The following is a 115,343-nucleotide window of genomic DNA, read 5'->3' on the forward strand; positions in this document are numbered from 1 at the left end:
CTTGGATCTACATCTTTAGCAACTCCTACTCTGTGCTCATCAGCCCATTTTAAATCTCCAGTTTGTTCCATGAACTTATCAGCTCCAACTTTACATATTGGGCAAACTTCTGGTGCCATATCTCCTTCATGAACATATCCACATACTGTACAAACAAATTTCTTCATAATTAATCCTCCAAAATTCCACATAATTTATATATTTATTTCACTTGATGAATTTATTATATAATAATTATTATTAGTTGTAAATAGTTTTTTCAAAATTATTTTAAATAAATTTCAATTTATTGGAATATGATTGTTATTTTTTATTTTATCAAAAATCTTATATGGTATACCTAAAATTCTTTGTATATATTTATCTTTAATTTTATTTGATATTAATATTACTACTTCACCTAATATTACCGCAGCAATCCCATCTAAAATAAAATGTTGTTTTATAAATAATGTAGATAAAATTATTAAAACTCCTGTAATTACAGTATAATAAAACCATTTTTTATTATCTTTAATATTAGTAAAACGTATAATTATATATGTGCTTAATACATGTATTGAAGGAAAACAATTAAATGGTCTATCATTTTCATAAATAACTCTAACCAATTTATTTGATATTGTTGTATTAGACACTACAGGTCTAGATATTTCAACAGGATATAAATAATAGAATAAATAACAAATACACATTCCCATATATAAAGATAAAAGTGCTCTTAAATATATTTTTCTATTCTTTGATAAAATAAAAACTAATCCTAACAAAATAAAAACATACCAATATATATATGGAAAAATAAATGCCGATATAAATGGAATTTCTTTATCTAAAGTTAATGCTATATTTCTACCTTCTTCAGGTAAAGAAGATGCTATTATATAATTTATATTAATTACCGGTAAGATTATTAACCAAGTTAAATCTATCCATTTTAATTCATTTAAATTATACTTAAAAATAAAATTCTTAAAAATACTCCCCATATAAACATCCCCCTATAAATAAAATATCCTTATATATATTTTACAATATAAAAGTTATATTGTTCATTATTTGGTTTAATATTAAGAATTTTATAATATTCTTTTTTATTATTTAGGAAATTATATCTATATATCAGTTATATATAATTTTATTAGAATAGTAAAATTAATAATTTAAGAAGTGAATTCATTATAATTTCCAACCTCCAGTTTGTAAGTGTTAAAATATCATAGCAAGGTGACTTGAAGCGTATGCGACGGAACCTGAATATGATACTTTAACACTTTTTTATAATTTAAGAATTTCTTCTACTTTTCCCATATCTATATTTTCCTCTAATAAATTTGATAACTTATTTAATTCATTTAATTTATATTCTTTATAAGATATTATTTCATCATTAATTTTATTCATTTTATTTTTGTTTAATAAATCACTTATAAAGCAATTTAAGAAATCTCCTTCATCAAATATTCCATGTAAATAGGTTCCTAAGATATTTCCTTTATCATTTATCGCCCCTAAAACTTTACCATCTTCTAGTTTTATAAGTATATTATCCTCATTTTCTATAAAAGTTTCTCCATTATGAATTTCATAACCTGATACTTCTATACCATAAAGTTTCTCTATTTTTTTAGATATAATTCTTCCCTTAGATTGATTAGTAACTTTTTCTTTATTAAAAACTGTTTTTATAGGTAAAAATCCAAATCCTTTTTCTGAAGTTATTTCTCCTTCAATACCCAAGCTATCTTCAATACATTCTCCTAAAATTTGATAACCACCACAAATCCCCAAAATAGTAGTATCATTTTTTTCTAGTTTAATTATTTCATTATATATATCACTTTTCTTTAAAAACTTTAAATCCTCTATAGTATTTTTGCTTCCAGGTATTATAATTAAATGAGGATTTCCTATATCTTTTGCATTATTAACATATCTTAGATTTACATTTTCTAATCTGCTTAACGCATTAAAATCAGTGAAATTTGACATATATGGTAATCTAATTACTACAATATCTAAACAACTTTCTGTTTTATACTTATTGTTGATTCTTTCTGTTACACTATCTTCATCTTCTATATCTAAATCATAATAAGGCATTACTCCTAATACAGGAATATTTATAATTTCTTCTAATTGATTCATTGCAGGCTTAAAGGATTCAATACTTCCTCTAAATTTATTTATAATTACACCTTTTACTTTATCTCTTTCTTCATTATCTAAAAGAGCTATAGTTCCTACTACTGATGCAAATACTCCACCTCTATCAATGTCAGCAACTAAAATGACAGGAGAGTTTGAAGCTTTAGCCATATACATATTGGCTATATCACTTTCTTTTAAATTAATTTCCGCACAACTTCCTGATCCTTCTAAAACAATTAAATCATGATCTTTTGAAACATCATCATAAATTTCCTTAACTACTTCTTTTAATTCCTTATTTAAGTCTTTATATTTATATGAATCAATATTACACTTTACTTTTCCATTTACTATAACTTGAGTTTTCATATTTCCACTTGGCTTTAAAAGAACTGGATTCATCCAAGCTCTAGGCTTTATTTCACAGGCTTCTGCTTGAACAACCTGAGCTCTTCCCATCTCAAGCCCATCCTCAGTTACAAAGGAATTTAAAGAAATATTTAGAGCTTTAAAAGGAGCAACCTTCATCCCTTTATTTTTAAAATATCTGCAAAAAGCTGTTGCAATAGTACTTTTTCCAACTGATGAGGCTGTTCCTAAAATCATAATGCTTTTACTCATTAATAACACCTACAATATCTAAAAATCCATGTGTATCATTTGTTATTATTCCATTTTCTTTAAACTTAATTGGATATTTAAATAATGGTCCATCAAAAACAAAAGTATGATATTCTCCATTTTCTCCACATGCATCTGAACCTGCTTTAACTATATCCTCTACAACTTTTTTTGTTAATTGCTTTCCTAAAAATTCTGTAGATAATACATCTAATCTTACATTTTTAATTACTGTCTTAAAACCAGTATCTATAAATTCAAAAGTTAATTTTTCTCTTCCTTCAAGCCATAATGGAAAAATAGCTTCTATACTAGCTTCGTTACATCTTTCTGTACACCATGCTCTATGAGCTTCTAAATCTATATCTCCAAATGCACAAGCCTCTGCCCCTAACTCTTCCTTAGCTTTCTTTAAAGCCTTATTAAAAGCTTCTTTATATTCTTCTCCTTCGCATTCAACTAATAATAATGGTATATTTAGTGACTTTGAAACTTCTTGTAGTAAATCCTCAGGAACTCCATGGAACCATGTTCTTGAAACCTTTTTATCTACCGTAATAAGTAGTGCAACTGGCTTATGACCATCTTTTATCATTCTGTATAAAGCTAGGGTACTATCTTTTCCACAACTATATGACATTACAAATTTTTTACTCATATACTTCCTCCTAATTCCACTTTCTAAGTGTTTTCACCATAAAAGCTTTAATATCTATTCCATAAACTTTTTCTAAGTCTTCTCCATTTAATACTTCTTTAGTATCTCCATTATTTACTATTGAACCATCTTTAAGCATCAATACTTTATCTGCAAAATTTTGAACTAAATTTAAATCGTGTAAAACTGCAACTATTATTTTATTATTCTCTTTTGCCCACAGTTTAAGATAATCTAATATTTCTATTTGATATCTTAAATCTAAGTGATTAGTAGGTTCATCTAATAAAATTACATCTGGATTTTGAGCAAAGGCTCTTGCTAGGAAAACTCTCTGAAGTTGCCCTCCTGATAGTTCACTTATAAGCTTATCTTTAATATTTAAAATCCCAACCAACTCTAAACTTTTATTTATTATATCTTCATCATCTTTACTTAATTTAGAAAATAAGCCATTTAAATGAGCATATCTTCCTAAAGCAACTGTTTCAAATATACTATATGGAAATAATATGTTTGAATTTTGTGTCATTAATGAAACTTTAGTTGCTAGCTCTTTTCTTTTTAAATATTTTATATTTTTTCCATCTAAAATCACATCGCCCTCAAAAGAAATTAAGTTTGAAATAGACTTTAATAACGTACTTTTACCACATCCATTTGGACCCACTATACAAATATTTTCTCCTCTATTTACTTTAAAGCTAACATCTTTTACAACATGTACTCCATTATAACCACAATATATATTTTTGACTTCTAACATTTACTCACCTACTTTGCCTTTTTAAAGTATAGATATGCAAAAAATGGAGCTCCTATCATTGCAGTTACAGCTCCTACTGGTAATTCTGATGGTATTATAATGGTTCTAGAAATTAAATCAGTAATAACCATAAGGCATCCTCCAAAAACAACTGACATTGGAATAACATAAGAGTGCTTTGAACCAAAAACCTTTCTTACAATATGTGGCGCAATTAAATCCACAAAACCTATAGTTCCACTTATTGCAACCGCAGCTCCTGTTAATATAGCTACAAATAAAAAAAGATATTTTTTAACTCTTTCTGCTTCTACTCCAATTGCTTTAGCTTGTTCTTCTCCAAAAGTTAATACATCCATTTCTTTAGAGAAAGACATAACTCCAATTAATCCAATTAAGAAAAATGGAACTCCCGCTCTTAAATAACTCCACCCTCTCATAGAAAATGAACCCATTTGCCATAATATTATTGATTCCATTTTCTTTGCAAATAGAGCTGTTAGTGTAGTTAATGCTGCATTGAAAAATAAAGAAAAAACCATTCCAGTTAAAATTATTGTTGTATTAGATAATTCTCTATCAACTTTACTTGCAAATAATAAAACTATAATCATAGTAAATAAACTACATAAGAATCCAACTAGGGATAAGGAAAAATTTCCAAGGAATGGGATAGTAATTCCTGAAACTATTAAAAGACCTACTCCTAGTGATGCTCCTGATGATACTCCTAAGGTATATGGCGAAGCTAATGGGTTTTTTAATACAGATTGAACTACTGCACCACTTACAGCTAAAGCCCCACCAACACAAAAAGCTAATAAAACTCTAGGTAATCTTATACTCCATATTATTGAAACATCTTTTGCTTCTATTCCTTCAAATAGACTTGTATTAAATAATTTGTGTGAAATTATAGAAATAATGTCCATAATGCTAATATTGGAACTTCCTATGGAAGTTCCAATACAAATTATTAAAAATACTAATCCTATTGATAGTATCATCAATGTTTTATTTTTTTTATCTCTATTTATACTCATTTGGATAAACAGCCTTAGCCATTTCCTTTAATGCCTTTATAACATTTTGTGAAGGTCTTGATGAAGAATTCTTATCTATTTGATAAACTTGATCTTCTTTAACTGCTGTTATACTATCCCAACCTTCACGAGTCTTTATTGAATCAACAGCTTTAACACCATTTGTATCTGGAACATTTGTTAATATTACATCTGGATTTGCATCTACTACTGATTCAGGAGTAGGTGATATCCATGAATTTTCATTTGCAAATATGTTTTCTGCTCCGATTACTTCAATCATTTCATTTAAGAAAGTTTCATTACCAAAGCTATATAAAGATGTACCTGCACCAATTTCGAAATATACTTTTTTCTTATCAGTTATTTTATCTCCAATAGCTTTAATTTCTTCAACTTCTTTTTTCATATTTTCAACTATTTCTTTACCTTGCTTTTCAGTTTTAGTTATTTCGGCTATAAATTCAATATCTCCATATATTCCATCTATGCTATAGCTACTTGGAATATATACTACTGGGATTCCAGCTTCTTTAACTAATTGGAATGGATCCTCATCTCCAACCTTATTGTGTCCCGATGCAATTATTAAATCTGGTTCTAAAGATATTATAGTTTCTGCATCTGGGTTTCTAAAATCAATTTGTGGTATATCTGTATTAACACCTTCTACATCTGCAGAGTACTTATCTATTGCGACTAATTTATCAGAAAGTCCTAAAGCAACTAACACCTCTGTATTTGATGGTGCAGTTGATATAATTTTTTCTACTTTGCTAGGTAAAGTAAATTCATTTCCTTCCCTATCTGTCATTGTTTTTGTAGTATTTGTACATCCTGCAAATAATGCTAAAGAAAATAACATAGCAAATACTAAAGCTAGAATTTTACTTCTTTTTTTCATTATGATTCCTCCTAATTCTAATTAGGGCTATTTTGCAAATCAATATTTTTTGCAAAACAAAAAGACATACTAAGAGTATGCCCAAAATACTTTTCAAATAATTTCAAGTTATAAAATACAACTCAAAACCATATTAGTATTCCTATTATCCCACCCTCAGAAGATAACAGTTTTCCCATACAAGGCAGGTCTCCCGGCTTAACTTCATCCTACTCTCTAACCTTCCCGCATGTAGCAGTGGCATTAATAGATTTCGTCCATTTCACGGTTACTGGGGTAGCTCAGGATTACACCTGATTCCCTATTAAGCTTAAAATAAGCACCTGATATAGTTATATAGCCTAAATTTCAATACAAATTATATTTCAATTGATATAATATGTCAATTAAAATATATTATTTTATAATTTTGATTATTCATATTTTAAGTGCTAAAGTAGTATATCAAGGCTACTTTAATCTTGTCACTAAACCTAAATATTATACTTTAATACTTTTCTCAAAGCCTTTATAAGTATTTCATTTTCTTTTCTTGTTCTAACTGCAACTCTATAATAATTTTCATTTAAACCATTATAATTACTACAGCTTCTTATAATAATATTTTCTTTCATTAACTCGTACTTTAAATCTATATTCTTATTTAACTTAAACATTATAAAGTTTACTGATGGATTAAAAACATTAATATCTTTTAATTTACCTAGCTCTTCAAATAAATATTTTTTTTCCACTTCAATATATTTTACAGATTTTGAAATATAATCTTTATCATCTAATGAAGTTATAGTTGCTACCTCTGCCAATGTATTTATATTCCATGGTACAGATATACCTTGAATTTTATTTATAATATCTATATTACTAGTAATTCCATAACCTATTCTAATTCCTGGTATTGCAAATAACTTAGTCAAAGATTTAATAATAAAAATGTTATCATATTCCTTTAATAAATTAACCAAAGAATACTTATATGAATCTCTTATAAAATCTAAAAAGGATTCATCTATTGCAACAATAGTTTTAGTTTTATTTGCTTTTTCTATAATACTTAAAAGTATATCTTTTTTTGTAATAACTCCTGTTGGATTATTTGGATTACAAATAAAAACTATATCTATTTCTTCATTAATAAGGCTTAAAATATCATTATCTATAGACCAATTATTTTCTTCTTTTAAATAATAATATTCAATACTACTCTTTACACTTAAGCTAGCTTCTTCATATTCACTAAACGTTGGTGCTGGAATTAATACCTTTTTGGGATTAACTGCTCTTACTAAATTAAATATTACTTCTGCAGCACCATTTCCTAAAACTAAATTTTCATAATTAATCTTTTCAAAATTACTGATAGTAGATTTTAAATTATGATAAGTAATATCAGGATATTTTTCTACATTATCTAAAGCAGCTATTATAGTTTTTTTTACTTTTTCATTAATACCTAATGGATTTATATTAGCTGAAAAATCTATTAATTTTTCTTTATCTAAATTAAATTTTCTTGATAATTCTTCTATATTTCCACCATGAATAGATTTACTCATATTAAAATCTCCTATAATAAAGTTAACATCATAGAAATTAAGTAGCTTAAAAAGGCTACTAAATACAATATTTTATTAGTATTATAAACATCATTTATTTCTATTTTTTTAAGTTCATCACCAATAGTTGGTTTATCTACTAATTTGCCAAAATAATAATTTGCCCCACCTAATCTTAAGCCTAAAGCTCCTGCTACTGCTGCTTCTGGATGTGCACTATTTGGGCTGCTATGATTATTTTTATCTCTCTCATAAATCTTATAAGAATTTTTATAATCCATCTTTAATATATAAGACGCTACCACTATTAAATATCCTGTAACTCTTGCTGGAATAAAATTAAATACATCATCTAACTTTGCTGGAAAAAAACCAAAATCTTTATATTTATCATTTTTATATCCAAACATAGAATCCATTGTATTTACAGCCTTATAAACAAAGGCAAATGGAACTCCAAAAAGTCCTGCATAAAGTATTGGTGCAACTACTCCATCTGACATATTCTCTGCAATAGTTTCTACTACTGCTCTTAAAATCCCTTCTTTATCTAAGGATTTTGTATCTCTTCCAACTATATATGAAAGCTGTTTTCTCGCTCCCTCTATATCTTCCTTTAATAAAAATTTTATTACCTTTAATCCCTCTACCTTTAAAGCCTTTGTTGATATAGTAAAGTAAAACATTATACCGCTAATTATTATTCCAATAATAAAATTAATTCTAAAACTAACCTTTACTATAAATTCACTTACTAAAAAAACTATTAAAATTACAGAAATCCAAGTTAATAATCCTGCTAACTTTAATGACTCCCTTAATATTCTTCTAAATAAAGATTCTAATTTACTACATAAATTCCCTATCAACCTAATAGGATGAATAGGATTTTGAGGATCTCCAATTATTAAATCTAATAAAAAACCTATAGTTAATTCTTTCATTTGCTTCTTCCTAACTTTTCTTTTTTAATTCAATAACTTTATTTATCTTAAAATTATCTTCTAAAATTTCCACTATAATTTTATAACCTTCACCACACCTTGGTTGCCAGCTATAAAAATTCTTACTATTATCATAAAATTCTTCTAATATTGTTCCTATAGTTCCTCCATGAGAAACAACTAAGACTTCTTTTAAATTTTCTTTTCTCACTGTATTAATAAAAGCTTTAAATTCTTCTTTTATTCTCTTTTTATATGTATTTTTACTTTCACCATTTGGACAAGATACATTACCTTCTTCGTCCATTATCCATTTTATATAATTTTTATTTTCCTTTAATTCCTCATAAGACTTCATTTCAAAATCACCAAAATCATATTCAAAAAAACCTTTTAACTCTATATACTTTTCATTTTCATATAAAATATTAAAAGTTTCATTAGCTCTTTTGGCTCCACTAGTAAAATATCTTTCGCAGCTTGGATAATTAATTTCACTTTTTAATTTTTCAATTTCCCTAATTCCTATATCACTTAAAGGTAAATCCGTTTTACCACAGTATAACTTTCTTTCATTTGCTATGGTTTTTCCATGTCTAATTAAATATATAATAATGCTACTCACTTTTAATCACCATTGGTATCCCGCAAAAAACTCTATAAACTTCACTAGAATTTTTACTTATATATTGAAGACATTTACCATTACTTTCTCTCCATATTCTATCCTCTTTTTTTAAAGGAACAATACCTTCTGATATATCATCACTAATAATTATTTTATCCACAAATAAAGCTTTATTATCAATAATAAACTGTACTGAATCCTTGTTTTCTAAAGAAAGTTTATATGTAAACTTATGAAAGTTATTAATTACTCTCTTTGAATAATCTATCTCTAAATCTTTTAAATCATCATTAACATTAAACACATCATCACTAGAAATATTAAACTTTTCTTTTACAAAGTCTAACTTTCCATTATAAGCTCCTCCAAATACTAATATCATATATTTCACTCCAAACTATATAATAGATAAACATAATATACCAACAACTTCTGCTATTACAAGTCCATAGCCTGCACTATCCCCTGACATTCCTCCAAGTTCCTTTGTACTTTTATTTACAGACAGTATTGCAGAAATTATCATAAATATAGGAACTAAACTAGCTTTTATGTTAATCAAAATAACCATTGAAATTGAAGCTACTATTAAAAATATATAAAGCATATAAATATCTAATTTTCCAGTACCCTTTTTAAAATAAGAGCCTAAAGAGCTTTCCTTCATAGTTTCTTTTTTAAGTAGCATAAGTGCCATAAGACTTCTTGATATGACAGGAACTAAAATAATCCCAAGTATGTTAGCTTTACTCTCAACTAATGTATATGTGGCTGCAAAATCTATAAGAAATAAAATACCTAAGGATATAACTGCAAAGGCACCTGTATTTGGATCTTTAAGTATTCTTATTTTCTCTTTTTGTTCTCTTCTAGATAATAAAGCATCACAAACATCCATATATCCATCTAAATGTAACATTCCAGTTATAATAAATGGAGTTATCATTGTAAAAGTAGCAATTAAAATTGTAGATAAATTAAAATAATTGACTATGCTATATACAAGATAATTAATTAACCCAACAAATAACCCAACTATTGGATATAATTTCATCATATGCTTAACAGCTTCATCTCTCCAAGCTTTATAAGGCATTGGTATTATAGTAAACATACTTATTGCCATTAAAAAGCCACTAAATAAATTTTTCATTTAAATCCCTCACATAATTTTCACCTTTATGAATTATTTCATTATTAAAGGAATACTCAATAACTACATCTGCTATTTTAGCTAAAGCTATATTAAGCCTTCCAAATTCTCTTCTAAAGGTTTCTGTATAATCATCATAAATAATCCCATCACTAAATAAATAATCTGTAACTATAACTACATTATTTATGTTTTTTGTTAATTCTTCTATTTCAGAATATATCTTTTCACTAACATTAGGTATAAAACTATTATCTTTAAACATTTCATTAGTAATTAAAGAGGTTATACTATCTATTAATATAGTATCCTTTTTATTAATACTATCTTCTATTTCACTTATATTTACTTCTTTTTCAATAGTTTTAAAGCCCCAGCCTCTTCTATCTTCTATATGATTTTCTATTCTTTTTAAATCCTCATTATCATAAGGCTTCATAGTTGCAATATAATATAAATTTCCCTCATCATTATATAAACTTTTTGCATATCTTTGCCCAGCCATGGATTTTCCACTTTTTGATCCACCAACTAATAAAATTATCATAATTTATAACCTCTTTTACTTTATATCAACTATATAATTTTCCTTACCTCTAACTTCTTCTAAATAACTTGGATCTATTTCTGCTTCACTAAAGGTAGCCATATTATTCATCATAGCACAAGCGTAACTAACTACAGAAAAAGCAATTGGACATCCACTTCCCTCACCTAATCTCATATCTAAATTAAGCATAGGCTCTAAACCAATTTCCTTCATAGCAATGATATAACCTAACTCCTTAGAAAAATGAGAAGGAATTAAATATCCCTTAACATCTTCACATAACTTTGTTGCTACTAAAGCTGCTACTGCTGATATAAAGCCATCTATAACTACTGGTATTTTATAATAAGCACACCCTAGAAAAACACCAACCATTCCTGCTAAATCAAAGCCACCAACTTTAGCTACTACATCAATAGGGTCATTTATGTTTGGTGAATTTATTTCTATAGATCTTTTTATAACTTCTTTTTTCTTTTCAAAGGCTTCCTTAGTAAGACCTCCACCTTTTCCTACAACATCTTCAATATTACAATTTATTAAAGAAGCTAAAACAGCACTACTTGTAGTTGTGTTTCCTATTCCCATTTCTCCAACACCAACTATATCATAGCCCTTTTCTTTAACTTCCCTAACCATATCAATTCCAATATTTATTGCCTTTAAAGCTTCTTCATAGCTCATAGCAGGACCTTTTGAAATATTATAAGTTCCTTTTCTTATCTTTTTATTTATAGCTCCTGGAATTTCTCCATCACAATTTACACCTATATCAACAACAAATAAATCAGCATTATTTTCCTTTGCTAATACTGCAACTCCAGTAAGTCCTTTAGAAAAATTAATTGTCTGTGCTAGAGTTACATATTGAGGAGCTGATGAAACCCCTTCTTCTACCACTCCATTATCAGATGATAAAATAATAATACATTTTTTATTTATATTATTTTTTATTTTCCCTGTTATTCCAGCTAAGTTAATAGCTATATCTTCTAATCTTCCAAGACTCCCTAAAGGTTTTGCTAAAGAATCGACCCTCTTCTTAGCTTCTATCATCATTATTTCATTCACTTTTTCTATATTATTTATTACATTAAAAACTTCATTTTTATCTTTCATTTAATCCCCCAATTAATTACTTCTTTTTTGTTATAATATATTAATTTAAAGCTAAAAGTCAACAAATCCATATTCTATACAAAAAAGCCTACAATATTAACATTATATTGCAAGCTTTAAATACTTTCTATTATTTTAATTTCTTCACTCATAGGAAATATATTATTTTTACTCTTAACTCTTAACTCTATGGCTCTATATCTTCTATTTAGTAATATATTTACTTTTTGGTCATAATTATTCACGTTAATTTCCATTACCTTTTCCTCAACATTATTTGATAAATCTATTACCTCAATACTTTTAATGTTTTTACTTTCTAAAGGATATACAATACTTTCAATTAAAATATAATCCTTAAATCTATATATAAACTTTCTTAAATATAAATTATTATTTTGTTTATTATCATTATCTGTATATTTATTCTCTATTTCTTTTAATTTATTAACACTATCATTAGAGACTTTAAGAAATTCATTGTAATAAAAAAAATCTTCATATACTATTGTTGTTGAAATAATATTCTCTATTCCAATACACTTCATACTAAGCCCCCTTTGATTTTATATTAATCTTAAAATTAGTTCTAATTATAAGAAATCTTATACCTATATTTTCTTATTTTTTATGTTAATTTAAAAGTCCTATCTTATTAAATAATGGTCATAAAATGTTAGGACAAAAGTCCTCTTCTGAATATTTATCCATATAAATTTCCAAAAAAAATAATGAGATTCCCCCTTGATAATCTCATTATTTTTATATAAATTTTTAATATATTTATTCTGATACCTTCTTCTTAAGTATTGCAAGCATTACCATTCCTACTACAGAACCTATTACAACTGCAGCTAAGAATCCAAAAGGATTTCCTATTACAGGTAATACAAATATTCCGCCATGTGGCGCTCTTAAATTACAACCAAATAACATTGTAAGTGCTCCAGCTGTTGCAGAACCAACTACACATGAAGGTATAACTCTTAATGGATCTGCTGCTGCAAAAGGAATTGCACCTTCTGTTATAAATGATAATCCCATAATATAATTTGTTAATGCAGATTGTCTTTCTCTATTAGTAAATTTATTTTTAAAGAAAGTTGATGCTAAAGCTATTGAAAGAGGTGGAACCATACCACCAGCCATAACAGCTGCCATTACTTCAAAGTTTCCTGATGCAAGAGATGCTGTTCCAAATACATAGGCTGCTTTATTAAAAGGACCACCCATATCTATTGCCATCATTCCGGCAACAATTATTCCAAGTAAAACTCTACTAGTTCCTCCCATTGAATTAAGGAAATTAGTAATTACAGTATTTACTCCTCCAAAGAATGGATTTACAAATATCATTATTAATCCAATTAATCCAATTCCAAAGAAAGGATATAATAACGTTGGTTTTAATCCATCAAAAGCTTGTGGTAACTTATCAAATATCTTCTTTAATCCTAATACTAAATATCCACTTAAAAATCCTGCAAATAATGCTCCTAAGAATCCTCCACTTACAACTGGTATTGTAGAATCAAAAGCACTTGCATAAGTTGTTCCTAAATTAGCTAACATACCTCCAACAAAACCAACTGCAAGACCTGGTCTATCAGCTATACTCATTGCTATATATCCTGCTAATACAGGTAACATAAATCCAAATGCAGTTTCTCCAATTGTCTTAATTAAAGCAGCTATTGGTGTATTTTTACCAAAGTTAGCTGGGTCAATACTATAATTATCTAAAAGGAAGGCTAATGCAATTAATATACCCCCACCTATAACAAATGGTAACATATGAGATACACCATTCATTAAGTGCTTATAAATTTGTCTTCCTATACTTTCTTTTTCATCACTTACTGTACTTTCACTATCATTTCCACCTTCGTGATGATATATTGGAGCATCTCCACTTGTAGCTCTATTTAATAATTCTTCAGTTTTATGAATTCCATTTGCAACTTTAGTTTGAATAACTTTTTTGCCTTCAAATCTAGCCATTTCTACTTTTTTATCAGCAGCAACTATTATACATTCAGCATTAGCTATTTCTTCATCAGTTAAAATATTCTTAGCTCCACCAGAACCATTTGTTTCAACCTTTATTGAAATCCCCATATCCTTAGCCTTATTTTCTAATGCTTCAGCTGCCATAAATGTATGAGCTATTCCAGTTGGACATGCAGTAACAGCTAATACTCTATATCCTTTTGATTCAGAATTTTGTGCTTCTTCTTTAGCTGTTTCAGCTTCTAATTTTTCATTTTCCTTGTCATCAATAAGCTTTAAAAATTCATCAACACTTTTAGCATTAACTAATTGCTCCTTAAAACTTGGATCCATTAACATCATTGATAATCTTGCTAATACATCTAAGTGTAAGTTATTTTCACCTTCTGGAGCTGCAATCATAAAGAATAATTTTGCTGGCTCTCCATCAAGAGAATCATAATCTATTCCATCAGTAAGTATCATTGAGCTAAGACCTGCTTCTTTTACTGCACTTGTCTTTGCATGAGGAATTGCTATATTATCTCCAATTCCTGTAGTACTTAAACTTTCTCTATCTAATACTGCTTTCTTATATCCTTCTTTATCACTTAATCTTCCTGTAGCATCCATTAAATCTACTAACTTATTTATTGCTTCTTCTTTTGTTTTTACATTTGGATTAAGTGCTATACCATTCTTTTTTAATAAATCTGTTATTTTCACTTTTTATCCCTCCATAAGTACTTATTTGATTTGTTCTAGTAATTCATAAACATACTCTTTTTCAGCTAATCCTTCTGAGAATGCTGATGCACTACCTGTAGCTACACCTAATTTAAATCCTTCTTCAACTTTAGAATATTTTAAATATCCTGCTATAAATCCAGCTACCATTGAATCTCCTGCTCCAACAGAGTTTTTAACTACTCCCTTTGGTACATTACTTGTTGTAACTTCTCCACTTGAGTTTATTAATACTGCTCCATCTCCTGCCATAGATATAATTACATTTTCAGCTCCCATATCCTTTAGCTTCTTTGCATATTCAATAACTTCTTCTTTGTTATTAAGCTTTACTCCAAATAATTCACCAAGCTCATGATGATTTGGTTTTATTAAAAATGGATTGTATTTTAATACTTTTAATAAAGATTCTCCTGTTGTATCAACAATGAATTTAACTCCCTTGTTTTGAAGCTTTTCCATTATCTTTTCATAGATATCTATAGGCATTGATTTAGGAATACTTCCTGCTAAAACTAAAATATCATCTTCCACTAAATTCTCTAGCTTTTCATAAAGACTATTTAAAGCTTCTTCAGAAATATCTGGACCTCCTCCATTTATTTCACTTTCCACGTCTGCCTTAATCTTTACATTTATTCTAGACATACCTTCTTTTAATTTAATAAAATCAGTATCACAGCCAAACTCTCTAACTCTTCTTTCAATTTCATCACCAGTAAATCCAGCTATAAATCCAAGAGCCTTACTTTCAACTTCTAAATTACTTAAAACAATTGAAACATTTATACCTTTCCCACCAGCATAAACATATTCTTCTGAGCTTCTATTAACATATCCAAGATTAAAATTATCCATTTTAACTATGTAATCTAAAGCTGGATTAAATGTAATAGTATATATCATAAACTATCTACCTCCATAATTTCTGTTTCTTTCTTATAATTATTATTATCTAAATTAGTAGTTATTATTTGAGCTTCTTTTATTTCTGCAAAAGTAATAGAACTTACTTTACCAAACTTTGATTTATCGCACAGAACAAATTTATTTTTACTTCTATAAAAAGCTTCCTCTTTTACCATGGCTTCTCTCATATCAGGAGTTGTAAAACCTCTTTTTATATCAACACCATTAGTTCCAAAAAAACCTTTTGTAAAATTATACTTTCTTAAACTATTTACAGTTTCAGCTCCAACTATTGCTTCTGTAGAAAGTTTAATTTCACCACCTAAAATATAAGTTGTGCAATTTTTTTTAAGAAGTTCTCTTGCATGCACAATTCCATTAGTTACGAAAATAGCTTTTGTATTACTTATAAAATCTATCATAAGTTCTGTAGTTGTTCCTGCATCTATGTATACTAAATCATCATCCTTTATTAAAGATGCTGCATAAGCTGCAATTTTTGTTTTTTCACTAATATTTAAATTTTGCCTATTTTCAACTATATCATCTACTGTATTAATAACTTTTTCATTTAATGACATAGCTCCTCCATGAACCTTCCTTAAAAGTCCTGCCTTATCTAGAGCAGTTAAATCTCTTCTTATGGTAGATTCTGATGTATTTAAATATTGAACTAAATCATTTAAATAAACGACTGATTCTTTATCTATTTTTTCTAATATTAATTTATGTCTTTCTTCAGATAACATTTACATCACTTCCTAATTTCATAATAATTAATTTTTATTTTAAAGTCAATCATTTTCTTTCAATTTCATTCACTTTCACTCAAATCCATTCAACATTGTATATTGATTAAGATCTGTTTTAATTCAATCATTATAATTAGTAACTCTATTTTATGGTATTATATACGAATTATGTGTATAATAAAAATATGTATTTTTACGCGATTGTATTTTAATTAAGAAATAAATATACTTTTAATATTATATAGATAAATAGGAAATTTAATCAGATAAGGAAGTAAATATGATATGAAAAATGAATATAAATATTTAACTATACTTTTAATTATAGGATTTATCATCGGTGCTTTTATAGGAATTATTTTATCGATGTTTTTTAAGTTTAATATAGGATTTAGTGTTAGTATTAGCTCAGGATTAGGAATGTTACTTGGAATTGTGATTGGTTCTGTAATAGATTACGAAGGTAAAAAAGAAAGTAGATAAATTTCGATTTGTAGAATAGATTTGGTTAATAATATTAATCTATTACCAACTAAAAGAGCAGTGAAATTTCCACTGCTCTTTTATGATTTCCAATCTTAAATTTATAAGTATTAAAATATCATAGCAAGGTAACTTGGTGCTGTAAGGCTTAACCTAGATATGATTATTTAACACTTGCTTAAAGCTTTATAACTTCCTTTATAGTTTCTACTACTCCATTATCATTATTACTTTTAGCAATAAAATTAGATACTTTTTTCAAATCTTCATGAGCATTTTCCATAGCATAACTATAATAAGCCTTTTCCATCATTTCTAAATCATTCAAATAATCTCCAAATACCATTGTTTCCTTTGGATTTATATCATATATTTCTTGAACTTTTTCAATTGCTACACCTTTATTTACTCCATTAGAGGTAATATCTAACCATCTTTCACCTGAAACTGTTACTTGTAGCTTGTCCCAATAATCTTTAAAATACTTATTACTATTAAATTCAGATCCAGAAAAATCACAAATAGTTACCTTTAAAATATCATCTTCTATTTTAGTTAAGTCTTCCACTATTTCATATCTTTCATAATATTTTTTAGTTTCCTTAACTAATCTTTCATCTCTTTTTTCTATGTAAGCTGATTTCTTACCACAAAGAATTACATAAGCGTTATCTATATTTCTTCCTATTTTTATAAGCTCATTTGCAACTTCTCTATCTAAGGAATTAACTAATATTTCTTTTCCTTTATATGCTACAAAAGTTCCATTTTCAGCTATAAACATAATATCATCACTTATTTTTTCAAATCTTTTTACTAAATTATAATATTGTCTTCCGCTAGCTGCTGCAAATATTATATTTTTTTCTTTTAACTTATTAAATACCTCAAAAAACTCTTCATTTATCTCATTGTTACTATTTAATAAAGTACCATCCATATCGCTTGCTATTAATCTTATCATATTTATTTACCTTCCCTTTATATTAATATAATACTTTTACATTGCTCTCACTTAATTTTTTTAAAATCTCTTCATTAGGTTTTATATCTGTTATTATATATTCAATGTCTTTTATATCACAAAATTTATAGGATCCGTCCTTATAAAACTTTTCGTTATCCCCTACTAAATAAGTAAATTTACTAGATTTTATAATAGCTTTTTTAGTTTCAGCTTCTTCTAAATCGAAATTACTTATAAAATTATCCTCTATATTTATTCCCCCAGCCCCTATAAAAGCTTTATCTATTTTAAATTTACTTATTTCCTCAATAGAAAAAGCTCCAACAGTTCCACCAAGTTTTTTATTGTAGGTTCCACCTATTTGAATTACATTTACATTGTCATTGTGATCAAAATCCATGGCTATTCTATTCATATTAGTTATTAAAGTCATTTTTTTATTAAAATTTCTCATCATATTTGAAACCATATAATTAGTACTAGAAATATCTAAAAATACAACATCATTTTCTTCTATTTCATTAAGAACAATTTCAGCTATTATTTGTTTTTCATCTAAATTTTGTATAACCCTAGATGAAGTTCCTTCATCATGAACTATCTTTCTTTCTAATATTGCTCCACCATAGGTCCTCTTTATATTGGTATACTTTTCAAGCTTACTTAAATCCTTACGTATCATTCCCTCAGATACATTAAATCTTTCACTTAAATCTTTAACTTTAACTTTACCCTCTCTTTTTAGCAAATCTAATATATCCTCAAGCCTCTCTTCCATAAACACAAACAACACCTCTTTATTATCAATTATTATCATTTGTTATCGTTTATTATCATTTTATACTTATTTCTATAATTAATCAATAATTAACTTAACTATTATTATAAAAAAGAGATAAACATTATATTCCTTGCTCCGTCGCATGCGCTCTAAGGCAACCTCATACAATGTTTATCTCTTCTCAAACTGAAGGAAGGAAATTATAAAAACTCTACCTCTTACACTACGAATTTTGCTACTCTCATGAAGTTATCCACATATTTGTTATTATAATTTCCTAAAGAATAAAAATACCGCATAATTTAAAAATGCGGTATTTTTATTGACTATATTTATTTATCTATTAGTATTCTCATAATAGTATTACTCATATCTTAATGCATCGATAGGATTTAATTTTGCTGCCTTCCTTGCTGGATAGTATCCAAAGAACACACCAATTGACATACAAAATCCAACTGCAATTAATATTGATGCTAAATTAGGCTTTGCACTATATCCCATTAATTTAGCTCCTATTGATCCAAAGAAAATCCCTATTAATATACCTATAATTCCTCCAATTATACATATAATTATAGATTCAATAATAAATTGTATTAATATTACAAAATTACTTGCTCCTAATGCTTTACGTATACCAATTTCCTTAGTTCTTTCAGTTATTGAAACCATCATTATATTCATAACTCCAATTCCACCAACTAATAAAGAAATTGCAGCAACTGCACTAATGGCTAATTTAACACTGTTAATTATCTTATTTGCTGCCTTAATCATAGATTCCATACTATAAGCAACTGGAACTATATATTCATTTTTCTTATATTCTTCCTCAAAAAATCTATTGGTCTTAAATACTATATCCTCTACATCAACCTCATTGTTAGGAAGAACTTTAAAACTACTATATCCATTTAATTTATTATTAAGCTTTTTAACTACTGAAATAGGCATATATAAACTTGTTGATATTTCTTCATTGCTTGAATAATATCCTAAAGTAGCACTTTTATCAAATTCATAAATTCCACAAATATATACTCTAACAATATTATCGTTAATTGTAATTTCAAAGCTTTTTCCTAAAGCCTCTTCATTTGTATATTCTTTACCAAAGTACTTATCTACAAACATATCACTAACTACAGCAATACATCTAAATTCATTTATATCCTTAGAATAAAAAAATCTTCCTGTTAGCAAGTTAATATTTTCTACCTTAAAATATCCATCATTTACACCTAAGATTTCTATACTTGCTTTATTCTTTCCATTAACTAAATTATTACTACCTCCATTTTCAGAAATAGATATACCTATTATTTCATTGCCTAACTCTGTTTTATATTTATCTAGCATTTCATCTGTAATATTATCTTTTTCTGTAGGTTCTACATACTCAAACTCTTCTATTATTTCCGATTCATCTTCTATTTGACTACTTTTCTGCTCTAAATTAACACTTATATTTCTAGCACCCATTCCAGATACTTCCCCAGTTATAGAACTCGCTAAGGAATCTCCAATTGTCACAATTGTTATTACTGAAGATATTCCAATTATTATTCCGAGCATAGTTAATATTGAACGTAACTTATTTCCTAATAAGCTAACCATAGCTAATTTAATATTCTCCAATAATCCCACTAGCCTTCCCCCCTTTTCTATCTCCTATAACTTGTCCATCTTTTATAGTAATTATTCTAGGACATTCTTCTGCTAACTCCTTACTATGAGTTATAAGAATTATAGTCTTTTTTTGCTTTTTATTTAATTCATGAAAAATATCCATAACCATACGGCTTGTTTCACTATCTAAAGCTCCTGTTGGTTCATCTGCAAGAATTATTGAAGGATTATTAGCTAAACTTCTAGCTATAGCTACTCTTTGCTTTTGACCTCCTGAAAGTTCATTTGGTTTATGATTATATCTATCAGCCATTCCTACTTTTTCAAGAAGCTTCATAGCTCTCTCAGTACGAGTTTTACCACCTATCCCTGCATATAACATTGGTAGTTCTACATTTTTTAAAGCAGAAGTTCTTCCTATTAGATTAAAATTTTGAAATACAAAGCCTATTTTTTCATTTCTTATACTATTCATTTCTTTTTCTGTGGCATTTTTTATATTAATACCATCTAAGTAGTACTCTCCCTCAGTTGCCTTATCTAAAACTCCAATAATATTCATTAAAGTAGATTTTCCTGACCCAGATTCACCTACTATAGCAACAAATTCCCCTTCATATATTTTTAAATTAATACCATGAAGAATTTCTAGCTCATTAGGTTGTCCTATATAATACTTCTTAATAATATCCTTCATTTCAATAAGGGGTTTATTATATTTTGAATCACCCATCTTTAATTCCCCCCATTACTGTAGCTGTTATCTAACTCACTATCATATGAATTAATATCAGCTTCTATCTCCATACCTTCCTTTATATTATCTCCACTAATCTCAACATAATAATCATTTTTTTCTCCAATAATAACTGGTACTTCTATCATCTCACCATTATCTTCTTTTAATAATACTTTTGGATTAGTATCTATATCCTTTATGGAATCAATAGGAGCTAAGATTACATTTTCTTTACTAGAAATTATTATTTCTGCCTTTGCATTAGTTCCAATAAATAGTCCTGATCCATTATTTATAGATATATCTGCTGAAAATCCACCTTTATCATCGCTACTTGCTATTGGGGATATACTTATAAGTTCACCGTCAACTTTATCAAGTAATGCATCACTGCTTATCTTAACTTTCATACCTGTATTGAGCTTCTTTATATCATATTCTGGTATATTGACTTCAAGTATAAGATTTTCTGTAGATTGAATAGTCCCAATTATACCTTCTGCCATACTTCCAACATTAACCTTAAGCTCTGTTATTTTCCCACTAGTTTCAGCTTTTAAAACTGTTTTACTTAAATTTTCTTTAAGCTCCTTTAATTCCTCATTATCATTAAGCTTTTGTATTTGACTATTAAGGTCATTCATATTAGTTTTTATATTATCTATTTCCACATCACTTGCATTAGCTGAAGCTATACTATTAGATATTGCTTCATCATATTGATTCTTAGCTTCATCTCTTAATGAAACTTTTTCATTATATGTTGCTAAAGACTCATTGTAATTATTGCTTATATTATCATAATCATAAAGCGCTTTTGCTTCATTTAATTCTTCTTCTTTTTGTTCTAAAACACTACTAGCCTCTATGTATTTTTTATATTCCTCTGAATTAACTTTTCCACCTGATTTTATCCATTCTTCATAATATTTTTTCTTAGCTAACTCTGCATTGTCACGACTAGCTTGTTTATCTTTTAGCCCATTAATCATAATATTATATGTATTTTTTATACTATTAAAAGTAACCTCATAGCTATTTAATTCAGCATTAGCATTATTTAATTTATTTTCTGCTTCTTCAATTAATTTATTTTGTTTTTTTGAATTTTCATCTTTTGCACTTTTTAATATTTCTAATTGATTAGAAAGCTTATTGTAATTATCTTGTAATGATTTTTTTTCTTCTTCTATGCTCTTACTTTTACTCTCTATCTCCTTAACAATATTACTATCATCTAAAACACAAATAATATCCCCAGCCTTTACTGTATCCCCAACTTTTACATTAATACTCTTAACTTTTGCTGCAATAGTTGATGATACATTAGAAACTTCTCCACTCTTAATTTTCCCACTAACTATTACAGAATTATTAATTTCTCCCTTTTGAAGTTTAACAATCCTTTCAGACATTTCAAAATTATAATCTTGTGAACTAGTATCTCTATTAAAATTCCTTAATATTAAAGCACTTCCTAAAACAAATAATGTACTTACTATAACTACTTTTTTCTTATTTTTTAGCATTAAATTTTTTAATCCACGCTTTTTCATATTTTCTTCTCCCCATTTCATCTAATAATTATATTGTAATTATACAATATAATTATAAATTATTAACATATTATTAATATTTTTTCAAAAAAAATACCGCATATCATATAAAATATGCGGCATTTTTAATATAAATATTACTGTTACATTTTAATTCATTAGATTAATCTAATGTCAATTTAAATTGTTAAAATTCTCAAAATCAATTACAGTATCTTTACTTTTAGAATTTTTGCTATTTAATATTATTAAGAAAACTGTTATTCCAATAATTCCAACTAAGGTAAATGCAATGTAAATTAATATATTTCCAAAATAATTTCCAAGTATATATGGTGCCATTGTTGCAACTAAATTATTGGTCATATGCATAATAATAGCTGGCCATAAGGATTTTGTTTTATACGTAACATATCCAAAAATAACTCCTAAAAGTGTTGCATATGATCCTTGTATTAAGTTTCCATGAAAAACTCCAAATAAAATAGCTTGAATAATAATTGTCCATCTTACTGATATTTTTCTATTTAAGGTGTTGTATACAACTCCTCTAAATAAAAATTCCTCTGCTATTGGTGCTACTATTCCTACAGTAATTATTGAAAGTATTATACTACCTTGACTAAGCGGAGATAAAATTTCATTCATATACTCAAATTGGCTATAAAAAATTCCTGATTCTTCAACTAAACTTAATGCTCCTGCATTAAATAACCAACATGAAGCTCCTAAAATAATTGCAAATAAAATATTAATATTACTTGTTTTTATTAACTGTAGATCTCTCTTGTAATTTCTTTTCTTTATTTTATAAATTAAAATCAAAGTAAATATTGTTACTATTGATGAGATTAATAAAAATACATTAGTTAAACCTGCTGTAAAAGTAACTAAATTATCAAGATTATCTTCAAATAGATTTGCTCCATTAGTACTCTTTGAAACTTCTTTTACTACATAATAAATTCCAACACCTATACCTCCTATAATAGATATAACTAACTGAATACCTACTGTTAACAATAGATATCCTATAGCTGCAAAAAATGCTTTTAATTTCTCCTTCATATAACTCTCCTTTAAATTAATAAATCCTCTAATTAATTATACACCTTTTTTATATCATATTCCATATTATGTAATTTATTATATATTTTATTCATTCTCTTCATAAATCTCTTAAAATTTCAAGAAAAATAACTTATTAATGAAAGTTTTTTTATAAATATTTATAAAATACAGCTTTTACCTTAGTTATGACTTTATTTTTTCCTAACCTTAGTTTAAAATTATATATACGAACTTAAGCAATGGTAATTATATGATAGAACTAAAATTTTATTTTGATTTATCTATATTTTTATGATACCTTGATTTAAAAGTAAATAAATAGTATATAACTATATATAACAATAAAAGATAATTTGTATAGGAGAGGTTTGCATATGTCAAATGAAAACATGTCATCTAATTTTATTAGAAATATAATTATTGAAGATTTAGAAAACAAAAAACATGATGAAATAATAACTCGTTTCCCGCCTGAACCAAATGGATATCTACATATTGGTCATGCTAAATCTATAGTTTTAAACTCTGGACTTGCAGAAGAATTTAAAGGTAAATTTAATTTAAGATTCGACGATACTAATCCAACTAAAGAGGATACTGAGTATGTTGAATCAATTAAAGAAGATGTTAAATGGCTTGGAGGAAACTGGGATAACATCTATTTCGCTTCTGATTATTTCGATATAATGTATGATAAAGCAAAACTTTTAATAAAAAAGGGATTAGCATATGTTTGTGAATTAACTCCAGAAGAAATAAGAGAATATAGAGGAACTTTAACTGAACCTGGAAAAGAAAGTCCTTATAGAAATAGATCTGTTGAAGAAAACCTTGATTTATTAGAAAGAATGAAAAATGGTGAGTTTGAAGATGGTTCTAAGGTTTTAAGAGCTAAAATTGATATGTCCTCTCCTAATATAAATATGAGAGATCCTATTATCTACAGAATTGCTCATGCAACTCATCATAACACTGGAGATAAGTGGTGCATTTATCCTATGTACGATTTTGCTCATCCACTTGAAGATGCTATTGAAGGAATAACTCACTCAATTTGTACTTTAGAATTTGAAGATCATAGACCTCTTTACGATTGGTTTGTAAGAGAATGTGAAATGGAAAGCACTCCAAGACAAATTGAATTTGCTAGACTTAACATGACTAATACAGTTATGAGTAAGAGAAAGCTTAAACAATTAGTTGATGAAAATATAGTTGATGGATGGGATGATCCAAGAATGCCTACAGTATCTGGATTAAGAAGAAGAGGATATACTCCTGAGGCTATTAGAAACTTCTGCATGGCTATTGGAGTATCAAAAGCTAACTCTTTAGTAGACTCTCAAATGCTTGAGTATTTTATAAGAGAAGATTTACAACTAAAAGCTAATGCAGCTATGGCTGTTATTAAACCTTTAAAAGTTGTAATTACTAACTATCCAGAAGGTCAAACTGAAATGCTAACAGTTTCAAACAATGCAAAAAATGAAGCTGCTGGTACAAGAGAAGTTCCATTCTCAAGAGAAATTTATATAGAGCAAGACGACTTCATGGAAGTTCCTGTTAAGAAATACTTTAGATTATTCCCGGGAAATGAAGTAAGATTAATGGGTGCTTACTTTATTACATGTAATGATGTAATTAAAGATGAAAATGGAAATGTAGTTGAATTACACTGTACTTATGATCCTGAAACTAAGAGTGGTTCTGGATTTACTGGAAGAAAAGTTAAAGGAACTATTCACTGGGTAGATGCTAAAAATGCAAGACCTGCTGAATTTAGACTTTATGAACCTTTAATATTAGATGATGCTCCTGAAAATGAAGGTAAGCATTTCTTAGATCAAATAAATCCTAACTCATTAGAAGTTTTAGAAGGATTTATTGAAGACACTACTGCTAAAGTAGCAAAACCACAAGATAAATTCCAACTTGTAAGAAATGGTTTCTTTAATGTTGATCCTAAAAATACTACTGAAGATAAATTAGTATTCAATAGAATAGTTTCATTAAAGAGCTCGTTTAAGATTAATAATTAATAATTTAAAAATAGATAAACATTATATTCCTTGTTCCGTCGCATGCGCTCCAAGTCACCGTCATACAATGTTTATCTATTTACAAACTTAATAAATTAAATTATAAACTATTAAGGAGATGTTTTTACAGCTCCTTATTTTTATAATATTTAACATTAAGTTTGAAAGTGTTAAAATATCATATCAAGGTGACTTGGAGCTTGCGACGAAACCTGGATATGATATTTTAATACTTTTTATACTAACTAGTCGAATTTATATTGAAATTTTTTAGATAAAGGTATAAAATGTTTATGTATTTTGACACTTTACATAATAGGAGGCATTTATGAATAATTTTACAACTATTTTAATGTTAACAGTTGTTGGTGGGCTTATAGGATGGATAACTAATATACTTGCTATAAAGCTTTTATTTAGACCAATTACCCCAATTAAAATCCCTGTTTTAAACATAGAAATTCTAGGCTTAATTCCTAAGAGAAAAAATGAAATAGCTGCTAATATAGGTGAAGTTATTTCTACTGAATTACTTTCAATGGACGACATCCTAAACCAAGCCTTAAATAATTCAAATGGTGAAAATTTAAATTCTTATATAATCGAAAAAATTAAAAATATAATAAATGAAAAACTAAATATTATACCAATGCCATTTAGAATGATGGCTGCTCCATATATTGATGAAATTTTAAATAAAGAAGTTCCTAGTGCCATTGATGAAATTAGTGCTGATTTATTAGTTAAAGCTAAAGAAAATGTTAATATTCAAAATATTGTTGAAGAGAAAATTAATGAATTAGATTTAGAAAAGTTAGAAGATATAATAATTAAGGTTGCTAAAAAAGAACTAAAACACATAGAAATTCTAGGACTTGTCCTTGGAGCTATAATAGGAGTTCTTCAAGGAATTTTAGTTATATTCCTTTAACAACATCACTATTAAAATATTACTTTTTTCTATAATTATATTTAATACCTCCAAATTGAAGGAAGGAAATTATAAAAAAGAAATTCAGCACTAGCCGAATTTCTTTTTTATATTATTTAATTTTTAAGTGAATTAATTTCCCCTTAAAATCACCATGCATATTAGTTAAGTTAATTCCAGCAGTCATTAATGCTCCACCAGATATAACTTCCCCACTTTCTTCATTTATATAAAACCTATCTTCTATTAATCCTTTTAATTTTATTCTTCTACTATGATAATTTGCTCTTCCAAAAACTTGTACACAAGTTACTAATACTTCACTCTTATCTTTTGAAACTACTGACCATGCATCAAAAGAGTTATTTTCAGAAAAGTTCTCTATTCTATAATAATCGCCACATCTTACTAAATCATTATATTTATGATACATTTCTATTTGTTTTGGTATCATATCTCTATCCTCTTGTGGTATTCTTGTTACATCAAGTTCATATCCAAAAGTACCAGCTAAAGCTACATACCCTCTTGTTTCAAAAGGTGTAGTTCTTCCAACAGTATGATTTGGACAATCACTAATATGCGCCCCTATAGCTGAAAGTGGATATACTAATGATGTTCCCTCTTGTATTTTTAATCTTTCAATTGCATCAGTATCATCAGAACACCAAATTTGAGGGCTATAATAAAGCATACCAGGATCAAACCTTGCTCCTCCCCCAGAACAGTTTTCTAATAAAATATGTGGAAAATCTTTAGTCAATCTATCCATCATGTCGTAAACAGCTAATACATATCTATGGAATAACTCACCTTGATTTTCTGAGTTTAATCCAATGCTCCCTAGGTCTGTTAATTGTCTATTCATATCCCATTTTACATAAGTTATATTAGCACTAGATAAAACCTTTTTTATACTAGAATATATATAATCTACTATTTCTTTTCTTGATAAATCTAGCACATATTGTTCTCTACATAATGCAGGTTCACGCCCTGGAATCTTAATACACCAATCTGGATGATTTCTAAATAATTCTGAATCTCCTGATATCATTTCAGGCTCAAACCATATTCCAAATTCCATACCAAGTTTATTGACTTCATCAACTAGATTTTTAAGACCACCATTTATTTTATCTTCATTTACAAACCAATCTCCTAATGATGAATTATCAGAATTACGTTTTCCAAACCAACCATCATCCATTACAAGCATTTCAATTCCTAGTTTAGAAGCTTCTTTTGCAATAGATAGTAATTTTTCTGTATTAAAATCAAAATAGGTTGCTTCCCAATTATTTATTAATATTGGACGCTTTTTATTTTTATATTCTCCTCTTATTAAATGATTTCTATATAAATCATGGAATGTTCTTGTCATTTTTCCTATACCTTCATTTGAATAGACCATAACAACTTCAGGAGCTATAAATTCTTCATTCTTGTTTAATACCCAATTAAAATCTTCTGGATTTATTCCCATTACAACTCTAGTTGTATTAAATTGACATCCTTCAACTTGAGTAAAGAAATTTCCTGAATAAACAAAATTAAATCCATATACATTTCCATAATCATCTGTTGCTTTACTATCTAATAATGCTATAAATGGATTATCTTGATGACTTGATTCACCTCTTATACTAGATACAACCTGTTTACCATATCCAATTTTCTTTCTTTGTATATGTCTTTCTCTAGCCCAAGATCCATGAAGAGATATCATATCATAATCTATACCATCAAAATCAATACAACTAGATAATATCTTAGTTAATTTAATCTTATCTTCATTTAAATTTTTAACTCTTACACTTCTTGTAATAACATCTAAATTTTCAAAAGTAGTATAGATAAGTACAACTTGTAAATTTAAATATGTATCTTCACAAGTAATTTCAAGGCTTGTACAATCATTTTCATCTCCAAAAGTAGCAGGTAATCCATTAAGCTCTCTTTTGCCTTTATAAATTTCATGTGATTTATATTCAAGTTTAACCTCTGAATGCCCATTTTTATCTAAAACTCTTATTGAAGATTCTCTAAAATCTCCAATACCATGAGTTGAGTATTCAAAAGGAAAACTATCATAAAAAGATACTCTATCTCTATTATTTTTTGATGGAACGTAAGGTGGTTCCTCAAGTCTCATTAAATAATTTATATTTTCATCAATTACTCTCTTTCCAAAATAAACATGCCCTAAGAATTTCTCTTCATCTACAATAGAAATAATATAAGACGTATCCTTTGAGTCAAGTTTAAATACATTATATTTCTCTATAAATCTAATACCCATTTACAATCCTCCATTATATATAATTACTTTTACAACGTTTACTTTTAACATAGCATAACTATCTATATTAATCAATGTTAATATAAATTATAGTAATATTTGTAATAATATCTTATACTTTGTTTATTTTTGCAATAAAATAATTAAGTTTATACTTTTATATATAAAACATTTTAATAACTATTTTTTGAAATGTTTTAATTAACTCTTATAATAACTATATATTTAAATTAAAAAAGATGATTCCTGATAGATACAGAAATCATCTCCTTAAATATATTGTTGAATTTTTTATTTTCTTAATTAGTAACCATTATTTTTCTAAATCAATAGTTATTTTTTCATCTTCTAATATTATTTTTTTAGTATTATCAACTAAAAAATAATATTCTTTGCTACTATCTAAAGCTGGTAAAGTTAAAGTAAAGTTATAACCATCATCCATTCCATTAAATTTTATGTCTTCAATTTCTATTTCTCTTTTGATCTTACTCCAGTCTTCTATACTTATATTATTTAATTCCTCATCCTCTAATTCATTATCTCCACTCCAAAAAGATATATTAAGATACTTTAGACTACTTAAATATTTTTTAGCTTTAATATCTATTATTGTCTTATCTTCTTTAAAATCAATATTTTCTATAATATATTTTTCTCCTGTATCTAAATCTATTATCATCTCATTTTCTTTATCAATTTTTCCTTTTATATTCTTTCCACTTCCATATATATAAATATAGGGAATAAGAGTTATTGATTCTGCTACTTCTGAAGCACCCCTAAATCTAATTGTACTATTACCTAGTAAACTTTGATTTAATTTTATATTACTACTTAAACTTAAGGAACCTGTTTCTAATGGCATTCCCATATCATCTACTATAAAGAATCTTAATTGATCGTCTGTTCCTCTTAGCCCATTATTTTCAATTGATTTGTCTAAATTATCTTCTTTTAATATATCTGCGTATATAATAGTATTTAACTTACTAGTAATAACTTTTCTAATCTTATATATTCTATTTCCATAAATAAATTCTTTATTAATAGCATGCTCTTTCTTCCCCATATCTTTAGCATCTAATGAAATCTTAAAACTAAATTTTTTAGGATAATATCCTGTCCAATTTCCATATAAATCATTAACTATAAATTCTATTTTTGTCTTATCAGATAATTCATCTTTAGTAAATGCATAAGAAGCTAAACCAACATAGGTATTATCATCTATAAATTCACCATCATTTTCTTCATTATCATAATTTATATTTTTAAAACCACTCTTTATAATAGGAAATATTATAGGCTTATCATCAAATCCCTCTTCTGACTTTAGCTCATATGCTATAGCTAGTTCTACTCCATCATAATAAATATTTTTAATTGTCATTGTAGTATCTTTATAGCTTTTTGATATATTTATATCCTTAGATCCTTTTATATATTTATCTCCAATTCCTATAGCCTCATTTATACTTTTAAAAGTAGGACCTATAATTGGTAAGCTTTCTGCATATGCTGGCATAAACATATTAAATCCTAATGTACAAATTATAATACCAGCTACTAATCCAGATACTTTTCTTGATTTACTTTTTCTTTTTGTTTCTCTCTCTGGTAAACTGTTTAAAATTTTTAATGCGTTACTTTTAATATTATCTGGTATCTCAATCTTATTATCACTTACTTTATCCTTAATAATTTTATTGAATTTATCTTTATCAAACTTATTCATGACTTTCACCTTCACTCATAATTTTATATAATCTTTCTCTTCCTCTATTTAATCTTGACTTTACTGTTCCCTTAGGTATTTTTAAAGTATTACTTATTTCCTCTATGGACATATCATTAAAATAAAATAGCAACATAGTTATTTTTAAATCAGAACTTAATTTATTCATTGCTTTTATTAAATCTAAATTTTTATATTTATCCTCATAAACTTCATTGTTAATTTGTGAATCTTCAATATAAGTAACCTTCTTATTTTTTCTTATTATGTTGTTACACTCATTTATTAAAATTCTTGTTAACCAAGTCTTAAAAAACTTCTCATTTCTTAAATATAAGATTTTTTCATAAGCCTTTAGTATGGTACTTTGAATAGCATCCTCTATATCATACTCACTATTTAAAATTCCCCTAGCTACAATGTATAAAGAATTTAAATTTTCTTTAATTAAAATATTAAATGCATCCTTATCTCCATCTATAGCTAATCTAACATTATTTTTTTTAAGACTTTCCTCTTTGAATTTATTAAATACTCCTATAGGAATAATATTAGATATCCCCATTATATTTCTCCTTCCATTCTCACATAGCTATGTTAAATTCATTTTCACTTAATTAGACGTATTTACTTCTTTAAAGGTTCAATTAATTTATGTAAATAAAAAAATATTTATATATATATTAAAAAGAGTTGCTTTTGCAACTCTTAATCTATTAATTTACTTTTTACTTTTCATTCTTTGCTTTTCTTGTTGTTTAGATTTTAATAAATTGTACGCTTCTTCTCTTTTAAGCTTTTTATACCTTTCTAGTTTTTCTATATCCAACTTTCCATTTTCTATTGCTTCTCTAATTGCACATCTAGGTTCATTTTTATGAGTACAATCTGAAAACTTACATTGCTTTTCTAGTTCTTCAATATTACTAAAAGACTTATCTATATCAGCATCAATTAATCCAAGTTCTCTCATTCCAGGAGTATCTATAATTACTCCTCCATCTTCTAATAGGATTAATTCTCTATGAGTAGTTGTGTGCCTTCCTTTATCATTTTCATCAACTGAATTAGTTTTTAATATTTCTTTATCTAATAATTTATTTATAAGAGTAGATTTCCCTACTCCTGATGAACCTATAAATGCTATTGTTGTTCCACTTTTTATATATTCTTTAACTTTATTATATCCATATCCATTTAAGCTTGAAGTTACTAATATTTCTATACCTATAGCAACTTCTTTAACTTGTTCGAGTTTCTCTTCTATATTTTCACATAAATCAGACTTAGTTAATACTATAACCGGTATTGCCATACTATCCCATGCCACAGCTACATATCTCTCAAGCCTACTTATATTAAAATCATTATTTAATGCCATACAAATAAATATATAGTCAATATTTGCTGCAACAATCTGTCTATCAAATCTACTTCCTGCAATCTTTCTTGAAAAATAGCTTTTTCTAGATAATACTTTATGAATTATAGTATCACCATTTTTATTATCTAACCTATCTATCAATACCCAATCTCCAACTACAGGGTAATCTAAAGTACTATTTGAAGAATATGATAATTTACCAGATACCCTTGCAAGCACTTCCCCTTCTTCAGTAAATACTCTATAAATATCTCTATATTGTACTGAAATTCTTCCTAAATAAAAGTCTTTATTATAAATACTTGCTTCCTTAATGTATCCTTCATTTAATCCTAATTCTAGTAAGTTTTTATTATTCATTTTTCCTCCCGAAATATATGCTATTAGGAAGGTTTTCTTAATAAATTGCTATACTGTAGTCACCTTCCCATTAACAACAATATAGTTTTTATTTACTCTTACTAAACTCATCATAATACATCACATCCTTTTAGATAATTAATGGTTAATTTTGTATATAACCACTATACTTATAATATAACAATATTAATTTTTTTCATACAATTATTTGAAATTAATCTTTTAAAATTTAAACTTTTTTAAAACATAAAAGCTTCCAAAATAAATTCATTCCTTAAAAGATTGTTGCTCTTAATGAATTTACATTTTGGAAGCTTATTTTAATACTAGTCTCTTTTTATTTGCCAGTAGCATCTTTTTGGTGAATAGATTTTTTCTTCTTTTTTAAGTTTATCCATTACCTTAGATACTTCTTTCTTATCTATACCTGTTTTTTCTGCAACTGCAGTTGCATTCATTGGTTCATCATTCTTTTCAAAGCATTCTAATACAACATTATAATTTTCCATAACTTCATCTCCTTTATTATAGTTATCACATTTATTTTACATAATAATACTAATCAATTTCAACTATTAAATAAAAATTTTTATTCTTTAGTTATTGATATATTTTTAAAATCTCTATATTTAATGTTATTACATTCATTAATTTAACCCAAGTAATTTTAATAGCTAAAACTAAAACTTTATTTTACTTGTGATATGGTTCTCCGTAACAGTAGAAAGTGAGGTTTTTTTTAATAATATATTTTATGTTATTATTTTATTACTTTTATCTTTATAAGTAAAAGAGTACTCCATTCATAGCATTCTTTCTCTTCACATTAATTTATTCTCTTATCTATAATAAATACTTTTGACACTTCTTTAATAATAGATCTCAATACATTCTCTTATCCATATTTCAATTTATTGGTTATTTGGGTACTAAACACTATTAACACACAGACTTAATACTTAATGAATGCTGTTAATACATAGTTATCTTCGCAACTTTTTATTGGATCATTAAACTGACTATACTTTATACGATATTATTGACTAATAATTTTTTCATGTATAGTAGTTACACTGATTATATCTTCAATTTTGCATTTTTTATTGCATTTAATACAATTTTCATATGAGTTAAATTATTCTAAAAGTTTTTTTAATTCTTCACTACATCCTTGAACACAACTTATATATTTTTCAATACCTTTTTTGGTATCATAAAGAAATACATTTATTTTTTCATTTTGAGGAGAAGTTCTTATTTTTTCTTTATATATTATTTCAAATTCTTCTTTAGTTATATCATTAAAGTCTTCTATATTATTGCTAATTGTTAATAATAAATTTAATGAAGCATTATATAATTCATCTATACTCTGAAGTTCCCATCTACTTAATAAATTATCATATGAAGCTCTTATTACTTCACTTTCCTTAGCTAATAGATAAGCATTTCTAATTATTATATTAAAAATAATATCAATATCATTTTCCTTAATATCCTTATCTTTAAGTATTCCATTCTGATAAGATAATAGTAATAAGAACTTAGAAAGCGCAATTTTCTTTACTTTTGATAAATCCTCATATTTTTGTTGCTTTAACCCTTTAGCGAAAATAAGCATGCCAATGCCACCAACTACTCCTACACAGCAAATTTGCGTTATAATATCTTTTACTCTGACTATATCTAGTACAAAATTTAATCTAATTATGTCTTTTATATCTACTTCTGAATTACAGTAAATAAGTGCTAGAAGTGATAATACTATAAGCACAATACTACTCATATAATAAAACTTCGCTCTTTTCATATAGTTATCCCCTATTCGTCCTTCTAAGTATTTTTTAAATTTAAATAAATTTTTCTCTAACTCTTTATTATTTAAACTCTCTATCCACACATATGCTCCTTTATCTCGTAGCATAGATAAACGATACAAGCTTATCCCCCCAAATTTTACAACTTCAATTTTCATTCTTTTCTTCTCTTCATCTCTACCTTTTAACCGAATAAATATCTGTTCATATTGATTATATACTGCTAATCCATATACTACTGGCATATTTAATATAATTAATATAATAGGCAAAATAAAAACTTTTATAGTTTGAAAATCATATAGTTGTCTCCACTCTATTAATAATTTGCTTATAATGAAATATATTAAATAACACCCTATCAACGCCTGAAAGTTATCTAATAATTTCTTTACTTTAATATATTTCTTATCACGATTAGCTACATAATATAAGGCTGTCCCAATTACAGCTATCGGTATAATAAGTATTTCTATCCATAATGGAAATGACCAAAAGCCTGCAATAAAAGATATTAAAATAACCAATTTTATATTTTCTCTTATAAGCCTTCTAAAAAAATACTGATCTTTAGCCTTTTCTAACGCTTTTATAAAAATAGGAATTTCAACAAAAATCACCCAAAATATAGTATCTTTTAGCAAATAGATATTCCAAAATCCAATGTAATATAATATGTTTATAATTCCTACCAAAAAGCATATAAAAACAATATAAAACACTATAAACTTTCTACAAAATATAATAGGTAGAACATCTTTATAAAATTTTCTGCCAACCTTAGTAAAACTTCCTACTATCATAATAACTAGTATCCATAAAATATAAGCTATTTCTCTATTTGAAAAAATTTGTTGAACTTTTAATAACATTTTTTGCTCCCTAACCCCAATTTAATTTTATGTATTTTTATGTTATATACCATATATTTTAAACTATACTTATTATAATATAATATATAGAGTAATCTACTCACTATTTTAGATTTATTCTCACTAAGTTATTCTTAGTCAACCAAATATTCCCACTTACAAAAAACAACCTTAGCCATTGATATTACTTGACTAAGATTATTTTTATCATTTATTTATGATACAGCTCTCTGTATCAATATTAAATGAGTTTTTTTATTTTCTATCTTATTTATTTTATTATAATATATTAAACGTCATTATAGTTTAGTGGTAATCTTATCTCAAAAGTAGTTTTATTCTCATCACTACTTACTGAAATAAAACCATTGTGTAGCTCAATAATATTTTTTGTTATTGCTAGCCCTAATCCAGTTCCTCCTATTTCTCTATTCCTCGATTTTTCAACTCTATAAAATCTATCGAAAATATGTGGTAAATCTATTTCAGGTATAGCTTCTCCATAATTGATAATTTGAACAACCGCCATTGAATATTCAACTTTTGTTATAATATCAACGTAATATCCATCTTTTCCATATTTAATAGAATTAGATAATAGATTTTCAAATGCTCTTACTAATTTTCTTGCATCAGCATAGACTATTAACTTATCCTCTGAAAAATTAATTCTTTCTTTCATATTTGCTTTTTTAAACTCATTCTTAAAATAGACTACTAATTGTCCTAATAAATCTACTAAATTTATTTTTGACTTTTCTAAAACAATACTACTATTTTGCATTTTTGTTAGTTCAAATAAATCATTTATAAGCAAACTTAAATCTTTAGACTTTTGATATGCTATATCTATATAATATCTAAGTTCTACTTCATCTTTATATTTATCAGAATCAATAAACTCTAGATATCCTATTATTGATGTTAATGGTGTTCTTAAATCATGGGAAACATTAGTTATTAAATCATTTTTAGTCTTCTGAGCTTTTCTCTCTTCTATCATTATCTCTTTAAGTTGAGTTGATATATTATTTATATTATCTGCTAAACTTTTCATATAACCAGATACTTTAATATCTATTAACTTATCTAAATTTCCATCTGCCATTATCTCCGTTTCTTCTATAATTGTAGCTAAGTTTTTATTATTTTTATATGTTATAGTATAATTTATGATTAAAAATAAAAGCAAAAATACAATTATATAAAGATATCTCCCAATATTCTCATGCTGCAATACGTTCCATAAATTCCATATATAATCAATAAATTTAATATTTTTATACCTATATAATAAAATTATTACTTCTCTAATTGAACTTGCTATTATATATGTTAGCACTGCTGATATTACCATATCACCTATTGGCCTTATCCAACAATTAATAATTATTTTATTTTTCAATTTTATATCCAACTCCCCATACAGTATGTATTATCTTATCTTCATATGAGTTTTGTTCTAATTTATCCCTTAATCTACTCATATGTACCATAACTGTATTATTCGATTGATAATACTTCTCTTTCCATACTCGTTCAAAAATTTCCTCAGCACTAAAAACCCTTCCCCTATTAGTAGCTAACAAATATAAAATTTCAAATTCTCTTGCTGTAAGTACTACTTCTTTTTTATTTACTGACACCCTATGCTGTCTCTTATCTATAGTCATATTATTAATATTTATTATATTATCTGAAGTTGATATTTTAGAATTTAAAAAGTATGCTCTTCTAATTAATGCCCTTATTCTAACTATTAATTCTAAGCTATTAAATGGTTTGCATATATAGTCATCTGCCCCTGTCATTATTCCCTGTATCTTATCCATATCTTCAACCTTTGCACTTAACATTAAAATAGGAATATTGTTATTTATTCTTACTCTTTTACAAACCTCTAATCCATCTATATCTGGCATCATAATATCTAATACTATCAAATGAATTTCTTCTTTATTTAATATTTCTAACGCCTCTTTGCCACAACTCGCTTTAAATACAAAATATCCTTCACCTTTAAGATTTATTTCTAATAAATCTCTTATTTCTTTTTCATCATCTACTACAAGAATATTATTATAACTCATATTTCCTCCATACTTTATTTTTCTAAGTATTCTTCCAATGTAATTCCATTATCATAAATATATTTTGCCACATCTTTTCCTACATATCTAATATGCCATGGCTCATATTCTATTCCAGTGATTCTTTTTTTATTCTTAGGATATCTTATAATAAATCCAAATCTACTACAATTTTTTTCAAGCCATTCAGCCTCTTCTGTTCCTTCTGCAAAATATCTATACTTATTAGTAATATCTATACATAATCCCGTTTGGTGTTCACTAAATCCTGGTTTAGCTACATATGCATCTGCACTTTTCTTACCTTCATCTCTTACTCTATTATTATATATAATCTCTTGAGATTCATAAGACCTATATGCTGAATTACCTATTAAAATTATTCCTTCTTTTTTAGCTTCATTTATTAATTCTTCTAATGGTTCCTTTATAATTCCTGCCACCTGCTTTTCTTCATTTGTTGCTTCATCTGAAAATGGTATTTCAGGTATTGTTAAATCCATTGGAATATAACTTTTATCTAATCCATTTTTTCTATTTACTAAAATTAAAATATTATTTATTTTGCTATTTCTTTCTTCTCCCCCATTACCACTTATAATATTTACTCCACACAAACTTAATAACACTATTATTATAAACACTATAATTGATTTAAATACTCTTTTCATATCCTCTACTCCTCCTTGCTCATTCTGACTTTATTGTAGAAGATAGAGTTTACATCAACTCTAAAAAATTCTTACGAAATATTAAGTTTATAAATTCATTTATATTTTTTATAAATAATATACTATTAATCTTATAATATGCTATTTAACTTACAAAACTAGTCTTAAAAAGTTATATTGCTTGCTTAAGACTAGTTTTATCATTTGTTTATGATACGGTTCTCCGTATCGTAAGTAAAAAATACAGACTTCCACAAACATAATATAATTAATATTATTTCCAACTCAAGTTTTAATTATATTTTTTGTAAAAATAAGGATAGACTTTTATCTATCCTAGCAATTCTTATTTCTTAATGAATTAATTTTATCTATATCTAACCCTGTTTTTAATGCTATAGTTTCATTATCTAAAACATCTAATAAATTTCTAGCTATTTCTAATGCTTTCCTCTCTTCTGCCGAACTAATCATATTTGCTCTCTCATGTAATGATCTTTCTCTGTCATAATAAATCCTCATAGTCTCTTCATCACTACTAAGGTATTCGATTTTTTGTTCAGCTTTTTCTATTGCCGTATCCAAACTCATCAACTCCTTTAATGTAGTTTCAGATATATCTTTTTCTAAAAACATTAGCCATCTTTCTATAGCATTCTCTCTATAATCTTTATCTTTTTTCTTTCTAAACCTTCGGTAGTTCTAAAAAGTGAATCTCAACCACATCTGTTAACATATAATCTTTCTCAATATCTTCTCATAAGTAGAATTATTTTTCTCATATATATTTACCTCATTATTTTTATCATTAGTTAAATTATTATCTTGTAGTAACTTTATTATAACATTAAATCAAAATTTCTTTAATATAAACTTAATTTTAATTTATTCAGCAATAGTATCTATTACTTTAACTCCCCAATCATCCCTATTTTGAAAATTTAATATTATATTTCCTATATTCTAGTGCAATTTTACTAGTATTAGCTTAATTAACTTTCCTTAAACATATTTTTATACATTCTATTATTAATACTATATTAAAATATAGCTAAAAAAATTGAACTACCATTAAGATAGTTCAATTTTTTATTTATATATTTAAAAATGCTTCAAATCTAGCTCTTACTTTATCTTCTCCTAATATTTGCATAATAGTATAAAGATCTGGAGTGTTGCTTCTATGAGATAGTGCTGCTCTTACAGCTCCAGCAACATCAGAAATCATTCCTTTGAATGCATCTGGATTTGCTTTATATTCTTTTCTATTTGCACAATATCCAAGTTCCGCTCCAATAGCTTTTAAATCTTCAAACCAGTTTTCTTGGCTTCCTGCATTGAAGTTAAATTTATCTTTGTATACTTTTATTATTTCTTTTGCATTTTCTAAGCTTAAAGTCTTTGGAAGTTCAACATTTTCTGCTGTTTCTTTATTAAATAATTCATCAAAGAAATAATCAACTTTTCCTCTTACTTCATCCCATTTTGCAAAGTCTTTTCTTGGCTTTGGACCTTCTTTATCTATATTAAAGATTTCCTTTGACATAGCTTCATTTGAAGTTACTAAATCATACATTTCTTTATCATATTCTTTAGCCCATTCAGTATATAAATCATAAACCTTATCTGCTTTTAGCTTACAAATAACTTCTTTACTTACGTCATTTAATTTTACTATATCAAATAACGCTCCTGATTTACTCATCTTATCTAAAGCTACTTCAAAGTCATGATAATCTACTGTAGGATTTTCAGCTCTCCACTCTTCAAATGTAGAGTTTACTATATTAAGTAGGTATTCAATAACTGATTGAACTGGGTATCCAACTTCTTTATAGTATGATACAGCTGCTTCAGCATCTTTTCTCTTTGATAGCTTTCTCTTTGATCCATTATCATTTTTCATTATTGTTGGAATATGAGCATAGTTTGGTCTTTCAAAACCTAAAGTATCAAATAATTGTACGTGTATTGGTAAAGAAGATAACCATTCTTCTCCTCTTATTACATGAGTAGTTCTCATTAATGCATCATCTATAGCATGAGCAAAGTGGTAAGTTGGAAGTCCATCTCCCTTTATTATAACTACATCTTGAACATTTTCTGGGAAGCTTATATCACCTTTTATTAAATCCGAAAACTCAACTCTTGTTTCACTGTTTCCTGGTGATTTAAATCTTATTACATAATCTTTTCCACTATTAATTCTTTCAATATACTCTTCTTCAGTTAAATTTCTATCTTTAGCATATTCTCCATAATATCCTGGAGTTATCTTAGCTTCTGTTTGTCTTTCTCTAAGTTCTGCTAATTCTTCTGGAGTATCAAAAGCTGGATAAGCTAAACCTTTTTTAATTAAGTCTTTTACAAAAGTTTTATATATTTCAGCTCTTTCACTTTGTCTATATGGACCATATTCACCTTTAGATGAATCTTCACCAGTCATACCTTCATTAAAATCCATTCCAAAGTTATGCATAGTTTGTATAGTATCTTCTATAGCACCTTTAACTTCTCTTTTTTGATCTGTATCTTCTATTCTTAAGAAGAAAATACCTTCAGTTTGGCTTGCTAATCTTTCATTGATTAATGCAGCAAAAACTCCCCCTATATGTTGGAAGCCTGTTGGAGATGGAGCATATCTTGAAACTACAGCACCTTCTTTTAAATTTCTCTTTGGATATTTTTCAATGTAATATTCCGGTGTCTTATCAATTTCAGGGAATATTAATTCAGCTAATTTTTCAAAACTCATAATTTTACATCCTTTCGTTTACTTAAAAATAAAAAAAGTCTTCAATCCTAAAAAACCTTAGGACGAAAGACATATTCCGCGTTACCACCTAAGTTGATTAATATAAATTAATCCACTCTTTCTTTTTAAGGGAAGAATCCCATAAACCTACTTACAAAATGTTTTTTCAGTTTATAGCTCCAGAGCTTCTTTCTATAGGTTTAATTTCTAGGATTACACCCTCCCTAGATCTCTTTAAATTAAATTACTATATACTTTTCTCTTTCAAAGCCTAGATATTCATTTATTATCAGTAACATTATAACTTTACATTGCCCCTTTGTAAATAATTTATGCTTTATTTTATAGGCCTTAACCCTATCTAAACTACTTATTATTTCTTAAATCCTTAATTTCCTCTATGTTTAATCCTGTTTTTATACTTATAGTCTCATCATCTAACACATCTAATAAGTTATTAGCAATTTCTAATTTTGCCTTTTTTTCTCCTCTCTCCTCTGCAGAACTAATCATGTTAGCTCTTTCATGTAAAGATCTTTCTCTTTCATAGTAAATTCTCATAGTTTCCTCATCACTACTTAGGTATTCGATTTTTTGTTCAGCCTTTTCTATTGCTTGATCCAAACTCATCAACTCCTTCAATGTAGTTTCAGATATATCTTTTTCTAAAAACGCAAGCCATCTTTCTATACCATTTTCTCTATAATCTCTATCTTTTTTACTTCTAAACTTAGGTAATTCCAAAAAATGTATTTCAACAACATCTGTTAGCATATAATCTTTTTCAATATCTTCCCACAGATGAAATGAAGACTGATAATTTTCAGTTCCTAAGAATTCAAAATCTAAAATATTAATTGTAATAACCTTTTCTAAACTTGTATAATCTTGACCCTGCTTTATATTCTCAAGATACATCTTTCCCCAATAAAATAATGTTCTTTTATCCATATTTCCCTGATCTGTAAGCTGAACTTCTATATCTATATTTTCACCATTAGAAGTTTTGGCCCTTACATCAATTATTCCTGTTTTATCTATAATAAGCTCTTTTGTTAATTGTTTATTCTCTATAATTTCAACTTCAACAATAGGCTCTTTTTTAGTTCTTTTTAATACAGCATTAATGAATGATATTAAAATATCTTCATTACCTTTTTCACCAAATATTTTCTTGAATATAAAATCATTTAATGGTTTTATCTTTCTCATTTATATTCACCTCATTATTTAATCTTTAGTTCAATTATTATCTTATACTAGCTTTATTATACCCTTACTTAAAACCTTATATTAATTTATTCATATAATATATTAACTCTTGAAAATCATTTAGATGCTTTTCAATTATCATTTGAACAATTTTTATTTCAATTTTTTTATAGTCATGTATAGCTATATTTCTAAAACCAACCATAGCTTTTAAATTTTTAGTTAATTTATCATCTATTAAATTATTTTTATTTAATACTTCAAAACCATCTCTGCTACTTTGTGGAACTCCTAATTTTTTCTCTGAAATAACATGCATAGCTAAGTCAATAGAAGCCTCACATGCTCTTTGAATATTTAATACTATAGAATCTTGTTTTGTATAATCATTTAAATTCTCTGGATTATTATCATAAACTTCTTTTATTCTATTTATACATCTTTCTATAGTATCTATTTTATTTAAAATTACATCACTTGCCATAGATAGAACCTCTTTCTTTTATCTTTTCAATAATACATTTTCTCTCATCATTAAATAAAACATATTCTTTAAAGCTACGCATCTCAAAAAACATTCTTTCCTTGTCATCTGAACAATAAATAACTTTTCCATTTCCTACTATTTGAGCTTTAAATACTGTTGATGACTTTGAAATATCAATTAAATCTACTTCTCTTTTAAAAATATCAGCAAGTTCTTGTGCTTTCATAAACACATCATATTCATCAATATCTTCCTTAGATAAAAATGCAATATCAATGTCACTATCTTCTCTTAACTCATTTCTACTTGCAGATCCAAATAAATATATGATAATGGGATTATATTCTAATAATAGCTCAATAGCTTCCCTTAACTTATCTTCAAACATTATTTCACCTCAATTAAAGTATTGTCCACTTTAATGTAATTATAACACTTTCCAAAAGGATTTATACTATAATTTTTCTTTTGCATAATCAAGGTAAACACTGATACATATTAATTAAAAATATGTACCATTTGAACTTCATCTCTATAAGTACCATCTTTAAGTTTAAAGGCTCTTGGTTGAATTCCAACTTTTTTAAATCCACATTTTTTATATAAATGTATTGCTCCTAGATTATCTTCAAATACACCTAATTCAACTTGTTCAAAACCATTCTTCTCAGCTTGTTCTAATGCAATATCTAATATATATTTTCCAAGTCCCTGATTACAATATTCCTTCAAAATAGAAATTCCAAAATATGCTCTATGCTTATACTTCATATGATTTCTAATTTTAGTTACTCCTGCATCTCCTATTATTTTTCCATCTAAAAAAGCTGTAATTGTGAAATCCTTATCATCCTTCTCAATAGAAACTAATCTTTCTTTCATTCCTTCTACATCTAAACTTATTTCTTCCGGGTATCTTGCCATAAAATACGATTCAAAAGAAGTAATATAACGATGATGACAAATCATTTCTGCATCCTTTTCCATTGCACTTTGAAGTAATACTTTTTGTCCATTTTTTAATATAATTTCTTTCTTATCAATAATCATAGTTTCTCTCCAATCTCTTCTCCTATTTTTACTTCACAAACTGTTAATATTGTGGTTGATATTACTTTAAGTTTTTTATTAACTTAAGTAACTCTTCACTTATTCCAACTAGATTCATGTATTTTTTAAATTGCTTTTCAAAAACTTCTATATCATGACCAAATACATTTAAAAATCCTTCTTTAATTTCTTTAAATGAGTAGAACTTTTTATATTTTTCTATCCCATAGCTTAAAATTAAATATTCAGTAAATGCACCCATAATAGGATATGAAATATTGCAGTCAATATTATAAAATATTTCATCCTCTATCATATCTACAATGCTTATATATTCATTTTCATTGATATAAAACTGCACCCAATCTAAGTTGGATAACCCATGCCATTTTCTATCAAAAAACATGGCTAGTCCTTCTCTAATTGCAGCTGAATTCGGGATGTTTATTCCATATGAAATTATATGAGCATCTTCATGAAATCCAATGCATTTTATATCATTATTGTATACTGCATAAATATTATTAGGTAATCTTGCAAATCCATTACAAGGTTCATTATCACCATATAATTCACCAACCTGTTCTGCTGTTTCACAAAGGTAATATTCTATTTTACCTTTAAAATTAGTCTGCAAAACATTGGTTATATATTTAAAACATCCTTCTTGACATAGTATGATTTCATTTATTTCTTTTTCTGCAATGCTACCATTTGAAAAATTAAATATGTAGTTTTCACTTTCAACTTTTTTCCACATAAATTCAGCCCCTCTATTTACTTTCATTTATTATAAATCTATCGCAACTTAATAATACAATTGATTAATTATTTTCTCACTTTCTCCTCCACTATTTCCCTAAAACAACCAAATTCCCTAAAACTTTAAATACATTCTTAATATAAAATTCATTAATTATATTTAATATTCTTATATAAATTCCTACTTATTGATCACAATTAAATACATATATTCTATAAACTTAATATTAATTTTGGAATTAATTCTTCTCTACTTTTATGAAATTTTTCTGTATCTTCTTCACTTCTTCCAATTAATGCATTTTGTGTAGCTGAATTATCTGAAACACACAAAATTGCAATTCCTTCTTTATTCATAATTTCCATACAACGATAAAATGATGCTGTTTCCATTTCTATTGCTTCACTACCCACTCCTAATATCTCATTTAAATGAAAATATTCACAAAATATAGAATCTGTACAATATACTACTTTTTCTTTAACTTCAATTCCAATTTTATTTGCAATACTTATTAAATTTTCTTTTAATTCTACCTTAGGATATACTAGCCTTTGAAACCTATCAACAGATATATTTTCATACAAATAAAGTGATGCCCCCTCCCCTGCAATAGATTTTGATGGAGTAATAATATCTCCTAACTTCATATCATCTTTTAATGCTCCAACTGCACCTATAAATATTATTTTATTACATTTAGCATTTCCCAATGTCAAACAGCAATCTACCAAATTAGATGCTCCTGCTGAAGTTTGTATATATCCATATTTCTTATTCTCTACTTCTACAATGTAACTATTATAATATGGTCCTATTTTAATTAATTCAATTTTAGCATTAAAATTTTTGAATATCTTTTCCGGTTTCCAAGACGGTGCTAAAATAATAGCTTCATAATCTTCATTTTCATCTAACCCATATATGGCATCCAAAAAATCTGTACAGCCACTAAACCTCTCCATATTAAATCTAATTTTATTATATAAATCCAAAATTCTCCCCCTCTTCTTAAATAAATATTAAAAACTAATTCCAAGTAATAAAAATCACTTTATTTTTATTATTTTCTCTTCTATTTCATTTGCATCTAAATCATAATCTTTATCCGAAAATTGACCTTCGTACACACCCATATTTTTTTCATAACTAATATTAATTTCAGCTACTTCAATTTTCTTTTCCTTTAAGAAATTAAAAATATCTTTTGTTATAGATATCATCTCAGTATCTGGAATGATACTGAGATATATTGCATCATATTTGTATTTCTCTGTTGTAGGAAATTTACTTCCTGCACTAATACTACTTATATATTTTTCAACTTCACTATTACTAAAAATTTGTGCTATTTCAAAATTATTTTTTTCTCTATTTTTTATTTCAGAATAATGCTCTGATACTTGCTTTGTATTCCATGATTTACTTATTTTAAAAGAAATACTATCACTTATACAAAATACATCTGAATAATAACTTCCATAAATAAAATCTATTTTAGGTAAATCAACCTGAAAGACACTATTGGGATAATTTACTTTTAAATATTCCTTAAAGTCTTTTTTTACATTTATTAAGATAAAGATTACTACTGATATAACTAAAATAATAATTGTAGAAATACTTAATATTATTTTTCTCATTTTATTTACTCCACCTTATTAAATATTTTTAATCTAGTATTTTATTAATAATTATTTTATAAAAAGAAAGATAAAATACCTAAAAATATAAATACAAAACCCACTATTTTTCTAATAAAAGATAAAAACTCCTCTGTTTCTAAGTGTTTATGCTTTATTATAGATTCCTTATACCAGTTAGCCTTTGGTAACAATAAACATAATAGACCTCCAGCAATTAATATAATTCCACTTATCATATCATCTATCTCCTTAATTAATTTGAGGTAATGCCCTTAAAAATAATAATATTTCTTTATAAAAAATTTTAAATTCTTTATTACAGCTTTATCCAATAACGTTCCTTAATATCACCATTTACTTCAATATATTTTTCAAATAATCCGCCATTAGCAATTATGGTTCTTTTACTTCCTATATTCTTCTTATTACAAGTTACAAGTATTTTATCTAATCCATACATTTTACAAATTATAATAACTTGTCTAAGCATCTCTTTTGCATAACCTTTTTTTCTTTCACATGGGCGAACAGAATATCCTATATGACCTCCCCATGTACCAAGTATAGGATGATTAATATGATGTCTAAAATTAATCATTCCAACAATTTTATTATCTGACATTCTTACTGCTATATAAGCACTAGAACTAACCTTGTCATCTGGAATAGTTTTACTATTTTCTCTTAATTCATTTTCCTTAATCCACTCTTCAGCTGTAGAGCATTCTTTTAAGTTTCCACATCCAGCCATAGTATCTCCACATTCCAAAAATTCTCTTTTGTATTCCATAATATCATTAGCGTATTCTATAGTTGGTTTTATTAATTTTATTTCCATTTTTAAATCTTCTCCATCCTATATTTATTTTATAAAAAATATTTTTTTCACTTTAATTTCCTTATACTCTCTTAACAATTAACTACTTATTTTTCTATTAATTGCTATGATTTAATTCTAATACCTTTTTAATGCAATTATCATCACTAAACTCTTTAGTTCTTATAAGATTATCAATCAAGTTAGTTTTTATTGGTAATTATATCATATTTTTACTTATTTTATAACTTTGAATAAATAAAAAAGTACATCTATTTATTTTTTTATTACTCGGAGCTCTCTCTAAGTAATTTTAAAATTAATAGACGCACTTATAATCTAAAATATATTAATTTCTTCTATAATCATAACTTTCTTATTATATTTCTCATATATACCCTTTCAAAAATAGTATCTATTTTTCCTCATATTTATTTAGTAAAATTAAGATAGTACAATTTAATATAATATTAACAAGTATCATAATAAATTCTAAAACTATAGATGTACCTATTATATCCATTAAAGCTGTCCAGTCATTAATATTAATTAAATATTTTATATACAAACTTTGTAAATATATAGATAATAAACAAATACTCATACTTATAAATATAGATATATATCTTTTTTTATTACTAATCTTTTTCATTATAATAATTATTATTGGAATTAACCAAGAAATTAATCCTAGAAATAAACAACTTAGATTAAGTAAAGCAATCATGCTATATACCTCTTTCTAAATCTTATTTTAATACATTCTCATTCATATAGTTATACTCATACCAATGTTCAGTTAACACTTTTTTATTTACCCATAGATTATAATATTCGTTACTTACTACTCCATTTTTTCTTCCTTCACTAAGAGCTTCTTTTGCATCTAAAGAAAGTGTTGATAAATACCATAAATCTATTTCAGCTCTTTTTTCTATAAGCTTTATATTTTCTTTTGCAATAAAATTATCTATATTTATATAATTTAATCCTATATAAATTATCATAGCTGTAATTGCTATAGGTTTAAATAAAACTTTCTCTCTAATTATAAATGCAAGAAGTAGCACTAATGATATACATAAAAATAATGTGAAAACTTGAACTAATATTCTAAGCCTTGTGTATCCAAATTCACTTATATATAAGTTCATTTTATATATTGCAGCTGTTCCCATATTTAAAGTTAAAAGAGTAATTATGCTATACATTATATTTAAAACACTGTTTACTTTTGAATTTTTTACATCTGTTTTTAATTTAATTGTTATTATAGTAACTAAATTAATAAATACTAAAAATACTAATTGGAAAAATCCTTTTCTTGCATATTCTGAAAAACTAAATCCTTCTGGTAAAGCTTTGTTTAAATATAGATAAGATACTTGAATTTTTGTAAATACTAAATACACTAAAATTACAGATACTAATACTGTTATTACTGTTGTTGAGTTCAATGTTTTATTAATATTTTTATTATTTACCTTTATAACTTTAGTTGATGATAATCCATAGTTTAATCCATAAATTATAAACATAAGCATACTAGCCAATATAAATCTAATAATAAAATCATAAATATTTTTTATATTAATATAGTCCCAAATATTAGATAAATAATAGTTAAATATCTCATCTGCTCCCGAAAGTAGCATCAATAATACTATAAGTGTAGGAATAGAAATAAATAGACCTTTAATTACATATTTCATATACCCATTTTTCTTTTCAGAATCTACACTTCCAAACCTATCTTTTAATTCTTTTGGAAGCTTTGTTGTATTTTCTATAGACTCTGCAAGTATTAATTCTAAAAATGCTGCTATAAAGCTTATTGCCTTGAATTCAACTTTATCATAAGTTAAAAGTAAAAATCCAGAAAACAAGCTAATAGGAATAACTATTAAATTTAACACTCTAAATACTTCATTTGTAAATATTCCATAGGTTATTGACAATATAAAGCTTGAAATTAAGAAGAAGAAACCTATTATACTTTTATTTTTAATTCCAACTATTTTTATAAAAGTTCCAATCATTAATAATATTATAATAGGAACTGAAACTCCTAAATAATTAAATACAAACACAGAAAATAGTGCTCCTATTAATAAAGCTAATCCTATAAGTCCTATAGCCTTATTGCTATCCATTCTTCCTTTCTCTAATTCTATAAAAGGCTTTTTTTCTTTAAAAGCATTACTCATACTATATGCTCTTGCTAAAGATTCTACCGCAAAGGATTTATAGTTTAATAATCCACATTTTATAATTAAACTTCTTAACATTCCCTCTTCTACTTTATTTAAATTACTTACAAAACTACAATTTTCAAATACTAAATCCTCATTTAATAATTTTACTTCTGAATTACTACAATCAATAAAAATTAAATTTATATTGTAGTTTTCTACTTTAAAAGTTTTATCATGCTTTATTATCTTTGCTGAACCTATTTCTACATTATCTTTAGTCCATCTCTCAATACACTTTTCTGGAGTTTCATTATCCCTTATAACAATAATCGGCATTCTATTTTTTTCTCTATTTAATAAAAGGATTCTTTCTCCTTTCATTAAAACTAAAGATACAGCATTGACCATATTACACCTCCACTATTCATTTACATATTCTAATATATCTCCAGGCTGACAATTAAGTTCCCTACAAATTGCTTCTAAAGTTGAGAATCTTATTGCTTTTGCCTTATTATTTTTTAATATAGAAAGATTTGCATTAGTTATTCCTACTCTTTCAGCTAAATCATTTAAAGAAACCTTTCTCTTAGCCATCATAACATCTAAATTTACAACTATTTTCATGTTATTCTCCTTATCATATAGTTAAATCATTTTCCTCTTTAAAGGATACAGCTTTATCAAATACTCTAGCTAAAATATATATAAAGGCAGATGCAAACAAGAAAATAAATACCTCCATATCAGTATGAATTCCCATATTATCTACATAAATAAATTTAAAATCTTTAAAATTAGAATTTAAAAGTAAATTTAATAAATAACACATCGATATTATTAAACATGATACAGATATTTTCTTAAAAGCTATTGCATTAGACCTAACAAAGGGATCCCCTTTAATTAAAGTATTAATTATTCCTTTTAACATAAATACTATATAAAACAAACTTCCTATCCCTAATGCCAATAACATTATTATTAAACCTTTATTAATTATTAAGTTTTGTATTCCTCGCTTTATAAAAGTATCATATATAAGTATCCCTGTAAGAATTACACCTAAAATAATACTAAAATTAAGAGTAATTGATAATACTTTTGATAATTTTCTTTCATCCTTTAGTTCCATAAAATCCCTCCTATCATTAAATCTATATTATCACTATTTCATATCTTTATCAAGATATTTTTATCGTAAAACAATATATTTTTATTATTTCGCATCAATTGTTTTTGTGTATTTTAAACTAATATATTAAATTTATCTAAACAAAAATGTGTTTTGAAAAATAATTTTTATATTCTTCAAAACACATTTTAAATTTACTTTTTTATCTTACTATTTTCTTTACTAATGATCCAACTCCAACTCCTATCATCAATACTCCTATTATCATTTCAAGATTACTTATCATATATGATCTTGGTGAAGGTTGAGCTTCATTTAAACCTATAGCTGCAAACATTCCTACACTTAAATTTAAAGATTCATTAAAGTCCTTTAAAAATGTTCTTAAGTTTAATACCTTATAAATATTATCACTATATGTAATTATTTCTTCATTTACCTTTATTCCAAAGAATAAATATAAAATTGAAAATAGTAATATCATAAATAATGAAAAATAAATTGCATAAAGTGGTCTTTCTCCATAGCCACATGTAATTAACTGAATGGTAGATGAAATTTTAGGTAAAGGCTTAAGGGCTTTTCTTTGAGTTTTTCTACATAAAAAATAATACTCACCAAAATTATTATTTAAATTATTATCTTTAAACTTATCTGCAATATTTTCATAGACAGTATATATTCCTTCATATTCATCCCTAGTTTTTTCTCTAAGCTTAATTTTATCTATAAATGTTTTTTCATCCATCTTACTTTTATCTTTATCTCTAAACTCTAAATCTTTTATATAGGTATTTACTATTTTAGCTCCTGAAAGGTCTGTATCAGAAATTATAACCATATCTAAATTTGAATTAAATATCATTCCACTACTCATATCACTTAATTCAAAATTAGTATTTTTTAAATTACAATTATCAAAAATTATATATTCAATAGTTGAATATATAAACTTTGCATATATATTGCAATTATTAAATTCACAAGAAAAATTTCCTTCTTTATTTAAATTAGGCTTTTCATCACTATCTTTCTTAACAAAGGTACAGTTTTGAAAAACTACTCCCCCTCCCATAAAATCACATTCTTCAAAATAACAAGCAATAAATCTACAATTAGTAAATTTAATATTAGAAAATCTACATTTAATAAATTTAGCACAAATTATATCTAAATCTTTAACTTCTTCAAATTCATCTTCTTTCTTAGGATGTCCTCCACCTAAAACTAACTTTCTATGCTCTTTAAAACTGTATTTTTCACTTGCACTATATTCTGAATTAATCCCTTTATTTTCAGATAACTTTTCAAACAGCTTATTATTATTAGCTCTTCTTTTATTTATTTGCTTTTTAGCTACAAAAACTTCTTCTTTAAAATTAACATAGGTCATAAAATTTCTCCCTTAATTTACTTTACCTATATTATTTACAATTTTTTATTATAAATTCCAAGCTTTCTTTAACAAAATAATAGCTTTCTCCATTTCCTCATTTTTAAGGCTAGCATAGCCTAAGAAAACAGTACTTTTCTCATCAGGCTTATTTAAATAGGAGTTAGATAAACCTAAAATTCTTATTTCCTTTTCTTCAGCAGCTTTTATAAGTTCTTCTTCACTCATTCCATTATTAACTTTAAGAAGTAAATGAAGTCCTGAATTAGTTCCTATAATATCTGTATTAGGTAAGTATTTTTTTATTAGCAATACTAAAAATTCTCTTTTTTTCTTATATATATTTCTCATTCTGTTTAAATGTCTTTCAAAATACCCTTCATTAATAAATTTAACTAAAGCTTGCTGAGAAAGCCTTGAAACTGTACATGCTAAAAAGCTAAAGTCTTTTCTATAAATATTCATTAATTCATCTGGCAATATCATATATGCAATTCTTGTAGATGGGAAAAAGCATTTTGAAAATGTTCCCAGGTAAATTACCTTTCCCTTACTATCTAAACTTTGTAATGCTGGTATTGGTTTTCCTTCAAACCTAAATTCACTATCATAATCATCCTCTATTATATATCTACCCTTTTTCTCCTCAGCCCAATTTAAAAGATTAAGCCTTCTATTAACTGGCATAATAACTCCTGTTGGAAACTGATGAGATGGTGTTATATGAAGGACTTCAACATTATTAGTATTTAAACTTTCTATTTTAATTCCTTGTTCATCTATTGGAATTGCCTTTGAATCTATATCATTTATTTTAAATATTTTTCTTATCTTATAATATCCTGGTTCCTCAGTAGCATAAGTCTTATCTCTACCAATTATATTTATTAAAACTTGAATTAAATATTCACTTCCTGATCCTATAATTAAGTTATCTACACTAGCATTAACCCCTCTAGAAAATTTTAAATAATTTAATATTGCTTCTCTTAAATTTCTATCTCCTTGAGAATGCCCTATTTGTAATAAGTCCTTATTCTCTTCACTTATAATATCTTTATTTATTTTTTTCCATATTGAATATGGAAAGCTTTCTAAATCTACTCTACTAGAATAAAATTCATACTTATATGGTTTTTTAACCTTTAATTTTTCTCTTTTATTTTCCTTAACAGTATTTATATTTACTACTCCTTGAAGCTTTGAAACAAAATATCCCTTCTTAGGAATAGAAATTATATATCCTTCTGCTTTTAACTGCTCATAGGCTGCTTCTATAGTATTTTGACTAACTCCTAAATGCTTAGATAATTTTCTCTTTGATGGCAGTTTACTATTAGCTTCTAATCTTCCAACTTGAATTTCTTCCTTTATAAAATTGTAAAGTTGAATATATTGTGGAACATTACTTTTAGAATTCAAATTTATCGTTAATATGTCCATTTCATCACCCAATCTGATACCATAAATTTTATCAAAACTGATACTTATCAAAGTTTCAGTTTATGTATATAATATTATCAATGGTAATATTAAGAAGTCAATGATAGTAAGGAGATTTAGTATGAATTTATTACATCCAATTTGGGCAGAAATTAATTTAAACAATTTAATAAATAATATTGAAGAAATAAAGAAAAAATCTCATAACAGTGAAATAATTGGAGTTGTAAAAGCTAATGCTTATGGTCATGGAGCCGTTGAAATCTCTAAAACTTTATTAAATTGCAATGTAAAAAAACTTGCAGTTGCAAATATTGTAGAAGCTATAGAACTTAGAGAAAATGATATTGATGCTCCAATAATGCTTCTTGGAATAAGTGAAGATTATGCAATTGATTCATTAATACAATATAACGTTGAACCAACAGTTTCATCTTTAGAATTTGCAAAAAAATTAAATTCTAAAGCTATAGAAACTAATAAAAAAATAAAAATTCATATTGCCATTGACTCTGGAATGGGTAGAATAGGCTTTAGAAATACAGATAGTGATATTAATGATATAGTTAATATTTCTAAATTAAGTAATTTAGAAATAGAAAGTATTTTTTCTCACTTTTCAACAGCTGATTCAATGGATAAAAGCTATTCTAATAAACAAATGGATATTTATAATTCAATAATAAATAAACTAAAAGAACAAAATATAAAGATAGAAAAAAAGAATTTTTCTAATAGTGCAGCTATAATAGATATTCCTGAAAGTCACTATAACTATGTTAGACCTGGAATAATACAGTATGGTTATTATCCTTCTAATGAAGTTAATACTACTGATTTTAATATTAAGCCTGTTTTAACTTGGAAAACTAGAATTATTCATATTAAAGAAGTAGAAGAAAATGAATATATAGGATACGGAAAAAATTATAAAACAACTAGAAAGACTAAGGTAGCTACACTTCCAGTTGGATATGCAGATGGATATTCAAGAGGACTTTCTAATAAAGGTAAGGTTATAATTAACGGAAAATTAGCACCTATAATAGGAAATGTATGTATGGATCAATTTATGGTTGATGTAACTGATATTCCTGATGTTAAATTAGATAATGAAGTTATACTTCTAGGATCTGATGGAGATATTAAATTCGATGCAGATGATATGTCAGAAATATTAAACACTATAAGCTATGAAATTCTTTGTCTTATAGGCCGTAGAGCCCCTAGGGTTTATATTAAAGATGACAAAATAATGGGAATAAGATACCTTATGTAAAGATTGCTAAGCAATCTTAAATTAAGAATGAAGAATTAAAAATGTAAAATTAAGGAGGTTTTGCACAGCAAAACTTAATTTAAATTGGTGCAAAGCACCTTTTATTTAAAAATCTGAAGGATTTTTTTCCTTAATTCTACATTCTTAATTTTAATTTTTCATTATAAAAATGTTCGCATTTTTATATAATTTTAACTTTATAATATCTTAGCCAGTTATTAATTTGAATTAAATATGCAATCATTTGAGGTCCTGTCATAAGCTGTCCAAACCATGGTGTTTTATATGAAGTTCCTTTTGTATCAACTATTTCTTTAATTTTATTTTTATCTATTATATCTAAAATAGGTGATGTTTTATTTTCTAATATTTCATTCATTATATTACAAACATAATCTGTATATATTGGATTATGTGTCTTTGGATATGGACTCTTCTTTCTATATATTATATCTTGTGGTAATATTCCCTCTAAGGATTTTCTTAATAATCCTTTTTCTCTTCCATTTAAAAGTTTTATATTTGATGGAATATTAAATGCATATTCTACTATTTTATAATCTGCAAATGGAACTCTTACTTCTAAGCTATTTGCCATACTCATTCTGTCTTTTCTATTTAATAAATTTACCATAAACCATCTTAAGTTTAAATAAAATAACTCCCTCATTCTATATTCTAAAGGATTTTCTCCTTCTAAATGTGGAACTTCCTTTAAAGTATCTACATAAGCTGAGTTAGCTACTTCTTCTATTTTTAAATTCTTTAATTCTGGACTTAATATTTCTCTTCTATCACTTACAAATCTTGACCATGGAAAAGTTTTAGCATTTATCATATCTTCATTAGTAAACCATGGATATCCTGCAAATAATTCATCTGCACATTCTCCAGATAATGCAACTACAAAATCTTTTTTAACTTCTTTACAAAATAGATAAAGAGATGAATCTACATCTGCCATTCCTGGTAAATCTCTTCCTATTAATGCATCATCTAAAGCAGTTACTAACTCCTTATGATTTAAAACAACATTTCTATGGTTACTTCCTATATATTTAGCCATAACTTCTGCATAATATTTATCTGAAGTTGGCTGAAATAATGATGATTTAAAATATCTTTCATTATCTTCATAATCTATTGAATAAGTAGTTAAAACTTTATTCTTCTTTTTATATTCCTGTGCTGCAATAGCTGAAATTGCTGAAGAGTCCAATCCCCCTGATAAAAAAGTACAAAGAGGTACATCCCCTACCAATTGTCTTTTTATAGAATCTGTAAGAAGTTCTCTTACATGCTCAACTGCTTCCTCTTCACTTTCTCTAAAATCTTCTGCTTTAAGTTTCCAATATATATCCTTCTTTATTCCATTTTCATCAACAATTATATATTGAGCAGGCTTAACTTCCTCAATATCCTTATATAATGTTTTTCCTGGTATAATAGCTGGTCCTAAAGCAAATAATTCTGTTAATCCATCTTTATCTACAATTGGTTCTACATATGGATGTTTTAATAATGCTTTAATTTCTGATCCAAAAATAAAAGTATCATTTTTATAACTAAAGAATAATGGCTTAACACCCATAGCATCTCTTGCAAGTACTACTCTTTTTTTATCTTCATCATAAATAGCAAATGCAAAAATACCATTAAATTTAGAAATAGCATCTATTCCCCATCTTATATAAGATAAAAGTAAAACCTCTGTATCTGAGTATCCTTGAAATTTATACCCATCATTTAATAATTCTTTTCTTATATCTTCAGTATTATATAATTCTCCATTATATACAAGCACATATTCTTTTCCATTAACAGACCTTTTCATAGGTTGACTACCACCCTCTGGATCAACAACTATTAGTCTTCTATGTCCAAACATAATATTATTAGATACATACATGCCTTCTGAGTTTGGTCCTCTATTAATTAAGGTATCTGTCATGTCTTTTAAAATATTATTTTCTTCTTTTATATTCTTCTTAAAATTAATAAATCCTGTTATTCCACACATAATTATCCTTCCTTTTTTATTACCCTATATTTATAGTTATATGTGTAGCTTTTGACAATCGTGATTTAAAAATACTATTGAGTAATGGAAATTTATATCTACTGTCATATTAGTATATAAAAAAGTACTATCACCAAATTCGGTAATAGTACTTTTTTATATTAGATATTTTCTCCATTAGTTTCAATGACTTTTTTATACCAGTCAAATGATTTTTTCTTATATCTCTTTAATGATCCACTTCCATCATTTTCTCTATCAACATATATAAATCCATAACGTTTTTTCATTTCACCTGTTGTAAATGAAATTGGATCTATACATCCCCAAGTTGTATATCCTATAACTTCAACGCCATCTATTTCTATAGCTTTTTTCATTTCTCTTATATGATTAGTTAAATACTCTATTCTATTATCATCATCTATAGTTAAATCATCTTTTAAAACATCTACAGCTCCAAATCCATTTTCAACTATAAATATTGGAATTTCATATTTATCATATAATTGATTTAAATAAAATCTAAGGCCTACTGGGTCAATAGTCCATCCCCAATCAGAAGTTTCTAAGTAAGGATTTTCTACAACATCAGCTTTACCTGCTGAATCATTTCCTGTTCTTTTCATATCTTCATTAGCTGTAACAACTGTAGTTAAATAATAGCTACATCCGATAAAATCAACAGTTCCTTCTTTTAGGATTTCTTCATCTTCTTTTGTTACATCTAGCTTAAAGTTATTTCTTTCCCACATTTTTAATGTATGCTTTGGATATCTTCCTCTAACGTGAACATCTGTAAACATAAGTTGCTCTCTATTAGCAATTTCTGCTTTCATAATATCATCTGGGTTACATGAATAAGGATAGCTTGGCATGGCCGCAACCATACATCCTATTTTAAAGTTTTGGTTAATCTCATGACCCATCTTAACTACCTTTGCACTTGCTACAAACTCATAATGTGCAGCTTGGAACATAACCTCTTCCTTATTTTCATCTTCTTTGTATATAATACCTGAATTAGTAAATGCATATATAGGATTAGTCGTTATTGTTTGATTGTTAATTTCATTAAAAGTCATCCAATACTTAACCTTATTTTTATATCTATTCATTACTACTTGACAAAATCTTACAAAGAAATCAATTAATCTACGATTACGCCATCCGCCATAATTCTTAACTAAATTATATGGCATTTCAAAATGGTTTAAAGTTATTACTGGCTCAATATTATATTTTAATAATTCATCAAATAAATCATCATAGAATTTAAGTCCTTCTTCATTTGGCTCTACTTCATCACCATTTGGGAAAATTCTAGTCCATGCAATACTTGTTCTAAAACATTTAAATCCCATTTCAGCAAATAATTTTATATCATCTTTATAATATTCATAAAAATTTATCCCTTCATGATTAGGATAATAATTTCCTTCAATAATTCCGTCTGTTATTTTTCTTGGAATAGTATGAGTTCCAGCTGTCATAACATCTGCAATACTTATACCCTTTCCCCCTTTATTATATCCACCTTCTACTTGGTGAGCAGCAACTGCTCCTCCCCATAAAAAATCCTTTGATAATCCCATCCTTTAGTTACCTCCATTTTTAATGAACTACTTTTATAATAGTATTTCCTTTATTTATTGATTTATTTTCTATAACAATAACATCTTTTAAATCACTTGTATTAGTTACTAAAACTGGTGTTACTGTACTATAACCTTCACTTTTTATTCCTTCTATATCAAATGAAACAAGCTTTTGTCCTTTAACAACCTTATCTCCTGAATTTATATGAACTTCATAATACTTCCCATCTAGTTCTACTGTATTTAATCCAATATGTATTAATATTTCTGCTCCACTTTCTGATACTATACCTATAGCATGCTTAGTCGGAAAAATTGTTGTTACTGTTCCATTTACAGGAGATATAACTTCTCCAACTTCTGGAATAATACCTAATCCAGCTCCTACCGCTCCTGATGAGAAAACTTCATCATCTACTTCTGATAAATTAATTTGTTCTCCTTTAATAGGTGAAACTAATTCCTCTACTTCTTTTTCATCTTTTGAACCTTCTAAATTTAATTCTTTTTCCATATTCTCTTTAACTGAGTTTTTACTTTCTTCTTCCATTTCTTTTATCTCTTCATCGCTAAGTCCAAAGAAATAAGCTAATATTGTTCCTATTACTAAAGCTGTTCCTACTCCTAAAACATATCCTAAAAATGGAGTATAAACTGGTGCTGAGAAAATATTATGGAAAACATAAGCATTACATGTTACTCCAAAAGCTCCACATATAGCTCCACCAATACCTCCTGCTATAGCTAAAATAGGAATAGTTCTTCTATACTTTAATATAACACCATAAATAATAGGTTCAGTAACCCCTGCTAATATTCCAGTAATACTTGTTGATCCAGTTAAAGATCTTAATTGAGTATGTTTTTTAGATTTTAAGAATAAACCTAAAGCTATACCAATTTGAGCAAATACTGCTGCAACTGCTGCTCCTTCTATTGGGTCTCCACCTGTAGTATTAAGATTTTGTAATGTTATAGGAGTAAATCCCCAGTGAAGTCCAAATATAGCTAAGAAAGGCATTCCTGCACCTAAAACTATACCTGCTAATAAGTTACTTCTTTCAATTAACCACATTACAGAATTAGAAATAATATTACCTACATTAGTTCCAAAAGGTCCAAATAAAATAACTGTTAAAGGAACCATAATTAATAATGCAAACATTGGTACTAAGAATAATTGTAAATCTTTTAAAATTATCTTCTTTAATAATTTATCAACCCAATAGTAAATAAATATTGATACAAATATAGGGAATACACTTGATGCATAATCAATAGGTTTTACATTTACTCCTAAAAAGTCTACAATCCCTTCTGCTCCAATTAAAGCTGTATAACTTGGATCTAAAAGAGCTGCACCAATAGCTCCTCCAACAAACATATTAGCCCCAAGCTTTTTAGCTAAGGTTATTCCTAAGAATACAGGTAGTAAGTAAAATACTCCATTACCTGCTGCTGATAATATAGCATAAGTACTTGTTGTATCTGACATTAATCCAAAGGATGTTAGTACAGTTAATAGTGCTTTTACCATTCCTGCTCCTGCTAACGCTGGTATTAATGGTGAAAATGCACCAGAAATAGTTTCAAAAATCATAGATATTATAGATACCTTTTCTCCTTTTTCAGTAGAAGATGATTCATTTAATCCAAGCTTCTTTATAATAGTAGCAAAATAATCAGAAACCTTATTACCAATTACTACTTGATATTGTCCTCCACTATTTACAACAGATAATACATCCTTCATTTTTTCTAATTCTGCCTTATTAGGTATTGATGTATTCTTTAGTTTAAAACGTAATCTAGTAGCACAATGTACTAAACTTACAATATTATCTTTTCCTCCAACTAACTTTATAATTTCTTCGGCTTCTTTTTCAAACTTCATATAAAGATCTCCTTTCAAAACTTAAAAATTTATATAAAAAAGACCTAAGCTTATTAGAAACACATATTATCCATTAAAATGAATATATAGTGATGTACAAAATATTTTTATACATTTTGAAAGTACATCAATACTTATATGTTAATCTCTTAAACTTAGGTCACGCCTGCTAACCAGTAACGATCCTACAAATATTTATTTTTTATTACTTATTGTTGATAATCTATTTAAATGTAAGGTTAAATAAAGTAATTCATTTTCACTAACATCCCAATTGTAGGTTTTCTCTAAAAAGTTCTTTATTTTTTCTGCACATTTAAAATCATCTTTATATTTAATCTTTACTAATTCTAATAAAGAGGTATCTACATCTACAGCTTGATTTTTTAACTGCCTATCTATAAAACAACGTAAATGAGCTATAAATCTAGTATTATCAAAAGAGTACTCATTCATATCTATTCCATAGTTATATTTTATTATATCTAATATATTATCTATTATTTTAGTTACTAATAAAGTTTCTTCCATATTAGCTGTTTCTAAATGAGCATTAGCAAAATGTAATGCTATAAAGGCAGCTTCAGAATCTGGAATATCCTTATTAGTCTTTTCTCTTAAATACTCAACTGCTTTCTTCGAAAACTTATACTCATCTGGATATATTTGCTTTATTTCATACTGTAGAGGATTTCTAAAAAATAATCCTTCATCAATTCTCTTAAGCATATAACTAATATGATCTGATAATGTTATTAAAATATTATCATTTAACTTATATCCTATACTTTCTTTTCCCATTTCTATTATTTCACTCGCAAGCTCTATATGCTTTAATGGTATCCTATCTAATAATGTATACAGTTCATTTAAAGATTCTTTATTATTAAAAATAAATCTTTTTTCTATTTTGCTAGTATCTATTAAATCCTTAGGATACTTATTAAACCCAATCCCCTTACCCATAACAATTTGTTCTTCTTTAAGATCATTTACAACAAGTACAACATTATTATTAAATACCTTTTTAATACGCATAATACCTCCATAATGATAAAAATCAACCTTAATCTTAAATAATTATTTAAATTATTTATAAATCCATAAAAATATGATTTTTAAATAATAAAAAGTTTTTTATAACCTTATTTATTATATAAAAAAGCGACCTAAATAAGGATATGCCAATATCAACACTAATACATATCTCTTAATTTAGGTCACGCCTGATTAAACATTTATCAGTAACGATCCATATCATATTATGACTAAATTATATTTAAAAACTCTTTATTTGTCAATGTAAATATTTACTTAAATATAAATTAAAGAATTTTTTATATATTATCTTTCTAATTTTTTATTAAGTCTCTCATATAATCTTAATATTTTTATCATTATCAACTTAATTCTATCTAATAAAATTTATGCATCTAAAATAATTATAATAAAAAAGAGCTATAAAAGCTCCATTTTTATTATAATTATTTATCTAATATAAACTTTTCTATTGCCTTTGCAACTCCATCATTTTCATTTGAATCAGTTATATAATTTGCTGCTTCTTTAACTTCATCAAAAGCATTAGCCATTGCTACACCAAGCCCTGCATATTCAATCATATGAAGATCATTTCCTGCATCTCCAAATGTAATAACTTCTTCTTGCTTTATACCTAGATGCTTAGCTAACATTTCAACACCTACACCTTTGTTAACTTCTTTATTTAAAAACTCTAAGAAATAAGGAGTACTTCTTACAACTGTGTATTTTTCAAAAACTTCTTTTGGAAGTTTTTCTATAGCTGGTCCTAAAATTTCTGGCTCATCAATCATCATTATTTTTACAATTACTTCATCCTTTGAAATTGTATCAAAATTAATTTCATGAATATCTATATTATTAATACTAGCTTCAACTTCAGTATACTTGCTATTTTTAGGAGTTATTAATCCTTTAGTTTCTGAAAAAGCATGAATATTAACTTTTAATTCATCACTTAATTTTTTTAGATAATGTAAGTCCTCTCCAGTTAATGCTATTTTACCAATAACGTCTTTATTTAAAGTTTTTTGAACTAAAGCTCCATTATAACTAAGTACATAATCTTTATCAGTATACATATTTAATTCTTCTAAATATCTAGATACACCTTCTATAGGTCTTCCAGTTGCTAAAACTACTGTTACATCTTTTTCTCTAGCTGATTGAATAGCTTTCTTAGTTCTTTCTGATATTGTTTTATCTTCCCTAAGCAAAGTCCCATCCATATCAATTGCTACTAACTTATACATTTCATTCCTCCATTTATACTTAAATTCATATTTATCTTATTTCAATTATAGCATAACTTATAACACTTCAAAACTAAAGTATGGAAATTATAAAAATCCTATTTCTCTAATTAAATTTTTATAATTTCCTAAGAATAAATGAAAGTTAATATTATTTATCAAATTCAATGTATGACTTTAACAATTTGCTAAAACCATTTGCTTTTAATATATTAAAAATAACTCCTATTACTTCATAACTTGAAGTTATCAAAGAATCTTTTCTAGTTTTTTCTAACATTTTTGTTATATCAGAAATTATGATATTTAAATCTGATTCATTTAACATTGATTCGCTATCACTTGCAGCATTTTCAATACTAGTTTTTATCTTATTTCTATCAAATATTTCTATTCTTCCATCTTTTTTTATTATTTTCATTTTACTCACTCCTTTCTATATTATTAAAATCTATTATAAAATATTTAAAGCTATTAAAATCTATTGGTTTGCTTATATAAAACCCTTGTATACTATCACAATTAATTTTTCTTAATAATTCTAATTGGCTTGATATTTCTACCCCTTCACATACTACATTAAGACCTAGTGTATGAGATAGATTAATTAAAGTTTCTATAATTGATAGAGTTTTTCTATCATTCTCTAAGCTCTTTAATAAACTTCTATCTATTTTTAAAGTATCTAAAGGTAAAATCTTAATATAATTAAAAGAAGAATATCCAACTCCAAAATCATCTAAAGCTATTTGGAAGCCTAAATTTCTTATCTTATTTAGTATCCCTACTGTAAAATCAATATTATCAATAATTTCATCTTCAGTTATTTCCAGTTTTATTGATTTTGGATTAATTTTTTCTTTAGTTATTATTTTAACTAGTTTTTCAATAAAATTATTTTGTTTAATTGCAGCATAAGAAATATTTATGGATACTTTAAATTCATCTTCCCCAAGTTTATACATTTCATTACAGCATTTACAAGCTTCTTCTAAAACAAATTCATCAAGCTTTATTATATCTCCTGTTTTTTTAGCTAATGGAATATATTTTGCTGGAGAAATAATTCCCTCTTCCTTATTCCATCTAGTTAATGCCTCTGCTCCAACTATTTTCTCTTTAGTTACATCATATATTGGCTGGAAATATACTTCAAATTCTTTATTTTCTATTGCAGAACTTAAACTACTTTGCATATTAATTTCTTCCAACATTTCTTCAGAAAAAACTTTATTTTTATTTCCACCTTCTTCTTTTGATCTATACATAGAAATATCCGCATATTTAATTAATGTAAAGACATTGTCTCCATCTGCTGGATATGAACTTATTCCTATACTAGCTTTTAAGTTGAAAGTGTTATTTTCAATTTCAAACTCTTCATAAAGAATTCTTTGTATTTCATTTGCCAAATTCTTTATTTCTCTTATACTATCTTTCCCCTTTTTAACTACTAAAAATTCATCTCCACCTAATCTTCCTACTGTAATTTTATTAATTGAATCCATATTAAAAGTATATTTTAACGAAAGAAGCTTATCTGCTACTATCCTTAAAACTTCATCACCTGTATTATGACCTAAGGTATCATTTATATTTTTAAAATCATCTATATCTATAAAATAAATACTAAATTCTTCTTCATTTTTTATAAGTTTAATTAAATATTCAAACAAATTATATCTATTTAATAAATTGGTTAAAGTATCATAATTGGCTAAATAAGTTAATTCCTCTGAATGCTTTTTTATATCTGTTATATCATTAATTATAATAGAAAAATATCCCTCATTAAGTGAATATATAGAAATAACTCCCCATTTATCTCCTATTATATTTAATTCCTTTGTAATACATTCTGACTTAGTCCTATTTATTCTTTTTAATACGCTTACAATATTTTCTTTATCTATATTATATTCTTCATATAATTCTGAAAATTTTTTATTGATAATTTTCTCTCTTTCTTGGCAAAAAAAAGCACTTGCTGCATAGTTAATATCTATTACTATACCATCAATATAATTTCCTTCTTCATCTACTATAGCTTTTAAATGAATAAATGAATTGGACATTATATTTAAAAGATTTGAATAATTATTTGTTTCCTTTTCCAAATAATTTTCAGTATTTATTAGCTTGTCCGTAATATTGGTAATTTCATCAGTTAAATTAGATATTTCATCCTGTTCTTTAGGATTATTATTTTTTATCTCTTCACTTAATCCTTTATCTATCGCTTTTTCAATAATATCTTCTGTATCTTTTAATCTCTTTATTATCTTTTTATTTATGAAGTTGTAAATTAAAGCATTGCTTATTACTGTTAAAAATAATATTATAATAAAAATTATTTTATAATTAATAATAATTTCAACTGAACTTTCACTTAATTTATTATAAATAAAGATATATATAGAGCTAATTATAATGGATACAGTTATTGTTGCATAAAACAAAAGCAAGCCAACCCTCTTTGATAACTTCATCCTTTTATCAGACTCCTTTTTTTAAAATTTTTCGCAAATTTTCCCTTCATTTCATTATACAAACATCTTCAATTCTCCTCAAGTGTTTTTAATTTTCTTTCCATTTAAAATTTGGGGATTAAAATAAAGTCTTCCTACTACTATAATATAAAATTAAAAAGAGAGAGTGTTAACAAACTCTCTCTTATTCATTATTTTTTTGCCTTGCTTATTTTAACTATTTTACCTTTAACCTTAATTTCTTTATATTTCTTTAATAACTCATTTCCTTTTTTATTTAGTATATCTACAAAAGAAAATCCATCTTGAACATCAATTATACCTATATCTTTACCTGTTAATCCTTCTAAATTACTTAAAGCACCTAAAATATCTACATTTCTAATTTTTTTCTTTTTCCCTGCACCTATGTATATTTTAGTTACTTCATTATGTATAATTTTCGTATTTTTATTTTTATCACCATAATTATTTTTTTGATCTTCTAAAAATTTCTTTCTACCTTCTATTACTTCTTCATAGCTTGGCATTTCTATTTCTTCAATCTTATATCCAATATATTCTTCTATATCCTCTAAAAATCTTTTTTCCTTTATTGAAGTTAAAGTAATTGCCAATCCATTCTTTTCTCCTCTACCACTTCTTCCAATTCTATGAACATAGCTTTCTTTTTCCATTGGAACTTCATAATTAAATACATTTGTAATATTATTTATATGAATTCCTCTAGCAGCTATATCTGTAGCTACTAAAACTTTAAATTCTTTATTTTTGAAACTCTCCATTATCTTTAGTCTATCTTTTTGATCCATATCTCCATGTAATTCATTTACCTTAATCTTTTCTTTTTTTAGAAGAGAGCTTAAGGATTTAACTGAATCCTTCGTATTACAGAAAATAATTGCTGCATCCTCTGTATATGTATAAAGAAGCTTTAATAATACCTTAAACTTGTCTTCTCTATTAGCTACAATATACTTTTCAGTTATCTTATCTCTATTAAAAACCTTTGATTTTATATTTAAAACCTTTGGTTCTTCCATATACTTTGAATATAAGCCTTCTATTTCACTTGGTATTGTAGCTGAAAATAATGAAGTTCCTCTATTTTTAGGTAAAGTATCTAAAATCTCAGCTATTTGATCTATAAAGCCCATATTAAGCATTTTATCAGCTTCATCTATTATTACATATTCAATTTTACTTGTATCTAAGTTTCCTCTTTTTATATGGTCTATTACTCTTCCTGGAGTTCCACATACTATATGAACTCTTTGCTTTAGTTCTCTTATTTGCTCATTAAATGGTTGCTTTCCAAAAATAGCTGCACATCTAATCTTCTTTAGTCTTCCTATATTTGAAATATCATCTTTAACCTGCATTGCAAGTTCTCTAGTTGGAACTAATATTAGAGCCTTTACTACATTTTCTTCTTCATTAATAAGATTACATAAAGGGATTCCAAAACTTGCTGTTTTACCGCTTCCAGTTTGTGATTTTACAACTATATCATTCTTTCCTAGCATTTCTGGAATAACTTCTTTTTGAACCTCTGATGGCTCCTCAAAACCTAAGTTTTTTAAAGCCTTTAATATCTCTGGCTTTAAATTCATTTCTTCAAATCTATCTATATTCATTAATTTACCTCACTCTTATATATTAAATAACATTTTATTATTTTACCCTAGTATGATTTTATATACAAGTATATTGCATATAGATAAATTTATATCACTTATATATCTAAACTTAATTTTCTTAATTCTTCTCTTAATTTCCTTGGATTTTCAAGAAAAATTGTAGTTATTCCTAACTTTTCTGCACCTTCTACATTTACTTTGGTATCATCTATAAATATTGTTTCACTAGGAATTAAATTGTATCTTTTTAAAATTAATCTATAAATCTCTTCTTCTGGTTTTATTATTTTTTCTTCATAAGATACAACTCCACCATCAAATAATTCAAAAAAACTATTCTTTGTGCTTACTTCTTTAAAAGCTAACTCATGAAAATTCGATAAATAGTATATATTATATCCTTTACTTTTTAAATCCTCTAACACTTTAATAGTTTCCTCTATAGGCTTTAATATTGCATACCAATCTTCAAAAGCTAAGCTAATATCATCTCTATAAATACTATTCTTCTCTATTATATTATTTATTGCTTCTTTTTCAGTTATTGTCCCTCTATCTAACATAATCCATTCTTCACTTTGAAATATAGCCTTGTAAACCTCTTGAATTTTTTCTTCTGATATTTTACTTTTTAAATACTCCATAGGATTAAAACTCAGTAATACATTTCCTAAATCAAATATTATATTCTTATACATAAATACCCTCCCAAAATTATGAAATAACAGTAGATAGAAAATTTATCTACTGTTACTAAAACTAATATAAACATTATTAAATAAATAAATATCCAAAAGCATATCCTGCATATATAAATACAGCATTCCAAATAGCTATACCTAAGGTTGAATAAATAGAAAATTTAATTATATTCATTTTAAACATTCCTGCAACAAAGGGAATTAGTGTTCTAACTGCTGGTAATAGTCTTATGATTAAAACTCCCTTATCGCCATAGTTTTCTATGTAAAAACATACTTTATCAATAGACTTCCGAGTACTTGGAAATTTATTATATATCTTTGTTAAAATTCTTTCACCAAACCAATATGATATTCCATATAATACATAGCTAGCTAAGGCTCCTGCTATTATTGAAATTAGTAAAGCCATAAAAAAGTTAATTCCTGCCTTTGCAGACGAAATTCCTATAGCTGGCATTATTATAGCTGCACCTAATCCTGGACAATTTAAATATTCTAAAAAAATAATTATAAATACAAATATCAACCCATATCTTGCTAAATAATCAACTACTATTTGTATATTATTCATTTTATCTACGCTCCAAGTAATTTACTAAATTTATTTTATAATTTATTACAAAACATATATTTTAAATATTAACAATATAATTTTATACTCTCCTATAGATAAAAAAAATATAGATTTTCTTAAACTTTCTTAAAATTTTATAAATATTAGTACATCAAATATTCAATAAGTAGTTTTATTGTATTTTCAATAGCTTCGTAATGAGTTCTCTCCATACCATGAGAAGCATGGACTCCAGGTCCTATAAGTGCTCCCCTTATATCATTTCCACCTCTTAAAGCAGCTCCTACATCTGAGCCATACATTGGATATATATCTACTGCATATCTAATATTATTATCTTTTGCTAAATTAACTAATGTAGTTACCATATTATAATCATAAGGTCCCCCTGAATCCTTAGCGCAAATAGATACATCATATTCAGTACAACTTAAATCATCACCAATACATCCCATATCTACAGCTATCATTTCAGTTATATCTTGAGGAATATAGGATGAACCATGACCAACCTCTTCATAAGTTGAAATAAATATTTTAGTAGTATATTTTGGAGTTATCTTTTCTCTATTAAATACTTCTAATAATCCCATTAAAGCTGATACGCTACCCTTATCATCTATAAATCTAGATTTTATAAATCCACTTTCAGTAATAGTAGTTTTAGGATCTATAAATATAAAATCGCCTGGACATATTCCTAAAGCTTCTACATCTCTTTTAGATAAAACTTTTTCATCTATTCTAACTTCCATATTTTCAGGATCACGCTTTTTGTCCTTGCTATCTGGATAAACATGAACTGCTGGACTTGTGCTTAAAAATGTTCCAGTATATATTCTTCCATCTCTAGTTCTAATCTTACAATATTCACTATCCATAGTTGCAGGAATTGGTCCACCTAATAATGTAAACTTTAATGTACCACTACTTGTTATTGATCTAACCATAGCACCTAAAGTATCTACATGGGCTGAAAGTCCTACTACCTTTTCATTACTTTCTCCTGGAATAGTGATGATTCCACATCCCTTTCTAGTAGTTTCAAATTTATATCCAAATCCCTTTGCAATATCTTCAATTATTTTCATAATATCAAAACAAAAACCTGTTGGACTATCAAATTCTAATATTTTCTTTGCTGTACTTAATACATAATCTTTATTAATACTATATTTCATACAAATATTTCTCCTTCCATTAATTGCTTAAAATAGCAAATATACTTTTACTATATTTTACTACATTTAATTACAAAAAGGGAGTTTTTTATATTACACAAAAACTCCCTTTTTGTTTAAATTATTTTTTTATAAATCCTAAAATATTTAATACTTCCTTTGCAATTTCTCTTTCTTTTCCCTTGTATGGATAAGAATGAATATGAATTGCTGGATTAAAATTAAGTTCTATTATTCCGTAATTTGAATTTTCATCATTAAAATCTTCAATCATCATATCAACACCACATATATTTGCACCAACTGCTTTGGCTGATTCTACTGCTATATCTTTAAATCTTTGTGGTATTAAATCTGTATAATCTATACTATCTCCACCAGTACTAATATTTGAATTTTCTCTTAAATACACTATTTCATCTTTTTTAGGAATATAATCAAAATCTTTACCTGATTGCTTTAAAAATAATTTTGCATTTTCATCTAAATTAATTTTTTCTAATGGTGTCTTATATCCTTTTCCTCTTAAAGAACTTTTATTTTTTTCTTCTACTAATTCTTTAATACTAGCTTTTCCATCACCAATTACATTTGCAGGTACTCTGTGTAAAATTCCTGGAACAGTATCACCAATTACTAAAAATCTATATTCTTTTCCCTTTATAAATTCTTCAACTAAAACAGTATTATCATGAGCAAAAGCTAATTTAAATGCTTCTTTTATATCTTCTTCAGTTGCACCTTCTTTAAATATAGAAATACCAAGTCCAAAGTTAGTTGATTTTGGTTTAACAACTATAGATTTATTTATATATCTATGTGCTTTGTTTAAAGCTTCATCTAAATTGAAAAATTCATCTCCACTTGGAACTCTAACATTACTATTTTCTAGTATTTTCTTAGTTACAACCTTATTTTCCATCATTAAAACAGATACATAATTATCCTTTGATGTCTTAGTTGCTTGCTTTACATATTCTACGCAATTATCATTTTTTAAAGAAATAAAATTCTCTGATCTATCAATTACATCTACTTTTATTCCTCTTTTTATAGCTTCCTTCATTAATATTTGAGTTGAAAGCTCTAAATCTTCAAATCCTTCTAGTTTAAATCTTTTTTTATAAGCATCTTCTTTATATTCCTTAGCCAATCTTAAATGACTTTCTATAAAACCTTCTTCTTTTACCATTTCAGAAATTCTATAAGCGTAAGTTAATTTAGGATTTTTAATTTTTTCTATCATATTTTCAATTATATTAGCTTTTCCTAATGCTAACTTATTATTTATATCCATCATTTCATTTAGTATGTTTAATGCCCAATCACTTTTTGATATAGTTTTTCCATCCTTATATAAAACTACATCCATTTGACCATATATAGAAATTATATTTTGATTATTTTGAGCTTCTTCTTGCCATTTTTCATATGTAGTTTCATCTTTTAATAATAGATAAATAGTAAATAAATTAATAAAACTTAGATCTTCTAAGGATATTCCAGCTTTACTAAAAGGATTAATATCTATACTTCTAATTTCAAGATAATTAATTCCTTCTTCTATTAATGATTCTAAAAATCTTGTATTATCTCTAGCCTTTAATCTAACTTGTGTATAAAGCTCTTTATGACTTTCTATTAATTTATCATCAATAAATCTATACACACTTTCTACGTATTCCTTAACAGAATTGTAATTAGGATATAAATCTATTTTGTTCTTATAACCACATTCACTATTTCTATAAGATACAGCTCCCTCATTACTAAATCCATCTTTAGATATCTTATCTAAATCAACAACACACTTTTCTCCAAAACTTTCATGCATTGTAGTAGTTCCACCTAAAAGATATATTAATAACCATCTATATCTTAGATAATTTCTAACTACCTTTAGATAAATATTATCTCTAAAATCTCTATAATCTTCTCCATTACCTATCTTTTCATATAAATCTCTAATTAAATCTTCACTAAATGAAAAATTATAATGAATTCCAGATATTAATTGTTTTTTTCCACCATATTTCTTCAATAAGCTTTTTCTATACTCACTAGCTCCTACTCCGCTTTCACAGTGACCATAATCTGCTATAGGAATTAAGTCATCCTCTGGTATACTACATGGCATAGATTGTGGCCATAAAAATTCGTCTTTAAGCTCTAAAACTGTAATATCATAAAGAGAATTTAAAAAACTATATACCTCATCTAATGTATTTAATGTTGGAGTAATTAATTCTATTTGGCTTTCTGAAAAATCAGTTGTTATATATGGATGAGTCATTTTACACTCAAAAACCTCTGGATGTTTAGTTAGTGCAAGACCTCCATTTTCATCCACTCTTAATGTCTCACGCTCTATCCCAAAGTTCCCTTTTAATAATTCTTCTTTATAATTAAGTGATTGAATCACATCTAACATCTTTATACACCTTCCATATTTTAAATTTATATATTAAATAAGCTACTGTTCCTTTTAAAACACTTGATATAGAAATTCCAATCCATATTCCATTAACATCAAAATATTTAATGAAAATTAAAGCTAAAGGAATTCTAAGCATAGTAAATATTATACTTATAAGTGCAGGTATCTTAGGAACTCCAAATCCTGTAAAAACACCATTCGATATCATTTCTATAGTTGCAAAAATTTGAGAATATCCTATTATCCTTAAGTAATTACTAGCAATTATTACTGTAGCATCTTCTCTTATAAATAATCTAACCAATGCACTTGGAGTAAAAATAAATAAAATACTTATACACAAAGCATAAATAACACCTATTCCTACTGCCGTATTATACCCTTTATTTATTCTATCATATTTCTTTGCTCCAAAATTTTGACCAACAAAGCCTGCTATAGCTCCATTTAGCCCCCCTACAACCATATAAACTACTGATTCTATTTGCAGTCCTATCTTTTGAGCTGCTATAGCTTCTGAACCAAAACTTCCTATTATTCTAGCTAATAATATATTGACTAAAGTAAATAAAATTCTTTGAAAGGACATTGGTAGTCCTAAAATTGTAATTTCCTTCAGTTTATTATAATTTAATCCACTTTTAAAGTTAAAATTAAATAATTTTCTTGATCTATTAATAAATAAAATAAACATTATTCCATTTGCAATTAATGTAGCAATTGCAGCTCCAGTAACCCCAAGCTTTAAAGTATATATAAAAATTGGATCTAATATAATATTTAAAATAACTCCTATAGCACTTATATTTAAAGCTGATCTATTATTACCAAAGCTATTAAAAATTCTTATATAAAATGTATTAAAAAAAGAAAAAAACATCATTGGTGCACTTATAGCTAAATAAATATAAGAGTTTCTTTCAACTACACTATTTCCTATATTTAAAAATCCTATAAAGCTTTTACCTAAAAATATTAATACTAAAGCATATATACTCCCTATTATTAAATTTAAAATAATACCACTAGAAGTATATTCATCTACAGCATTATTATCATTTTTTCCAATTGAGTGAGCTACTTTTATTCCAGTTCCTATAGCTACAAAAGCATTAATTGAGTAACCTAGTCCCACAAAGAAACTTGATGAGCCTATACTAGCTACAGCATCACTTCCTAGCCCCCCAACCCATAACATATCAATTAGGTTATAAGTAAATTGCAATAAAGAACTTCCCATTATTGGTAAGGCTAATGTAACTAAAACCTTTAACACATTTCCCTTTGTTAAATCTACTCTCTTCATTCTAATCTCCTAATATTATTCATCATTTAAAACCCCATTTAAAAACTTAATTACATCATTACATAATTCTTTATCTAAACTATAATGTATCCAAGTCCCTTCCTTTCTACATTTAACAATTCCTGAATCCATTAAAACCTTCATATGATGGGATAATGTTGGTTGAGTAAAATGAAAACTTTCTAACAATATACATGCACACTTTTCACCAGAAGAAAGCATATCAACTATTTTAAGCCTATTTATTTCTCCTAAAGCCTTGAGTATTTTAATATTATCTTCATAATTTTTACTCATAATAATATCTCCTATTCTTTATTAATACATAGACGAATATCTATGTATCATATTAAATATAGATGATTATCTATATTTAGTCAATAGTATAAAAATGCGAGCATTTTTATAATGAAGAATTAAAAATTAAGAATGTAGAATTAAGGAAAAAAATCCTTCGGATTTTTGAACAAAAGGTGCCCTGCACCAATATAAATTAAGTTTTGCTATGCAAAACCTCCTCAATTTTACATTCTTAATTCTACATTTTTCATTTATACAAGTGTTGTCTTGTCATTTCTAAATTATTATTGTTTCCTTTTGAAAATACTATTTGATGTAAATCTATCATTCCATTATGAAAAGATGCTGCGCATGAGGATAAATATAATTCCCACATTCTAACAAATCTTTCATCAAACATTTTTTCAATTTCATCTATATTATTTTTATAATTATCATACCAACAAAGTAATGTTTTTTGATAATGTCTTCTTAAACTTTCTACATCTAGTGTATAGTAATTAAATTCACTTCCTATATTTATTATTTCTCTAAGGCTTGGAATTACACCGCCTGGGAATATGTATTTTTTAATCCATGGATCTCCTGAATGTTCTTTTCTTCCACTAATAAAGTGTAGTAAAAATAATCCTTGGTCATTCAATATTGCATCTACATTTTTAAAGAAAAGCTCATAATTATCACGCCCAACATGTTCAAGCATTCCTACACTTACAACTCTATCAAATTTTAATTTGCTCTTTTCTAAATCTCTATAATCCATTAATTCAGCAGTTAAATATTCTTCTAATTTCTCTTGTTTGATTCTTTCTTTAAATTTTAAGTATTGATTTTCACTTAAAGTTATTCCAACTCCATGAACCTTATACTTCTTAGCAGCTTCAATAAGTAAGTAGCCCCAGCCACATCCTATATCAAGTAAACTCATTCCTTCTTTAAGCTGTAATTTTTTTAATATATAATCAACTTTATTTTTTTGTGCTTCATATAAAGTATCATCTTCATTTTTAAAATATGCGCAGGAATAACTCATGGTTTCATCTAACCAAAGGTTATAAAACTCATTTCCTATATCATAATGAGAAGTTACTTCTTTTTTTTGATTCTTTTTAGAGCTTGATGTAAATATTAATTTACTTAATAAGTTCTCATTAACATCAAAATCATCTAATTTCCCCATTACAATATCTAAAGCATCATATAAATCACCAGATTCCATATCAAGTTTTTTATCCATATAAGCTTCACCTAATGCTAAAGATGTACTTGTAAGTAATAACTTTTTATCGATATTATCATTTACTTTAATTACAAATTCAGGCTTTCCATTACCTATATCTAATACTTCCCCATCTTTAAATATTACCTTAAAAGGTATTTGATTATTATTCTTAAAATATTTTTTTATAATCATACTTTCTAATGACATAACTCTCAATCCTTCTTTCTATACTATAAACCTCATATCTTCTATCTTTACCCTTAATGAATAAAATATTCTTTTATTGTTCTTTAAGTAATTTTTTTGTTTTTTAATCATAAAATTAGATAACGAAGTCAAAACAGGAGGTGTTAAATTTGAATTATAATATTTTAATAGGCGGTAGTGCTGGACAAGGTATGGATACCGTAAGTGATTTTTTAGAAAAAGCTTTTAAGAAAAATGGTGCCTATGTTTTCTCTCATAAAGATTATATGTCTAGAGTTAGAGGCGGTCATAATTTTACTCAAATAAGATTTGGAGATGAACCTCTATATTCTCATGAACAGGATTTAGATTTAATCCTAGCCTTAGATGAAAATACAGTTGCATTTCACAAAGAAAGATTAAAAGAAAATGGAATAATTATATTAGATGAATCTCTTAAGATTGAAGACAATAAAGTCTTAAAACTTCCTCTTAAGAAAACAGCCAATACTATCGGAATTCCAAAAGGTTTTACATCTGTAGCAGCTGGAGCTATCCTTAAATATTTTTCATTTTATAGTGATTTTGAAAATTTATTTAGTAAAAAACTTGATGAAAAGGTAAGAAATCTAAATATAGAAGCCATAAAATCTGGTTATAAATTGATAGATTCTAAGTATTCATTAAAAGGTAATGATTTATCAAATCATATTTTGATAAATGGAAATAATGCAATTGCTCTTGGTGCTATAGCCGGAGGTTTAAACTTTTATTCAGCTTATCCCATGACACCAGCTACAAGTATTATGACATATTTAGCCAAAAAACAAGTTGAAGTTGGTTTAGTTGTTGATCAAGCTGAAGATGAAATAAGTGCAATAAATTTTGCAATTGGTGCTTCTTATGCAGGTGCTCGTGCTATGACTGGTAGTTCTGGTGGTGGATTTTCACTAATGGTAGAAGCTTTAGGTCTTGCTGGTATAACTGAAACTCCTTTAGTTATTGTAAATTCACAAAGACCAGGCCCTGCTACAGGATTACCTACAAGAACAGAGCAAAGTGATTTAAGTTTTCTATTAACAGCATCTCATGGAGAATTCCCAAGAGTAGTTCTTGCTCCTCGTAATGCTGAGGATGCTTTCTATAAAACTACTAAGGCCCTTAATATTGCAGATAAATATCAAACTGTAGTTTTATTGCTTACTGATCAATATCTTGCAGATGGAAATGTAACAATCCCTAAATATGATTTAAGTAAAGTTACTATAGATAGATATATTTCAAATGGCGAAGAGCTATCTTCTAATGAAGAATATAAAAGATATAAAGTAACTGAAAGTGGTATCTCTCCAAGATTAATTCCTGGTAATTCAAAAAATCAAGTTGTTATAGTTGATAGTGATGAGCATACAGAAGAAGGACATATAACTGAATCATCTGAAGTTAGAATAGAACAAATGGATAAAAGATTTAGAAAAATGAATTCTATAAAAGATGATTTAGAAGAACCTGAATATTTTGGAAATGAAGATATTGATATACTTCTTATAGGCTTTGGATCAACTTATGGTGCTTTAAAAGAATCTGTTGATATTCTTAATAAATCAGGAATTAAAGTTGGTGCTTTAAGTTTTTGTGATGTATATCCATTATCAAAAGAAAATTTAAATAAACATTATAAAAAAGCTAAAAAAATAGTAAATGTAGAACAAAACTTTACAGGACAATTTGGAAAACTAGTAACTCAAGAAACAGGTATATTAATGAATTATAGTATTTTAAAATATGATGGTCGTCAAATAACTGGAAATGAAATTGCAGATAAAGTTAGAAAGGAGGAAATTTAAATGTTAGATTTAAACTCCTATAAAAGTAATGATGAAATAGCTTGGTGCCCTGGTTGTGGTAATTTTTCTATCTTACAAGGTATAAAGGAATCTCTTTTAGAGCTAGGCTTACATCCACATGAATTTGTTATGGTATCTGGAATAGGTCAAGCTGCTAAGACTCCTCATTATTTAAAAGCAAATGTATTTAATGGACTTCATGGAAGAGCACTTCCTCCAGCACAAGCTATTAAAATGGTTAATAAAGATCTTAAAGTAATAGTAACTTCTGGTGATGGAGATGCTTATGGAGAAGGTGGAAATCATTTTATTCATAATATAAGAAGAAATGTAGATATAGTTCAACTAGTTCATAATAATCAAATTTACGGACTAACTAAGGGCCAAGGTTCCCCGACTACTTCAAAAGGACATTTAACATCAATGCAATTTGAAGGAACTTATTTAGATTCCTTAAATCCTTTATCTATTGCAATAAGTTCAGGAGCAACCTTTGTTGCAAGAAGCTTTTCTGGAGATAAGGAACATTTAAAAGAAATGATTAAAAGAGCAGTTAATCATAAAGGCTATGCATTAGTTGAAATTCTTCAACCTTGTGTTGTATTTAATAAAGTAAATACTTTTAAGTGGTACAAGGATAGAGTATATAAATTAGATGAAAATTATAATCCTAAAGATAGGTCTGAAGCCTTTAAAAAAGCTGAGGAATTTGGTGATGAAGGAATTCCAATTGGAATACTTTATTTACAAGAAAATAAGCCAACCTATCACGAAGCTCATCCAGTACTAAAGTCTGGAATTAATCTTTTAGATAGAAACTGGAAACCTACCATGGCTGAGAAATTAGTTAATGAATTTTTATAATTAATTAAAATATTAGATAAATTTTATCCTTCATTGAAAAAGAACCTTGATTTCTCAAGGTTCTAAAATTACTCTCTAATATAAATAACTTTTCCCATTCTATCAATATGAGATTTTAGTTCATCATGATTTAAGTGTGTATAATCTAATATATCAAATAAATATGGTAATGGACCTTGATCTTCTAATAATGAATGTAATCTTGAAACAGTATTAAAATTAATATTTTCTCCTACAATAGCTATATCTATATCTGAACCTGGCTTATAATTCCCCTTAGCTCTAGATCCAAAAATAATAGCCTTTTCAATTTCACTAAACTCACTTATTTTTTCTTTTATATAATTTAAATCAAATTCTCTTAATCCAAACTCCATAATTATCCCTCTAGCTTTTCTAATAATTTTCTTATTACAGGATAATATTCTGATTTTATTAATTCCTCTGCTTGTTTAGCTACTTCTTCATCATAGGTGTGTGCCATTAAATTTCTTTTTTCTAGTGCATCAATCCATATGTGTCCTTCTGTAATTAACTGATTTTGAAAAGCTGTTTGAATTGTTGATCTTGGACTTTTAACCTCATACCCTTCAAACTCTAAGTAATCTTTCATAGTTTTCCAAGCTAATTCAAAAGTATATTCAAAGCATTGAATTAATCCTTGTACTTCAAATTTATTAAGGTCGCCCTTTTCTATAAACTCGCTTAATTGGTCTGTTGCTTTCTTAAAATTAGAAAATCTTTGCTTCCAACGTATATCTTGACTCACTTTTAACACCTACCTTTTAATTTTTTTATTTCTTCTTCTTGCTCTTTGATCCTTTTTAATAGTTTTTCTTCTTTATTAAACCACTCTTTGCTAAGGTCATTAATTAAAGATGCCATTTCATCTGCACTTCCTGCAATTCTATTAAATAAAAGAAGATTTGATTTTAATATTTCTGGTATCTCAACATGGGAATATCTAAGTCTATGATCTATTTCCCCATAGCCTTCTTCAAATATTGTTCTTACTTGAATTTCAGCTATAACTTTTTCATTAGTTGGATAAAACTCTACTAAATAATGAACTGATCTATATCCTGATATTCTTGATCTCACTTCTATATTAAGTTCTTCAAACTTTTTAGTATTATCTCCTTCTCTAACATTTGCAGTAACTTCTATAACCTTCCAAGTTTTAGTTATAAATTCGTGAATCTCCTGCCACTGATCCTTAAATATGTGAATAACTCTAATTCCAATTAAATCATTAATTTCATTTTTATAATTATCTAAAGTAAATTGAAAATCTTCACCATGCTTTGATTTTCTATCTTCAGTTTTTCTTATAATTTTTTCAATTAATCTATTAGGCTCTTTTATTCTTGATTTTACTGAATGAATCATTGGCTGAGAACGTAAAATATTAGCTATAAAATCAGCTTGGTTCTCATAAGAAACTTCATAATCTACAAAATCATTATAAATATCCTCTAATGTTTTAACATCTATATTATTTTTTTCAATTATAGATTTTGTATGTGGATACTTCTCTATAAATTCATCTATTTTTAAACCATTCTTCATTTTAAAGTCTCCTTTAGTTATAGAATCAAATTAATATATCATTATCTTCCTTGTCTTCTATTACTACTCTTATTACTTTTTACCTTAGAGCTTTTACCTTTAAAATCTCCTGATTTTCCTTTAGATAAAGTCTTACTGTTTGCAGATTTTGAATTTGACTTATTATTTGCTTTTGAAGAAGATTTTGACTTACTATTTTTCTTACCTGATTTTGAGTTTCCTCTTGTCATAGCTTCTTCTTTTTTTATTTTAGCTAAATATCTATCAGCTTTTGATTTAATTAAGCACTTTGGTCCATTTCCTATTAAATCTTCTCTTCCTGCCTTAACTAAAGCATCATGAACTAAATTATAATTCTTAGGATTTTTAAATTGAAGAAGTGCTCTTTGCATAGCTTTTTCTTCTTTAGTTTTAGGAATATAAACTTCTTCTCCAGTTAGTGGGTTTATTCCTGTATAGAACATAGCCGTTGATAATGTTCCTGGTGTTGGGTAAAAGTCTTGAACTTGTTCTGGCTGATATTTAGTATCTCTTAAATATTCAGCAAGTTCTATAGCTTCATTTAGTCCACTACCTGGATGGCTTGACATTAAATATGGTATTAAGTATTGCTCTTTACCTAATTGTTTATTTATTTTAAAGAACTTTTCTCTAAATCTATCATAAGTATCTCCAGATGGTTTCCCCATATATTTTAATGTATTAGCTGCTACATGTTCTGGAGCAACTTTTAATTGACCACTTACATGATGTTCAACTAATTCTCTAAAGAATGTATCATCTTTATCTGCCATTATATAATCATATCTTAATCCTGAACGAACAAATGCTTTCTTTACCTTAGGAAGTTTTCTTATTTTTCTTAGAAGTCCTAAGAATTCACTATGATCTACTATTAAGTTCTTACATGGTTTTGGAGTTAAACACTGTTTACTCTTACATGCACCTATAGTAAGCTGAGTTTTACAAGCTGGTTTTCTAAAGTTTGCTGTAGGACCACCAACATCATGTATATATCCCTTAAAGTCTTTAAGATTAGTTATTTCAACTGCTTCATCTAATATAGAGTTTTCACTTCTACTTTGAACAGCTCTTCCTTGATGGAATGTAATTGCACAGAAAGAACAGTTACCAAAACATCCTCTTGAGCTTACTATACTAAACTTAACCTCTTCTAAAGCTGCTATTCCACCAAATTCATCATATATAGGATGACATTCTTTTGTGTATGGAAGTGCATAAACCTTGTCTAATTCTTCTCTTGTAAGAGGCATTTCTGGAGTATTGCAAACAACATACCTTTCAGCATGTTTTTGAACAAGAACTTTTCCTCTTACAGGATCTTGTTCTTCATATTGTATTTTGAATGCTTTAGCATATTCCATTTTATCTCTTGTAACATCTTCTTTTGACGGTAATAATTTATAGTCACCATAAATTTCATCTAATGAATCTATAGCATATGTAGTTCCGTTAACGTGTCTTATATATTTTGCTTCAAACCCATCATTTAAAGCATTTGCAACTTCAACTATTTGCTTTTCACTCATTCCATATATTAAAAGATCAGCTCCACTATCTATTAAAATAGAATTTCTTACATTGTTATCCCAATAATCATAATGAGCTAATCTTCTTAAACTTGCTTCTAAACCACCGATAACAACATTTATATTTTTATATGCTTCTCTTATTTTATTACAATAAACTATTGTAGCTCTATCAGGTCTTGCTCCCATTTTTCCACCAGGAGTATAAAGATCCTTTTCTCTTCTTCTCTTACTTACAGTATAATGGTTAACCATTGGGTCCATATTACCACCATTAACTAAGAAAGCTAGTCTTGGTCTTCCAAGCTTCATAAAATCACCTGTACTATGCCAATCTGGTTGAGGAATTATACCTACCTTATATCCTGCATCTTCTAATACTCTTGAAATTATTGCTGTCCCAAAACTGTGATGGTCAATATAGGCATCCCCTGTAACTATAATAAAGTCACATTGTTCCCATCCACGTTCTTTCATATCTTCTTTACTTATTGGTAAAAATCTATTATTTGACATTTAAACACCTACTTCATGTTTACTTTTCGCTAATTGATTATATCATTATACGAGAAATTTATCATTGATTTTTTTTAATTTACAGAACATTACTAGTATATTTTTAAAATTTTCATTTAAACATATATCTATATAATTTACTTATTCACTCCATTTAATCAAAAACATAATAAAAAATTAATTAAATTAGTTTATTTATCAGTAATATTTACCTATCATAATAAATTAATTTCTCCTAACACTATATATGAATAAGTTTTTAGGAGGACATTGCTATGAAAAGTGAAAATAAAAAAGTTCATTCAGAAAAAAACTACTTAAAGAATGGTTCAAAAACTCAAAATCAATATGCTAATAACCATTATAACTTTACAACTGAAAAGCCAGGTATAAATGAAAGTGGAATTGAAGCAAAGAAAAAAGGCTTTTAAAAAAAGCTGTCTTCGGACAGCTTTTTTAATGCATAATTGATAATGGATAATACATAATTAAGGAAAAAAACTCCTTCGGAGTTTATAAAATTAGAGGCTGTAACATACAGCCTCTATCATATTTAATTTACTACATATATTAAAAAATATCTCTTTCATATATTATTTATTAAACTTTATTATCACTTTAAATAAATCTCCATCAACTTCAATATTGAATGTACCACCTTGAAGCTCTACAAAGCTTTTTGCAATTGCAAGACCAAGACCTGAGCCTTCTGTATTTCTTGATTCATCTCCACGCACGAATCTTTCAACTATATTATTTACATCGAATTTAATTTCTTCTTTTGCTATATTTTTTAATATAATTTCAACTGAATTATTTTCATCAAATATATCTATATATACTCTAGTATTTTCTAGTGCGTATTTAGTTATATTTGATACTAAATTTTCAAATACTCTAAATGTTCTAAAACTATCAAGTTGTAATATTACTTTTTCTTTACTAAAATTAGTTCTTATGGCTAATGAAGAATTTTGTATTTTATCCTCTAATTCTAATAAGGTTTGCTTCATTAAAGAAACTACATCTACAGATTCAATATTTAAAGTAATATTTCCACTACTTGCTTTACTTACTTCAAATAAATCTTCTATTAAATATTGAAGTCTTTGTGCTTTTCTATCTAAGGTATCTAAGTATTGATTTCTTTTTTCATCAGATAAATTTTCTTCCTTTAAAAGATCTATATAAGTTATTATTGATGTTAAAGGGGTTTTTAAATCATGTGAAACATTTGAAATTAAATCTGTTTTCATTTTTTGACTTTTAACTTCCTCTTCAACAGCTCTTTTAAAACCACTTTGAATTCTTTCTAAATCATCCTTTAATGGTTCAAATACCCCTAAATCCTCATGAATTTCAACATCTAAATTCCCTTCAGCAATTTTCTTAGTTGCATTTGTTAATATTCTATATTTACTACTTATTTCATCAGCATATTTTCTTATTAAAATAAATATAACTACTGAATATATTATTACTCCAATAATTCCAAATAACCATATTGAACATATAAATGCTAGTATTACAGCATTTATTGCAACTATTTTAAAAATTAATTTATTATTCTTTTCACTTAAATCTATTTCTGATAAAGTTTTTATAGTTTCCTTAGTATATCTAAATGCAAAAGCTATAATTCCACCTACTATTGTACTTGTAATAAAATACTTCTTAACCCCAATCTTAAATATATGCTTTACAACTAATGCAGCATAGAAATATAAGCTAAATATTATTAACCATACAATAAAATTAATAGCATAATAAGTTGAATGACTTAATGTTATTTCCTTAAAAAATGCACCAATAAAATTACCTGGAACTCCTTTTATACATTCATTTACCATAAACATTGAAGCAGCTAATGTTAATGCTAAAGTAAGGCCTCCCATTATACATCCTATTTCAAATTTAATCTTTGAAATAGCTCTAAAGCCTACAATTTCTTTAGCCTTATTATATGGTATTAGTAAGGCACTAATTATAATAAATGCTACTCCTATTAAAGCAAATACGAAGGCTATCTCTCCATAAATTTCATTTTGTAAATTATTAATCCCCTCTGAAATATTATCATAATAATTTAACTCTCTAGGTATTGCTAATAAAACATTTATATTTTTAATCTCAACTAATTCATTATAATATCCTCCAAATAATGAAGGAGTAACCTCATAAATTTGTTTTTGAACTATATTTTTATCTGCTCCATAAATATCCTTAACAATTGCTTTCCCTAAATCGTCATAATTAATTACTATATAAAATTGATAGTAATCTGTATCTATTGGAGCTATATCTATATCTCCATTTTCTAAAACCTTAATATCAAAATTACCATTTGAGGTAGTAACCTTATCTTTAGTACTTACTGCAAAATACTCTAAATTTAAATACCTTTGAGTATAACTTTGAAATCTAGTATTAAAATTATTTATATAATCTAAGTCTTTACCATATCTTATATCATCTTTTACCAACAAATCATAAGGTGTAATATCATCATTAGTTGATTTTTTAGCTATATCATATAAAGAATTATAACTCATTCCACTTAAAGCTCTAATAAATTCATAGCTTTGAAAATAATTTTTATCTTTTCCACTTGCTATTTTATCTATTGCTTTATATGAAGCTAACATTCCTATAGAGGTTATTACTACTAGTATTATTGCTATTAAATTAATTATTACTTTTCCAAATTTACTGCTTTTCAATTTTGTATCCAACTCCCCACACCACCTTTAAATATCTCGGATTTTTAGGATTTATTTCAATCTTTTCTCTTATCTTTCTTACATGAACCATAATAGTGTCTGTATTTATAGCCTGCTCATTCCAAACTCTTTCATATATTTCTTCCGATGAAAAAACCCTTCCTACATTTTGAATAAGTAAGTTTAAAATTTTAAATTCAATTGGTGTTAATTTAACCAAGTTTCCATCTACAAAAACCTCTTTAGTATCATTATTTAACTCTAATCCTCCAACTGTAAATATATTTTCATTTACCTCTTCTTTATTTACCATATTTAAAAATCTTGAATATCTTCTTAAGTGAGAATTAACTCTAGCTAAAAGTTCTAATGGCCTAAATGGCTTCGTTACATAATCATCAGCACCAATATTTAACCCCATAATTTTATCAACCTCTTCTGATTTAGCCGATAACATTATTACAGGAAAATCGAACTTTTCTCTTAATTTCATAACAAAAGTTATACCATTCATTTTAGGCATCATAACATCTACTATTGCTAAATGTATTTCCTCTTTTTCTAAAACTTCTAATCCCTCTACACCATTATTAGCTATAAAAGTTTTATATCCTTGATTATTTAAATAAGCTTCTATAGCTATAGCAATATCCTTTTCATCTTCAACTATTAATATATTATATAAATTCATAAAAACTCCCCTATTCTATAATACTTTCCTACAATCTAATAACTTATATTATTATACAGCACCATAGAAGATATTTCATTTCCACTCCTTTCTTTACTTACTTTTCATTTATATCTTAATATTAAATCTTAAAAATTAAGAACATCTTCAATAAAATCTAAAGATTTTCTAAAGAATAAAAAAGAGATAAACATTATATTCCTTGTTCCGTCGCATGCGCTCCAAGTCACCGTCATACAATGTTTACCTCTTTGCAAACTGAAGGAAGGAAAGTATAAATAGTTAATAATAAGTCATAACTTTTTATACTTTCCTCGTATAATAAAATTATAAAAGTGTTAAATTATCATATCCAGGTTCCGTCACGAGCTCCAAGTCACCTTGCTATGATAATTTAACACTTACAAACTAAAGAATATAAAGTTTATAATTTATTTAAATAAATCTTTTGTAATTTCTTGGATATTTCTGTTTAATTTTATAATGAATTGATTATTATTTATGTTATTTAATTTTTTATTATATCTGTTATAGGTATAATAAATATAATTTAAATTATCATTTATAGCTGAACAACAAGCAAATGCTATTAATTGATATACTTTAGAATTTTCCATATAAAACTCCTATTTTATTGTTTATATTAGTATATTTAATCAATAGTCTTAGTGCTATTTTTTCTTTAATATAAAAATATTTATTTTTACAAAATAAAAAATAGATGCTTATAAAGTATTAGATATAATATCTTTATAAGCATCTATAATTATATTATTTTATTTCTTTACTATAATCCTTTGAATACCACTTATTGCTTAGCTCTCCTAAAGTTCCATTTTCTCTTAAAGTTTCAATTGCTTTTGAAACTTTTTCTTGTATTTGTGCTGATCTTTCATTATCTTTTGCAAAGGGATATGCTTCTGATGCAACATTTATACTTTCTTCTACTATTCTTCCATTTAAAGTACCTGAATCAATTCTATAGTTTGCTTCATTTTCTGCTGCAATAATCATATTAGCCTTTCCTGAATTAAAAGCAGTCATCATGAGTGCTCCTGATTCAAAAGCTTGTAAATCAATATTTATTCCTTTTTCCTTTGCTATCTCTTCAAATAAAGGACCTGAATTTGATCCTGCTACATATGCACCTGATAATCCATCAACATCTACTATCTTATTTATATCTGTTTTATCTGCATTAACAACTATCATTTGAGGAATATATGCATAAGGTGTAGAAAAATTATACTTTTCTTTACGTTCATCTGTTATTGTAACTAAATTTGCAACAGTATCAGCTTTACCTGAATCTAAATAACCAAAAAGTGATGAAAATTCACTAAGTTGAAATTCAACTTCAATACCAGTTTCTTCTGAAATAGCATTCCATAAATCAACCTCAAAGCCCTTATGTACACCATCTTCAAGAAAACTACTTGGCATGGAGCTATTACTAGCTGCAACCACAATTCTATCTATACCTTTAGATTCCTTTTCATTATTTGAACAAGCGGTTAAAGCTAAAGCACCAATACATGCTACTGCTAAAACCATTATTTTTCTTATTTTTTTACTTTTCATTTTAAATACTCCTTACCCTTTAAATAATATTATATTAATAAAAATTCTTAACTTTTCTTTCTATATACTTTTGTCCTCGTTCAATTATTAGAACTATAACAACGTAAAATATAATTACACATAGATATGATTCAAAAAATCTTAAATATAATGTTCCTTCCATTTTAGCAACAGCCATAATATCTAATAATCCAACTGTAAATCCTAATGAAGTTCCCTTTATAATTCCAATGAACTCATTTCCCATTGATGGAAGAGCTATTACTAGCGCTTGAGGGAGTACTACTCTTCTCATAGTTTGTCCCTTTGTCATCCCCATAGAATAACAAGCTTCTAATTGACTTTTATCAACTGAACTTAATGCTGCTCTAAAATTCTCTGCCATAAAAGCTGATGCATTAAATGTTAATGCAATAATAGTTGCCTGTGTTGGGCTCATATTTTGAAATATGGGAAATACAATAGGTAATCCAAAATATAAAAAGAATAATTGTGCAACTAAGGGTGTTGCTCTAAAGATTGTGATAAAAAATGTGAAAAATTGAGATAATACTTTAACTTTAAAATATCTTGTTATTGCTATAATAGCAGATAATATAATTGTTAAAATTAATGTTATTATGGCTACTTTAAAAGTAATTCCAAGTGCCATAAAAACAGTAGGAAATAACTCTATAAACCACTCTAAATTAAACTTCATATTACATTACCTCCTGCAAAACTGAAATTATTTACGAACTTATTTACTCTTTCATTTCTACAAGATTCAAAAATTTCACTAGGGGTTCCCTGCTCAGCTATTACACCATTTTCAAGGAAAATTATAGTATCTGATACCTCTCTAGCAAACTTCATTTCATGAGTTACAATAATCATAGTAACCTTAGACTCTTCCGCTACTTTTTTTATAATATTTAATACTTCCCCAACTAATTCTGGATCTAATGATGAAGTTGGTTCATCAAATAAAATTACCTCTGCAGAAGATGCAAGTGCTCTAGCAATACCAACACGTTGCTGTTGTCCACCAGACATATTTCTTGGATAAGAATCCTTTTTATCTAAAACTCCAACCTTTTCTAAAAGACCAAGTGCTATATCTTTAGCTTCCTTCTTTGGCATTTTTTGAACCACAATCATTGGCTCCATAACATTTTGAAGTGCTGTCTTATTCTTAAGTAAATTTATGCTTTGGAATACCATAGCACTTTTCTTTCTAAAATTATATATTTCTTTCTTAGTACAGTTTGAAGCATTAACAGAAGTATCACCAATTGTAATTATCCCTTCATCTGGCATCTCTAAGAAATTCATACATCTAAGTAAAGTTGATTTACCAGTTCCAGAAGGACCTATAATTGAAACTACTTCTCCCTTTTTTACCTCTAAATCAATTCCCTTTAAGACCTTAGTATCTCCAAAAGTCTTTTGAAGATTATTTATTTTAATCATCACTACCCTCCTATAGCTCTTTAATTATATAAAAAGTGTTTTTTTATTTAATTTAGTATTTTTAAATTAGTCCATATAAAATCAACAAATAAATTTACTATCATTGGTATTATACTTAAAAAAGATAATCTTTGTCAATTTATTACTTAATTTTTAAAAAGATACATCTATCACTCCATAAAAAGTGTTAAAGTATCATATCCAGATTCCGTCGCAAGCTCCAAGTCACCTGGCTATGAAACTTTAACACTTCAAATATAAGGATATAAATTATAAAATGTAATTTACGAACATACTTTTGTTTTTTTTAGAAATATAGTACACTATAAGAAATTACAAAAGATAAATGGAGAAAATTTAATGAAAGGTAGAGAACACTTAGCTATTGGAATAACAGCTACAACAGTTATGGGATTAGCTGTATTTAATTTAGATAAGGAACAAAATTTAAATTATTTTATCCCTCTTATTAGTGGGAGCATAATAGGGTCATATTTACCAGATATAGATGCTGAAAAATCTAAAGCAAGCCAAACTTTTAATAAAATATTAGTGATAAGTTTATTATTGTTTGCAATAGTATATAAACTAAACATAACAAATAGAGTTATTGAAATATTATCTACATTTATTGTACATAATAAATACAGCCTCTATTTTATTATTTTAGTGACCTTAGGAAAATTGTCACCCCATAGAATGTTCACTCATAAATGGCTTGGGACAATGCTGTTTTTCTATACTGTATATAATATTGGTAACATATATCTTACATTAGGATTTATTATGGGCTATACCCTTCATATTGTTGGGGATAGATTTTCAGCTAATGGAAAACACTTAAACTTTTTTGAATTTAAGTTACCCTGTATGAATTCTAAGAATAAATTCAGTTTTAAATGGTAAAAAAGAGATAAACATTATATTCCTTGCTCCGTCGCATGCGCTCCAAGTCACCGTCATACAATGTTTATATCTTTGCAAACTGAATGAAGAAAAGTATAAATAGTTAGTAATAAGTCATAACTTTTTATACTTTCCTATGAATTAAAAAAGTGTTAAAATATCATATCCAGGTTCCGTCGCAAGCTCCAAGTCACCTTGCTATGATATTTTAACACTTCAAAACTGAAGGAAGTAAATTTTAAATAATTTTATTATACCTTATTACTTTAATATTATTCATTTTCGTAGTTAACTTCTATTGTATTTTCCAAGTTATCCATATACTCTTTATATTCTTTTATAGTAAACTTCTGATTAAAATCCTTAATAATTTTTTTAGCTTCACTATTATTATCTCTTAAAATTCTATAAGCAGTTAATGCCATGATTTTTGCAGTTATAATATATGAAATCTCCTCATTCACAATATCAAACTCTGATGAATGAAGCTGTCCAATACATCCTCCAGTACTAAATTTTAATACTGGCATTATATGAGTCAAATCTCCTACATCACTAGACCCTTCACTATGATCCCCCTTTTTAGTAATTGATATATTTCCATTAGGCAATAATTCCTTTGCAATATCTATCATTACTTTACTTGGTTCTAATGGAATAACTGGTAAATATCCTGGTTCTGTTTTAATTTCTACACTTCCACCTACTGCTAAAGCTCCTGCCTTTAAAGCTCTATCTACCTTTTTACTTGTATCTATAATTGCTTCAATATTATTTGCTCTAACTAAGCTTTCTATAACTACTTCATCTGGAATTACATTTACTAAGCCTCCACCTTTAGTTATTATAGAATGAACCCTAACTGTATCACTTTCCTTAAAGGTTTCTCTTTGAAAGGCTACTGAACTTAATCCAATAGAACTTGCATTAACTGCATTAATACCTAAATGTGGTGATGCTGCTGCATGTGATGCCTTTCCCTTATATCTTGTTAATTTAGATACAAATCCATTACTAGACTTATCTCCTATTCCAATATCATATTTACCTGGATCTAAATGATGTACTATTGAAATATCAATATCATCAAAGGCACCAATTCTTATAATCTCTGACTTTCCACCTCCATATTTAATTAATCCTTTATCTTTCAATGATAGTTTATATTCTATTTCTCCATATTCCTCTGAAGGTACAGCAAAAAATGATATATTTCCTTTAAATGAATTTCTTACTTCACTATCTGATAGAGCAATTGCTGCTCCAATTAATCCTGCTAACTGTGCATGATGACCACAAGCGTGACATGCTCCTGTTTTCTTATTAGCATGCTGATTGTTAGGAACTACTATAGCATCTAATTCACCAATTATAGCTACATTTATATCTTCTGAATCCTTCTTTTTTAAATATCCTTTTACACCAGTTATTGCAAGATTTGTTTCTAATTCTTCTAATAATTCCTTTAAGATTTCAGCTACTTTTTCTGCTGTTCTTATTTCCTTATAACCAAGCTCAGGATTAGCAAGAATATCTCTTGCAAATTCTATTATCCTTCCTCTATTTTTATCTATTATATTAATAATTTTTTCTTCTATATTATCCAAATTCTCATCCCCTTTTTATCTTAACTCCTCAGGAATAAACCAATAATTATTTTTATTATGCTCTTCCATATATGCTTTAAATTCATCTGATTTATACGCATCTACAATTGCCTTTGCCCAATTAGAATCCTTATTTTTTTCACTTACTACAACTACTAATTCAAGATTTTTAGAAACATCTTCTGATAATATTGATTTTTCCGGATCCATATTAGCTAAATAAACAACACTCCCTGGTAATATTCCAAAATCTAAATCTTGAAGTACCCTTGGAATTTGAGAAGATTCCATTTCTATTATTTCAATTCCATAAATATTTTCTTCAATATCATTAAGAGTTAATGTTGCTTTATCAACCCCCTCCTTAGTTTTTATCCATCCAGCTTTTTCTAATAATCTAAAAGCACGAGCTGCATTTGATGGATCCTTTGGAATTGCAACCTTACTTCCTTCTTTAACCTCATCTAAGGATTTATGGTTTTCAGAAAATATTCCTGCAGGTACAGTTGGAATAGGAACTATTGGAGTTAAATCTCCATTCTTTTCTTTATTATAATTTTCTGCATATGAAGTATGCTGAGCTACATTAAAATCAACACTTTCTTCTGTTAAAGCAACCTCTGATTGCAATAAATCTGAAAACTCAATTTCTTTAATTGTATAACCTTCTTTTTCTAATATTGGTTTTATTGCATCGTTAAATAATACATTATATGGTCCTGGAGAAACTCCTATAGTTATTTCCTTTTTCTCTAAATTATCTTCGCTTAATTTTTTTGTATTTTTGCACCCTACACCTACTAAAATAAATGCCCCTATTACTAATAAAACTGATAATGCCTTAATACCTTTATTTCTCATAATATATATCCCCTTTATAATTTATTTTTTATATTAACTTTTTAATTTTTTCTTATTTTTCTTGATAATATTATCCCCAAATTTTGTATAGCTTGTACAAATACTATTAAAATAATTACAGTAATAATTGTTGTTGTTGTATCAAATCTTTGATATCCATATGAAACTGCTATATCACCAATTCCTCCACCACCAACAGTTCCTGCCATAGTAGTTGCCCCTATAAGACCTATTGTTGCTGTAGTAATACTTAATATTAATGAACCTAATGCTTCTGGTAATAAAAAATACCAAACAATTTGAATAATAGTTGCTCCCATAGCCTCTGCTGCTTCAATAATTCCTTTATTTACTTCAAGTAAAGAATTTTCTACCAATCTTGCTATATAAGGAATTATATAGCATATAAGTGGTACTATTGCTGCTTTTGTACCTATAGAAGTTCCAACAATTATTCTTGTTAATGGCACTATAGCAACAAGTAATATAATAAAAGGAATAGATCTAACTATATTAATAACCATATTTATTATTGTTGATAACAATCTACTTTTAATAACACCAGTTCCATTAGTAATGACTAATAATATTCCTAATGGAATTCCAATTAAAGATCCAATTAATAATGATATACTAACCATTTGTAATGTTTGTAGTGTAGCTACCCATATTTGCTCCCAAGTTACTAGCATTATCTAATTACCTCCCTTACTTCTACGCCCTTATCCTCTAAATACCCTACAGCTAAATCAATATCTTTTAAATCACCTTTTATTGAAACAGTTATATACCCAAGTATATCTTTCTTTAATTCAGTAAAATTAGCATATAATATATTAATCTCTACATTATTCTTTTTAGATGCATCTGAAATTACTGCCTCTTTAGCTTTTCCTCCTATAAACTTTAACTCTAATAACCTTTCTTTTTCATCACCTCTATATTGTTCTAAAATTGATTCTGGTACTCTATCATTCACAACAGTTCTTACAAAATTTTTAGTAGTTTGTTTTTGAGGATTTCCAAAAATCTCTATTAACCTTCCAATTTCTATTATTTCTCCATTTTCTATAACAGCAACTTTATTGCATACTTCTCTAATTACATTCATTTCATGAGTAATCATTAAAATTGTAATATTATATTCCTTATTAATTTTCTTCAATAACTGCAAAATTGAATGTGTAGTTTGTGGATCTAAAGCTGATGTTGCTTCATCACATAGTAAAACCAAAGGATTAGTTGCAAGTGCTCTAGCTATCCCAACTCTTTGCTTTTGACCACCTGATAATTCACTTGGATATGCGTTAGCTCTATCAGCTAAACCAACAAACTCTAATAACTCTTTTACTCTTTCATCAATTTCTTTTTTAGATATATTATTTAAAATAAGTGGAATTGCAATATTATGATATACAGTTTTAGATTCAAGTAAATTAAAGTGCTGGAATATCATACCAATCCTTTTTCTTAAATCTCTTAATTCTTTATTATTAAGTTTACTTAAATCATTACCATTAACTATAACTTGCCCCTCTGTAGGTTTTTCTAAATAATTAACAATCCTAATTAATGTACTTTTCCCAGCTCCACTAAATCCAATTACTCCAAAAATATCCCCCTCATTAACCTTAAGAGTAACATCCTTTAGTGCTTCTATCCTATTTTTATCCCTTACAAAAACCTTCTTAATATTTTTTAATTCAATCATTTTATACCCCCTCCCCTTTATCCTAGTATTCCTATATGTTTTCTATGTTTAATTATATGTTTTTATTCTATGCATGGAAATGTATTTATGGAACTATTATTTTTACAAATTTATCGACTTTAATTTCTTAATTTTTACACTTTTTTATTCCATTACATTTCTGAGCACAAAAAAGAGAGAAACTAATTAACGCTTCTCTCTTTAAATTTCTCTCTATCTCTTTCTAAAAGTGTCATAAACTCCACCTCAATATTCGAATTATTTTTAACTTCTATAACTTTTTTATGAATATTCTTAACTAAACTTCCCTTATATTCTTCTGCTGTTATAGACTCTGAATGTTCTACATATTTTAAAAACTCTATAAGTTCATCATTTAAATCTTTCATAAACCCTTTAGTATTTAATATTATTTTATTAGTATCATCTTCTAATTTTATACTATTATCCTCTTTGCATTTATATATTAAACTATTCATATATCATCAATAATTACTACAAGTATCAATTATTTTAATTTACTTTATTTTTTATCTTAATAAAATAAAAATAGATGATTATATATACTGTATTTATAATCATCTACTATCTTTGTATTTTAAATTAATTACTCTATAATTTATTAATATTATTAAGTAAATATAAAAATAAATATTTAAAGTTCTGTATACTTTTTACTTGTACCTTTAGATTTTTCTACTGGATATTTCTTCTCATTTTTGTCCATTTTTCTATTAATTATATCTTCTATATCAACTTCTAGAGAATCAGCCATATGTAAACAGTAAATTATAACATCTGCTAATTCTTCACATACTTCCTTTTTATCATAATTATTATCCCAAAGAAAATGCTCTAATAATTCTCCTGCTTCAATGCTTATTGCCTTTGCTAAATTAGCTGGTGTGTGAAATTGAGACCATTCCCTATCATCTCTAAATTTTCTTATTCTTTTTTTTATTTCATCCATTAAATTCCTTATCTCCTTAATCTTATATTTTAATTATATAAACTCTAAATACTATTACTTTAATTATCTAAATAATATTTTTTCACTATACTCTTCAATATCTTTAAATTTAATAGTATAATTTATTAATTCAATTCTCTTTTTCAAGTAGCTAGCTAAAGCTTTATCAACACAATAAATATAACAGCCTTTTTGACCTCTTGTCATAAGAGTCCTGTAAGTATTTTTTATTATTTCATCTGCAAGCTTTAATGCTTTTTCTGGATTTTCTTTATATAATTTTTTTATACCATTTAAACTCTTATCTGTTTTTGCCCTTTTATTAAAATCAGTTATAATCTTCCCATCTTCAAATCTAATATCTTCTCCAATAATTACTCCAACATAATCAAATTCTAATCCTTGTGCTGTATGAATACATCCAACCTCATTAATACTATCACTATCTATAGCCCAGGTTTTAGTATTACTTAAATTCCACTTCATCTTAAAATCATATTCATCTATTTTAATGTCATATTTATTAATATCTTTTTTACTTATCCAATCCCAACAATATCCTGCTAGCATTCTTGCTTTATTATCTTTACTATTTAACTCTACTATTTTACTATAAATTTCTTTTGGATCATCAATTATTTTTATATCATAATCAAACTCAAATCCATCAAAATTTCCTGTATTACTTATTTCTAGTACATCATCTATCCACGATAAATAACCATCACTACCATTACATCTAAATTGCGATGTTAATTTTAACTTTGTTATCTTTGCATTAAATTCTGAAGCAAACTTTTCTATCTCTGAAATAGTTCCATTATCATCTATGGTAACTCTTTGATTTTCATCGATAAAAAATACAGATACTTTAGCTGAATTAATAATTTCTTTTACTTGATTTTCCCCCAAATTTTTAAATATTCCAGACTTTTTCATAAGTCTATGAGCTTCATCAACTAAAATAACATCTATTTCATTACAATTGGTATTTATAAAACATCCTGATCCTTTAAATAAATTATCTATATATTTCTTACTATACTTAGCTCTTAATTTTTTATTATACACTTCTCTAGGTGCCGAATTTTTTGATACATAATATGTTAATAAATTTTCAGACAAAAGTTTTACTAATAAATTTATTGCTAATACAGATTTCCCTGTGCCAGGCCCTCCTTCAACAATAAAAACTCTTTTTTCTCCAGATAACATTGTCTTTTTAGTTGTTTTTCTTATCTTTTCAAATATAACCTTTTGATCATCAAGCATTAAAAATTCTTCATTTCCTTCTAGCATTAATACTAAAGCATCTTGTAATGATTTTGAAGGTCTTATCTTTCCATTTTCAATTTCAAATAATCCTAATCCTTCATCTCCATTTTTAACAAACCTTGATATAAAGTTTCTTAGTTTAACAGCATCTCCCTTAGTAAATATAGGAGCTCTATTTACATACTCTTCATATATATCATTTTTTAATGGATCATTATTATCAGGAGAAATATAGTTATGTAGATATGCACATGGATGAAGTACTAACTTTTTCTTTTCAACTGAATCATTATAATCTTCTATTAAAGATGCATATGACCATGCCTGATAAGATGGATGCGTAGTCTTAATAATATGTTTGTTGATCATTGTTTTAACAATAGCATCTTCATCATCAACTTTCTCTATGCTCTCCCATTGCTTTAATTCAACAATTACTACATGTTCCTTATTCTCTTCATCTAATCCAGTAATAATAAAATCTATTCTTCTTGAAGTAGCCGGTATTCTATATTCAATTGCTATTCCACAATTATCTGGAATACTATTAGAATTTAATACCTTGTACATATATTGCATTGAATTATCCCATGACTTAAATTCTCTATAATTAGATTTCCCTATCTTTTCTTTATATTTTTTATCTATTTCTATGCTAATTATATCATTTTCAACATGTTCCATAAATTCTGATTTTGATGCCCTATATACTATCATTTATAAATATCACCTTTTCTTTAAAATCATATTAAATTATTTATTCTTATTTTTAAGTATCAAAATATTTTATTAATACATATATTTTAACATTACTTTCTCAATTTTTTTGTATAATTTTGTCGTAAATTACACACTTTTAATATTTAATAAAAAAGAAGCCAGTTTCCCAGCTTCTAATTAACTTACATCATTGACATAAACTTCTTTTCCCTTAAATACTATAACTAACTTCTTTATATTAGTTATTCCTCTATTTAATAGTTCTGTTTCATATTTTTTATCTTCTATTTGTTTTCTTGCTTCTTCTATTAGTTCTTCTATTGATTTTTTATTTGTTTTTCTTGCTCTTTTAAATTCAATTATTATTCCTGGTTTATTTATATCTTTTGGTATTACCATTACATCGTATCTTCCGTAGCCTGATTCTCTATTTGATAAAACGTAATGTGTTCTATTTAAAGATACTAACATTCCAAGAACAAAGCTATGATATACCTTTTCCGGTTCTTCCCCTGATACATCGAAATAACTTAATGACTTTTCTACATAGTCTATAAATATTTCTTCAAATACTTCGTAATCAAAGTTTACTAAAGCTTTTAGCATTTCATTATATTCTGATGCTATATAGCTTTCACTTTGCCAATCACGAATTATTTTTTCATACATATATTTAACTTCTAAGTTTGGGATCTTTAAGCTATAATATATTTCTATATCTTCTCTTCTTTTTCCTACAACTTTTAAATATCCAGCCATAAGTAAAAAGCTCCATATATTATCTTCATTTAATTCTATATCCGCCATCACTATATTTTCATCTATAATAGCTTCTATAGTATTTCCCCTAAGTAATTCTTCAAAGGATTTTTTTAAGGCTTCACTGCCTTTTGATAAAATAGTTTTTATTATTTTATTTTCTGATGTATTTACCCAATAGGGCATAAATCCACTATCTCTATCATCTAAATAACATAATACTGACCAAGGATTATAAATTACTGTATTTCCAAAAATATATCCATTATACCACTTTTTAAATTCTTCTCTTTGCTCTACTACATTAAAATCATTTAACACTTTTTCTATTTCTATATCTGTAAATCCAAATTTATCACAATAAGCATTTTTTAAAATAGTATTTACTTTTAAATTATTAAGTCCTGAAAATATAGATTCTCTAGCTACTCTTAATATCCCAGTTAACATTGCTTTTTCCAGATATATATTATCCTTTAATGTATTAGATAAAAAATTTCTCATAAATCCAATAGTTTCATCATAAATTCCTGAAAAATAACTATGTTGAATTGGTGTATCATACTCATCTATTAAAACAATAACTTTTTCTCCATAATAATCATAAAGATAATTACTTAATTTTCTTAAGGCTATTTCTATATCATCTTTACTTGCTTTTCCACTTTGAATTTTTCTAAAAAAGTTCTTATCACTTTCATCTTTCAAATAATCATATATATGCTTGAATTGATTATATATATCAATTAAATAATAATTTAATCTCTTTACTAGAATATTAAAATCATCATGTTTTTCATCTTTAAAGGTTAAATATATAGTTGGATATATTCCTTGTCGTTTCATTATATCTTCTTCTTTTTCTATAAGAAGATTATTAAATAGATGTCTTCTATCTTCATCACATTTTTCAACAAAATATCTTATCATAGATAAATTAAGAGTTTTACCAAATCTTCTTGGTCTTGGAATTAAAATTATTTGTGATGGATCTTCTAAAAATTCCTTTATTAAAAGAGTTTTATCTACAAAATATCTATCATCTTCAATAATTGTTTTAAAATCACTTTGACCTAAAGCTATCTTTTTCATATCATACACCTTCTTTCTATTTAATAACTTCTTTCGCATCAATTATTAATTATTATATCATATTTTATAAAGTCTATCCTGCTCTTGTTTTAATGATTATAACTAATAAAGCTACAGTTTATCAGTCATAAATATATTATTAAATTATATCTTCCTTTTTTATTTTTAGTTATTTTATAAATAAATATTTCATAGTTATTATATAAAGATTTATTACTAAAAATATAAACTATTAGGGGAGTACATAATGAATTGGGTTAAGGTAAGAGATTTTATTGTAAATATTAGTGATACTGATAACTATATTATGAATATTTATGAAAGATATGCGCCATTTATAATTCTATTTTTATTATTTTCAATAATATTAATTTTAAAAGATTTTATTAGATATAATTCAAAGTTAGAAAGAAATATAAGATTAGTATTTTCATTTATTACTGGAATCACACTAAGTTTTTATTATATAGGAAATTGGCTAATACTTGGTATAGATATAAATAACTTACCTTTTCATCTGTGTTATATTTGCACTATATTATCTATAATATTAGCATCAAATAAGAATAAAAAAATATTTAATTTTCTATTAGTTTGTGGTGTTATTGGAGGGTTAAGTAGTTTTATAGCAATAGATTTATCTTTATCTTCAAGTTATTTTAAATACTACAAATTTACATTAAGCCATATAGCAATAATAATTCTACCTATATATTTTATAGTAATTCATAATTATAAATTAAAAATAAAGGAGTTATTAGAAGTTTTTATACAGGTAGAAATATTATCTATAGCTTTTGGAATATTTAATAGCTATTTTAAAACTAGTTATTTCTTTGTAAGCTTTACTGATAATTTTGCTGCTCAAGGTACTATATTAGAGGGGTTAGGTAATGGATATAAATATTTTATTAATTTACAAATAGTAGGTGTTATATATTTTTTTACAATATTTATATTGCTAAAAATATTAGAGTTTAGGCAAGTATATCAAAAAAGGTTGTAGTTTGCACTACAACCTTAAACAATCTAAAATTATCTTCTATTTTGTTCTTTTTTAGCTCTTCTACAAGATATACATCTTGTTGGTTCATTTGTGAATCCTTTTTCTTGGTAGAATTCTTGTTCTCCTACTGAAAATATGAATTCGCTTCCGCAATCTCTGCATGATAAAGTTTTATCTGACATAAATATTCCTCCTAAAATTAAAGATTCTAAATTGATATATAATCTCTAATTTCTGAGAAACTATTTATCCAATCGAAACTTTTTTTATTAGCTTTTTGCTACTTTCTAATAATAACACAGTATTATTTATATTGCAAGTAATTTTTCTGAATATTTTAAATTTATTTCAACTTTTCTTTATAAACCTTGTTTTTCAATAGTTTTCATTTTCTTAAAGTAATATATTCCAAGAGGAATTGCTGCTGATAACCATGCAATTGGATCTGATAAGCATATTCCTGTATATTCTATAAACTTTGGTAGTGTAAATGCTACTGCTGCTCTTGCTATTAATTCATATGCTCCTGCTAACATTGGTACAAGGGATTCCCCCATACCTTGAAGGGCATTTCTATATATAAATATTAATCCTAAAGGTATAAAGAACATAGCCGCGTAATTAAGACATTCTTGTGCATAAGCTAAAATAGTTGCATCTGGATTTTCAATAAATAATCCTACAAAGAATTTTCCACCAAATACAAGTATTAGTCCTGCAATTATACTTGTAATTATAGATATTTGTGTACATCTTCTTACGCCTTCTTTTATACGTTCATAATTTTTAGCACCTAAATTTTGTCCACAATATGTTGCCATAGTTACACCAAATGTAATTGCTGGTTGCATAACTATTTGTAAAACCTTTGAAGCTGCTGTATATGATGCTATTGCTACAGAACCAAAAACATTTAAAGCTCCTTGTACTATCATAATTCCAATTGCTGTTATAGAAAATTGTAAAGCCATTGGAATCCCTATTTTTAAATGCTTTATATACATTGATCTTTTAACTTTAAAATCTTCTCTTTTTAATCTTAATATATTATATTTTTTATATGTATAAACTACACATAATATTCCTGAAACCCCTTGAGATATTATTGTTGCCCATGCAGCACCTGCAACTCCCATAGAGAAGTTTACTATAAATACTATATCTAAAACTATGTTTAAAATTGATGCTACTATTAAGAAATATAATGGAGTTTTACTATCTCCTAAAGCTCTTAATATACCTGAAATTATGTTATAAACTACAGTTGCTATAGTTCCTGCATAAATAATTACTATATAACTATATGCATCTGCCATTATGTTTTCTGGAGTATTCATCAAGTGAAGCATTGGTCTTGCTAATAAAACACTTATTAATGTAATTAATATTGATGCTATTAATGATAAAACTAATGCACTTGAAGTTGCTTTTTTTAATCCTTCTTCATCTTTAGCTCCAAACTTTTGAGAAACTAAAACTGAAAGCCCACTTGTAAGCCCTACAACAAAGCCATTTATTAAAAATGACATAGATCCTGTACTTCCAACTGCAGCTAAAGCATCTACTCCTATAAATCTACCAACTATTATAGTATCTACCATACTATAAAACTGTTGAAATATATTTCCTATAAGCAGTGGTATTGAAAATAATAATATTAATTTAACTGGACTACCTGTTGTCATATCTTTCGTCATATTTTTTGCCATTACTTATTACTCTCCTATAACTTTATTCTCGATTATATAGGATAACATTTCTTTTACAAATAATAAAGCATTTCTTTTAATATTTTGCATCTTTATTACATTAACATTATGTTAACTAAAATAAAGCTGCCCAAAAGGCAGCTACATTAATGTAATTAATAATTGACAATGGATAATTGATAATTATTGAAGTAATTTGTTCCAAATTACCAAAAACCATTTTTTAATTTCAAAATTTCTAAAAAGCTTTATTCGAAAAAACTCCACAATTCTACATTCTAAATTCTACATTTTACATTCCCTATCTGTGTTTTCTTCGGCTTCTTGATGAACTTCTACTATCTTGATTTTGATTTGCATTCATTCCACCATTCATGTTTCCATTCATCCCGTTACCCCCCATTGAATTAAATAACATTGCTAAAGGATCCATTTGTGAATTATTTTGACTATTCATATTAGCCATGTTATTCATATTATTTGGGTTTTGTTGATTTTGTTGTCCTTGTTGACTGCCTGGATTTCCACCGTTCATTAACATATTCATTAATTGATTCATATCAACACTATTGTTTCTATTCATGTTTTGATTTCTATTCATATTTTGGTTTCTTTGTTGCGCTTGTTGTTGATTTTGTTGTGGCTGTTGATTTAATCCATTCATAAGCATTGATAAAGGATTATTATTCATATTAGCGTTCATATTTCCATTCATATTATTTGGCATATTCATATTGTTTCCGCCCATTAACATACTTAACAATTGATTTATACCATTTCCTTGGTTCATATTATTTCCTTGTGGCATTCCTCCACCCATGCCATTCATTAGCATAGATAATGGATTATTTCCTTGACCTTGACCTTGGCCGCTTCGTTGTCCTCCCATTCCACCCATCATGGAACTGAAAAGCATATTCATAAGTGGGTTTCCACCTCCGCCCATTCCAGGCATTCCTCCACCCATTTGGCCTCCCATAAGTCCTTTAAAAAGCATATCCATCATTTGCATATGGTTATCTCCTATTTTATTACTATTAATATATAAGTATTTCTTTTCATATGCTTTTGCTACATAAATAATTTATTTTTTTGTATTGACAAAGTCCTTATACATGGAATTTACCTTAAATCTATTTCTCTCTAGAAATTCATTAATTTCTTTATTGTTATTATTAATACTCATTGCTACTTTCATTCTCTCTTCTATAAACCCAGTAATAAGATAAAGATTTCTTATACTATAATCATTATGCTTTTCTATTATATCTTCTTTCATTTGATTTATAAGTGAATTATATACATCAAATAAATAATTCTTCATATCTTTAATTTTATAAGGAAAAATGTACTTATTTGCAAACATTGTTAACAATGCTCCTATAATAACAAATATAATTCTTGTAATTACCAACTTAAAGGTTCCACCTAGAATTGCAGCTGATGCTACTGCTGATACAGTTATACAAACCATCTTTTGTCTATAATTTTTACTAAATGGATCTAAATAACCAGCTAAAAGAATAATTGCTGATCTTATAGTTTGATTTTTTATAGTTCCAAAAGCTATAAGAACTATTATTCCACCTATAAATGTTGCTATAACTCTATCTTTTACTCTTTCATTAGAAGTTTCTACATAAGGTTGAATAAGTGAAAATATTGTAAAGCACATCCATCTTCCTTCAGAAAAATTAAATAATTTAGCTATAAATGCAGTAATAGCACCTATTATCCCTAATCGTATTGCATATCTAACCTTAGCTGAATCAATATTAAAATTTCTTTTATGAATAGCTATATTATGAAAATGATATGGAATATCGTATTCTTTTTTTATAGTTTTCTTTTCCTTACCACTTAAACTCCCTATACTTTCTACTTCCCTATAAAGAATACTTATTAAATCAACAATTTCATTTACATAGTCCCTATTTATATCCTTTATTCCTATATATTCTTTTATAGCATCTATATCTTTTAACTCAAATTTTCTATCTCTTATATTTTTAACTTCATTATAAAGATAATCTAATAAATTTTTATAATATTGTTTATTTTTTTCTAAACTAATCTTATCTAATAGTATATTTATTCTTTCTAATGACCATATAATATCAGTTACTATTATTCCATCACTAGTTATATAATAATCATCTACTCTTTTATCATAAACAACTCTTTTTAAATAATTTATTGACTCTGTTATTTCTAAGTTTTCCTTATTAAATTCTTTATTTTCTTGTATTAATCTTATTTTGGCTAATATAATATCACTAATTTTATTTATAGATTTTGTTCCTGTTTTAAAAACCTTATCCTTGTTAACAATAAATTGAATTATCATTATAAAAATACTTCCAAAAAATAATGATATAAATCTATTAAATAATTCAACTCCTTCTACTGGATAAAAAAGCATAAAGAAATACTGAAGTCCAAAGGGCACTACTATAGACTTTTTTAAATTTCCACTAAAGAAATACCCTATTACAAAAAGAGCAATAAAGTTTAATATTAGTCCAAGCCATACATTTTGAAGTGCTAAAACTGAAAATACTAAACTAAATAAATTAACTCCTAATATTTTAAAGAAATTTTTAAATGGTGCTACTGTTAAATCTTTTTCCATAAGAGTTAGTGCTGTAGTTATTATAGTTACTCCAATTAAAGAATTTCCAACTCCAAATATTGATTGAAACATTTTAACAAAAACTATTATAAATATAAATATAATTGTATTTATTATTATTTTACCTTTCATTATAAAACCTCCCTTTTGATACAAGAAAAAATACTATCACAATAAATTTTCAATTTCAATAACGCTTACTTTTTGAATTTTTCATTAATATTATTAGCATTTTTTATATAAAACTCTCTTCAAAAAAAAGAAGTAAATATATTATGTTAGTTAAGCTATAATAAACTCAAGTTATCCTAACATAAAATATTTACTTCAAATTAATTTTCTAAACTTTATTATAGTAAAATCCTTATTCATCTGTAACTCGTCCATAGATATAATTTCCTAAACAATAACAAAAAGTGTTAACATATCATAGCAAGGTGACTTGGAGCGCATGCGACGGAACCTGGATATGCTATGTTAACACTTGATGTTTGAAGAAGAAAATTTATAGCCCCTTTCTATCGTTTTTCTTTTTAAGTAGTGCGCTAGTATCTAGGGATTGTTTTTTATTTTCTTCCTTTGATGCTTTCTTTTTATTAATTTTAGGTTTTTTGATTTCTTTCTCTTCTTCAATTTTAATTTCTTCTTTAAGCTTTTCTTTTATTATCTTTTTCTCTTCAGTTATTGTCTTAGAAATCTTACTTTCTTTATTTATTAAATTGTCTTTTATTTTCTTTTCTTCCTTAGACTTATCTTTTCTCTTTTTAAAGCTTCTAATAAAATCTAAGTTTAATCTTCTATAGGCTATATCTAGCATAAATAATAGCATACTTATTAATAAAAGACCATTTGTTAAATTTATTTTTTTATATTCTCTTTGAAGATTTCCCTGGAAAACTTCTTCTGGTTTATTAATAAAGCTTCCCTTTGTTTCTTTTACTACTACATCTAACTTTTCAGCATTTGTATTGAATTTATATTCATCTGAATATTGAAGTGCAAAAGCTCCTTTATAGCTACTTGTAACTTCTCCATTTTCCTCTTCTCTTATATTAAAGTTATAAAATCCTAATGAATTTAAAGGTATATTTGCAGAGAATTTTCCAGGTTCCACTTGAGATAATTCAAATTCTCCTTCTTCGCCATTTTCTCCATTATATATTCCTTTTACCTTTGCATCTTTAGAAATATTATCATTATAAAATTCTATTTTAGCTTCATTACCTTCTTGTGATATATTTAGGTATCCTTCTTCTCCATACTTAGGAATTGTAAAGTAAACCATATTCTTTATAAGCTGTGGTCCATACTCCCAAGCTAAATAATTTTTACTCCACTGTCCATTAATATCTGAAGTAAAACTTACTGTTCTACCTATTCCATATTGCATAGCAGCTAATATTGGCTCATCATGGCTTGAACTTAAAATTTCTACTGCATTTTCTTTTATAGAAGTACCTATATATCCAAGTAAACTAGGTATTCCATCAGAAGTTTTAACTCCTGCTAATATTTCATGATTACTTAGTATTTTAGGAGTAAATTCTTCATTTATTATATAAGTGCCTGCTGATAATAATACTTCCTTTGCAAATATTCTAGGAATATCTGTATAAATATCTGTATAATAACCTCTTCCTCTTCCAACAGATGCTAATTGATTTAAAAGATCTGCATTTGCCCCTTCTCCAACAGCTACTGTAGAAAGTGTAATATTATTATCATTAAATCCTTGCAATAAATTTAAATAGTTTTCATAACCATATCCATCTTGTCCGTCTGTTAATAAAATAGTGTGTTTTATTTTCGCAGTACTTTCAAGTTGTATATTATATCCTTCTTCTAAAGCTGGATATATAGAAGTTCCCCCTCTTATTTGTATTCCAGAAATAAGTTCTTTTATATATTCCTTATCACCAACCTTTTGAAGTGGTACAACTACATCATAAGTATCATCAAAGGCTATTACAGATATTTCATCTACTTCTCTTAAATTTTCTAATGCCTTCATTGCAGCTTCCTTGGCTAAGGTTAATTTACTTACACCAGAGCCTTCTGCACTCATACTAACTGATTTATCTATAATTAAATTTATACTTATAGCTGGAACTTCATTTTTACCTCTCTTATCCATATAAACAGGCAATACATTTTCTAGAGCTGTATCCTTATACCCTCCAAGAGCATAAGAATCTTCACCACCAAAAGTTATAAGTCCACCACCATAATCTCTTACATAAGCTTCTATATTCTCCATAAATCCATTTGTTAAATCATCTTTATGGACATCATTAAGTACTATAGTTTTATATTCTAATAATTCATTTAATGAACTAGGTGCTGCTCCTGGTGATACTTTTTTAATATTTGCTCCTGAATTTAATAATATTTCTTCTAAAGCTTTTGAATCTCCCTTAACTCCATTTATAATAAGTATAGTTGGCTTATCCATTACATTTGTAAAGGTACTAAATTCATTATTTACTTTATTTGTATCATCATCTGCTTCTATTAAAACTCTATATCCTTTAAAGCCCCCTGATTCTTGCTTATCTCTAAATACAAAGGAGTTTTTCCCCTTTTGAATTTGAACTTCTTGCTCTCCTACCTTAGTTCTACCAGAAAAAAGTGAAAGCTTAGCCTTCGTTGCATAATTAGATTTTATATCTATAGACACTGAAAATTCTTCTCCTACAGCTATATTATCTGGCACCTTTACGCTATCTACGTAAACTTCATTTCCTTTTTCTCCAGTTACCTTATATACTTTAAAATCTATTTTTTGTTCATTTATTAATGGAATAGATTTTAAAATATCTCCTTGATTTTCTTCTCCATCAGTTATCAAGACAATTCTCTTTGACCCGCCTCTTTCAAATAGACTTAAAGAGCTTTCTATTGCCTCTTGGATATTAGTAGCTGTAACTACAGGACTTTCATTTATAGATTTATATTCTTTCTTTTTATTTAAAATCTTATCTATTTTTGAATTATCACCAAATAGTACTACTCCAGATTTATTTCCCCTTGGCATATCTTCTAGTGCTGCACTTATAAAATCTTTCCCTGATTCTTCAAAATCACCAATACTTTCAGATACATCTAATAAAAATACTGTTGAAATATTTCTTCCCTTTAAATTAACTGTTATATTACCAAATGCTAATATAAGTAAAGCAAAAATTAGTGTTCTACTTATAAATACTACTAACTCATTTTTATTCCATGGCCTATATTTTTTAAAACTATAAATCATAAAGGCAAAAACTAATGGGACTAGTATTAAAAAATATAAATTTCCTATTTCTATCTTCATTTTCTTGCCTCCTAATTTCCTCGTTTATACATTATCCATTCAAAAGCCACTACCATAATTACCAAAAGTATAAGTATAGGTGATATATTTATACCTCTTTTTAATTCAGCTTTAGAAGTTACTAAATTTTCACTTTCACTAATATTACTTACCTTTGTGTCTCCCTCTTTTTCTGAAGGGAAGTTTACTGAAAATAATTCTTTTTCATCTAGGGCTTCTAATTTATATACTCCAAGTTCATTTTCTTCTTTTATTTCATCACCTGAAGATATTTCTTCACTTTCACCCTTTGGATAAGTTAATGTAATATTAGAATCTAAACTAATACCACTAACTATAATTTTATCTCCTGCTTTATAATTATTCTTATATACCATTCCACTAGAAATTAAATTTTCACCTAGTTCATACATTAATATTGGGAATTCTTTTTTTAATGGAAAATCACTATTATGAAGATCAAATGATAGGGAAGCTATTTTTCTTCCATCAACTTCTCCCTTAAAACCTATAAAATCTTCATCAATATTTAGAAACCCTCTTCCGTAATAAGGAATTTCTATTGCATTGTACTTTCCAGCAGTAAAGGTGGTACCTTCTAAGTATTTTGATACTTCTCCAATAACAGCCTTAGCTTCTCCTCCTTCTCCACCAGATACAACATTAAAAAATTCATTTGACGCTGGATTAATAAATAATATGCTTCCCTTAGATGGCATAATATCAGGTGTAACGCTATCAAATACATATAAATCATAATTATCTGAACTAGTTAAATTCGATACATTATTAGTTTTATATACTTCAGTATTTTGAATAACACTAAAAGCTTTTTCTAAGAATAAATTTTGCTCTGTAACTATAAGAATCTTATTAACCTTTTTCTTTCCAACTACATGGTTATAAGTATTGTCTTCTAAAATCATATCTTTTCTAGATAATTCTCCTCTTAATGTTTCAGATTTAATTGAAGACAAATCTAAGCTTATTGTTTTATTTTCCCCTTCTTTAAGACTTAGAGATTCAACTGATATAAGTTCTTCTCCATCATAAAGAGAAAAATCTCCTTCATAATCTCCTGTTCCTCTATTAGTTATAGTTGCAATTACTCTAATCTTATCTTCTAAATATTTATGAGAAATATTATCTATAGAAGCATTTACTCCTGAATTTGCTAGGGAAACTATTTTTCCATTAACATCTCCTAATGAAAATTCTTTATCAGTAATAATAATTGCTTCATAATCTTCTTCTATTCCCTCTCCTATAGCCTTAATAAAAGATATAGTGTCATTTATATCTCCTGTTCCATAGCTTTGCGATATAGAATCAATAATTTCATTAGATACTTCCTTATTAAAATCTCCATTTTGAAGTAAATTACTACTTCCATCAAAGGATATAATATATGTGTTAGTATCTTCTTTAGTTGAGGATAGTACTTCCTTTGCGAGTCGCTTTCCTTCCTCTAACCTAGTTCCATTTCCATACTCTGCCGTCATACTTGCAGTATTATCTAATACTAAAATTATATTTTTATAAGTCTTTCCTCCAAAATTTAAAAATGGTTTCATTAAGCTTAGAATTATTAGTAATAATATAATTATTTGTAAAAGTAACAGTATATTTTTTCTAAGCTTTTCCCAAGGTGTATTAGCTCTTGTATTTTTATAAACTTCACTCCATAAAAGTGTTGAAGAAATAACTTCTTCTCTATACTTTCTTTTTAATATATAAAGTAGTATTAAAAGAGGAATGGTTATTAATAAAAATAAAGGCCATAAGCTACTAAATCCCATAATATCTTCCTCCTAATACAATACTCTTTTTTTATTAAATTCACCTAGTATTATTTCTTCTATTTCCATCCCTGAACTTACACTTATAAACTTTCCACCATATTTTTTTGCTAAATCTTCAATTGATTTTTTATATACCTTCAATGTAGCTTTATACTCTTTAATTATATTTGGTGTTAAACTCATCTTTATATTTTCATTAGTTTCACTATCTATAAAGGTAATTTCATTATTAAACTCAGGATTTAACTCTTCCTCTGATAATATTTGAACTAAAATTATATCCTGTTTTTTAAAGGCTAAATATTTTAAAGCATCTTCTAAATCTTTAAGTCCTTGATTATTAAAGAAATCAGAAACTATAACAGAAACTCCCCTAGGTGATAGAGGTCTCTTTTTTATACTTTTAGCTAAATCTGTACTTCCTTTAAATTCTAAGCTTTCTAGCTCTCTAAGTATTCTTTGAAAAGCCTTATTTCCTGCTGCAGATTTAATACTTTCTACATTTCCATTATCCATAGTAGAAATATTTACCCTATCTAAATTATTTAAGGCAATATAGCTTAGAGCTACAACTGTCTTTAAGGCTGTATCTTTTTTATTTACTGCTCCATAATCCATTGATTTAGATTTATCTATAAAGAAATTAAATATTCCTTCTCTTTCTTCCATAAAAACTTTAACAAAAAACTTATCAAACCTTCCATAGGCATTCCAATCTATTCTTCTAAAATCATCACCTGGTGCATATTCTCTATAATCTGAAAACTCAACGGATACACCCTTAGCCTTAGATTTTCTTCCTCCTTGAGTTCCAGATGAAAGCTTAAAATTTATATGCATATTAATTTTATTTAGCTTTTTGAAAAAATCCTCATTAAATAATCTTTCACTCATGAGCTACACAACCTTTAAATCTTCTAATAGTTTATCTATAATACTTTCTTCAGTTAATCCTTCTGTTATAGCATCAAAATTTAATATAAGTCTATGTCTTAGAATTGGATAAGCCAAAACTTTTATATCTTCAAAGGAAACATTAAGCCTACCTTCCATTACAGCCCTAACCTTTGCTCCACTAATTATCCCTTGAGCTGCTCTTGGACTTGCTCCTGCCTCTACATATTTTTTAACTATTTCGGAACCCTCTTCTATTTCAGGATGAGTAGCTAATATTAGTTTTAAAGCATATTCCTTAACAGAGTCTGCAATTTTAACTTCTCTTATTGCCTCTCTTATTTTTAAGATTTCATCCCCTTGAAGAACAGAATTAATTTCAGTTTTTTCATTAGTTAATGTTAAATCCATTATTTCCTTTAACTCTTGTAAATTTGGAAAATCTACATTTAGCTTAAATAAAAATCTATCTAACTGAGCTTCTGGAAGTGGATATGTTCCCTCTTGCTCTATTGGATTTTGAGTTGCAAGCACCATAAATGGTCTTGGCATTTCATAAGTTATTTTTCCAACTGTAACTGTTTTTTCTCCCATAGCTTCAAGTAAGGCTGATTGTGTTTTAGGAGTTGCTCTATTAATTTCATCTGCTAATAAAAGGTTAGTAAATACAGGACCCTTTTCGAATTTAAATACAGTATTGTCATTTTCCTTTACAACTATATTAGTTCCAACAACATCTGCGGGCATTAAATCAGGTGTAAATTGAATTCTAGAAAACTTTAAATCTAATACCTTTCCTATTGTCTTTACTAATTGAGTTTTTCCCATTCCTGGCATACCTTCTAAAAGTACATTTCCATCAGCAAATATAGCAACTAAAACATTTCTTATTATATCCTTTTGACCTATAATCCCTTTTGATATTTCTTCTTCGCATTTTCTTATTTTCTCTGAAATTTCTAGCATTTCTTTTTCATTTATTTCCATGAATTTACCCCCTTAGTTTAATCCTTCAAAATAATCCTTAATAAGATCCTTTAAGCTTTCTGGTAAATTACTATTATTAGCACCTTCTAAAGCGCTATTAGTGTAATCCCCTATGACCTTATCATAATCTATCTTATTCCCATCTAAATTAAATCCATTTTCTGAATCTATACTTTGAGAATCTCCATTTTCATTTTTATTTCCAGTTAAGTTTTCATCATTCCCAACATCTCTTCCTGGGATATACACTTGTTCTCCTGGCTTATTATCTATATCATTTTCATTTCCTACATCACTTCCAGTATCCCAGCCTTGACCTGATCCACTTCCGCTTCCTTGTCCTTGACCATTTCCTGAACCACTTCCAGAACCTTCTCCTTCCCCAGAGCCTTCTCCTTCTCCAGAACCCTCACCTTCTCCAGTTCCTTCACCTTTATTTTTATTACCACTACTATTGTTTTGTGAATTTTCAATAGCTTCCTTTAAGGCTTCAGCATCTAACTTTCCATCTAAAACTGAATTTGAAGCATTTTCTAAAGCTTCCTTTAAATTTTCATCATTAACACCTTCAGCTGCACTTGCTAAGGATTTTGATAAATTATTAAGCTCACTTGAACTCATATTTCCTATAGATTTCTTTAAATTTCCTAATGCCTTTTCTAAAGCTTCACTATCCTTTGATAATACAGCCTCACCTAAATCTTTACTTTCTTTTTTCTTTATAAGTTCATTAGTAAGCTTATTTAAATCTTTTTTAGCTTCTTCTTCTTTTTCTTTATTAAATTTATCTAATAAATTCTTTTGCATATTTTCTATATCTTCTTTGCTTTTTTCACTGCTTGATTTTTCTTTTGCCTCTTCTAGCTTCTTTTCCATTCTTTCTAAGGTTTTATTTACATCAAGCTTTTTATCACTTTCTTTTAATTCCTTCTTTGCATCTTCTAATATCTTTTTTATTGCTTCCTTTTCTTCTTCTGATAAATTTTCTAACTTATCCACATTTTTACTTTCTTCTTCAACCTTCTTAACATATTCCTGTTGATACTTATTGAATTCTCTTATATTACTAGCTTCCTTTTTAGCTGTTGTATCTATAAAAGAAGTTAAAAAACATAGACAAATTAATGATATGACTAAAATTATTTGTTTTTTATCTATAGAAATTTTTAGATTTTCTTTGATATTAAAATTTTTAATAAACTTTACAGTATCATTTTTTTGAGCAATAGATATATTATCTTCTTCATTTATAAATTCTAAAGATGTAGTTAATCTTTCTTTTAACCCCTTAGAATCTACTATTAATGCAACCTTTTTATTATCTGGTGCTTTAATAAATCCAAAAACTATAATTCCTATTAAGCCTATTATAAGTATTCCTAAAGAAATCTCTTCTATATAAGGAATAGTTATAAATAAAGATATTAATAGTAAGGATAATATTAAGCATAATAGGTATTTTAAACCTATTATGCTTAAATTAATTATAAAGTTAGCTTTAATTCTTTTTGATGCCTTTTTTATAAAGGTTAATATTTCATTATTTAAAGAATTCATTTTGCTACTCCTTTACTTTTTTCTTTGACCTTTCTTTTTTTCTTAATTTAAATTTCTTTCTATTTAATGGATTTAATCTTCTTCCAGCTAAAAATATAAATATAAAACTTAATATAATTTGAACTCCAATACTAATATAATCTGCATATTTTGAAAGCCCCACTTGTCCTATAAAGTACACAGAATTCCCTCCAAAACCAACTTGATTAGATAACATTACAAAAAATCCAGTAGCAGGACTTAAGTAAGCAATTGGTGAAATCTCTGGAGTTTTTCCATTGTAACCCATTCTGTACGTATTGATTAGAAGGAAGATATAAGCAATTACTATTGTTCCTACAAATATAAATAACACTAAAGCATAAGTTAATGCTGTTGCAACCTTTGAAGTTTTAGAGTACGTAGAAATAAATACTCCAATAGAACCTACAAATATTGTACTAATTATAAAAGATCCAACTAAAATCAAAATATTTCCAAGCTTAATACCACCTATTAATCCACAAATAGCATATAAAGGTATTGTACAAATTATTAGCATTATTACTTTTAATGATGATGCTAGTAGCTTTCCAAATATTATTTGAAATGAACTTAATCTTGTTGATAGCAAAATATCTAGTGTTTGCTTTTCTCTTTCTGAGCATATTGAAGTTGATGTTAATGATGGCACTATAAACATTAATAATATAGCTTGAATTACTGCCATAATAATATAAAGAGTAACTGCTCCTTGTGGATTTACTCCTGATGCATAAACATCTGAGCTATAACTGCTATAAAATATTAAAGTACCTACTGATAAAACTGCAATATATACTAATAACATTAAAGAAAATCTTGGAGTTCTTACAGATAATTTACTTTCATTTCTTAAAACCGGATTTAACTTCATATTCTATTTCCCTCCTTTATTATCATCTTCAGTTATTTGTATAAAGACTTCTTCTAAGTTTCCTGCTGCCTTGCTATAGCTTATAACAGGAATATCCTTCAATATTAAATCTTTTAAAATATCTTTAGCTTCTTTATCTCCACCAGCTAAATTTATAGTAACTTTATTACCATCTATATATATTTCTTTAACCTCTGATTTTTCTTTTAATAACTTTATTGCACCCTCTACATTATCCATAACTGTTATATTTATAGGGGCAGTACCTGATGCCATAAGCATAACTTCTTCTACAGTTCCTTCACAAACTATATCCCCATTTTTAATTATTCCAATTCTAGTACAAATCTCACCAAGTTCAGATAAAATATGAGAAGAAACTATTATGGTTTTACCCATTTCTCTTAAGTTCTTTAATATTCCTTTCATTTCAAATCTTGCCCTTGGGTCCATACCTGATGCTGGCTCATCTAATATTAATAATTCTGGATTATGAACTAAACATCTGGCTAAGCATAATCTTTGCTTCATTCCTCTAGAAAGTCCATCTACATTGGCATCCCATTTATCCTTAAGATTAACAAGTTCTAATAAATCCATAGATAACTGTCTTGCTTCTTCTCCAACAATCCCATATATAGATGCATAAAATTCTAAATACTCTATAGCTCTTAAATTATCATATACTCCAAAGAAATCTGGCATATATCCTATTTTATCTTTTAAAGCTTTATTATTCTTAATTGCATCTATTCCATCTACATATACTTCACCACTATCTGGAGATAAAAGTCCTGATACTATTTTCATAGTTGTACTTTTTCCTGCTCCATTTGGTCCTATAAATCCAAAAATTTCACCTTTTTCAATTTCTAAATTTACTCCCTTTAACGCTTTAAAATTACCATAAGATTTTTCAAGATTCTTTATAACTAGCATTATCTATCCCTCCCCTTAACAGTAATTCTTGGAATCATTGATTGACCACCCTTACCTGAATCAGTCACTATATACTTAACTTTAACTGTATTATTATCTATATAATTTTCTAAATCCTTAATTTTTTCATAGCCTTGAGACATTAAAAATTTATCATAAGTTCCTGTTTTATAGTTATAAATATACTTTTCTGCATTATCTCCTTGAGAATATCCATATCTATCTATTCCTTCTTTAATAATTAAATCTAAAACTTCTATATTTTCATCAATTTCATATTTAAATACTACTTCACCTTGACCATAAATATATCCACCATAGTCATCTATATGAACATTAGTAGAAGAAGACTCTACAGTATAATCAAAATATCCATCTGGGAAGTTATAATTACCATCCTTATCTTTAAAATCTAAATCAATATCTTGAACTATTGCTGTTGTATCAAACTTTGAAACTGATTTATTATTAAAATTAATGTCATAATCTATAGGTAGCTTTGTAATAGCAATTAACTTAATATCTCTATTAATACTAATTTCCTCAGAAACAGCTCCTATTAATGCGGATACTCTTAATATATTTTCAAACTCCTCTGAATTTATATCCCCCTTCTTATTCCATTTAGCATCATAATATTTTTGATTTAAAGTATCAGAATAAGCTTGAAGTCCGTTAGCTCCTGCTACTTTTAAATCACTAAAGTCTTTTTCTTCATCTTTATTTATTGAACCAATATCCCATACATTTCTTCCTGCTACTACTATTAATTTTTTAATATAATAACCTAAAGTATTCTTAACTTTTCCATTTAAGTTTCCTTCGGATAGATTAAAAGAAGATTCAATTTTAGATATTATTTCTTCCTTTCCAACAACCTGAAAAGTTTTCATATCTAAAGCATCACTATTACTAAAAGTAAAATAAGAATTATTTCCACTATAAGTTGTCTTAACTCTTAAAACATTACTTACTGTATCTTCATCAGGATTACCATAATAGTAATTGTCTGCAGTTAAATAACTCATATTTAAATTTTCTGGTTTTTCAATTATTACATCAGCTTTATATTTACTACCTATTCCTAGATATCCTTTAATACTTGCTTTTCCACTTTTATCTACTGAAACAATATTGTTTTGATTTAACACAATATCATTTACCCTTGTAGATGATCCCATAAAGTAAATTATAAAAGCAAAAACTATAGATATTACAGGAATTGCAATCCAAGTTAAATCTCTCTTATTTAACTTCTTTAAAACTAAATAAGCTATTATTCCAACTATAAGTGCATATAAAGAAAGAACTACTATTAAAGATTTAACAGATACTATTTTATTTATTGGAATATTTCTTGTTAATTCACTTGTTCTATAATATTGCTGATTATATCCACCATTCATACTATTTTGAAAAAATGTATTTGAGGCATCTGATATTATATTCTTAAAAAACTCCCCTGAATCCTTTGATGATATTAAAGGCTCTAAACCTAAATCAAAGGTTGTAACTATTATTTCTCCTTTTCCCCTTGTAACTGAATAAGCTAAAGGAGTATCATTACTTCCACTTTTAAGCTTGCCATCTTTTATTTCTAAATTTGAAACAATAAGCTTTAAATCATCATTTATTAACTTAATATTTTTTTCCTTACTTCCATTTGATTTTATATCTAAGAAATTATTATCTATATTCTTTACAGTTTTTCCTTCATTAGCTCCTGAACCAATTATTAATGTTCCACCTTTATTAATCCAAGAATTTAAAGCATTATATTGTTCATCTTTTAAGTTAGACATATTGTAATTATTAATAAGAATAATGTCTAATCCATCTATATTTAAACTATTTTCTCCAATTATCTTTTCATCTAATTGAACCTTTTCAATTACACCGTTATATCCAGGGTTATTAGTATTTGTAAAGCTTATACTTCCTGTATAGCTTAAAGAAGTTTGATCATCACTTAATACTCCCATAAATAAATTAGATTCGCTTACTCTACCATTAGAAATTAAGCTTTTCTTTTCAAATAAAACTTTTCCATTTTCAACAAGGTTAACTGTTATTTTGCTATAACCTTCTAATAATTTTATTGGTATAGTTACCTTCCCAGTCTCACCCTCTGAAACTGAAATTTCTTTACTATAAGCATCATATGTAGATGAATATGAACCACTTGTTCTTATTTCTACCTCTCCATTAAAGTCCTTTTCTAGACTCGTAAATTCCACAGTAACAGGAATATACTTTAATGCTCTGTACTTGCCTTCTATACCTGAAGTAACTTTCACTTCGTAAGCTTCACTTTTAGTATCTGCCTTGGTAATTAAATTACTAAAATTTAAAGTAATAATTGCTAAAACCATAAACACTACTAATAAGCTTTTTTTGAAAAATAGTCTCATTATCTTTCCCCCTAATTTATAAAATTTCTTACATATTATAAGTCTAGACCAAATAATAGAAATTTACCTTAACAAAATCTTAAAATTTCCTTATTTTCTCTAAATATACTTATCTTATAGCTTTAATTCTAACATTATTATTTTCTTATTTCCACAATATGTTAAATGTATATTTTTTTGTAATACTTTTATCTTTCTTATAAAAAATATAGTCCATAAATTTATTAATATAAATTCATAGACCACTTATAATTATTTATTATATTTTTCTTTTAGTTTATTTATATCTTCTCTACTATCTACCCATTCTTCAGTATATCCACAATTACAACATAAATATCTAGTTACATTTACTGTACCCTTCCAAAAACCTACTTGTATGTTATTACCTGTTCCATAAGGCCCTGTTACTCCTGGTATCTTTATAATATTTTTATCATTACACTTTGGACAAACTCTGCTATTTTTCATATTCTCTAATCCCCTTTATCTTTTTACTTTCTATTTATAATAATATTACAAATCATTTATTCTATATTTTACCATTATCATAAATATCTT

General features: G+C 26.6%; 104 protein-coding genes, 1 pseudogene, 1 riboswitch and 1 other annotated feature. Of the genes and pseudogenes, 9 read left to right on the forward strand and 96 right to left on the reverse strand.

What is annotated here, in order from left to right; all coding sequences use genetic code 11:
• The 18 genes from H9660_RS16245 to H9660_RS00090 form a co-directional block, all read right to left on the reverse strand.
• Positions 1 to 167: rubredoxin-like domain-containing protein (locus H9660_RS16245; RefSeq protein WP_341479555.1), on the reverse strand; the 167-nt coding region annotated here is incomplete at its 3' end.
• A gap of 114 nt (positions 168 to 281) precedes the next feature.
• Positions 282 to 989, reverse strand: coding sequence for a phosphatase PAP2 family protein (locus tag H9660_RS00010; protein ID WP_191747244.1), 708 nt, complete (start codon positions 987 to 989; stop codon positions 282 to 284).
• 289 nt (positions 990 to 1,278) lie between these two features.
• On the reverse strand, positions 1,279 to 2,772 hold the full coding sequence (locus H9660_RS00015) for a cobyric acid synthase (protein WP_191747246.1): 1,494 nt from the start codon (positions 2,770 to 2,772) through the stop codon (positions 1,279 to 1,281).
• Positions 2,765 to 3,430, reverse strand: a complete 666-nt coding sequence (locus H9660_RS00020) for a Dph6-related ATP pyrophosphatase (RefSeq protein ID WP_191747248.1) — start codon at positions 3,428 to 3,430, stop codon at positions 2,765 to 2,767. The genes H9660_RS00015 and H9660_RS00020 overlap by 8 nt, the downstream gene beginning before the upstream one ends.
• A gap of 10 nt (positions 3,431 to 3,440) precedes the next feature.
• A complete protein-coding gene (locus tag H9660_RS00025) occupies positions 3,441 to 4,196 on the reverse strand; it encodes an ABC transporter ATP-binding protein (RefSeq protein ID WP_191747250.1) in 756 nt (251 codons plus the stop codon).
• A gap of 8 nt (positions 4,197 to 4,204) precedes the next feature.
• Entirely contained in the window at positions 4,205 to 5,239 is a 1,035-nt protein-coding gene (locus H9660_RS00030; protein ID WP_191747252.1) for a FecCD family ABC transporter permease, read from the reverse strand.
• Entirely contained in the window at positions 5,226 to 6,143 is a 918-nt protein-coding gene (locus H9660_RS00035; protein ID WP_191747253.1) for an ABC transporter substrate-binding protein, read from the reverse strand. Before H9660_RS00035 ends, H9660_RS00030 begins: the two co-directional genes overlap by 14 nt.
• Before the next feature lie 166 nt (positions 6,144 to 6,309).
• A riboswitch (cobalamin riboswitch) is annotated at positions 6,310 to 6,485 on the reverse strand.
• Positions 6,486 to 6,616: 131 nt separating this feature from the next.
• A complete protein-coding gene (gene cobD / locus H9660_RS00040; protein WP_191747255.1) occupies positions 6,617 to 7,699 on the reverse strand; it encodes a threonine-phosphate decarboxylase CobD in 1,083 nt (360 codons plus the stop codon).
• An 11-nt stretch (positions 7,700 to 7,710) separates the two neighbouring features.
• Complete coding sequence (locus H9660_RS00045; protein ID WP_191747257.1) at positions 7,711 to 8,643, reverse strand: cobalamin biosynthesis protein; 933 nt, start codon at positions 8,641 to 8,643, stop codon at positions 7,711 to 7,713.
• 10 nt (positions 8,644 to 8,653) lie between these two features.
• On the reverse strand, positions 8,654 to 9,268 hold the full coding sequence (locus H9660_RS00050; protein ID WP_191747258.1) for a histidine phosphatase family protein: 615 nt from the start codon (positions 9,266 to 9,268) through the stop codon (positions 8,654 to 8,656).
• Positions 9,261 to 9,653, reverse strand: a complete 393-nt coding sequence (locus H9660_RS00055; protein WP_191747260.1) for a bifunctional adenosylcobinamide kinase/adenosylcobinamide-phosphate guanylyltransferase — start codon at positions 9,651 to 9,653, stop codon at positions 9,261 to 9,263. Before H9660_RS00055 ends, H9660_RS00050 begins: the two co-directional genes overlap by 8 nt.
• A 15-nt stretch (positions 9,654 to 9,668) precedes the next feature.
• Positions 9,669 to 10,424, reverse strand: coding sequence for an adenosylcobinamide-GDP ribazoletransferase (locus H9660_RS00060; RefSeq protein ID WP_191747262.1), 756 nt, complete (start codon positions 10,422 to 10,424; stop codon positions 9,669 to 9,671).
• Positions 10,408 to 10,971, reverse strand: a complete 564-nt coding sequence (locus tag H9660_RS00065) for a bifunctional adenosylcobinamide kinase/adenosylcobinamide-phosphate guanylyltransferase (protein WP_191747263.1) — start codon at positions 10,969 to 10,971, stop codon at positions 10,408 to 10,410. The genes H9660_RS00060 and H9660_RS00065 overlap by 17 nt, the downstream gene beginning before the upstream one ends.
• 15 nt (positions 10,972 to 10,986) lie before the next feature.
• Entirely contained in the window at positions 10,987 to 12,093 is a 1,107-nt protein-coding gene (gene cobT, locus H9660_RS00070; RefSeq protein WP_191747265.1) for a nicotinate-nucleotide--dimethylbenzimidazole phosphoribosyltransferase, read from the reverse strand.
• Positions 12,094 to 12,209: 116 nt separating this feature from the next.
• Complete coding sequence (locus H9660_RS00075; RefSeq protein WP_191747267.1) at positions 12,210 to 12,641, reverse strand: hypothetical protein; 432 nt, start codon at positions 12,639 to 12,641, stop codon at positions 12,210 to 12,212.
• Positions 12,642 to 12,876: 235 nt separating this feature from the next.
• Positions 12,877 to 14,808 carry a fructose-specific PTS transporter subunit EIIC gene (locus tag H9660_RS00080; protein ID WP_191747269.1) on the reverse strand — a complete coding sequence of 644 codons (1,932 nt, stop codon included), beginning with the start codon at positions 14,806 to 14,808 and terminating at the stop codon, positions 12,877 to 12,879.
• A 21-nt stretch (positions 14,809 to 14,829) separates the two neighbouring features.
• Positions 14,830 to 15,735, reverse strand: coding sequence for a 1-phosphofructokinase (pfkB, locus tag H9660_RS00085; RefSeq protein ID WP_191747271.1), 906 nt, complete (start codon positions 15,733 to 15,735; stop codon positions 14,830 to 14,832).
• On the reverse strand, positions 15,732 to 16,487 hold the full coding sequence (locus H9660_RS00090; protein ID WP_191747273.1) for a DeoR/GlpR family DNA-binding transcription regulator: 756 nt from the start codon (positions 16,485 to 16,487) through the stop codon (positions 15,732 to 15,734). Before H9660_RS00090 ends, pfkB begins: the two co-directional genes overlap by 4 nt.
• 288 nt (positions 16,488 to 16,775) lie before the next feature.
• On the opposite strand from H9660_RS00090, the gene H9660_RS00095 reads away from it, so the two are divergent.
• A complete protein-coding gene (locus tag H9660_RS00095; protein ID WP_191747275.1) occupies positions 16,776 to 16,973 on the forward strand; it encodes a hypothetical protein in 198 nt (65 codons plus the stop codon).
• Positions 16,974 to 17,151: 178 nt separating this feature from the next.
• Here H9660_RS00095 and H9660_RS00100 read toward each other — a convergent pair whose 3' ends face one another.
• From H9660_RS00100 to H9660_RS00125, 6 genes are all read right to left on the reverse strand, one after another.
• Positions 17,152 to 17,937, reverse strand: coding sequence for an HAD family hydrolase (locus tag H9660_RS00100; RefSeq protein ID WP_191747277.1), 786 nt, complete (start codon positions 17,935 to 17,937; stop codon positions 17,152 to 17,154).
• 22 nt (positions 17,938 to 17,959) lie between these two features.
• Positions 17,960 to 18,718, reverse strand: a complete 759-nt coding sequence (locus H9660_RS00105; protein WP_243190564.1) for a DeoR/GlpR family DNA-binding transcription regulator — start codon at positions 18,716 to 18,718, stop codon at positions 17,960 to 17,962.
• Between the two features lie 366 nt (positions 18,719 to 19,084).
• The gene (locus H9660_RS00110; protein WP_191747281.1) at positions 19,085 to 20,371 is read right to left on the reverse strand and encodes an ABC transporter permease; all 1,287 of its coding nucleotides are present in this window, start codon (positions 20,369 to 20,371) and stop codon (positions 19,085 to 19,087) included.
• Positions 20,349 to 21,086 (reverse strand): ABC transporter ATP-binding protein, encoded by a 738-nt coding sequence (locus tag H9660_RS00115; protein ID WP_191747283.1) that lies wholly within the window; start codon positions 21,084 to 21,086, stop codon positions 20,349 to 20,351. Before H9660_RS00115 ends, H9660_RS00110 begins: the two co-directional genes overlap by 23 nt.
• A gap of 2 nt (positions 21,087 to 21,088) precedes the next feature.
• The gene (locus tag H9660_RS00120; RefSeq protein ID WP_191747285.1) at positions 21,089 to 22,648 is read right to left on the reverse strand and encodes an efflux RND transporter periplasmic adaptor subunit; all 1,560 of its coding nucleotides are present in this window, start codon (positions 22,646 to 22,648) and stop codon (positions 21,089 to 21,091) included.
• A gap of 174 nt (positions 22,649 to 22,822) precedes the next feature.
• Positions 22,823 to 23,716: a CPBP family intramembrane glutamic endopeptidase gene (locus tag H9660_RS00125; RefSeq protein WP_191747287.1), complete on the reverse strand. Its 894-nt coding sequence runs from the start codon at positions 23,714 to 23,716 to the stop codon at positions 22,823 to 22,825.
• 377 nt (positions 23,717 to 24,093) lie between these two features.
• On the opposite strand from H9660_RS00125, the gene H9660_RS00130 reads away from it, so the two are divergent.
• A complete protein-coding gene (locus H9660_RS00130) occupies positions 24,094 to 25,758 on the forward strand; it encodes a glutamine--tRNA ligase/YqeY domain fusion protein (RefSeq protein WP_191747288.1) in 1,665 nt (554 codons plus the stop codon).
• Between the two features lie 328 nt (positions 25,759 to 26,086).
• Complete coding sequence (locus H9660_RS00135; protein ID WP_191747290.1) at positions 26,087 to 26,689, forward strand: DUF445 domain-containing protein; 603 nt, start codon at positions 26,087 to 26,089, stop codon at positions 26,687 to 26,689.
• A gap of 112 nt (positions 26,690 to 26,801) precedes the next feature.
• Here the strand turns inward: H9660_RS00135 and H9660_RS00140 are convergent, their stop codons facing one another.
• From H9660_RS00140 to pdxR, 26 genes and pseudogenes are all read right to left on the reverse strand, one after another.
• The gene (locus H9660_RS00140; protein ID WP_191747292.1) at positions 26,802 to 28,991 is read right to left on the reverse strand and encodes an alpha-galactosidase; all 2,190 of its coding nucleotides are present in this window, start codon (positions 28,989 to 28,991) and stop codon (positions 26,802 to 26,804) included.
• 313 nt (positions 28,992 to 29,304) lie between these two features.
• Positions 29,305 to 30,729 carry a DUF4179 domain-containing protein gene (locus H9660_RS00145; protein WP_191747294.1) on the reverse strand — a complete coding sequence of 475 codons (1,425 nt, stop codon included), beginning with the start codon at positions 30,727 to 30,729 and terminating at the stop codon, positions 29,305 to 29,307.
• Positions 30,722 to 31,294: an RNA polymerase sigma factor gene (locus tag H9660_RS00150; protein ID WP_191747296.1), complete on the reverse strand. Its 573-nt coding sequence runs from the start codon at positions 31,292 to 31,294 to the stop codon at positions 30,722 to 30,724. Before H9660_RS00150 ends, H9660_RS00145 begins: the two co-directional genes overlap by 8 nt.
• A 156-nt stretch (positions 31,295 to 31,450) precedes the next feature.
• A complete protein-coding gene (rsgA, locus tag H9660_RS00155; RefSeq protein WP_191747303.1) occupies positions 31,451 to 32,473 on the reverse strand; it encodes a ribosome small subunit-dependent GTPase A in 1,023 nt (340 codons plus the stop codon).
• A gap of 326 nt (positions 32,474 to 32,799) precedes the next feature.
• Positions 32,800 to 32,982, reverse strand: a complete 183-nt coding sequence (locus H9660_RS00160; RefSeq protein WP_066895046.1) for a helix-turn-helix domain-containing protein — start codon at positions 32,980 to 32,982, stop codon at positions 32,800 to 32,802.
• A 626-nt stretch (positions 32,983 to 33,608) separates the two neighbouring features.
• Positions 33,609 to 35,162, reverse strand: a complete 1,554-nt coding sequence (locus H9660_RS00165) for a hypothetical protein (RefSeq protein ID WP_191747305.1) — start codon at positions 35,160 to 35,162, stop codon at positions 33,609 to 33,611.
• Between the two features lie 289 nt (positions 35,163 to 35,451).
• Complete coding sequence (locus H9660_RS00170) at positions 35,452 to 36,567, reverse strand: sensor histidine kinase (protein ID WP_423738995.1); 1,116 nt, start codon at positions 36,565 to 36,567, stop codon at positions 35,452 to 35,454.
• A complete protein-coding gene (locus tag H9660_RS00175; RefSeq protein WP_191747307.1) occupies positions 36,557 to 37,252 on the reverse strand; it encodes a response regulator transcription factor in 696 nt (231 codons plus the stop codon). The genes H9660_RS00170 and H9660_RS00175 overlap by 11 nt, the downstream gene beginning before the upstream one ends.
• Positions 37,253 to 37,266: 14 nt before the next feature.
• On the reverse strand, positions 37,267 to 37,923 hold the full coding sequence (locus H9660_RS00180; RefSeq protein WP_191747308.1) for a M15 family metallopeptidase: 657 nt from the start codon (positions 37,921 to 37,923) through the stop codon (positions 37,267 to 37,269).
• Between the two features lie 336 nt (positions 37,924 to 38,259).
• Positions 38,260 to 38,604 (reverse strand): annotated as a pseudogene (locus H9660_RS00185) (Rpn family recombination-promoting nuclease/putative transposase); the annotation flags it as partial.
• A gap of 412 nt (positions 38,605 to 39,016) precedes the next feature.
• Positions 39,017 to 40,678, reverse strand: coding sequence for a glutamate--tRNA ligase (gltX, locus tag H9660_RS00190; protein ID WP_191747310.1), 1,662 nt, complete (start codon positions 40,676 to 40,678; stop codon positions 39,017 to 39,019).
• A gap of 55 nt (positions 40,679 to 40,733) precedes the next feature.
• Positions 40,734 to 40,955, reverse strand: a binding site (T-box leader).
• 89 nt (positions 40,956 to 41,044) lie between these two features.
• Positions 41,045 to 41,890 (reverse strand): Rpn family recombination-promoting nuclease/putative transposase, encoded by an 846-nt coding sequence (locus tag H9660_RS00195; protein ID WP_191747312.1) that lies wholly within the window; start codon positions 41,888 to 41,890, stop codon positions 41,045 to 41,047.
• A gap of 76 nt (positions 41,891 to 41,966) precedes the next feature.
• Positions 41,967 to 42,374 (reverse strand): type VII toxin-antitoxin system HepT family RNase toxin, encoded by a 408-nt coding sequence (gene hepT, locus H9660_RS00200; protein WP_191747314.1) that lies wholly within the window; start codon positions 42,372 to 42,374, stop codon positions 41,967 to 41,969.
• Positions 42,364 to 42,765, reverse strand: coding sequence for a type VII toxin-antitoxin system MntA family adenylyltransferase antitoxin (mntA, locus tag H9660_RS00205; protein WP_191747316.1), 402 nt, complete (start codon positions 42,763 to 42,765; stop codon positions 42,364 to 42,366). The genes hepT and mntA overlap by 11 nt, the downstream gene beginning before the upstream one ends.
• Positions 42,766 to 42,875: 110 nt before the next feature.
• A complete protein-coding gene (locus tag H9660_RS00210; protein WP_191747318.1) occupies positions 42,876 to 43,427 on the reverse strand; it encodes a GNAT family N-acetyltransferase in 552 nt (183 codons plus the stop codon).
• 61 nt (positions 43,428 to 43,488) lie between these two features.
• A complete protein-coding gene (locus H9660_RS00215) occupies positions 43,489 to 44,187 on the reverse strand; it encodes a hypothetical protein (protein ID WP_207729379.1) in 699 nt (232 codons plus the stop codon).
• A gap of 215 nt (positions 44,188 to 44,402) precedes the next feature.
• Positions 44,403 to 45,185: a phosphorylase family protein gene (locus H9660_RS00220; RefSeq protein WP_191747320.1), complete on the reverse strand. Its 783-nt coding sequence runs from the start codon at positions 45,183 to 45,185 to the stop codon at positions 44,403 to 44,405.
• Between the two features lie 54 nt (positions 45,186 to 45,239).
• Entirely contained in the window at positions 45,240 to 45,833 is a 594-nt protein-coding gene (locus H9660_RS00225; protein ID WP_191747322.1) for a hypothetical protein, read from the reverse strand.
• A 56-nt stretch (positions 45,834 to 45,889) separates the two neighbouring features.
• On the reverse strand, positions 45,890 to 46,072 hold the full coding sequence (locus tag H9660_RS00230) for a hypothetical protein (protein WP_191747324.1): 183 nt from the start codon (positions 46,070 to 46,072) through the stop codon (positions 45,890 to 45,892).
• A gap of 80 nt (positions 46,073 to 46,152) precedes the next feature.
• Positions 46,153 to 46,674, reverse strand: coding sequence for a GNAT family N-acetyltransferase (locus H9660_RS00235; RefSeq protein WP_191747325.1), 522 nt, complete (start codon positions 46,672 to 46,674; stop codon positions 46,153 to 46,155).
• 394 nt (positions 46,675 to 47,068) lie between these two features.
• On the reverse strand, positions 47,069 to 47,380 hold the full coding sequence (locus H9660_RS00240) for a hypothetical protein (protein ID WP_191747327.1): 312 nt from the start codon (positions 47,378 to 47,380) through the stop codon (positions 47,069 to 47,071).
• Between the two features lie 22 nt (positions 47,381 to 47,402).
• Positions 47,403 to 49,256, reverse strand: a complete 1,854-nt coding sequence (locus H9660_RS00245; protein WP_191747328.1) for a DUF4153 domain-containing protein — start codon at positions 49,254 to 49,256, stop codon at positions 47,403 to 47,405.
• A gap of 12 nt (positions 49,257 to 49,268) precedes the next feature.
• The gene (locus H9660_RS00250) at positions 49,269 to 49,475 is read right to left on the reverse strand and encodes a helix-turn-helix domain-containing protein (RefSeq protein WP_191747330.1); all 207 of its coding nucleotides are present in this window, start codon (positions 49,473 to 49,475) and stop codon (positions 49,269 to 49,271) included.
• A 13-nt stretch (positions 49,476 to 49,488) separates the two neighbouring features.
• A complete protein-coding gene (locus H9660_RS00255) occupies positions 49,489 to 49,983 on the reverse strand; it encodes a DUF2975 domain-containing protein (RefSeq protein WP_191747332.1) in 495 nt (164 codons plus the stop codon).
• A gap of 202 nt (positions 49,984 to 50,185) precedes the next feature.
• A complete protein-coding gene (locus H9660_RS00260; RefSeq protein ID WP_191747334.1) occupies positions 50,186 to 51,376 on the reverse strand; it encodes a pentapeptide repeat-containing protein in 1,191 nt (396 codons plus the stop codon).
• 48 nt (positions 51,377 to 51,424) lie between these two features.
• Complete coding sequence (gene pdxR, locus H9660_RS00265; RefSeq protein WP_191747336.1) at positions 51,425 to 52,819, reverse strand: MocR-like pyridoxine biosynthesis transcription factor PdxR; 1,395 nt, start codon at positions 52,817 to 52,819, stop codon at positions 51,425 to 51,427.
• Positions 52,820 to 52,940: 121 nt separating this feature from the next.
• Here pdxR and alr point away from each other — a divergent pair, with 121 nt between their 5' ends.
• A complete protein-coding gene (gene alr / locus H9660_RS00270) occupies positions 52,941 to 54,098 on the forward strand; it encodes an alanine racemase (protein WP_191747338.1) in 1,158 nt (385 codons plus the stop codon).
• A gap of 181 nt (positions 54,099 to 54,279) precedes the next feature.
• On the opposite strand, the gene asnB is transcribed toward alr, so the two are convergent.
• From asnB to H9660_RS00345, 15 genes are all read right to left on the reverse strand, one after another.
• Positions 54,280 to 56,118 carry an asparagine synthase (glutamine-hydrolyzing) gene (gene asnB / locus H9660_RS00275; RefSeq protein WP_191747340.1) on the reverse strand — a complete coding sequence of 613 codons (1,839 nt, stop codon included), beginning with the start codon at positions 56,116 to 56,118 and terminating at the stop codon, positions 54,280 to 54,282.
• A 161-nt stretch (positions 56,119 to 56,279) separates the two neighbouring features.
• A complete protein-coding gene (locus H9660_RS00280; RefSeq protein ID WP_191747342.1) occupies positions 56,280 to 57,713 on the reverse strand; it encodes a 6-phospho-beta-glucosidase in 1,434 nt (477 codons plus the stop codon).
• Between the two features lie 19 nt (positions 57,714 to 57,732).
• Positions 57,733 to 59,610, reverse strand: coding sequence for a beta-glucoside-specific PTS transporter subunit IIABC (locus tag H9660_RS00285; protein ID WP_191747344.1), 1,878 nt, complete (start codon positions 59,608 to 59,610; stop codon positions 57,733 to 57,735).
• A 195-nt stretch (positions 59,611 to 59,805) separates the two neighbouring features.
• Entirely contained in the window at positions 59,806 to 60,648 is an 843-nt protein-coding gene (gene licT, locus H9660_RS00290) for a BglG family transcription antiterminator LicT (RefSeq protein WP_191747353.1), read from the reverse strand.
• A gap of 446 nt (positions 60,649 to 61,094) precedes the next feature.
• Entirely contained in the window at positions 61,095 to 61,904 is an 810-nt protein-coding gene (gene yidA, locus H9660_RS00295; RefSeq protein ID WP_191747355.1) for a sugar-phosphatase, read from the reverse strand.
• Positions 61,905 to 62,055: 151 nt separating this feature from the next.
• Positions 62,056 to 62,325: an ATP cone domain-containing protein gene (locus H9660_RS00300; protein ID WP_191747357.1), complete on the reverse strand. Its 270-nt coding sequence runs from the start codon at positions 62,323 to 62,325 to the stop codon at positions 62,056 to 62,058.
• A gap of 1 nt (position 62,326) precedes the next feature.
• A complete protein-coding gene (locus H9660_RS00305; RefSeq protein WP_191747359.1) occupies positions 62,327 to 64,393 on the reverse strand; it encodes a sensor domain-containing protein in 2,067 nt (688 codons plus the stop codon).
• 191 nt (positions 64,394 to 64,584) lie between these two features.
• Positions 64,585 to 66,030 (reverse strand): DEAD/DEAH box helicase, encoded by a 1,446-nt coding sequence (locus tag H9660_RS00310; RefSeq protein WP_191747361.1) that lies wholly within the window; start codon positions 66,028 to 66,030, stop codon positions 64,585 to 64,587.
• 98 nt (positions 66,031 to 66,128) lie between these two features.
• Complete coding sequence (locus tag H9660_RS00315) at positions 66,129 to 66,731, reverse strand: HAD family hydrolase (protein ID WP_191747363.1); 603 nt, start codon at positions 66,729 to 66,731, stop codon at positions 66,129 to 66,131.
• A 76-nt stretch (positions 66,732 to 66,807) separates the two neighbouring features.
• The gene (locus tag H9660_RS00320) at positions 66,808 to 67,308 is read right to left on the reverse strand and encodes a DedA family protein (RefSeq protein WP_191747365.1); all 501 of its coding nucleotides are present in this window, start codon (positions 67,306 to 67,308) and stop codon (positions 66,808 to 66,810) included.
• A gap of 146 nt (positions 67,309 to 67,454) precedes the next feature.
• Entirely contained in the window at positions 67,455 to 68,492 is a 1,038-nt protein-coding gene (locus H9660_RS00325; protein ID WP_191747367.1) for a M42 family metallopeptidase, read from the reverse strand.
• A 121-nt stretch (positions 68,493 to 68,613) separates the two neighbouring features.
• On the reverse strand, positions 68,614 to 70,923 hold the full coding sequence (gshAB, locus tag H9660_RS00330; protein WP_191747369.1) for a bifunctional glutamate--cysteine ligase GshA/glutathione synthetase GshB: 2,310 nt from the start codon (positions 70,921 to 70,923) through the stop codon (positions 68,614 to 68,616).
• Positions 70,898 to 72,235: an MATE family efflux transporter gene (locus H9660_RS00335; RefSeq protein WP_191747370.1), complete on the reverse strand. Its 1,338-nt coding sequence runs from the start codon at positions 72,233 to 72,235 to the stop codon at positions 70,898 to 70,900. The genes gshAB and H9660_RS00335 overlap by 26 nt, the downstream gene beginning before the upstream one ends.
• A 15-nt stretch (positions 72,236 to 72,250) precedes the next feature.
• A complete protein-coding gene (locus H9660_RS00340) occupies positions 72,251 to 72,532 on the reverse strand; it encodes an ArsR/SmtB family transcription factor (protein WP_191747372.1) in 282 nt (93 codons plus the stop codon).
• A 250-nt stretch (positions 72,533 to 72,782) separates the two neighbouring features.
• The gene (locus tag H9660_RS00345) at positions 72,783 to 73,964 is read right to left on the reverse strand and encodes an SAM-dependent methyltransferase (protein WP_191747374.1); all 1,182 of its coding nucleotides are present in this window, start codon (positions 73,962 to 73,964) and stop codon (positions 72,783 to 72,785) included.
• A 149-nt stretch (positions 73,965 to 74,113) separates the two neighbouring features.
• On the opposite strand from H9660_RS00345, the gene H9660_RS00350 reads away from it, so the two are divergent.
• The gene (locus H9660_RS00350) at positions 74,114 to 75,790 is read left to right on the forward strand and encodes a 2-oxoacid:acceptor oxidoreductase subunit alpha (protein WP_191747376.1); all 1,677 of its coding nucleotides are present in this window, start codon (positions 74,114 to 74,116) and stop codon (positions 75,788 to 75,790) included.
• On the forward strand, positions 75,791 to 76,654 hold the full coding sequence (locus H9660_RS00355) for a 2-oxoacid:ferredoxin oxidoreductase subunit beta (RefSeq protein ID WP_191747378.1): 864 nt from the start codon (positions 75,791 to 75,793) through the stop codon (positions 76,652 to 76,654).
• Between the two features lie 68 nt (positions 76,655 to 76,722).
• Here the strand turns inward: H9660_RS00355 and H9660_RS00360 are convergent, their stop codons facing one another.
• From H9660_RS00360 to H9660_RS00375, 4 genes are read right to left on the reverse strand one after another with little or no spacing between them, the layout of a single operon-like run.
• Positions 76,723 to 77,031, reverse strand: a complete 309-nt coding sequence (locus H9660_RS00360) for a nucleotidyltransferase domain-containing protein (RefSeq protein ID WP_191747380.1) — start codon at positions 77,029 to 77,031, stop codon at positions 76,723 to 76,725.
• 2 nt (positions 77,032 to 77,033) lie between these two features.
• Positions 77,034 to 77,423: an HI0074 family nucleotidyltransferase substrate-binding subunit gene (locus H9660_RS00365; RefSeq protein ID WP_191747382.1), complete on the reverse strand. Its 390-nt coding sequence runs from the start codon at positions 77,421 to 77,423 to the stop codon at positions 77,034 to 77,036.
• A gap of 2 nt (positions 77,424 to 77,425) precedes the next feature.
• On the reverse strand, positions 77,426 to 78,223 hold the full coding sequence (locus H9660_RS00370) for a RelA/SpoT domain-containing protein (protein WP_191747384.1): 798 nt from the start codon (positions 78,221 to 78,223) through the stop codon (positions 77,426 to 77,428).
• Positions 78,224 to 78,264: 41 nt separating this feature from the next.
• Entirely contained in the window at positions 78,265 to 80,289 is a 2,025-nt protein-coding gene (locus H9660_RS00375) for a YgiQ family radical SAM protein (RefSeq protein WP_191747386.1), read from the reverse strand.
• A 275-nt stretch (positions 80,290 to 80,564) separates the two neighbouring features.
• On the opposite strand from H9660_RS00375, the gene H9660_RS00380 reads away from it, so the two are divergent.
• Positions 80,565 to 80,720 carry a hypothetical protein gene (locus tag H9660_RS00380; RefSeq protein ID WP_191747388.1) on the forward strand — a complete coding sequence of 52 codons (156 nt, stop codon included), beginning with the start codon at positions 80,565 to 80,567 and terminating at the stop codon, positions 80,718 to 80,720.
• Positions 80,721 to 80,882: 162 nt separating this feature from the next.
• Here H9660_RS00380 and H9660_RS00385 read toward each other — a convergent pair whose 3' ends face one another.
• From H9660_RS00385 to H9660_RS00410, 6 genes are all read right to left on the reverse strand, one after another.
• Positions 80,883 to 83,021 carry a sensor histidine kinase gene (locus H9660_RS00385; RefSeq protein WP_191747390.1) on the reverse strand — a complete coding sequence of 713 codons (2,139 nt, stop codon included), beginning with the start codon at positions 83,019 to 83,021 and terminating at the stop codon, positions 80,883 to 80,885.
• Complete coding sequence (locus H9660_RS00390; protein ID WP_191747392.1) at positions 82,996 to 83,700, reverse strand: response regulator transcription factor; 705 nt, start codon at positions 83,698 to 83,700, stop codon at positions 82,996 to 82,998. Before H9660_RS00390 ends, H9660_RS00385 begins: the two co-directional genes overlap by 26 nt.
• Positions 83,701 to 84,131: 431 nt before the next feature.
• Positions 84,132 to 84,317 carry a hypothetical protein gene (locus H9660_RS00395; protein WP_191747394.1) on the reverse strand — a complete coding sequence of 62 codons (186 nt, stop codon included), beginning with the start codon at positions 84,315 to 84,317 and terminating at the stop codon, positions 84,132 to 84,134.
• Positions 84,318 to 84,471: 154 nt separating this feature from the next.
• Positions 84,472 to 85,281: a transporter substrate-binding domain-containing protein gene (locus tag H9660_RS00400; protein ID WP_191747395.1), complete on the reverse strand. Its 810-nt coding sequence runs from the start codon at positions 85,279 to 85,281 to the stop codon at positions 84,472 to 84,474.
• A 34-nt stretch (positions 85,282 to 85,315) separates the two neighbouring features.
• Positions 85,316 to 85,981 (reverse strand): amino acid ABC transporter permease, encoded by a 666-nt coding sequence (locus tag H9660_RS00405; RefSeq protein ID WP_191747397.1) that lies wholly within the window; start codon positions 85,979 to 85,981, stop codon positions 85,316 to 85,318.
• Complete coding sequence (locus H9660_RS00410) at positions 85,978 to 86,733, reverse strand: amino acid ABC transporter ATP-binding protein (RefSeq protein WP_191747399.1); 756 nt, start codon at positions 86,731 to 86,733, stop codon at positions 85,978 to 85,980. The genes H9660_RS00405 and H9660_RS00410 overlap by 4 nt, the downstream gene beginning before the upstream one ends.
• 360 nt (positions 86,734 to 87,093) lie before the next feature.
• On the opposite strand from H9660_RS00410, the gene H9660_RS00415 reads away from it, so the two are divergent.
• A complete protein-coding gene (locus tag H9660_RS00415; RefSeq protein WP_191747401.1) occupies positions 87,094 to 87,639 on the forward strand; it encodes a metal-dependent hydrolase in 546 nt (181 codons plus the stop codon).
• 272 nt (positions 87,640 to 87,911) lie between these two features.
• Here the strand turns inward: H9660_RS00415 and H9660_RS00420 are convergent, their stop codons facing one another.
• The 8 genes from H9660_RS00420 to H9660_RS00455 form a co-directional block, all read right to left on the reverse strand.
• Positions 87,912 to 89,246, reverse strand: coding sequence for an amidohydrolase (locus tag H9660_RS00420; protein WP_191747403.1), 1,335 nt, complete (start codon positions 89,244 to 89,246; stop codon positions 87,912 to 87,914).
• Positions 89,247 to 89,261: 15 nt separating this feature from the next.
• Positions 89,262 to 90,107 (reverse strand): MetQ/NlpA family ABC transporter substrate-binding protein, encoded by an 846-nt coding sequence (locus tag H9660_RS00425; RefSeq protein ID WP_191747405.1) that lies wholly within the window; start codon positions 90,105 to 90,107, stop codon positions 89,262 to 89,264.
• Positions 90,108 to 90,148: 41 nt separating this feature from the next.
• Positions 90,149 to 90,799, reverse strand: a complete 651-nt coding sequence (locus H9660_RS00430) for a methionine ABC transporter permease (RefSeq protein WP_191747407.1) — start codon at positions 90,797 to 90,799, stop codon at positions 90,149 to 90,151.
• Positions 90,799 to 91,818, reverse strand: coding sequence for a methionine ABC transporter ATP-binding protein (locus H9660_RS00435; protein ID WP_191747410.1), 1,020 nt, complete (start codon positions 91,816 to 91,818; stop codon positions 90,799 to 90,801). Before H9660_RS00435 ends, H9660_RS00430 begins: the two co-directional genes overlap by 1 nt.
• Positions 91,819 to 92,000: 182 nt before the next feature.
• Positions 92,001 to 92,297, reverse strand: a complete 297-nt coding sequence (locus H9660_RS00440; RefSeq protein ID WP_191747412.1) for a hypothetical protein — start codon at positions 92,295 to 92,297, stop codon at positions 92,001 to 92,003.
• 176 nt (positions 92,298 to 92,473) lie between these two features.
• Positions 92,474 to 92,788 carry a nucleotide pyrophosphohydrolase gene (locus H9660_RS00445; protein WP_191747414.1) on the reverse strand — a complete coding sequence of 105 codons (315 nt, stop codon included), beginning with the start codon at positions 92,786 to 92,788 and terminating at the stop codon, positions 92,474 to 92,476.
• Positions 92,789 to 92,851: 63 nt separating this feature from the next.
• Positions 92,852 to 94,780, reverse strand: a complete 1,929-nt coding sequence (locus H9660_RS00450; protein WP_191747416.1) for a DUF2075 domain-containing protein — start codon at positions 94,778 to 94,780, stop codon at positions 92,852 to 92,854.
• 180 nt (positions 94,781 to 94,960) lie between these two features.
• Positions 94,961 to 96,634 (reverse strand): AAA family ATPase, encoded by a 1,674-nt coding sequence (locus H9660_RS00455; protein ID WP_191747418.1) that lies wholly within the window; start codon positions 96,632 to 96,634, stop codon positions 94,961 to 94,963.
• Between the two features lie 247 nt (positions 96,635 to 96,881).
• On the opposite strand from H9660_RS00455, the gene H9660_RS00460 reads away from it, so the two are divergent.
• A complete protein-coding gene (locus H9660_RS00460) occupies positions 96,882 to 97,640 on the forward strand; it encodes a TMEM164 family acyltransferase (RefSeq protein WP_191747420.1) in 759 nt (252 codons plus the stop codon).
• A 29-nt stretch (positions 97,641 to 97,669) separates the two neighbouring features.
• On the opposite strand, the gene H9660_RS00465 is transcribed toward H9660_RS00460, so the two are convergent.
• The 13 genes from H9660_RS00465 to H9660_RS00525 all read right to left on the reverse strand — a co-directional run bounded on the left by H9660_RS00465 (position 97,670) and on the right by H9660_RS00525 (position 115,253).
• On the reverse strand, positions 97,670 to 97,822 hold the full coding sequence (locus H9660_RS00465) for a zinc-ribbon domain-containing protein (RefSeq protein ID WP_191747421.1): 153 nt from the start codon (positions 97,820 to 97,822) through the stop codon (positions 97,670 to 97,672).
• Positions 97,823 to 97,999: 177 nt separating this feature from the next.
• Complete coding sequence (locus H9660_RS00470) at positions 98,000 to 99,337, reverse strand: MATE family efflux transporter (RefSeq protein WP_191747442.1); 1,338 nt, start codon at positions 99,335 to 99,337, stop codon at positions 98,000 to 98,002.
• A 313-nt stretch (positions 99,338 to 99,650) separates the two neighbouring features.
• Positions 99,651 to 100,361 carry a hypothetical protein gene (locus H9660_RS00475; RefSeq protein WP_191747423.1) on the reverse strand — a complete coding sequence of 237 codons (711 nt, stop codon included), beginning with the start codon at positions 100,359 to 100,361 and terminating at the stop codon, positions 99,651 to 99,653.
• A 72-nt stretch (positions 100,362 to 100,433) separates the two neighbouring features.
• Positions 100,434 to 102,113, reverse strand: coding sequence for an FUSC family protein (locus H9660_RS00480; protein WP_191747425.1), 1,680 nt, complete (start codon positions 102,111 to 102,113; stop codon positions 100,434 to 100,436).
• Positions 102,114 to 102,486: 373 nt separating this feature from the next.
• A complete protein-coding gene (locus H9660_RS00485; RefSeq protein ID WP_191747426.1) occupies positions 102,487 to 105,297 on the reverse strand; it encodes a VWA domain-containing protein in 2,811 nt (936 codons plus the stop codon).
• A gap of 11 nt (positions 105,298 to 105,308) precedes the next feature.
• Entirely contained in the window at positions 105,309 to 107,096 is a 1,788-nt protein-coding gene (locus H9660_RS00490) for a vWA domain-containing protein (protein ID WP_191747428.1), read from the reverse strand.
• A 12-nt stretch (positions 107,097 to 107,108) separates the two neighbouring features.
• On the reverse strand, positions 107,109 to 107,993 hold the full coding sequence (locus H9660_RS00495) for a DUF58 domain-containing protein (protein ID WP_191747429.1): 885 nt from the start codon (positions 107,991 to 107,993) through the stop codon (positions 107,109 to 107,111).
• A 3-nt stretch (positions 107,994 to 107,996) separates the two neighbouring features.
• Positions 107,997 to 108,980, reverse strand: coding sequence for an AAA family ATPase (locus H9660_RS00500; RefSeq protein ID WP_191747430.1), 984 nt, complete (start codon positions 108,978 to 108,980; stop codon positions 107,997 to 107,999).
• 12 nt (positions 108,981 to 108,992) lie between these two features.
• Positions 108,993 to 110,537: a pectinesterase gene (locus tag H9660_RS00505; protein WP_191747431.1), complete on the reverse strand. Its 1,545-nt coding sequence runs from the start codon at positions 110,535 to 110,537 to the stop codon at positions 108,993 to 108,995.
• 4 nt (positions 110,538 to 110,541) lie between these two features.
• A complete protein-coding gene (locus tag H9660_RS00510) occupies positions 110,542 to 111,432 on the reverse strand; it encodes an ABC transporter permease (RefSeq protein ID WP_191747432.1) in 891 nt (296 codons plus the stop codon).
• A 3-nt stretch (positions 111,433 to 111,435) separates the two neighbouring features.
• Entirely contained in the window at positions 111,436 to 112,371 is a 936-nt protein-coding gene (locus H9660_RS00515; RefSeq protein ID WP_191747433.1) for an ABC transporter ATP-binding protein, read from the reverse strand.
• Entirely contained in the window at positions 112,371 to 114,782 is a 2,412-nt protein-coding gene (locus H9660_RS00520) for a hypothetical protein (protein WP_191747434.1), read from the reverse strand. The genes H9660_RS00515 and H9660_RS00520 overlap by 1 nt, the downstream gene beginning before the upstream one ends.
• A 252-nt stretch (positions 114,783 to 115,034) precedes the next feature.
• A complete protein-coding gene (locus H9660_RS00525) occupies positions 115,035 to 115,253 on the reverse strand; it encodes a hypothetical protein (protein WP_191747435.1) in 219 nt (72 codons plus the stop codon).
• Between the last annotated feature and the right edge of the window lie 90 nt (positions 115,254 to 115,343).

Source organism: Clostridium gallinarum (genome assembly GCF_014836325.1).
Lineage (GTDB): Bacteria > Bacillota > Clostridia > Clostridiales > Clostridiaceae > Clostridium > Clostridium gallinarum.

Bases quoted from the DNA above. Each gene is read 5' to 3' on its own strand.
- H9660_RS00225 (WP_191747322.1), bottom strand. From the start codon at position 45,833: ATGAGAAAAATAATATTAAGTATTTCTACAATTATTATTTTAGTTATA.
- alr (WP_191747338.1), top strand. From the start codon at position 52,941: ATGAATTTATTACATCCAATTTGGGCAGAAATTAATTTAAACAATTTA.
- H9660_RS00300 (WP_191747357.1), bottom strand. From the start codon at position 62,325: ATGAAAATAATAAAAAAAGATGGAAGAATAGAAATATTTGATAGAAAT.
- H9660_RS00470 (WP_191747442.1), bottom strand. From the start codon at position 99,337: ATGACGAAAGATATGACAACAGGTAGTCCAGTTAAATTAATATTATTA.
- H9660_RS00140 (WP_191747292.1), bottom strand. From the start codon at position 28,991: ATGGGTATTAGATTTATAGAGAAATATAATGTATTTAAACTTGACTCA.
- H9660_RS00045 (WP_191747257.1), bottom strand. From the start codon at position 8,643: ATGAAAGAATTAACTATAGGTTTTTTATTAGATTTAATAATTGGAGAT.
- H9660_RS00210 (WP_191747318.1), bottom strand. From the start codon at position 43,427: ATGATTATTGATAAGAAAGAAATTATATTAAAAAATGGACAAAAAGTA.
- H9660_RS00310 (WP_191747361.1), bottom strand. From the start codon at position 66,030: ATGAATATAGATAGATTTGAAGAAATGAATTTAAAGCCAGAGATATTA.
- H9660_RS00315 (WP_191747363.1), bottom strand. From the start codon at position 66,731: ATGTATAAGAATATAATATTTGATTTAGGAAATGTATTACTGAGTTTT.
- H9660_RS00390 (WP_191747392.1), bottom strand. From the start codon at position 83,700: ATGAATTTATATAATATATTAATAGTTGAAGATGAAAAGGATATTGCT.
- H9660_RS00195 (WP_191747312.1), bottom strand. From the start codon at position 41,890: ATGAGAAAGATAAAACCATTAAATGATTTTATATTCAAGAAAATATTT.
- H9660_RS00090 (WP_191747273.1), bottom strand. From the start codon at position 16,487: ATGTTATCTGAAGAAAGACATAAATTAATATTAGAAAAAATAGATAAA.
- H9660_RS00425 (WP_191747405.1), bottom strand. From the start codon at position 90,107: ATGAGAAATAAAGGTATTAAGGCATTATCAGTTTTATTAGTAATAGGG.
- hepT (WP_191747314.1), bottom strand. From the start codon at position 42,374: ATGGCAAGTGATGTAATTTTAAATAAAATAGATACTATAGAAAGATGT.
- mntA (WP_191747316.1), bottom strand. From the start codon at position 42,765: ATGTTTGAAGATAAGTTAAGGGAAGCTATTGAGCTATTATTAGAATAT.
- H9660_RS00055 (WP_191747260.1), bottom strand. From the start codon at position 9,653: ATGATATTAGTATTTGGAGGAGCTTATAATGGAAAGTTAGACTTTGTA.
- H9660_RS00435 (WP_191747410.1), bottom strand. From the start codon at position 91,818: ATGATTGAATTAAAAAATATTAAGAAGGTTTTTGTAAGGGATAAAAAT.
- H9660_RS00410 (WP_191747399.1), bottom strand. From the start codon at position 86,733: ATGATTAAAATAAATAATCTTCAAAAGACTTTTGGAGATACTAAGGTC.
- H9660_RS00180 (WP_191747308.1), bottom strand. From the start codon at position 37,923: ATGAAAAGAGTATTTAAATCAATTATAGTGTTTATAATAATAGTGTTA.
- H9660_RS00075 (WP_191747267.1), bottom strand. From the start codon at position 12,641: ATGAAGTGTATTGGAATAGAGAATATTATTTCAACAACAATAGTATAT.
- H9660_RS00480 (WP_191747425.1), bottom strand. From the start codon at position 102,113: ATGAAAGGTAAAATAATAATAAATACAATTATATTTATATTTATAATA.
- H9660_RS00025 (WP_191747250.1), bottom strand. From the start codon at position 4,196: ATGTTAGAAGTCAAAAATATATATTGTGGTTATAATGGAGTACATGTT.
- H9660_RS00165 (WP_191747305.1), bottom strand. From the start codon at position 35,162: ATGTTATTAAAAGTTCAACAAATTTTTTCAAATAGAGAAATAGCTTAT.
- H9660_RS00250 (WP_191747330.1), bottom strand. From the start codon at position 49,475: ATGAAAATAGTTGTAAATTTAGATGTTATGATGGCTAAGAGAAAGGTT.
- H9660_RS00135 (WP_191747290.1), top strand. From the start codon at position 26,087: ATGAATAATTTTACAACTATTTTAATGTTAACAGTTGTTGGTGGGCTT.
- H9660_RS00230 (WP_191747324.1), bottom strand. From the start codon at position 46,072: ATGATAAGTGGAATTATATTAATTGCTGGAGGTCTATTATGTTTATTG.
- H9660_RS00400 (WP_191747395.1), bottom strand. From the start codon at position 85,281: ATGAAAAGTAAAAAAATAAGAAAAATAATGGTTTTAGCAGTAGCATGT.
- asnB (WP_191747340.1), bottom strand. From the start codon at position 56,118: ATGTGTGGAATAACAGGATTTATTAATTTTAAGAAGAATATAAAAGAA.
- H9660_RS00360 (WP_191747380.1), bottom strand. From the start codon at position 77,031: ATGGAGTTTGGATTAAGAGAATTTGATTTAAATTATATAAAAGAAAAA.
- H9660_RS00525 (WP_191747435.1), bottom strand. From the start codon at position 115,253: ATGAAAAATAGCAGAGTTTGTCCAAAGTGTAATGATAAAAATATTATA.
- H9660_RS00355 (WP_191747378.1), top strand. From the start codon at position 75,791: ATGTTAGATTTAAACTCCTATAAAAGTAATGATGAAATAGCTTGGTGC.
- H9660_RS00100 (WP_191747277.1), bottom strand. From the start codon at position 17,937: ATGATAAGATTAATAGCAAGCGATATGGATGGTACTTTATTAAATAGT.
- H9660_RS00325 (WP_191747367.1), bottom strand. From the start codon at position 68,492: ATGAAATATAGTATTAATAAAGATTATGTATTAAGTACAGCAAAGAAA.
- H9660_RS00405 (WP_191747397.1), bottom strand. From the start codon at position 85,981: ATGAAGTTTAATTTAGAGTGGTTTATAGAGTTATTTCCTACTGTTTTT.
- H9660_RS00320 (WP_191747365.1), bottom strand. From the start codon at position 67,308: ATGAATAATATACAAATAGTAGTTGATTATTTAGCAAGATATGGGTTG.
- H9660_RS00280 (WP_191747342.1), bottom strand. From the start codon at position 57,713: ATGGGATTATCAAAGGATTTTTTATGGGGAGGAGCAGTTGCTGCTCAC.
- H9660_RS00145 (WP_191747294.1), bottom strand. From the start codon at position 30,729: ATGAATAAGTTTGATAAAGATAAATTCAATAAAATTATTAAGGATAAA.
- H9660_RS00465 (WP_191747421.1), bottom strand. From the start codon at position 97,822: ATGTCAGATAAAACTTTATCATGCAGAGATTGCGGAAGCGAATTCATA.
- H9660_RS00520 (WP_191747434.1), bottom strand. From the start codon at position 114,782: ATGAGACTATTTTTCAAAAAAAGCTTATTAGTAGTGTTTATGGTTTTA.
- pdxR (WP_191747336.1), bottom strand. From the start codon at position 52,819: ATGGACATATTAACGATAAATTTGAATTCTAAAAGTAATGTTCCACAA.
- H9660_RS00500 (WP_191747430.1), bottom strand. From the start codon at position 108,980: ATGGAAATAAATGAAAAAGAAATGCTAGAAATTTCAGAGAAAATAAGA.
- cobD (WP_191747255.1), bottom strand. From the start codon at position 7,699: ATGAGTAAATCTATTCATGGTGGAAATATAGAAGAATTATCAAGAAAA.
- H9660_RS00450 (WP_191747416.1), bottom strand. From the start codon at position 94,780: ATGATAGTATATAGGGCATCAAAATCAGAATTTATGGAACATGTTGAA.
- H9660_RS00485 (WP_191747426.1), bottom strand. From the start codon at position 105,297: ATGAAGATAGAAATAGGAAATTTATATTTTTTAATACTAGTCCCATTA.
- H9660_RS00260 (WP_191747334.1), bottom strand. From the start codon at position 51,376: ATGACCTATGTTAATTTTAAAGAAGAAGTTTTTGTAGCTAAAAAGCAA.
- cobT (WP_191747265.1), bottom strand. From the start codon at position 12,093: ATGAAAGATAAAAATGAAGTTTTTAATGTAATAAATAATATAGAAAAA.
- H9660_RS00370 (WP_191747384.1), bottom strand. From the start codon at position 78,223: ATGAAGAATGGTTTAAAAATAGATGAATTTATAGAGAAGTATCCACAT.
- H9660_RS00015 (WP_191747246.1), bottom strand. From the start codon at position 2,772: ATGAGTAAAAGCATTATGATTTTAGGAACAGCCTCATCAGTTGGAAAA.
- H9660_RS00065 (WP_191747263.1), bottom strand. From the start codon at position 10,971: ATGATAATTTTATTAGTTGGTGGATCAAAAAGTGGAAAATCCATGGCT.
- H9660_RS00340 (WP_191747372.1), bottom strand. From the start codon at position 72,532: ATGAGTAAAAATTATGAAGATAATATTAAAATACTCAAGGCTTTAGGA.
- H9660_RS00305 (WP_191747359.1), bottom strand. From the start codon at position 64,393: ATGAAGTTATCAAAGAGGGTTGGCTTGCTTTTGTTTTATGCAACAATA.
- H9660_RS00440 (WP_191747412.1), bottom strand. From the start codon at position 92,297: ATGAATAGTTTAATATATAAATGCAAAGAGGATAATAGTATAAAATTA.
- H9660_RS00380 (WP_191747388.1), top strand. From the start codon at position 80,565: ATGAAAAGTGAAAATAAAAAAGTTCATTCAGAAAAAAACTACTTAAAG.
- H9660_RS00345 (WP_191747374.1), bottom strand. From the start codon at position 73,964: ATGTCATTAGAAAGTATGATTATAAAAAAATATTTTAAGAATAATAAT.
- H9660_RS00505 (WP_191747431.1), bottom strand. From the start codon at position 110,537: ATGAATTCTTTAAATAATGAAATATTAACCTTTATAAAAAAGGCATCA.
- pfkB (WP_191747271.1), bottom strand. From the start codon at position 15,735: ATGATATATACTATTACATTTAATCCAGCTTTAGATTACATAGTTAAA.
- H9660_RS00475 (WP_191747423.1), bottom strand. From the start codon at position 100,361: ATGCAAATGATGGATATGCTTTTTAAAGGACTTATGGGAGGCCAAATG.
- H9660_RS00245 (WP_191747328.1), bottom strand. From the start codon at position 49,256: ATGGTCAATGCTGTATCTTTAGTTTTAATGAAAGGAGAAAGAATCCTT.
- H9660_RS00445 (WP_191747414.1), bottom strand. From the start codon at position 92,788: ATGGATGAAATAAAAAAAAGAATAAGAAAATTTAGAGATGATAGGGAA.
- H9660_RS00490 (WP_191747428.1), bottom strand. From the start codon at position 107,096: ATGGGATTTAGTAGCTTATGGCCTTTATTTTTATTAATAACCATTCCT.
- H9660_RS00120 (WP_191747285.1), bottom strand. From the start codon at position 22,648: ATGAAAAAGCGTGGATTAAAAAATTTAATGCTAAAAAATAAGAAAAAA.
- H9660_RS00240 (WP_191747327.1), bottom strand. From the start codon at position 47,380: ATGATTGCTTTACTTAATCTAAGTTGTTTATTTCTAGGATTAATTTCT.
- yidA (WP_191747355.1), bottom strand. From the start codon at position 61,904: ATGTATAAGTTAGTAGCAATTGATATGGATGGGACTTTGCTTAGGGAA.
- gshAB (WP_191747369.1), bottom strand. From the start codon at position 70,923: ATGTTAGATGTGATTCAATCACTTAATTATAAAGAAGAATTATTAAAA.
- H9660_RS00515 (WP_191747433.1), bottom strand. From the start codon at position 112,371: ATGCTAGTTATAAAGAATCTTGAAAAATCTTATGGTAATTTTAAAGCG.
- H9660_RS00125 (WP_191747287.1), bottom strand. From the start codon at position 23,716: ATGAAGGAGAAATTAAAAGCATTTTTTGCAGCTATAGGATATCTATTG.
- H9660_RS00030 (WP_191747252.1), bottom strand. From the start codon at position 5,239: ATGAGTATAAATAGAGATAAAAAAAATAAAACATTGATGATACTATCA.
- H9660_RS00060 (WP_191747262.1), bottom strand. From the start codon at position 10,424: ATGAAAAATTTATTTAGTGGCTTTTTAATGGCAATAAGTATGTTTACT.
- licT (WP_191747353.1), bottom strand. From the start codon at position 60,648: ATGCGTATTAAAAAGGTATTTAATAATAATGTTGTACTTGTTGTAAAT.
- H9660_RS00285 (WP_191747344.1), bottom strand. From the start codon at position 59,610: ATGAAGTTTGAAAAAGAAGCCGAAGAAATTATAAAGTTAGTTGGAGGA.
- H9660_RS00460 (WP_191747420.1), top strand. From the start codon at position 96,882: ATGAATTGGGTTAAGGTAAGAGATTTTATTGTAAATATTAGTGATACT.
- H9660_RS00095 (WP_191747275.1), top strand. From the start codon at position 16,776: ATGAAAAATGAATATAAATATTTAACTATACTTTTAATTATAGGATTT.
- H9660_RS00115 (WP_191747283.1), bottom strand. From the start codon at position 21,086: ATGGGTGATTCAAAATATAATAAACCCCTTATTGAAATGAAGGATATT.
- H9660_RS00335 (WP_191747370.1), bottom strand. From the start codon at position 72,235: ATGAAGAGAGTAGATTTAACAAAGGGAAATGTGTTAAAGGTTTTAGTT.
- H9660_RS00235 (WP_191747325.1), bottom strand. From the start codon at position 46,674: ATGGAAATAAAATTAATAAAACCAACTATAGAATACGCTAATGATATT.
- H9660_RS00510 (WP_191747432.1), bottom strand. From the start codon at position 111,432: ATGAAGTTAAATCCGGTTTTAAGAAATGAAAGTAAATTATCTGTAAGA.
- H9660_RS00395 (WP_191747394.1), bottom strand. From the start codon at position 84,317: ATGGAAAATTCTAAAGTATATCAATTAATAGCATTTGCTTGTTGTTCA.
- H9660_RS00375 (WP_191747386.1), bottom strand. From the start codon at position 80,289: ATGTCAAATAATAGATTTTTACCAATAAGTAAAGAAGATATGAAAGAA.
- H9660_RS00020 (WP_191747248.1), bottom strand. From the start codon at position 3,430: ATGAGTAAAAAATTTGTAATGTCATATAGTTGTGGAAAAGATAGTACC.
- H9660_RS00255 (WP_191747332.1), bottom strand. From the start codon at position 49,983: ATGGAACTAAAGGATGAAAGAAAATTATCAAAAGTATTATCAATTACT.
- H9660_RS00495 (WP_191747429.1), bottom strand. From the start codon at position 107,993: ATGAGTGAAAGATTATTTAATGAGGATTTTTTCAAAAAGCTAAATAAA.
- H9660_RS00455 (WP_191747418.1), bottom strand. From the start codon at position 96,634: ATGAAAAAGATAGCTTTAGGTCAAAGTGATTTTAAAACAATTATTGAA.
- H9660_RS00130 (WP_191747288.1), top strand. From the start codon at position 24,094: ATGTCAAATGAAAACATGTCATCTAATTTTATTAGAAATATAATTATT.
- H9660_RS00415 (WP_191747401.1), top strand. From the start codon at position 87,094: ATGAAAGGTAGAGAACACTTAGCTATTGGAATAACAGCTACAACAGTT.
- gltX (WP_191747310.1), bottom strand. From the start codon at position 40,678: ATGAGTTTTGAAAAATTAGCTGAATTAATATTCCCTGAAATTGATAAG.
- H9660_RS00010 (WP_191747244.1), bottom strand. From the start codon at position 989: ATGGGGAGTATTTTTAAGAATTTTATTTTTAAGTATAATTTAAATGAA.
- H9660_RS00105 (WP_243190564.1), bottom strand. From the start codon at position 18,718: ATGGAAGAGAGGCTTGAGGATATATTAGATTTGCTAAAAAGAGAGGGT.
- H9660_RS00430 (WP_191747407.1), bottom strand. From the start codon at position 90,799: ATGCTAGTAACTTGGGAGCAAATATGGGTAGCTACACTACAAACATTA.
- H9660_RS00175 (WP_191747307.1), bottom strand. From the start codon at position 37,252: ATGAGTTATAATAATATTCTTGTAGTAGATGATGAAAAAGAAATAAGA.
- H9660_RS00215 (WP_207729379.1), bottom strand. From the start codon at position 44,187: ATGTGGAAAAAAGTTGAAAGTGAAAACTACATATTTAATTTTTCAAAT.
- H9660_RS00035 (WP_191747253.1), bottom strand. From the start codon at position 6,143: ATGAAAAAAAGAAGTAAAATTCTAGCTTTAGTATTTGCTATGTTATTT.
- rsgA (WP_191747303.1), bottom strand. From the start codon at position 32,473: ATGAATAATAAAAACTTACTAGAATTAGGATTAAATGAAGGATACATT.
- H9660_RS00160 (WP_066895046.1), bottom strand. From the start codon at position 32,982: ATGGAAAATTATAATGTTGTATTAGAATGCTTTGAAAAGAATGATGAA.
- H9660_RS00150 (WP_191747296.1), bottom strand. From the start codon at position 31,294: ATGGGGATATCTAATATTATTCCTATAGGAGTATTTAATAAATTCAAA.